We start from the raw sequence: 109,826 nt of genomic DNA, 5'->3' as shown, positions 1-109,826 counted from the left end.
GCACGTCCTCCATGGTCACTACGCCCACCGCGCGCCCGTCCTCGCCGGTCACGGCGGCCAGGTGCGTACCGCTGGAGCGCATCGCGCCGAGCACGTCGTCCAGCGGCATCGAGGAGCGCACGCGGGCGATGGGCCGCATCGCCGTCACCGGGAAGGGCTCGTCGCGCGGGGAGGCGTCGAGCGCGTCCTTGACGTGCAGATAGCCCAGCACCCTGCCGTCCTCGTCGACGACGGGGAACCGCGAGTACCCGGACCGGGCGGACAGCGCCTCCAGCCCCTCGGGGGTGATGCCCCAGCGGGCGGTGACCATCCGGGAGAGCGAGCGCGCGACGTCGCCGACCGGGCGGCGGCCCAGCTCCAGCGCGTCCCGCAGCCGCTCCGTCGAACGGTCGTCCAGCAGGCCCGCCTCGCTGGAGTCGGCGACCATCTGCGCGAGGTCGTCGTCGGAGAACGCCGACTCGACCTCGTCCTTCGGCTCGACCTTCAAGAGCTTGAGCAGCGAGTTCGCGAACGCGTTGACCGTGAAGATCACCGGGCGCAGCGCCCGTGCCAGCGCCACCAGCGGCGGCCCCAGCGCCAGCGCGGCCCGCTCGGGCTCGGCCAGCGCGATGTTCTTCGGGACCATCTCGCCCAGCAGCATGTGCAGGTACGTCGCCAGCGTCAGCGCGATGACGAACGAGATCACGTGGGCGACCCCGTCGGCGACGCCCACCGCGTGGAAGACCGGCTCCAGCAGATGCGCGATCGCGGGCTCGGCGACGACACCCAGCACCAGGGTGCACAGCGTGATGCCGAGCTGCGCGGCGGCCAGGAGCTGCGAGACGTGCTCCAGGCCCCACAGGACCTTCCGCGCCCGCTTGTCCCCGTTCTCCGCGTGCGGCTCGATCTGCGCGCGGCGCACCGAGATCAGCGCGAACTCGGCGCCGACGAAGAAGGCGTTGACCACCAGCGTCAGCAGTCCGATGAAGAGCTGCACCGCCGTCATCGCCGTACCTCCTCGTCCTCGTCGGCCGCCAGCTCGGCGGCGGTCGGCCCGGTGAGCCGGACGCGCGCCGCGCGGCGGCCCGCCGCGTCGGCGACCTCCAGGCGCCAGCCCGCGACCTCGACCGTGTCGCCCCGCTCGGGGATGCGGCCCAGCTCGGTCGCGACCAGTCCGGCCAGCGTCTCGTAGGGGCCCTCCGGGGCCCGCAGCCCGATGGCCTCCAGCTGGTCGGTGCGGGCCGCGCCGTCCGCGTCGTACAGCGGGCGGCCCTCCGCGTCCTCACCGGCCGGGGCCAGGTCGGGCGTCTCCAGCGGGTCGTGCTCGTCGCGGACCTCGCCCACGACCTCCTCGATGATGTCCTCCAGCGTCACGACACCGGCCGTGCCGCCGTACTCGTCGATGACGACCGCGATCGAGCGGTCCCCGCCCGAGAGCTGGTCCAGCAGCCGGTCCACGGTCAGCGACTCGGGTACGAGCAGGGGCTCGCGCATCAGCTCGGTGACGGGGCGCAGCCGCCGCTCGTCGGCCGGGACCGCGAGCACGTCCTTGATCCGCACGATGCCGACGACCGTGTCCAGGCCGCCCCGGTGGACGGGGAAGCGGGACAGGCCCGTGGCGCGGGTCGCGTTGGCCACGTCCTCGGCGGTGGCCTGCACCTCCAGCGAGGTGACCTGCACGCGCGGCGTCATCACGTTCTCCGCCGTCAGCTCCGCCAGGTGCAGGGTCCGGACGAAGAGGTCGGCGGTGTCCTCCTCCAGCGCGCCCTCCTTCGCGGAGTGCCGCGCCAGCGCCACCAGCTCCTGCGGCGAACGGGCCGAGGCCAGCTCCTCGGTGGGCTCCAGGCCCATGCGCAGCAGGATGCGGTTGGCGGTGTTGTTCAGATGCCGGATGAGGGGGCGGAAGGCCGCCGAGAACACCCGCTGCGGCGTCGCCACGCGCCGCGCCACCGGCAGCGGCTTGGAGATCGCCCAGTTCTTGGGCACCAGCTCGCCGATGACCATCAGCACGATGGTGGAGAGCGCGGTGCCCAGCACCAGCGCCACGGAGGAGGAGGCCGAGCGGGGGATGCCCAGCGATTCGAGGGGGCCCGAGATCAGCGCCGCGATGGACGGCTCGGAGAGCATGCCGACGACGAGGTTCGTGACGGTGATGCCGAGCTGGGCGCCGGAGAGCTGGAAGGTCAGGGAGCGCACGGCCTCCAGCGCGCTGCGCGCGCCCCGGTCCCCGCGCTGCTCGGCGCGCTCCAGCTCGCTGCGCTCGACGGTCGTGAGCGAGAACTCCGCCGCGACGAAGGCGCCGCACGCGAGCGCGAGCAGCAGCGCCACCAGCAGCAGAAGCACCTCGGTCATCGAGCCGTCACCTCCCTCCCATGGTCGGGCAGGGCGTGCGAGGACGCTCGGTGTCCTTGTCCTGATCGGGGTCTGTGGCCACTACTGGGAGGGTCGCCCATGGGCGGACGCTCACACCTTTCGATCGCGATGAGGCGCCGTCCGTACCCGTACGGACCGGCGCGGGAGCTGTTCATCGTAAACGGAGCGGTCCCGCGCCGGGTTCCCGGAGCAGGTCAGCGGGGTACGGCCGCTCCGTCGCCGGTCGGACCGCCGGTCAGCGGCTTCACCCAGCGGCTCCACTGCGGCTGCGGAGCGTAACCGGCGGCGGCCCAGGCGCGGTGCGCCCGCTCGTTGTCGTCGAGGACCATCGCGTCGCCGCGCCGTCCGCCCAGCGCCGCGAAGCGCTCCTCGGCGGCGGCCAGCAGGGCCCGCGCGACGCCCTTGCGGCGCGCGGAGGGGTGGACGGCGAGCCGGTAGAGCGAGCAGCGCCATCCGTCCCACCCGGCGATGACGGTGCCGACGAGACGGCCGTCCTCCTCTGCGAGGAGCAGCGCCTCGGGGTCGCGGTCGATGAGCCGCGCCACCCCGTCCCGGTCGTCGCTCACGCTGGTGCCCTCGGCGGCCTCGGCCCAGAAGGCCAGCACGCCGTCGATGTCGGCCGCGTCGGCGGCCCGTATCCGAAGCTCGTCCATGGCGGCATCCCACCACCGCGCCGCGCGCCGCTGCCAGAGGATTTCCCTCAGCTGCCCTTCAGCTCCTGGATCACCGGCGCGAAGGCCTCCATGTGCGGGTCGAGCACCGTCCAGTACGAGAAGCCGAACCGGTCCCGGTGCTCGCGCAGCTGCTCCGCGATCTCCTTGACCGAGCCCAGCAGCAGCGCGGGGTGGCCCAGGATCTGCTCCTCGGTCATGTCCGGCCCGTACGGCGGGAGCCCGCGCAGCTCGGCGCGGCGGTCGGAGGTGACGGCGACGTACTGGACCAGGTAGTTCAGCTCGTACGGCTCGGTGCGTGCCGCCGCGTACCCCCGGAACGCGGCGGTCCGCTGCTCCAGCTCGTCCGGCGTCGTCAGCCGCAGCGTGCCCAGCGGCTCGCCGCGCACCTGCCGCGCGCCGGTGAAGGCCGCGACCGACGCCTTCCGCGCCGCCAGCCGCAGCACCCGGTCGCCGTTCCCGCCGATGAGCAGCGGCACCGCCTCCTGCCGGGGCTGCGGCACGTGCTCGGGGTCGGCCAGCAGCCGCGCCAGCTCGGCGACGGTGTGCTCCAGGTGGCCGACCCGCTGCCCCGGCGAGCCCCACGGGATTCCGGCGCGGTCGTGCTCGGCCTTGACGTAGCCCGCGCCGAGGCCCAGCTCCAGCCTGCCGTCCGTGAGCTGGTCGCAGGTGGCGACCTCGCGGGCGAGCAGCGCGGGGTTCCACAGGTTGGTGTTGAGCACGAAGGTGCCGAGCCGGGGCCGTTCGGTGACGGCCGCGGCCGTCGCGAGCGCGCTGAACGGCGCGCACATCCCCAGGTGGTCGGGCACGTGGACGACGTCGTACGCCAGCTCCTCCGCGCGGCGGCAGCGCTCACGGAACGCCGTGCCCGTGTCGAAGGTGATCATATTGACCCCGAAGCGGAACGGCCGTGCGGCCATGCCGAACTCCTCACTCTTGCCGGTGAGTTGACCGCTGAGCATCTTACGGCGGTGTCCGGCGGATCGTGGTTGCCCTCGTCTCAGGGCTGGGCAGGGGCTGCCCCGTGCCGTGTGTTGCAGGCTGCGGCTGTCGTCGTGGCTTGTCGCGCAGTTCCCCGCGCCCCTGAGGCCTCAGGGGCGCGGGGAACTGCGCGAGCAACCACCCACCACCCGCAGCCTGCGGCGGACAGGCAGGGGCAGCCCCTGTCCAGCAGCCACGGCGGGCCGCACCGTACAGCACCGTCTCGTACCGCCGCGGCGGCAGTCATTCGTGGGCGATCGCCGCCAGTACGTTCATGCGCGAGGCGCGCAGCGCCGGGAGCAGCGCGGCGATCAGGCCGACGAGCGCCGAGCCGACCACGACGGCGACGACCGTCCACCACGGGATGCCGAGCGCCTTCATGCCCTCCAGGGCCAGCACTTCGCGTACGGCCACGCCCCACACCAGTCCCAGGGCGAGGCCGAGGACCGCGCCGAAGACCGCGATGACGACCGACTCCAGGCGGATCATCCGGCGGAGCTGGCGTCGCGCCAGGCCGATGGCGCGCAGCAGCCCGATCTCGCGCGTCCGTTCGATCACGGAGAGGGCGAGGGTGTTGACCACGCCCAGTACGGCGATCACGATCGCGAGGCCCACCAGCGCGAAGAGCAGATAGAGCAGCACCGCGATCTGCTCCCGTACCAGGTTCTTGTAGTCGGCCCGGTCGAGCACCTTGACCTGCGGATACGGCGTGAGGGTGCGCTCCAGCTCCTTGCGCAGTTCGTCGGTGTCCTTGCCGGGGCCCGCCGCGACCAGCAGCGCGGCGTCCTCGCCGCCGGGCTGCACCTTGTTGAGTGTCGGCATGCCGATGACGACGTCGCCGACGCCGCCGCCCCCGCCGGTGTCCTCGGCGGTGATCCCGGCGACGGTGAGCGTGGCCCGCGCGCCGTTGGAGAACCGGGCGGCCATCCGGTCGCCGACCGACAGGTCGTTCTCCTTGGCGAACTTCCGTGTCACTGCGGCCCGTCCGGGCCGCAGGGACTCCGCCAGGCCGCCCGCCACGTAGTCGGACGACGTCACCTTCTCCAGCCCCCGGTCGGCGGCCACCCCGACCTTCTTGGTGGTGCCGCCGTCCGGCAGCGTGAGCCGCATCTGCACGAACCGCTGCCGCACGAGCGTTCCTACGCCCCTCGCCGCGCGGACCTTCTCGGTGATCTCCTGGGGGAACGGCAGGAAGTTGTCGTTCTGCACCACGAAGTCCGCGCCGAGCGACTTGTCGATCTGTTCGTCGAAGGACTTGGTGATCGAGGCCGCCGCCACCGACATCCCCACCACCAGCGCGAGCCCCACCATCAGCGCCGAGGCCGTCGCGCCCGTACGGCGCGGGTTGCGCAGCGCGTTGCGCTGGCTCATCCGGCCGATCGACCCGAACAGGCGGGGGAAGGCACCGCCCACGACCCGGATCACCGGGCGTACGAGCAGGGGTCCGGCGACGACCGTCGCGATCAGCGTGCACACGATGCCGACGGCCAGCAGTCCGGCCGCATCACTCGTGTCCGTGCTCCGCGCGCAGCCCGCCAGCGCCGCCGCGCCCAGGGCCGCCACGACCAGCCCGACCACGGCCCGGACGCGCAGCGGCCGTCCGGTGCCCGCGACCTCCACGTCGGCGAGCGCCGCCATGGGGGAGACGCGCGCGGCACGCCGGGCGGGCAGATAGGCGGCCACGAAGGTCACCCCGAGCCCCACCGCGTACGCCGCGACCGGGGTCGGCCACGTGAAGGCGATCTCGGCCGCGTCCAGGTTCATCCCGAACGCGCTCATCAGCCCGATCAGGCCCACCGCCAGGCCCACTCCGGCGGCCAGCCCCAGCGTCGAGCCGACGAGGCCGAGCAGCAGCGCCTCGGTCAGCACCGAGCGGCGCACCTGCCGCCGGTCGGCACCCAGCGCGCGCAGCAGGCCCAGCTCGCGGGTGCGCTGCGCGATCAGCATCGAGAAGGTGTTGACGATCAGGAAGATCCCGACCAGCACCGCCACTCCGGCGAAGCCGACCATCACATAGGTGAGGATGTCGAGGAAGTCGCCGATGTCCGAGGCCTGGGACTTGGCCTGCTCGTCGGCCGTCTCCAGCTTGAACGTCCCCGGGGCGTCCAGCGCCGTGGCGATCCGCCGCTTGAGCTGGACGTCCGAGACGCCGGGGTCCGCCTCGGCGGAGATGCCCGTGGCCACGCCGGGCCTGCCCAGCAGCTCGCGCTGCGCGGTGCCGGTCTCCAGGAACACCAGCGTCGCGCCCGGGTTGGTGGTGGTGAAGGTCGCGATGCCCACGATCCGCACCTTGAAGCTGCCGGGTGCGGCCATGACCGTGAGCGGGTCGCCGATCTTCAGGTCCTTGCGGTCGGCGGTGTCGGCGTCGAGCAGCGCCTCGCCCTCGCCGCGCGGCGCGTGCCCGCTGGTGACCTTCACCGGACTGCGGTCGGACACGTACCAGTTGACGGCGATGGTGGGCGCGCCCGTGGTCGAGCCGACCGCCTTGTTCTTCCGGTCGACGACGGTCAGGTTCTCCGCCGTCACGTCGATCCGCGCCTTCGCGACGCCGTCGACCCGCGCGACCCGGTCCCGGGTGGCGGCGGGCAGCGTCTCGATCCGGCCCGAGGGGAACTGGCTCTCCTCGTCGAACTCCGGCTTCGGCGTGACCGTCACGTCCGCCGCCGTCGACTTGAAGAGCTCGTCGAACGTACGGCTCACGGTGCCGGAGAAGATCAGGCTGCCCGACACGAAGGCCACGGACAGCAGCACCGCGAGACAGGACAGCAGCATCCGGCCCTTGTGGGCGAAGAAGCTCCGCAGCGTCGCACGCAGCACGGCGGCCTCCCCGCCTCAGCCGTGCCTGATCACATCGAACTGCTTCATGCGCTCCAGCACCGACTCGGCCGTCGGCTTCTCCATACGGTCGACGATCTTGCCGTCACCGAGGAAGAGCACCAGGTCCGAGTGGGCGGCGGCGCCGGGGTCGTGCGTGACCATGACGACCGTCTGGCCGAGCTGGTCGACGGCCTCGCGCAGGAAGTCGAGCACCTCGCCGCCCGAGCGCGAGTCGAGGTTGCCCGTCGGCTCGTCCGCGAAGATCAGCTCGGGCCGGGAGGCCAGCGCCCGCGCGGCGGCCACGCGCTGCTGCTGGCCGCCGGAGAGCTGCGCGGGCCGGTGGCCCAGCCGGTCGCCCAGGCCCAGCGTCTCGATCACGGTGTCCACCCACGCCCGGTCCGGCTTACGGCCCGCGATGTCCATGGGCAGCGTGATGTTCTCGGCGGCCGAGAGCGTGGGCAGCAGGTTGAAGGACTGGAACATGAAGCCGACCCGGTCCCTGCGGAGCTGGGTCAGCTGCTTGTCGCTGAGCCCCGTGATCTCCGTGTCGCCCAGCCACACCCGGCCGCTGGAGACCGTGTCGAGCCCGGCGAGGCAGTGCATCAGCGTCGACTTCCCGGACCCCGAGGGGCCCATCACCGCCGTGAACCGCCCCCTCGCGATGTCCACGTCGACCGCGTCGAGCGCCACCACGGCCGTCGGCCCCGTGCCGTAGGTCTTGGTGAGCCCCTCAGCCCGCGCGGCGAGCGGCATGCCGTCCGTCTGGTCCTGTCGTGCGGCTGGCGATGGTGTGGACACCGTGCCTCCCCCGGGTCCCAACTCCCTTGGAGCGCCCGAGAGTAAGGGCACGGGCGCCCCGTGGCCATCCGTCGTGCGGGCCAAGCTGGGCGGGCCGGATCGTACCTGCGGAGGATTCCGCGCCGCCCGTCGCGCCGCCCGCGCACGGAGCCCGCCGAGAGCCCGTTGCGCGCCCCTGGCCGAGGCTAGCGGAATAGTGCTAGCTTGACGGTGTGGCGAAGACCCAGATGAACGTACGCGTGGACGAGGCGACGGCACGGGCGGCCCGGGAGCGGGCCCTCGCGCAGGGGGTGAGCGTGAACCGCTACATCGAAGAGCTGGTCCAGCGGGACGCCGCCGAGGTCGGCCGCGCCTTCGTGGACGCGGCGGCCGACTTCATGAAGAGCTACGAATCGGTCTTCGCCGAGGAGTTCGGCGTCACCGACGCGGGAAAGAGCACCGGCGGGCCCCAGGCGTGAGCGTCAGCGTCGACCTCGCCTGGCTGCTCATCCTCGCCGAGGAGAAGACCCCCGGCGACCCCCGCGTCACCGACTACGGCGCGCTCGTCGCCGCCGTCAGCAGACACGAGGCGGCGATATTCGGCCGCCCCGTCTACGCCGAGCCGCACGACCGCGCCGCGGCCCTCCTCCAGCTCCTCCTGCACGTCCCGGCCCTGGAGCGTACGAACGCGCTCTTCGCCTCCGCCGTCGCCTACGGCTACCTCGTCGCCAGCGGCCTCAAGGTCACCACGTCCCCCGAACAGATCCGCGACCTCGCCCGCCTCATCAAGAGCGGCACCGCCGACATCCGCACGATCGCCGACGAACTGCGCACCTGGACGCTGTGAGCCGTGCCTACGGGCGGCGCGCGCTGCCCAGGACGTGGAACGAGTGGGGCATCGGGGGGCCGTCCGCCGGTACGCGCAGGCGTTCGTACCGCAGCTCGGTGAAGCCCGCTGTCCCGATCGAGGCGACCGGGTTCCGCGCCGTGTGGCAGCCGCCGAAGAGGAGGGGCCACACCGTGCGGTCCAGGGCGCGCTGGAAGCCCGCCATGCCGGGGCGGCCCTCGGCCAGTCCGTGTTCGTAGAAGCGGAGTTCGCCGCCGGGGCGGAGCACGCGGTGGATCTCCGCGAGGGCCCGGGGGACGTGCTGGAGCGAGCACAGGACCAGGCATACCACCGCCGCGTCGAACGACTCGCTCTTGACCGGCAGGGCCTCCGCCGTCCCCGGCACCACGTCCACCGGCACGTCCGCGCGCAGCGCCGACTCGGCGGCCAGCTGCCGCAGATGGCGCTCGGGTTCGATCGCGACGACCTCGGAGACGCTGTGCGGATAGCGCGCGAAGTTCAGCCCGTTCCCGGCGCCGACCTCGATCACCCGGCCCGAGAGCCCCGCCACCAGGGTCTCCCGGTGCGCGGCGATCCCGAAACGGTCGTCGGCGGTGACGCTCGCGCGGGCGTAGCAGCGAGCGAAGAGCGGGTGCCGGACGGCGTCGCGCGGCGGCTTGTTGCTTCTCGCGGGCATCGTGGCTCCTCCCCGTGGGTGGTACCCGCCAGCGTGCCACGCGTCTGCGACGGGTGTCCGGGGATGAGGGGCGCCCCTTCCCTCCCCCGGGCGGGGAGGGGCGCCCCCGGTGTCCCGTGGGGTGTCCGGTGGGTCTATCCGTCCGTCCCGGCGAGCTGCCACACGCCGCCCAGCTCCGGCGCCAGCCACCCGGCCGCCGCCGCCTGGAAGCGGGCGGGCGGCAGGGCGCCCGCGCCCTCGGGGACCGCGCCGGACAGTGGCAGGCCGGTGGCCTCGGGCCACTCGGCGAGGTTGCAGCGGGTGGCGAGGTCGGGCGCGGCGGGGAGGCTGCCGACGACCGCGCCCGCGCACGTCAGCCCGCGCGCGCGGAGTGCCTCGGCGGTCAGTGCCGTGGCGTTGAGCGTGCCCAGGCCCGCGGCCGCGACGACCACGACGGGTGCCGCCAGCGCCCGCGCGGCGTCCGCCACGGTGCCGCCCGCCGCGTCGAACCGTACGAGCAGACCGCCCGCGCCCTCCACGAGGACGAGGTCGTGCGCCGCGGCCAGCTTCGCCGCCGCCTCCGCGATGTCCGCCGGGCCGACGTACGGCAGCCGGGCCCGCCGCGCGGCCGTCGCGGGGGCCAACGGCTCGGGGTAGCGGGCGAGTTCGGCCACCGTCACCCGGGGACCGGCCAGCCGTGCGGCCTCCTCCGCGTCGCCGGGCTCGTCCGCGCCGACGCCCGTCTGCGCCGCCTTGAGCACGGCCACCGACCGTCCCGCGCGCACCGCGCACGCGGCGAGCGCGGCGGTGGTGACCGTCTTGCCGATCTCGGTCCCGGTGCCGGAGACGACCAGGACCCCCTTGGGCCCCTGCGGCCCGCCTACGCCGTCTGCGCCGCCCACACGGTCCGTGCCGTACGCGCCGTACGCGCCGTACGCGCCGCCCACGCCGTCCGCACCGTTCATGCCGTTCACGCTGCCCCCGCCGCTCATGCCGCCTCCGCCACCGCGCGCATCGCGGCGCAGACCCGCGCCACGTCCTCGTCGTCCATGACGTACGGCGGCATCGCGTAGACCATGTCGCGGAACGGGCGCAGCCAGACGCCCGCGGCCACCGCCGTACGGGTCGCCGCCGCCATGTCCACCTCGTGGTCGAGCTGGAGTACGCCGATCGCGCCCAGCACGCGGACGTCGCGCACGCCGGGCAGCGCCGCCGCCGGGGCCAGCCCCGTGCGCAGCGCGGACTCGACGCGGCGGACCTCGCCGGCCCAGTCCTGCCCGAGCAGCAGGTCCACCGAGGCGCAGGCGACGGCGGAGGCCAGGGGGTTGCCCATGAACGTCGGGCCGTGCGCCAGCACCGGGACCTCGCCGCGCGAGATGCCGTCGGCCACGCGCGGGGTGCACAGCGTCGCGGCCATCGTCAGATAGCCGCCGGTCAGAGCCTTGCCCAGGCACAGCACGTCCGGCGTGATCCCCGCGTGGTCCGCGGCGAAGAGCGCGCCGGTCCGCCCGAAGCCGGTCGCGATCTCGTCGAGGACGAGCAGTACGTCGTACTCGTCGCACAGCGCGCGCAGTTCCCGTACGTACGCGGGGGAGTGGAACCGCATGCCGCCCGCGCCCTGCACCACCGGCTCGACGACGACGGCCGCCAGCTCGTCCGCGTGGTGCGCGATCAGCTCGCGCAGCGAGGCGAGATACCCCTCGTCGGGCTCGGCGTCGAAGCCGGGCGGCGGGGTGTCCGCGAAGACCTGGCGGGGGAGGACGCCCGACCAGAGCTGGTGCATGCCGCCCTCGGGGTCGCACACCGACATGGGGTGCCAGGTGTCGCCGTGGTAGCCGCCGCGCCACGTCAGCAGCCGCCGCTTCTCCGGCCTGCCGAGGGAACGCCAGTACTGCAGGCACATCTTGGCCGCGACCTCGACGGAGACCGAGCCCGAGTCGGCGAGGAAGACGTGCTCCAGGCCGTCAGGGGTGATGTCGACAAGTCGTCGCGCCAGCCGTACGGCGGGCTCGTGCGTGAGCCCGCCGAACATGACGTGGCTCATCCGGCCGAGCTGGCCGGTCGCGGCCTCGTTGAGCACGGGGTGGTTGTAGCCGTGGATCGCCGACCACCACGAGGACATGCCGTCGACCAGCTCCCGCTGCCCGTACGCCGGTTCGGCCAGCCGCAGCCGTACGCCCGAGGCCGACTCGACGGCCAGGGGCGCGACGGTGCCGGGCATCGGGCCGTACGGGTGCCAGACGTGCTGCCGGTCCAGGGCGAGCAGCTCGTCCGGGGGGAGGGGCTTGAGGGGCTCAGGCATTGGGCGGCAGCTCCGTCCCCGCGCCGCGGCGGCGCACGCCGACCTGCCCGCGCTCCTGCTCGCGCCGGTGCCCCGGCAGGGTGGTGGTGTCCGTGCCCTCCACCTCGAAGCCCGCGTCCGCGATCATGTCCAGGTCGGTCTGGCCCGCCTGCCCCTCGCTCGTGAGGTAGTCGCCGAGGAAGATCGAGTTGACCAGGTGCAGCGCGAGCGGCTGCATCGAGCGCAGATGGACCTCGCGTCCGCCCGCGAGCCGCACCTCGGAGTCGGGGCAGACGAAGCGCGTCATGGCGAGGATGCGCAGCGCGCGCTGCGGGTTCAGGTTCCACTCCCCGGCCAGCGGCGTCCCCTCCATCGGGATGAGGAAGTTGACGGGCACCGAGTCCGGGTCCAGCTCGCGCAGCGCGAACACCACGTCCACCAGGTCCTCGTCCGTTTCGCCCATGCCCGCGATGAGCCCCGAGCACGCGGAGAGGCCCGCGGACTGCGCGTTCCGCACGGTGTCGACCCGGTCGGAGAAGTCATGGGTGGTGCAGATGTCGCCGTATGTCGCCTCGGACGTGTTGAGGTTGTGGTTGTACGCGTCGGCCCCCGCCTCGCGCAGCCGCGTCGCCTGGCCGTCCTTCAGCAGGCCGAGGCAGGCGCAGATCTCGACGTCCTCGTTCTGCTCCTTGATGGCCGCGATCGTCTCGGAGACGCGGTCCACGTCGCGGTCGGTGGGGCCGCGCCCGCTCGCCACCAGGCAGACGCGCTTGGCGCCGCCCTTGACCCCGGCCTCGGCGGCCTGCGCGGCCTCGTCGGGCTTGAGCCAGGTGTACTTGAGGATCTCGGCGCTGGAGCCGAGCCGCTGCGAGCAGTACGAGCAGTCCTCGGGACACAGGCCGGACTTGAGGTTCACCAGGTAGTTCAGCTTCACGCGGCGGCCGAACCACTGGCGCCGCACCTTCCCGGCCGCGGCCACCACATCGAGCAGTTCGTCGTCGGAGGTCCTCAGCACGGCCAGGGCCTCGTCGCGTGTCGGCAGCTCGCGCCGCAGGCCCTTGTCCACGAGTGTCGTCAGCAGATCCATGGCACCGATCCTGCTGGAAATCGCCCCCGGGCGAAATGGAGAACCCCTACAAGACCGCTCGACAGCACTGTGGGCAGAACAACATTCTGACCAGGAGTCCGGCGGGATACGTTCTATGCACTGTCTACAAAGCACCCCCGGGCAGTACCCGCGAGTAGTCGTCAGAGTCCGACAGCGTCCCCGAGGAGACAGCGCCATGCCGCACAGCCAGGACCCGTTCGCGTGGACCGGCGCCGCGCTGGAGGACCGGCGTGCCGCCGGGCTGCTGCGCACGCTGCGCCCGCGCCCCGCCGACTCCCCGCTGCTCGACCTCGCGGGCAACGACTACCTCGGTCTCTCGCGGCACCCCGAGGTCACCGCCGCCTCCGCCGAGGCGGCCCGGCGCTGGGGCGCGGGCTCCGGGGGCTCGCGCCTGGTGACCGGATCGACGGAGCTGCACGCGGAGCTGGAGGCCGAACTCGCCGCGTTCTGCGGCTTCGAGGCGGCCCTGGTCTTCTCCTCGGGGTACGCCGCCAACCTCGCGGCCGTCACCGCCCTCTCCGGGCACGACGGCCTCCTCGTCTCCGACGCGGGCAACCACGCCTCGCTGATCGACGGCTGCCGCCTCTCCCGTGCCCGTACGGCCGTCGCCGCGCACGCCGATCCGGGGGCCGTGCGCAAGGAGCTGGCGGCGCGTACGGGGGAGGGGCCCGCGCTGGCGGTGACCGACTCCGTCTTCTCCGTCGACGGCGACGCCGCGCCGCTCGCCGAACTGGCCGCCGCCTGCCGCGCGACGGGCGCGGGCCTGCTGATCGACGACGCGCACGGCCTCGGCGTCCTCGGCGACGGCGGGCGCGGCGCCCCGCACGCCGCCGGGCTCGCCGGGACGCCGGGCACCGTCGTGACCGTCACCCTCTCCAAGGCGCTGGGCTCCCAGGGCGGCGCGGTCCTCGGCCCGGCCCCGGTGATCGCCCATCTGCTCAACACCGCGCGGACGTTCATCTTCGACACCGGCCTCGCCCCGGCCGCCGTGGGCGGCGCCCTCGCCGCGCTGCGGCTGCTGCGCCGCGAGCCGGAGCGCCCGGCGCGCGTCCGCGCGGTCGCCACGGGGCTCCACGCGCGGCTGACGGCGGCGGGCCTGGCGGCCGCCCGGCCGGACGCCGCGGTCGTCTCCGTCCGCGCGCCGTCCCCGGAGGCGGCGGTGCGCTGGGCGGCCGACTGCCGTACGGCCGGGGTCCTCGCGGGCTGTTTCCGGCCGCCGTCGGTGCCCGACGGCATCTCGCGGCTGCGGCTGACCGCGCGGGCCGATCTGACGGAGGAGCTGCTCACGACGGCGGCCGGCACGGTGATCGCCACCGCACCGGCCGCCTGACCCGGAATCAGGTCCGTTCCAGCTCAGTCCAGCCCGGACACCCCCCGGCCCCCGTTGTCCGAGTCCGTCGCCGCGCGTACGGACGTGACGAAGGACGCCCATGCGGTGCTCCCGAAGAGCAGCACATGGCCGTCGCCGTCCCTCGCCTGTTTGCTGTCCCGCACGGCGAGCCGCCCGTCGTCGTTCCGAGCGGCCTCCACGCAGTTGTTCGCCCCCGTGCTGTAGCTGCTACGCCTCCAACGGAGGTGGTCACACATGGCGAAATCCCCTCAAATGCCCTCTGCGACCCCGGCGATGAACGCCAGGGAATCCTCGTAGGACAGGGCGTGCGTCCGCAGCGTGTCGAACGCCGCGGAGTACGCCCGCAGTTCGCTGTGCTCCTCCAGATAGAGGCTACTCGTCAAATGGTCGAGAACAACCACGTCCAGATCAGCAATGTTCGAAAAGGAGAAGATAACGAAAGGACCTGTGATCCCAATGTGCACACCGCTGTCAAAAGGCAACACTTGCAGGCGTACGTGTGGTAGCCGGGCGGCGTGCGCCAGGAACCGCAGCTGCTCACGCATCACTCCGCGCCCGCCGATCTCCCGGCGGAGCACCGCCTCGTCCAGCACCGCGTCGAGCCGCAGCGGCGGACCGCGGTGCAGCACGGCCTGCCGCGCGGCGCGCACCTCGACCAGCGATTCGATCCGGCTCTGCGGCGCGTCCGGACTCAGCGCCGCGCGCGTCACCTCGCGCGCGTACGCCTCGGTCTGCAGCAGCCCCGGCACCACCGTCGTCTCCAGCGTCCGCTCCCGCACCGCCTCCGACTCCAGCGAGATGAAGTCGCGGTAAGCGGGCGGCAGCAGGTCACGGTAGGCGTGCCACCAGCCGCGCCGAGCACCGCTCCGCGGCCCGCCGGGCGCGCCCTGCCGGCCGTGCGGCGTGGCGCCGCGCACGGCGGGGCCGCCGTTCGGTGCCCCGTTCTCCGGCCCGTCGAAGCCGTCGGCCCCGGCCAGCGCGGCGAGCAGCGCCCGCAGATCCGGGTCCTCGACCCGGTACGCGTCCAGCAGCCGCACCAGATCGGCGGGCTTGATGCCGCTGCGCCCGGTCTCGATCCGGCTCACCTTCGACTGGTGCCAGCCCACCAGTTCCGCCGCGTCGCGGCTCGTCACGCCCGCCTTGTCCCGCAGCCGCCTCAGTTCGGCGCCCAGTTTCCGGCGCCGTACCGCAGGCGCGTGTCGCATGGTTCGCTCCCTCCGCCCCTCTACCTGCCCCGGAATCGTTACCACTCGGGCACCGGCTCCGGAACCGATACGCCGAGTTGCGGTCCAAATACGTTCTGCCGTCGCAGAGTTCACCGCTTCGAGCGACAGATATATGCACATCCAGGGGGATCGGCCCCCTCGTGGCCCCGCGTGATGGCACGCTGACGCGAAGCAGTTGTCCACGGGCCGCACCGTCTCCATCCGCGGCCCCCTCGCGTCACCGCGCACGGACCCGGCGGGAAAGGGACGGCCTCGCCATGGCAGACCTTCAGGAAACCACCATCACCCTGCCGAGCGCCCCTGCCTCGGTCACCGCCGCCCGCAGATACGTCACCAGGATCCTCGCCGAGTGGGGCATGGCGCACGGCGACGTGGTCGACGCGGTCCGCCTCATCGTCTCCGAGCTGGCCACCAACGCCGTCCAGCACACCCGGGGCCAGTCCCCGACGTTCACCGTCGAGGTCCGGCTCGAACGCTCCGAGCAGCTCCGCGTCGGCGTCACCGACAGCCATCCCCGCAGGCCCAGGCGGCTCCCGGCGGCGGTCCAGCAGGACAACGGCCGGGGCCTGGTCATCATCCGTACGCTCACGGCCGAGTCGGGCGGCGACCTGACCATCACCCCCACGCCGGACGGCGGCAAGACGGTGTGGGTCACCCTCCCGTGGCTCCCCGTCCCGGCCTCCTGACAAGGTCGCCACCCCCCTTCCGCCCTCTCCCTCCTCGGGTGGAGCTCAGTCCGGGTCCCCGCGCCCCCGTACGCAGAGCACGTGCCGCAGCCACCACGGCACGGCCGCCCACAGCGCCGCGCACCCCACCAGCACCCCGATGCCGGTCGCGATCCCGCCCGTACGCCCCAGGACGACGTCCGAGATGAGCAGCACGGAACCGGTGAGCGCCAGCGCGAGCACCGCCATCCCGATCGCGGTCAGCCGTGCCGAGACGTCGACGATGGTCCGCTTCACCCCCCGTCGGAAGAGCACCCGGTGCAGCGCGGCGGGGGCGGTGAAGAGCACGGCGGCCGACACCGCCAGCAGCAGCGTCACCACATAGACCCCCCGCTGCACCCCGTCCAGCGAGGGGAAGCGGGGCGTGAACGCCAGGGTCAGCAGGAAGGCGAACAGGATCTGGACCCCGGTCTGGAGGACGCGCAGCTCCTGGAGGAGCTCGGCGAAGTTCCGGTCGTCGCGCTCCAGCGTGGTCTCGTTCCTGAGGGGTGCCTCGACGGGCAGTGACGCGGCCATACGGCCCGGGTTTCCCGGACGGCGCCGCTCAGTCCCCCGTGCCGCTCAGTCCCCCGCGTAGGTGAGGAGCACCTCGGCGGCCACGGGCGTGAACCCGGCGGCGAGGAAGGCCCGCAGGCTCGCCGCGTTGCCCGGCGCGACCTGTGCCCACAGCGTCTCGTCGGCCGGGACCAGCTCCCGTGCCGCCGCCGCGAGCGCCCGCCCGAGGCCCGCGCCGCGCGCCGTCGCGTCGACCTCCACCGCGACCTCCCACCGCCCGGCGACGCCCCGCCCCACCAGCACGGTGCCGCCGGGCGCCGTCCAGGCCCGTACCTCGTCGCGGTACCGCAGCGCCCGCGTGACGCGGGGGTGCGCCCGGTCGGTGGTCTCCCGCAGCCCTTCGGCGGGGGCCGCACGGGGGGTCTCGCCGGGGCGCAGGGCGAGCAGCGCGTCCTGGCTGCCCGCCGTCCTGCCCGTACGCGCGCACAGCGCGGACAGGAACGGCGGGCCCAGCGGGGCGCCCAGGTCGTCCGGCGGCAGCAGGCCCCGTATCCAGTCGGGGTCGGCGTCCGCGAAGACCACCGAGTGCGCCGTGAACGCCAGGACGCCCGCCGCGCGCGGCGACGGCTGGGGCAGCACCGTCAACGAGCCGTCGGCGGGCGGGAATTCACCGTGCGCGGCGGCGTCGAGCAGCTTGGCGAGATCGGTCATCCCCGCAGCCTACGGCCGGTCAGGACCCGGCCACGTCCTCCGGCGGCAGCGCCACCAGGCGGGACCTGCGCTCCCCGTCCAGGACGCGGATCGCCCGCCCCAGCGTGGCCGCGTGGACCTCGCTCTCGCCCCTGTCGTGCATCAGCGTGAGCGCGTCCCGCAGCGCGGTGGCCCGCCCCACCAGGCTCTGCGCGGCACGCAGGCCCCGGTAGGTGTCCCCGCCGCGCGCCGGATTGATCCGGCCGAGCAGGTCGAGCACTTCCAGATAGGTGTCGACCAGATCGCACTCGGCGCGCGTGAGCGCGGGCAGCGGCGGCAGCTCGGGCGGGAGCACCTGCCTCACCTCCGCGGGGGCTGCGCCGCGGAGAGCTTGCGGCTGGCCGTGACGCTGTCGATCAGCCCGTACACGATCGCCTCCTCCGCGCCGAAGACCTTGTCCCGCTCGATGTCCCGGCTGATCCGCTCCAGGGGCTGGCCCGTGTGCTTCACGTACAGCTCCTCCAGCATGTCGCGGGTGCGCTGCATCTCCCTGGCGTGGATCTCCAGGTCGGTGGTCTGGCCCTGGAGCGGCTCGGCGACCCGGGGCTGGTGGATGAGGATCCGCGCGCCCGGCAGCGCCAGCCGCTTGCCGGGCGCCCCGGCGGCCAGCAGCACGGAGGCGGCGGAGGCGGCCTGGCCCAGGCAGACGGTCATGATGTCGCAGGTGACGAACTGCATCGTGTCGTAGATCGCCGTCATCGCGGTGAACGAGCCGCCGGGCGAATTGATGTACAGCTGGATGTCCTGGTCCGGGTCGGCGTGCTCCAGGTGCATGAGCTGCGCCATCACATCGTTCGCCGAGATGTCGTCGATCTGCGTGCCGAGGAAGATGATCCGCTCGTCGAGCAGCTTCGAGTACGGATCCAGATTGCGGTACCCGTTGCTCGTGCGCTCGGTGAACTCCGGCAGTACGTAGCGTGCTTCGGGTCGCGTCGGCGTCATCGCTCCACACCTCTCGTCATGTTCTCGAATGCGCTCTCGCGTCCGTAAAAAATGTACAGGACGTACAGAACGTATGCTGGGGAGCATGGCTTACGAGATTCCGGTGACGCAAGCCCGCGCAGAGCTCGCCGACCTGATCAACCGGGTGGTGTACGGCGGGGAGCGCGTCGTGGTCACGCGGCACGGAAAGCCCCTCGTAGGGCTCGTATCGGCCGCTGACCTGGAACGACTTGAGGAAGAGAGCGCCGCGGAGCAGGAGGAGGTCATCAGCACCGTCTCCGCCGTGCGGCCCTTCGGCTCCGCTGCGGGCGAACGCGAGGGGCGGCGCTTCGGCATCGCCGCCGAGCACCGCGGCACGGCAGCCGCCGCCGAGCACAGGAGCCCGGCCGCCGAGCACAGGAGCCCGGCCGCCGAGCACCGGCGGCCGGGCGAGAGCAGATGACGCGGGTCAGGAGCTGAGCGTCCAGAGGGCGTGCGCGATGGCGTCGGTGTTGACGTCGAGCGCACGCTCGTTGATGTTCGCCGTCGTGTCGCAGGACGCGTGGTAGCAGCGGTCGAACGCCTGGCCCGCCGTGCCGCCCCACTTACGGGCCTGGGCCGAGGACTTGATGCCCTCGGCGCCGGAGAAGGTGCCGCCGACCGTGACGCCCCTGTTGGCGAACGAGGCGTGGTCGCTGCGCCCGCCGACGCTGGTGTACTCGGTCTCGATGCCCTTCGAGCGGTACCAGTCGGTGAAGACGCGGGAGACCGTCGGGTCGTCCTGGTAGACGAAGTAGCCCGGGTTGGGCGAGCCGGTCATGTCGAAGTTGACGTACGCGCTGATCTTGCTCAGCTCGGACTGGGGGAGGCTGGCGACGTAGCGCTGCGAGCCGACGAGGCCCAGCTCCTCCGCGTCCCACCAGCCGAACCGCAGGTGCTGCGCGGGCTGGAGGTCGGCCCGTGCGACGGCGAGGGCGACCTCCAGTATTCCGGCGGAGCCCGAGCCGTTGTCGTTGATGCCGGGGCCGCGGGAGACCGAGTCGAGGTGCGAGCCCGCCATCAGCGTCTTGCCGGACGAGCCGCCCTTGGGCCAGTCGGCGATCAGGTTGTAGCCGGTCCTGCCGCCGTAGCTGAACTGGTGGATACGTGTCTGGAACCCGGCCTGGTCGAGCCGCCCCTTGATGTAGTTGAGCGAGGCGCGGTAGCCGGTGCGGCCGAAGGCGCGGTTGCCGCCGTTCGCGTTCGCCGCGGCCTGGAACTCCTTGAGGTGCTGCTGCACGTTGGCCACGGGGATGTCGGGCGCCGCGACGCGTGCCCGTACGGCCGTGGCGTCGTCGGCCTGGGCACCGGCCGCGCCCAGGAGCGTCACGGCGAGCGCCGTACTGGCCAGCGCTGCGACGACGGTGCGGCGTACGGACCTGCTGCGTAAGTGACCGCGTGAGGGTCTGTGTCTGCGGTGAGAGCTGGGTATCACGGTGAGGCTCCGATGCTCGGGAGTGGGGAGTCGCACAGGAGCTGCGACGGGGAATCACACGTGAGGGGTGGCTGGCGCGGCATGAGAGTCCTGCTGCCAGGGGGCCCCGTCAAGAGCGGATACCGGACAGCCGGGTCCGCTGCGCGGGCGGTGCCGCGTCAGCCCACCGGGGCCGTGGTGATCGGCCGTTCCGCGGGCGCGTCCGCGTCCGTCGCCGCGTCCGTCGCCGCGTCCGTCGCCGCGTCCGTCGCCGCTTCCGGACCTCCGGCGGCGCGGTCCCGGTCCTTGCGGAGGCCGCCGACCGTCACCGCCACCAGGCCCAGCACCGCCCAGACGGTGAGGACGAGGACGGGGGTGTCGGCGGCCTTCCCGTCGAAGAAGGAGACCGAGCGGAGCAGCGAGCCGCCCGCGCCCGGCGGCAGCAACTGGCCGAGCCACCCCAGCGGTTCGGGCAGCATCTCGGGGGCCGAGGTCACGCCGGAGGTCGGGTTGCCCAGCAGTACGGCGATCAGGCCGCCGATCCCGATCCCGGCGGTTCCCAGCAGCGCCTCCAGGCCCGCGACCGTCGCGCTCACCGCGAGGGCCGTCAGCCCGATCGCGGCGGCCTCCGCCCACCAGTTGCCCCCGAGCACCCCGAGCCAGGAGTGGGTGATGCCCGCGCCCACGGCCCCCACGAGGGCGGCGACGCCGAGCAGGACGACGACCCCGCGCGTGCCGCGCAGCCGCATCAGCGCCACGAGCGCGCCGCCCGCGACCCCGGCGATGGCCATCGGCAGCACGCTCGCGCTGAGCACGGCCCCGCGCGGGTCCTCCGGCGGCGCGGCCACCACGTCGTCCGTGGGGACGGTGCCGCCGTCGGGCGCCATCCGCGCGGCGGCCTGCTCCAGCAGCTGCGCGACCACGGGCCCGGCCGCGGTGGCGGTCAGCAGCTTCGGTCCCGAGGGGGACACGGCGACAGCCCCGTAGATCTCGCGGTCCTTGATCGCGTCGCGGGCCGCGCCCTCGTCCGGGTACGTGTGCAGCTCGAAGGCGCCCTCGCGCTGCTGCAGCCCCTCGCGCACCTGCTCGGTGGCGGCGGGCGGCCCGGCGACGCCCAGGGGCAGATCGCGGGGCTCCGTACGCGCGGCGGGCCAGGCGAAGGCCCAGAGCGCGAAGGCGACGATGAGGGGCACGAGGACCAGGGGTGCGCTCAGACGGCTCAGGCGGTTGAGGGGGATCAGGGGGGACACGGCGGGCCTCCAGCTAAAAAGAAGGATCGTTCGTTTTTGTAGACGCGCCCACCGTCCCGCCGCGCGTGCCGCTTGTCAAGAAGGAACGTTCGTTTTACGTTTACGGCATGGCTCGCGTATCCCAGGCACACCTCGACGCCCGGCGTCGGCAGATCCTCGACGGCGCCCGCCGCGCCTTCCTCCGGAACGGGTTCCATGCCGCGTCCATGCAGGACGTGCTCAAGGAGACAGGCCTGTCCGCCGGGGCGGTCTACCGCTACTTCGGCAGCAAGGAGGAGATCGTCGCCGCCGTCGCGGGCGAGGCCCTGCAGACGGTGCTCTCCTCCTTCGACTTCGCCGGAGCCGCCGAGGTGCCGCTCGCTCCCGACGAACTGTTCGCGGAGGTCTTCGGGCGGGTGGAGAAGGCCATCGGCGCGGGGGAGGATTCCAGGGAGCTGCCCCGGCTGCTCGTCCAGGTGTGGGCGGAGGCGCTGCGCAGCCCTCAGCTCGCCGAGGTGGTCGCGGAGGCGTACGGGCAGCTGCGGTTCCAGTGGTGCCGTCTCGTCGACACATACAAGGAGCACGGCTGGGTCGACCGCGAGGTCGACACCGAGCACGTGGCGCGCACCCTGATCGGCGCCGTGCAGGGCTATTTCGTGCAGCAGGCGCTGTTCGGCGGCATGACCAAGGATGACTTCCGGGAGGGCCTGCGCGGCCTGGTCTCCATGGCGCTCCCGCGCGAAGGAGTGGAGGTAACCCCCCGAGAACACTGACCAGTCGGTGGATGTGGCGCCCCTCGCGCGGCGGCGAGGCTCGCCCCATGACGAAGAGCAAGCGCCACGCCGCCCTGTGCGTCGCCGCCACCACGGCGGCCGTCCTCGCCGGTCCCACCGCCCCGCCGGTGGCCGCGGCCCCGTCAGTCGCTCCCCGCGGCGCTCCCCACTGGACCGCGTGCGAGGGCGATGGTGAGGGCGTCGACCCCCGCCAGCAGTGCGCGACCGTCGAGGTCCCCCGGGACTACGCCGACCCCGGCGGGGCCACCCTCTCCCTGGCCGTCTCCCGTATCCCGAGCGAGAAGCCCTCGGTACGCAGGGGCGCCCTCCTGCTCATACCGGGCGGACCCGGCGAATCCGGGATCGACAACCCGTCGGGAAAGGGGCAGAAGCTGCCTCAGAAGGTGCGCGACGCCTACGACCTCATCGGCCTCGACCCCCGTGGGCTCGGCCGTTCGGCCCCCGTGGACTGCGGCCTGGAACGCCGCGACCTGGCCCCCTCCGCGCTGCGCCCCTGGCCGGGGCCCGACGGTTCCGTCACCGGCAACCTCGTGACGGCGAAGCGAATATCGGACGCCTGCGCCCGCAACGGCGGCCCGCTCCTGCGCCACCTGACCACCGCCAACGTGGCCCGCGACCTCGACCGCGTCCGCGCCGCACTCGGCGAACCGAGAGTCTCCGCCTGGGCCACCTCGTACGGCACCTACGTGGGCGCCGTGTACGCCCAGCTCTTCCCCTCCCGGACCGACCGCGTCGTGCTGGACAGCAACGACGACCCGGACCCCACGCGCGTCGGCCGCAACTGGATCTCCGCGCACGAACGGGGTGTCGAGGACGCCTTCCCCGACTTCGCCGAGTGGGCCTCGCGGCCCGGCAACCCGGACCGGCTCGCGAGGGCCGCCGCCCAGGTGCGCCCGCTCTTCCTCCGCCTCGCCGCCCGCCTCGACCGCGAGCCGCGTCCCTGGCCGGGCGCGCACCCCGCGGAGCTCACCGGCAACGTGCTCCGCCACACCCTCCTCACCACCCTGTACGAGCCCGACGGCTACCCCGCCCTCGCCCGTCTCGTACGGGCCGCGCGCGAGGGCACCGCACTGCCGCCCGCGCCGAAGGCCCCGCCGGAGAAGGCGATGCAGAACTCCATCGCCGTAGGCACGGCCACCCTCTGCAACGACATCGCCTGGCCCCGCTCGGCCGCCGTCTACCAGAAGGAAGTCACTGCCAGCCGCGCCCAGTTCCCCCTCACCGCGGGCATGCCCCGCAACGCGATGCCGTGCGCCGCCTGGCCGTACGCGCCCCGCGAGGCCCCCGTACGCGTCACCGGCCACGGCCCCTCGAACATCCTCCTCGTCCAGAACGAACGGGACCCCGCCAGCCCCTTGGCCGGAGCCCTCAAACTCCGCGCGGCCCTGGGCGCCCGCGCCCGCATGGTGACCGTCGACGCCACGGGCCACGAGTCCTACGTCGCCAACGGCAACGCGTGCGGCGACCGCACGGTGACCCGCTTCCTCGCGACGGGGCAGCGGCCGCCGGGGGACGTCCGCTGCGGCTGAACGCAGAGGGAGAGGCCAGGACCGTGCGGGACTCGATGAACAAACTCGCCCGCGTCTGCAACGGATCCAAGATCGAATCCAGCGCCCAGCAGCCCGCCTACATCTCGCAGTTGACGGTCCCCGAATACGGAGACCAGGCCACCACCCGCCTGCTGCGCAAGCCCGCCCGCCACCTGCATGCTGCTGTCCTGGCTGCTGGGAAGCGGTGACGGGACGGCGTTCCGAGCCCGTCTCATCGAGCGTTCGGCCCTGTCGGCACAAGTTGTGCTATCTCCGACTGAATATGCGGACTTGACCATGATTCCAGGGTGAGTATGAGACATGACGGTCTGGCGGCGGATGCGCTGGTGGGGACCTGCCCTACTGGGAGCGGGTGCGGCGGCGGGATTGGTGGTGTGGGCGACCGTCGTGCATCCGGAAGGCTCTGATCAGGCGTGGGGCGCCGCCGGGTCGGTGGCCGGTATCGCCGCACTGGGGGTGGCGCTGCGGCAACTGCGCACACCAGAGCAATCCCCAGACCCAGCGAGCGGGCAGCCCGGTGGTGTGCCGGGGGTGGCGGGCAGTGAGGGCGCCATCGTCGCGGGCGGGGACGTCGAGGACTCCCATACCGAGTACGGGCCATGACCAGCAAGCGCAGGAAAGCACCTGAGCGGCGGCCAGAGGCGTCCGGTGGACTCCACGGGAGTGACGGGGCGATCGTCGCAGGCGGCGATGTGACCGGCTCGTCGACGCAGTACATCCAGGCGGAGCGGGCATTCGTGCTCCCGTCCGAGGCGTATGCGCCGATCCCGGACGATGCCGTGGACGGCGGGATTTCCAACATTGGCTCCGGCCTGTTCGTCGGCCGGGCCGAGGAACTCGGTGCGTTGGATGAGGCGTTCGCCCGCCCCGGAGGCGTCGTCGTGCACGCGGTGCGCGGACTGGGCGGGGTGGGCAAGTCGGCGCTCGCCGCGCACTGGGCCGCCAGGCGGCCCGAGAGGCTGCGCTGGTGGCTCACCGCCGACAGCGCAAGCGCGGTCGAGGCGGGGCTGACGGCGCTGGCCCGGGCCCTGCAGCCCGCACTGGCCGGGCTGCCCGCCGAGGTGCAGAGCGAACGCGCGATCGCCTGGCTCGCCGGCCATGACGGATGGCTGCTGGTGCTGGACAACGTCGAAGAACCCCGGCACATCCGCCCGCTGCTGGACCGTGTCCCGGGCGGCCGGATCCTGATCACCACCCGGCGTGCGACCGGCTGGCACCACCACGCCACCACTCTCAGCCTCGACGTGTTCGATCCGGCCGAAGCCTGGGAGCTGTTCACCCGTGTCCTCACCCATCACGGGCTCCGGTGCACGGAGGGCGCAGAAGCGGCGTGCGAGGAACTCGGGCACCTGGCCCTGGCAGTGGAACAGGCCGCCGCCTACTGCGCCGAGACCGGCACCTCCCCACGCACCTACCTGGACATGCTGGCTCGCTGGCCCGCCGACATGTTCGCCGCGGGGGCTGTGGGCGGCGACGCCGAACGCACCATCACCCGCATCTGGCACCTCACACTGGACCGCTTCGCCGACACGCCCCTCACCGGCGACCTGTTGCGGATCTTGGCCTGGTACGCCCCGGACCGTATCCCCCGCGACCTCCTCGACGGCCTCGCCGAACCGCCCCGCCTGGCCGCCGCGATCGGTCGGCTCACGGCCTACAGCATGATCACCGACAATGCCGACGGCACCCTGACCGTCCACCGCGTCCTCCAGACCCTCGCCCGCACCCCCGACGCCGACGACCCCCACCGTCGACCCGAAGCCATCGACCACGCGCGCGGCCAGGCCACCACACTCCTCACCAACGCTTTCCCCGCCGACAGCCACATTCGGCCTGACACCTGGCCCCGGTGCCGAAGCCTCCTCCCGCACGCCGACGCCCTCACTCACCACCACGCCCCCGACCGCGACACCCTTCGTACTGCCCTCGTCCTCTATCTCACCGCTCAATACCGAACAGGTCAGAGTGTCCTCGCCCCGGCCATCCAGGCTCTCCACCGTGCCCTTGCAGCCCAAAGGCGGATCCAGGGCAGCGACCACCCCGACACCCTGACCGCACGTAACTTCCTCGCTTACGCGCACTTTGCGGCGGGGGACCTGGGGCGAGCGACCCCGCTGTTCGAACGCATCCTGGAACAACGGGATCGGGTATTGGGTAGCGACCACCCCGACACGCTGACGTCGCGCAGCAACCTCGCCTACGCATACGAGGAGGCCGGAGACCTGAAGCGGGCGATCCCACTCCACGAACACACCCTGCGGAAACGGGAGCAGCTCCTGGGCGAGGACCACCGCGACACCTTGACCTCACGCAACAACCTCGCCGTCGCGTACCGGGCGGCGGGGGACCTGGAGCGAGCGATCCCGCTGTTCGAACGCACTCTGGAGGATCGGGAGCGGGTGCTGGGCAAGGACCACCCCGGCACGCTGGCTTCGTGCCGCAGCCTCGGTGTCGCATACACGGTGGCCGGGGACCTGGAACGGGCGATCCCGCTGCTCGAGCGCACCTTGCACGACGCCGAGCGGGTGCTGGGCAGCGACCACTCCGGCACGCTGGCTTCGTGCCGCAGCCTTGGTGGTGCATACACGGCGGCGGGGGACCTGGAGCGGGCGATCCCGCTGCTTGAGCGCGCCCTGCACGGCTGCGAGCGGGTGCTGGGCAACGGTCACCCCTCCATGCTTGCCACGCGCCGCCACCTCGCCAGCGCATATGAGAAGGCAGGTGACTTGGAGCGGGCGATCTCGCTGCTCGAACGCACCGTGCATGACTCCGAGCGGGTCCTGGGCAGCGACCGCCCCAAAGTGCTCATCGCGCGCAACGATCTCGCCCGTGCGTATGAAATGGCAGGGCACTTGGGGCGGGCGATCCAGCTGTTCGAACGCACCCTGCACGACAGCGAGCGGGTCCTGGGGCAGGGCCACCCGCTCACCACTACGGTGCGGACGAACCTGGAACGGGCGCGGTCCACCTAGCTGCCCCCGGGCAGAGCAGAGCGGAGGTCGAGTCGGTGTCAGCCGTTGCGGCCTCTGAGGCGTTAACTGCCGCGAAACACAAGGGAAGTAATCCCGGAGTAATGCCTGAGTAATGTCCTGGGTCCAGGCCGTAGAGGGGTTTCGCTTGTGTGATACATCTATTTCGCGAGTGCGTCGCCCCCAGTGACCGGGTCGCTCCAGGCCCCGGCGCGACGACTGTGAGGTGGAGACCATGCAACTGACCCCGCACGAGCAGGAACGGCTGCTCATCCACGTGGCGGCCGACGTCGCCGAGAGGCGCCGGGCGCGCGGGCTGAAGCTCAATCACCCCGAGGCCGTCGCGCTGATCACCTCGCATGTGCTGGAGGGCGCGCGCGACGGGCGTACCGTCTCCGAGCTGATGGACTCCGGGCGTTCCGTCCTCGGGCGCGACGACGTGATGGACGGGGTCCCCGAGATGATCCACGACGTGCAGGTCGAGGCGACCTTCCCCGACGGGACCAAGCTCGTCACCGTCCACGAGCCGATCGCCTGACGAGGAGCGCGCAGCAGATGATTCCCGGAGAGATCCTCTTCGCCGAGGAGCCGGTACGGATCAACGAGGGCGCCGAGGTGACCCGTCTGACCGTGCTCAACACCGCCGACCGGCCCGTGCAGGTCGGCTCCCACTACCACTTCGCCGAGGCCAACCCCGGGCTCGAATTCGACCGCGCGGCGGCCCGCGGGAAGCGGCTCAACGTCGCCGCGGGCACCGCCGTCCGCTTCGAGCCCGGCATTCCCGTCGAGGTCGCGCTCGTGCCGCTGCGCGGCAAGCGCGTCGTCGCCGGGCTCCGCGGCGCCATCGGAGGCCCCCTCGATGCCTGAGCTCTCCCGTCCCGCCTACGCCGATCTCTTCGGCCCGACCACCGGCGACCGGATACGGCTCGCGGACACCGACCTCGTCGTCGAGATCGAGGAGGACCGCTCCGGCGGCCCCGGACGCTCCGGCGACGAGGCCGTGTTCGGCGGGGGCAAGGTCATCCGTGAGTCGATGGGCCAGGCCCGTACGACCCGTGCCGAGGGCGCCCCGGACACCGTGATCACCGGCGCGCTCGTGCTGGACCACTGGGGCGTCGTCAAGGCCGACATCGGGGTACGCGACGGCCGTATCGTCGCGCTCGGCAAGGCCGGGAACCCCGACACGATGGACGGGGTCCACCCCGGCCTCGTCATCGGCCCCGAGACCGAGATCATCGCGGGCAACGGCAAGATCCTCACCGCCGGGGCCATCGACGCGCACGTGCACTTCATCTGCCCCCAGCTCGTGGACGAGGCCCTCGCCTCCGGCATCACCACGCTCGTCGGCGGGGGTACGGGCCCCGCCGAGGGGTCCAAGGCGACCACCGTCACGCCGGGGCCGTGGCATCTCGCCCGCACCCTGGAGGGCATGGACGGGCTGCCCGTCAACGTCGGCCTGCTCGGCAAGGGCAACACCGTCTCGCGCGACGCCATGCTCAGCCAACTGCGCGGCGGAGCCGTCGGGTTCAAGATCCATGAGGACTGGGGTGCGACCCCTGCCACGATCGACGCCTGTCTGGGGGTCTGTGACGAGACCGGGGCCCAGCTCGCCATCCACACCGACACCCTCAACGAGGCCGGGTTCGTCGGCGACACCCTCGCCGCCATCGCCGGACGCGGCATCCACGCGTACCACACCGAGGGCGCGGGCGGCGGGCACGCGCCGGACATCATCACCGTCGTCGGCGAGCCCAACGTCCTGCCGTCCTCGACGAATCCGACCCGGCCGCACACCGTCAACACCGTCGAGGAGCACCTCGACATGCTGATGGTCTGTCACCACCTCAACCCCGCCGTGCCCGAGGACCTCGCCTTCGCGGAGTCCCGCATCCGGCCCAGCACCATCGCCGCCGAGGACACCCTGCACGACCTCGGCGCGATCTCGATCATCTCCTCCGACTCCCAGGCCATGGGCCGTATCGGCGAGGTCGTGCTGCGCACCTGGCAGACGGCGCACGTGATGAAGAAGCGGTACGGGGCTCTCGCCGGGGACGGCAGGGCGGACAACCGCCGGGCCCGGCGCTACGTCGCCAAGTACACGATCAACCCCGCCGTCGCGCAGGGCATGGACGCCGAGATCGGCTCGGTCGAGCCCGGCAAGCTCGCCGACCTGGTGCTGTGGGACCCGGCGTTCTTCGGCGTCAAGCCGCAGACCGTGATCAAGGGCGGGCAGATCGCCTACGCGCAGATGGGCGACGCGAACGCGTCCATTCCGACTCCGCAACCGGTGCTGCCCCGCCGGATGTTCGGCGCCACGGGCCGGGCGCCCGGCTCCAACTCCGTCAACTTCGTGACGGGGACCGCGCTCGACGACGGGCTCGCCGACCGTCTCGACCTGCGCAAGCGGTTCGCCGCCATCGGCGACACCCGGCCCGTCACCAAGGCCGACATGCGCGAGAACGACGCCCGCCCCGACGTCAAGGTCGACCCCGACACCTTCACGGTCACCATCGACGGCACCCCGGTCACGCCCGACCCCGCGCCGGAACTGCCCATGGCCCAGCGGTACTTCCTCTTCTGATGTCCCGGGCAGCACTCCTCGTCCTGGCCGACGGCCGCTTCCCGGCGGGAGGACACGCGCACTCCGGCGGGGCCGAGGCGGCCGTGAAGGCGGGCCGTATCGCGGACGCGCCCTCGCTCGCGGCGTTCTGCCGCGGGCGGCTGCACACCGCCGGGCTGACGGCCGCCGGGCTCGCCGCCGCCGCGGCCGCGCCCGGTGGCGCGTTCGACCCGCTCGTCCTCGACGCCGAGGCGGACGCCCGTACGCCCTCGCCCGCACTGCGCCGTACGGCCCGCAAGCTGGGCCGGCAGATGATGCGCGCGGCCCGCGCCGCCTGGCCGGGCCCCGAGCTGGACGCGCTCGCCGCCGCCCGGCCCAAGGGCGCGCACCAGCCCGTCGTGCTCGGCCTCGCGGCCCGGTCGGCGGGGCTGGGGCCGCTGGACGCCGCCTACGCCGCCGCGTACGAGAACGTCAGCGGCCCGGCGACCGCCGCCGTACGTCTGCTCAGCCTCGACCCCTTCGACGCCACGGCCGTGCTGGCCCGGCTCGCACCCGAAGTCGACGCGGTGGCCCGCGAGGCCGCCGACGCCGCCGCGACCGGCGACCCGGAGGCGCTGCCCGCCGCCTCGGGGCCGCTGCTGGACATCACGGCCGAGGCCCACGCGACGTGGCCCGTACGCCTCTTCGCGTCCTGAGCCCCTCCCCGAAAGGAACGTTCGCCCATGCACCTCGACCACGAACTCGACGAGATGTTCCCCGAGCGCCACACCCACGGCGCCGCGCACCCCACCCGCGCCGACGGCACGCGCCGCGCGCTGCGCATCGGGCTGGGCGGGCCCGTGGGCTCGGGCAAGACCGCCACCGTCGCGGCGCTCTGCCGCGCACTGCGCGACGCCCTCTCGCTGGCCGTCGTCACCAACGACATCTACACCCGCGAGGACGCCGCCTTCCTGCTCCGCGAGGCCGTGCTGCCGCCCGAGCGGATCACCGCCGTGGAGACCGGCGCCTGCCCGCACACCGCGATCCGCGACGACATCTCCGCGAACCTCGAAGCCGTCGAGGACCTGGAGGACGAAGTGGGACCGCTCGACCTGATCCTCGTCGAGTCCGGCGGCGACAACCTCACCGCGACCTTCTCCAAGGGCCTCATCGACGCGCAGATCTTCGTGATCGACGTCGCGGGCGGCGACGACATCCCGCGCAAGGGTGGCCCCGGCGTCACCACGGCCGATCTGCTGGTCGTCAACAAGACGGACCTCGCCCCGTACGTCGGCTCCGACCTGGAGGGCATGGCACGCGACGCGAAGGCCCAGCGCGGCGACCTCCCCGTCGTCTTCCAGTCCCTCCGGGGCGAGGAGGGCGTCGGGCCCGTCGCCGACTGGGTCCGTGAGCGGCTCGCCGCCTGGCGCGCGACCCCGGTCGCCTCCGCCGCATGACGACCGCCCCCGCGCCGACGACCGGCGTCCACGCCACCGCCCGTATCGCCGCGGCGCTGGACGCCCGGGGCCGTACCGCGCTGCCGGTGCTCAGCGGCGAAGGGCCGTTCGCGCCGCGGCGTACGCGCGCGGCCGACCCGGCGCGGGCCCGGGTCACGCTCGTCGGGGCGATGAGCGCGCCCCTGACCGGCGACCGGCTCGTGATCGAGGCGCAGGTGGGGGAGGGGGCGGCGCTGCGGCTGGACGGGAGCGCGGCCACCATCGCGCTGCCGGGGGGTACGGGACAGGCGGAGCCCGCACGCTACGACGTACGGCTCACCGTCGCCGACGGCGGCACCCTCCACTGGCTCCCGGAGCCCCTCATCTCGGCCGCGGGCAGCGATCTGCGGCAGCACATCCGCGTGGACCTGGCACCCTCCGCGCGGCTGGTGCTCCGCGACGAGCAGGTGCTCGGCCGTACGGGGGAGGGGCCGGGGCGGCTCGGCACGCGGCTCACCGTGCGCCGCGGGGGACGTCCGCTGCTGGACCAGCGGCTCGATCTCGGACCCGGTGCACCCGGATGGGCGAGCGGCGCGGTGATCGGCAAGGGGCACCGGGCCGTGGGGCAACTCCTCGTCGTCGACCCCGAGTTCGGGACGGAGCCGCCGGGACCGCGCGTCCTGGGAGAGACCGCGGTGGTCACCCCGCTCGCGGCGGGACCGGCGATCCTGGTCACGGCTGTCGCGCCGGACGCGCTCCAGCTCCGAAAGTTGATCGATCAATCGCACATATTCACGTCTTGGTAAAGATCACAGGTGTGGCCTGTCACTTACCGCCGGTGAGGGAGAAAGATCCTCCTGACACACCACCCACCAGGGGGAGGCAGACACGTGAAGAGACGCAAGGCGGCGATAGCCGCAGCGGGCACACTCGCCGCGGGAGCGCTGACCGCGGGGCTCATATCCGTTCCGTCCGCCTTCGCGGACGGCACCGCGGAAGGGGCCCAGAAGGCCCAGCAGGCAGGTCAGCAGTCCCAGGCCGAGGCCCAGGGCGTGAAGCTGGCCGCCGCGCGCGCCGCCAAGACCGGCATCGACTGGAAGGACTGCCCGAAGGACTGGGGGCTCAAGGCGCCCATCCAGTGCGGCTGGGTCACCGTTCCCGTCGACTACGCCAAGCCGAACGGCAAGAAGATCAAGATTGCCGTCGACCGCGCCGTCAGCACAGGCAGCAAGAAGGAACGCCAGGGTTCGCTCGTCTACAACCCCGGCGGTCCCGGCGGCTCGGGCCTGCGCTTCCCGGCCCGTATCCCGGACAAGAACCCGCTGTGGGCCAAGGCCGCCACCGCCTACGACTTCGTGGGCTTCGACCCGCGCGGCGTCGGCCACTCGGCGCCGATCTCCTGCGCCGACCCGCAGGAGTGGGTCAAGGCCCCCAAGCCGGACGCCATCCCGCAGGACGAGGCGGACAAGCGCGCCCACCGCAAGACCGCCAAGGAGTACGCGGACGGCTGCGTGGAGCGCAGCGACAAGGCCGTCCTCGCCTCGATGACCACGCCCAACGCGGCTCGTGACCTCGACGTCATCCGCGCGGGGCTCGGCGACAAGAAGCTCAACTTCCTCGGCGTCTCCTACGGCACCTACATGGGTGGCGTCTACGCCGAGCTCTTCCCGAACCACGTGCGGCGCATGATCACGGACAGCATCGTGAACCCGTCGCCGAAGAAGATCTGGTACGACGTCAACCTCGACCAGGACGTCGCCTTCCAGACCCGCTGGGAAGACTGGAAGAAGTGGGCGGCGAAGCACAACGACGTCTACGGGCTCGGTGCCACCGCCGAGAAGATCGAGAAGCGCTGGGAGGACCTGCGCGCCACCGCCAAGAAGGACCCCATCGGCGGCGTCGTGGGCACCGAGGAGCTGACCGGTTTCTTCCAGAGCGCGCCCTACTACGACTCCGCCTGGGCCGAGGTCGCCTCCGCCTGGTCGGCGTACGTCAAGGGTGACGAGAAGCCGCTGATCGAGGCCGCGGGGCCGGACATGTCGGACGTCGCGGGCAACAAGGCCAGCGAGAACGGCAACGCCGTCTACACCGCCGTCGAGTGCAACGACGCGCAGTGGCCGCGCGACTGGAAGACCTGGGACCGGGACAACACCAAGCTCCACGAGAAGTACCCGTTCCTGACCTGGTCCAACGCGTGGATGAACTACCCGTGCGCCGTCTGGCCGCTCAAGCAGCAGAAGCCGCTCGACATCAAGGCCAAGACCTCGCACCCGGTTCTGATGATCCAGGCCACGCGTGACGCCGCCACCCCGTACCCGGGCGGCGTCGAGCTGCACAAGCGGCTCAAGGGCTCCCGTCTGATCACCGAGAAGGACGCGGGCTCGCACGGCATCACCAACCTGGAGAACAAGTGCATCAACAAGCGCGTTGACGCCTACCTCCTCAAGGGCACCGTGGATGCCAAGGACGTGACGTGCGGCCCGCACGCCACGCCCGAGCCGGAGAAGTCCGCGAAGAAGGCCGCCACCAAGGCAGCCGCCGCCGCGGTCCCGGCCGTGAAGTAGCAGCACACCGTACGGGCCTCGCGGGCCGTACGGACGAGGGGCGGCCGGAACACCACCGGCCGCCCCTCGGCATGTCGACGGCCCCCCGCTCAGCGGCGGTGCTCCGCCAGCCAGCGGTCCTCCGCCTCGTAGTCGAACATCCCGTACCCCTCCACTTGCGCCAGTTGCGGGTACACCTCCCGCCAGTCGCGTCCCCGCACCCGCGCCGCGACCCACTCCACCGTCTCCGGCAGCGACTCCTCGTACGAGGTCACGGGGCGGTAGCCCAGCTCCCGTTCCGCCGCCGTCATGTCGAACACCACCGGCTCCGGGAGCGACCAGGGCGTCGCGCCCACCGTCGGCGCGTCCTCGGGTGGGGCGCCGTCCAGCAGCACCGTCTCGGCCTCGCCGCCGAGGACGGTGTCCATCAGCTCCGCGATCCGCGCGACCGGGAGCGCCTCCGGGTCGGCCGCGTTGAGCGCCCGCGAGCCGGGCCGGCGGGCCGCCAGGCGCACCAGCTCCGCGAGGTTGTCCACGTGGGCGGTGTGGAAGCGGCTGCGGCCGCCGTACGCGAGGATCCGTACGGGCCTGCCGTCCAGCCACCGCTTGACGAACCACAGCTCGCGCGGCATCCGGTCGTGCCTCCCGTGCACCGCGCCCGCGCGCAGCAGCGTCACCGGCAGCCGCGCGCCGAGCGCCAGCAGGTCCCGCTCCATCAGCGCCTTGCGCGAGCCGTAGTCCCGGTCGCCGGGCGGCAGGGTGCGCTGCGTCTCCGGGATCGGGACCGGGTAGCGGGGGAAGCCGTCCGGCTCGTCCTGCGTCATGAAGCTGCGGCCCCGCCCGTCCTCGTAGACCGCGCCGCTGGAGAGCACCACGGCGGACGCCACCCGGCCCGCCAGCCCCGTCAGCTGGCGGGTGTGCGCGGGCGTCATCGTCCAGGTGTCCACCAGCAGCGCGTGGTCCTCGCCGACGGCCGCCGCCAGCGCCCCGTCCTCGTCCCGGTCGAGGGCGACCGCGCGTACGCCGTCCGGCCACGATCCGTCCTGGGCCGCGCCGCGCGCGGCGGCGGTCACCTCCCAGCCGTCGGCTGTGAGCGCCCGTACGGCCGCCCGTCCGATCTGTCCCGTCGCGCCGAGCACGAAGGCCCGCGGTCCGTCAGCCATGCGGGCAGGCTAGGGCGGTACGAGGAGACTCGGACAGGGGCTTCGCCGAGCGCGGAACCAATTGGCCCTGCGGGCCGCTTGGAGGGAGACGGGGGGGGCTCAGGCCGCGCCCCGGCCCTTGCCGCGCAGCGAACGGCCGCCGCGGGCCGCCTTCTCCCGCTCGCGCTCCGCGGCCTGCGCGGCCTTGGCGTCGGGCGCGTACATGTCCACGTACTCCTGGCCCGAGAGCTGCATGATCGCCTGGATGATCTCGTCGGTGACGGCCCGCAGCGCCACGCGCTCGTTCTCCATCCCCGCGAACCGCGAGAAGTCCAGCGGCTCCCCGAAGCGGATCGTCACGCGCCCGATCTTCGGCAGCTTCCGCCCCGGAGGCTGGAGTTCGAACGTGCCGACCATCGCGCACGGGATCACCTTCACGCCCGCGCCCAGCGCCATGGCGGCCACGCCGACGCGGCCCTTGTAGAGCCGTCCGTCGTGCGAGCGCGTCCCCTCCGGGTAGATGCCCAGCAACTCGTCCTTGCGCAGCACCCCGAGGCCCTCGTCGATCGCGGCCTGCCCGGCGCCCTTGCCCGAACGGTCCACCGGGATCTGCCCCGCGCTGCGGAAGAACGCCGCCGTCAGCCGCCCCTTGAGGCCCGGGCCCGTGAAGTACTCGGCCTTCGCCAGGAACGTGATGCGGCGCCGCAGCATCGCGGGCATCAGGAAATGGTCGGAGAACGACAGATGGTTGCCCGCCACGATCGCCGCGCCCTCGTCGGGCACATGCTCCAGGCCCTCGATGCGGGGCCGGAACACCAGCCGCAATATCGGCCCCAGCACCACATACTTCAGCACGTAGTAGAACACGGGACGTCTCCCTCTCCGCCGCTTCGGCTCACCGGGGCTCTTCCTGAGCCGGCTGACAGCACCTCGGGCCCGCCGTCCGCCGTCCGCCGTGGGGGCGCGGGACGCGGGCCGTGGCGCCCGATCGTATCCGCGCCACCATCGGGGCAAGAGCACATACCGCACTATCGCCCGGCGCGGGGAGCCGGTCACTACGTCGAACGGCACCGGTGTGCGCGGCGGTTCTTCAGGTGCCCGTCTCAGGCGCCCGCCTCAGGCTCCCGTCTCAGGCTCCCGCCCCCAGCAGCGTGGCGGCGCCCGGTCCGGTCAGCTCGTCCTCCGCCACCGGGCGGCCGGAGACGGCGAGGAGCAGGGAGAGCGCGGTCCCGGTCACCTCCGGGCCCTCGCCGAGGGTGAGTTCGGCGTCCGAGGCCGTGAGCCGGACCCGGCCCACCAGCTCCTTGGCCCCGCCGAACGACGCCGGGGTACGCGCCTGCAGGCGGAGCGCCCTGACCACGGCCTCCCGGGGGTAGGCGCGGGTGAGGCCGAGCGGGCGGCGGATGTCCTCGCCGTGGACGATCTCCTCGACGAGCCGTGTGTCGAGGGACGCGGGCGGCGTCGACGTACGCGAGGCGACCTGCCGCAGCTTCTCCAGCGTCTCCGCCGGTACGGCGCCGCGCTCGCGCTCTACGCCCCGCGTGTTCTGCCGGTCGAAGTCGAACCCGGCACGGGCGAGCCCGGCGACGAAGCCCAGGCGCGTGGTCCTGGCGGTGTCGACCAGATGCGCCGCCACGTCGTGCACGGTCCACCCCGCGCACAGCGAGGGGACCTCCCACCGCGCCTCGTCGAGACCTGCGAGGTCCTCGATCAGCGCCGCGCGCTCGGCGTGCACCCGCGTCCAGATGTCGGCTTTCACGGCGTTCTTCACGGCGTTCTTCACGGCGGTTCCTCCACTCGGCGGGGGCCTTGTGACAGGGGAGACCCGCCGCGCGCCGGAAACTCATCGCCCGGGGGCACGGTCGCCGCCGCACGGCTCTGGTGACCTCCGGCGCCCGGTGCTGCACTGTCCCCCGTCCGCACACCGCCGAGCGGAAGGGACGCCCGCCCGTGAACCCCGACAGCAGCACCCGCCCCCGCCCCCGCCCCAACATCCTGCTCGTCGTCTCCGACCAGGAACGGCAGCGTGACTGGCTGCCCGAGGGACTGCGCCTGCCCTGGCGCGAGCGGCTCCTCGCGGAGGGGCTGGAGTTCACCAACCACTGGACGCACTCCTCGCCGTGCTCCCCGTCGCGCGCCACGATGATGACGGGCCGGTACGTCCCGCAGCACCACGTCGCCGAGAACATCATCTTCCCCTGGCAGCCCGAGCTCCCGGCCTCCGTCCCCACCATCGGCTCCGCGCTGCGCGACGCCGGGTACCGCAGCGCGTACCTCGGCAAATGGCACCTGTCGACCAGCGCCCACCCCGACATGGCCGCCTACGGCTACGCCGACTGGGACGGCAACGACCACCACTGGATGGGCATGGCCGGGACCGGCGTGCACTTCGACCCCGTCATCGCCGAGTCCGCCGCGCACTGGCTCACCCGCAACGCCGCCGACCCCGACCCCGGGCCCTGGTTCCTCACCGTCGCGCTCGTCAACCCGCACGACGTCATGTGGTACCCCCTCGACCAGCCCGGCTACCAGCGCGACCACCCCGAACAGCTTGCCATGGTCCGCCGGTTCCTCGGCACGGGGGAGTGGGGGAGGGGCGAGGCCGTTCCCGCGTACGACGAGCCCTACGACGAGCTGTTCGACCGGCTCCCCGCGAACTTCGACGACGATCTGCACTCCAAACCCGCCGTCCAGCGCCAGTGGCGGTACGACCAGCAGCACAGCCTCTGGGGCCGCATCGACCCCCGCGACACCCGGGCCTGGCTGCGCCACCTCGACTACTACGCCCGGCTCCACCAGCTCGCCGACGAGAGCCTCGGCACCGTCCTGTCCGCGCTGGAGGCCACCGGGCGCTGGGACGACACGGTCGTCCTCTTCACCTCCGACCACGGCGACATGTGCGGCTCGCACGGCCTGCGCTCCAAGGGGCCCTTCGTCTACAACGAGATCATGAAGGTGCCCTTCTACGCGAAGGTCCCAGGCCTCACCCGCCCCGGCACCGTCACCGGCGCGCTCTCCTCCCACGTCGACCTCGCGCGCACAATCTGCGCCCTCGCGGGCGCCGCCCCCGACCCCGCGTTCCGCGGCACGGACCTCACCCCGGTCCTCGCCGACCCGGCCGCGTCCGTACGCGAGCACGTCCTCTTCGCGCAGGAGGCCGTGCACACCCGCCGCATCCAGCAGAACCGGTACGCGATCCGCGGGCTCTTCGACGGCCGCCACAAGTACGCCCGCTACTACGGCGTCGGCGGCGGCCTCGTCGCCGACCAGCCCACCAGGCCCACCGCCACCCCGATGCTCTTCGGCCCCGACGCCGCCTTCGACGACAACGACCACGAGCTGTACGACCTCCGGGAGGACCCCCACGAGCGCGTCAACCTCGCCCACGACCCGGCCCGCCGCGCCGAACTCCGCGAACGCTTCGCGCGGCTGCGCGAGATCGAGCAGACGGAGTTCGCCTGACGGCCAGGAGGCGTCAGGAGTCGTCGGTGGGGCGGGCGGCCAGCTCGATGCCGCGCACCCGGCGCAGCCACGCGAACAGCATCCGTACCGCCACCCCGCACCCCGCGCACCATGCCCAGCCCTCCGTCAGAAGGGTGTGCAGGCCGTCCGTGGCGTGGATGTAGACGACCAGCGCGCCCACCGCGGCGGCGTTCGCCGCGTTCGTACGGGCTTCCACGGCCAGCAGCCAGTCGAACGGGCGCCACAACGGTTCGGCCAGATCGCGCAGCCGCATGCGGACGGCCGCCAGCAGGAAACCCGCGACGAGCCGTCGCCGCCTGCGCCCCGGCAGACCCTCGCCGTCCTCGCCCGCCAGGACGGCGGCCCACTCCCCGCGCAGATGCGGCCTGCGCCGCCCGGCGACGAGGGAGGCCAGACCCAGCGAGCGCCCGCTGGGCTCCCGGGTCCGGTGTGCTCGGGCATTGCGATGGCTCATACCGAACAGGGTCCCGGCCGCCACCCCAGAGGCGATCAGGCCCCCGAGCGCGAAGAACCAGCCTGTGGTGACCAGGGTGTCCGTCGAGACCGGATCCCGGAAAATCGGTCCGAAAAGGTATCCCACCAACAGGAAGATGCCGCCCGCCAGCGCCGCGAGAACCGGCGCGAGAACGGCCACCACGGTCACGGCACCCGCGCCGTCGGGTCCCTGCCGGTGCGGCTGCTGAGGGCTCGGCTCCGCGGTCACGCCGCACCACCGTGGGGGGAGGTGCGCAGGCCGAAGAGCCTCGGCTTGCGTGTCCGGGCCTCCCGCGTGGCGCGCAGTCCGAAGGCCGTCAGCTCGTAGTAACGCCGCGCCGGGCGCCCCGGATGAGGCCCCGTCTCCTCCCGGCCGGTGATCCAGCCCTGCTCGGTGAGCCGGTCGAGGATCGGGTACACGGTCCCGGATCCCAGGTCGGCCTCCTCGCAGATCTTCAGACCCCAGGCCGGATCGTCCTCGGTCGCGGACAGGAGCACCTTGAGAACCTCAAGTGTCGGCCGGGTAAGGCGAATTGATGCCATGACACACAGGGTTCCACGACCCCGAGCGTATGTCGAGAACGAAGTACGCTCCGCGGCCGGCGTCAGCCGCCCCGCTCCCTGCGCTGCCGGGCCCGGACCACGTACACGTCCACCAGGGCCAGCAGCCCCAGCAGCGCGCACGCGGCGGCGATCCCCCACAGCGGGCCGCTGCCCGGGGAGCTGCCCGGGCCCGAGGAGTCCGCCCAGAGGCCGAAGCCCACGGCCGCGGCCAGGAAGAGCGGGGCGAAGAGGGCCGAGAGCAGCAGCCTCAGGCGGAGGGAGCTCTGGGCCGTGGTGGGCTCGGTCCCCGTACGTTCATGACGGTGCCCGTACGCCCCGGAACGCGACCGGGGCACGGGCTCGCGTGGCCTGTCGTCCATGGCTCCTCCCGGGGCCGGCCCCGTACGGCTAGTTACGCGCGGTCACCACGCCCAGCGTGATCAGGCCCAGCACCACCCACAGGAACCAGAGCCAGCCGCTGCTGCCCAGCGCCACCGTGTACGCGGTCACCACCACGAGCCCCACGACGGTGAACACCGTCATCGTCTTCACCGAGCCGGGCATCCCTGTCATCCCAGGCATCACCGCACCTCCTCCCGGCGGCCCCGGGGAGCACGGGTCGCGCACGCACAAGGGCCGCGGCCAGGTCCCCATCGTCACCCGGCCACGGCCCCGCGCGCTACTGGCGTGCCCTTCTGCGGTCTCGCGCCCTACCGTCCCTGGAGCGACGCCAGGTACGCGTTGTACGCGGCCAGCTCCTTGTCCCCGTCCCGGTCGGCCCGGCGGTCGCGGCGCCGTGCCTGGCGCTGCTCGGAGACGTACCACTGGAAGACCAGCGCGACGAGCACGATCACCGAGGGGATCTCGCTGAAGGCCCAGGCGATGCCGCCCGCCGCCTGCTGGTCGGAGAGCGCGTCCGCCCCGAGCGAGGCGGGCGGATGCGCGTACGTGCCGATCATCGGCTCCGTGGCCATCATCAGCGCGATGCCGAAGAAGGCGTGGAACGGCATGCCCGCGAAGAGCTCCAGCATCCGCATCACGTAGCCGGGCCGGTGCGGGCCCGGGTCCACGCCCATGATCGGCCAGAAGAAGACCAGGCCCACGGCGAGGAAGTGCACCATCATCGCGATGTGCCCGGCCTTGGAGCCCATGAGGAAGTCGAAGAGCGGCGTGAAGTAGAGCGCGTAGAGGCTCGCGATGAAGAGCGGGATCGTGAAGACCGGGTGCGTGATCACCCGCATGTAGCGGCTGTGCAGCAGCGCTACGAGGAGTTCGCGCGGCCCCTTGCGAGCACCCTGGCTGCGGTTCGCGGAGGGCAGCGCGCGCAGCGCCAGCGTCACCGGGGCGCCCAGCAGCAGCAGGATCGGCGACAGCATGCTGATCACCATGTGCTGCACCATGTGCACGCTGAAGAGGACCATCCCGTACTCGTTCAGCGCCGTGCACATCACCAGCGCAACCGTCAGCACACCGGTCACGAAGGCGACCGTGCGCCCCACCGGCCACGCGTCCCCGCGCCGCCGCAGCCGCACCACGCCCCACCCGTACAGGGCCAGCGCCAGCAGGCAGCCCACCAGGAAGAACGGCTCGCCGGTGAACTCCAGTCCCCGCGCGAGGGTGAAGGGCGGCAGGTCCATCGTCATGCCGTGGCCGCCGTGATCCATCCTTCTCCTGCTTTCTCCAGGTACGCCCCCGTCCGCACCAGACTAGAACCGCCCGCCCGGCCCGTCCCCGGCGGGGGCGGGCCGAACGGGCGGCTCCGGAAGGACGGACCCGGGGAGCGGGTCAGGCGGGCTGGGTCGCCGCCGCGATCCGCTCGTCGCGCAGCGCCTCGTACCAGCGGTCGTCGACCGGCGGCAGCGCGTTGACGTCCAGCGACAGCTTGATCAGCAGGTCCGCGATCTGCGGGTTCCGCGCGAGCACCGGGCCGTGCATGTACGTACCGAAGACCGTGTCGTTCCACGCGCCCTCGGTGCCGTCCCCGGTCCCGTTCCCCTTGCCGAGCCGCACCCGCGCCAGCGGGCGCGCGCCCGGGCCCAGGTGCGTGATGCCCTGGTGGTTCTCGAAGCCGGTGAGCTGCGGCAGCCGCAGATACTCGTCGACGTCGCCGAGGACGTCGCCCACACACCGGTCCGCCTCGCCACGCGTACTGGTCACGTCCAGCAGCCCCAGGCCGGGCGAGCGCTCGCCCAGGTCGTTGACGAACTCGTGGCCCATGATCTGGTAGCCCGCGCAGACGGAGAAGATGATCGCGCCGTTCTCCGCGGCGCGGTTCAGCCCGCCGTCGCGCAGCAGCCGCTCGGCCGCCAGCCGCTGTGGCCGGTCCTCGCCGCCGCCGATCAGATAGATGTCCCCGGAGGTCGGGATCGGCTGGTCCGAGCGCACGTCCAGCCGCTGCACGTCGAGCCCGCGCTGCCGCGCGCGCCGCTCCACCACCAGCGCGTTGCCCTGGTCGCCGTACGTGCTGAGCAGGTCCGGGTAGACCCACACCAGCCGCAGACTCGCGTTACTCATGCCGCCAGCTCCTTCAGCGGTTCGAAGGGATCGAGGTCGAGGTCGAGAGGGACCGAGGCCCGCGGATCAGTTGCCGACGACACGGCGCAGGTCCTGGAACGCGGTGTAGTTCGCGATGGCCTCGATACGGCCCGGAGGGCACCGGTGCACCGCGTCCTGCGCGCTCTCGCACACCTGGAAGTCGACGCCCGCCACCTCAAGACGCACCGCCAGGTCCAGCTTCCGGTCCCCGATCACGCAGATCGGGTGCCCGGCCAGGCGGCCGTAGTCCACGTCCCACAGCCAGGAGGTGTCCGTGCCGTCCGCGCCGCGCGCGTTCACCGACAGGATCACCGGCGCCGGAGGCCCGTCGATCAGCGAGAAGGTCTCCAGCCACCCGGCGGGGTTCTTCGCCAGCAGCAGCCGGATGTCCCGGCCCTCGTACTGCACCACGTCGTAACGGCCCGCGACGGCCTGCACCGAGTACATCCGCTCCAGCGCCGTCTGCGGCGGCACGCCGAAGGCGGCGGCGACGGCGGCCGACGTGGCCGCGTTCGCCTTGTTCGCGCGGCCCGGGAGCTGGAGGTGGATCGGCCAGGCCGAGCCGTGCGGGTCGAGCACATGGTCGCCGGAGAGCGCCCAGCTCGGCGTGGGGCGGCGGAAGCCGCACTCCGCGCAGAACCAGTCGTCGCCGGGACGCTGCATGACGCCGCCGCACGCCGGGCACGACCAGGCGTCGTCCTTCCACTCCTGGCCCGCCGCCACCCAGACGACGTTCGGCGAGGAGGAGGCCGCCCAGACCACGAGCGGGTCGTCCGCGTTCGCGATGATCACGGCCTTCTGGCCGGAGAGGCCCTCGCGCCAGCGCTCGGCCAGCATCCGCGTCTCCGCCGCCCGGTCGAGCTGGTCGCGCGACAGGTTCAGCAGCGCGATGGCCTTGGGCGTGACGTCGCGCGCGACACCGGAGAGGTACTTCTCGTCGACCTCGATCACGCCGTACTGCGCGTTCGACCCGCCCGCGAGGGCCGAGGTGATCCCGGCAGGCATGTTGGCACCCAGCGCGTTCGACACCACCTCGCCGTTGGCGCGCAGCGCCTCGGCGATCAGGCGGGTCGTCGTGGTCTTGCCGTTCGTCGCGGACACCAGGACGACGTCCAGGTGCGTGGCGAGCCGCTGGAGGAGGTCGGGATCGAGCCTGAGCGCCACCTTGCCGCCGATCACCGATCCGCTGCCGCGCCCCGCGGCCCGCGACACCGCTGCCGCGGCCCTCCCCGCCGTCACGGCCAGCCGCGACCGCGGCGACAGCGGGTCCGTGTTGCCTGCCATCGTGTGTGAACCTCCTTGCCCCTCGCGTAGAAGAGAAGCCTACCGAGATCCGGTGGACCCCCTGACCGCGCCACCCCTGGGGAAGATCAACTCGGCGGCGTTCCGCGTACGCTGGCACCCATGCGACGTGGCAGCATCCCCGGCGGCTCCGGCACCGTACGCCCCCTGCGGACGTACGGCGACCCCGTGCTGCGTGCCGCCGCGCGAGCGGTGACCGTCGAGGACCGGCCGCTGCGGCGTCTCGTCGAGGACATGTACGCCACGATGTACGCGGCGCGGGGTGTCGGCCTCGCCGCCTGCCAGGTCGGCCTTCCCCTGCGGATCTTCGTCTACGACTGCCCCGACGACGAGGACCGGCGCCACCGGGGTCACGTCCTGAACCCGCGGCTCGTGTCGACGGGCGGCGTCACCGTGCGGGGCCCGGAAGGGTGCCTTTCCCTGCCGGGGTTGGAATACGGGACGCCGCGTGCGGACGAGGCCGTGGTCGAGGGCGAGGATGTGGAGGGCCGCCCCGTCCGCATCGAGGGCACGGGGTTCTTCGCGCGGTGCCTGCAGCATGAGTACGACCACCTGGACGGAGGGCTGTTCGTCGACCGCCTCTCCGGTCTGCGTCAGCGGCGGGCCCTGCGGGCGGCTCGTCAGTTCCTCGACTGAGCGGATCCGGGGCGGGCTCATGGCGCGGTGATCCTCCGAGGGACAGGGCAGGCGTATCTTGCGTGCCTGAAGGTCGTTTCCAGAACGATGTTCAAAATGCCTCATATTCCTCGCCAGGTTGCCGATGATGTCCCGCCCGCGGTCGTCGTCGGGGCCGGGCCGAGTGGTCTGGCCGCCGCCGCGATACTGCGCAGAGCGGGCGTGCCGACGGTGGTGCTGGAGCGCGGTGAGCGGATCGGGGAGAGCTGGGCCCGGCGCTATGACCACCTCAGCCTGCATACCGTCCGGGGCGGGTCGCGGCTTCCGGGGCTGGCGCTGCCCCGTAGCTGCGGCTCGTGGGTGGCGCGTGACGACTTCCTGCGCTATCTGGAGCGCTACCGCGAGCATCACCGGCTGCCGGTGCGGACGGCGACGGCGGTGCGGCGGATCGAGCCCGCCCCCGCCGACCCGCGGGGCGCATGGCGCGTGCACGCCGACGGCATCGGCGTGATCGCGGCGCGGGCGGTGGTGGTGGCCACGGGGCGCTGTCACACGCCGCGCCTGCCGGACTGGCCGGGCCGGGAGGGGTATCGCGGCGCACTGCTGCATGCGGCCGACTACCGCAGTCCCGCTCCCTACCGGGGGCAGTCGGTGCTCGTGGTCGGCGCCGGGAACAGCGGCACGGAGATCGCGAGCGTGCTCGCCCGGGAGGGCGCGAAGAAGGTGTGGCTGGCCTTCCGTACCCCGCCCAACATCATGCCCCGCGGCTCCAGCCGCTGGCACGCGGTCGGACGGCTCACCGAGCGCCTTCCTCTGGCCTGGCGCGACCGCAGCGCGCTGCTGACGCAGCGCTGCGCGGTGCCCGACCTGAGCGCGTTCGGTGTTCCCCGGCCGCGTACCGGGCCCTTCACGCGCAATCTGCGGGAGGGGAACAATCCGGTGCTGGACCATGGGTTCGTCGCGGCGGTGAGGGGCGGGCTGGTGCGGCCGGTCGCGGCTGTCGCCGGTTTCGACGGGACACGGGTGGAGTTGGCGGACGGCTCCCACCTGACCCCCGACACGGTGATCGCCGCCACCGGCTACCGTCCCGGCCTGGAGCCGCTGTTGCCAGGGCTGGACGTCCTCGACACGCCGGGGAACCCCCTGGTGCAGGGAGCCGGGACGTGCCGTGCCGCACCGCATCTCTACTTCGCCGGGTTCACCAACCCCCTCAGCGGGGCCCTGTATCAGGCGGGGATCGAGGCTCGCGCCATCGCCCGGGCCATCGCGGCACAGCCCCGGCCGGCCCCGCCGGTACCGGCCTCGCGGGAGGACGGAGAGGCATGCCGCCCGACGCACGCCTGAGCCTCAGCGCCGTCTCCAAGTCCTACGGCCGTACCACGGTGCTGCGCGACGTCCACCTGGACGTGCCCGCGGGTGCCCTGGTGGGCGTGGTCGGCGAGAACGGGGCCGGGAAGAGCACCTTGCTGCGCATCGCGGTCGGCCAGCTCGCCCCCGACGCGGGACGGGTCGTCCGCTCGGCCACCCTGGGGTACTGCCCTCAGCAGGTCCGGGTCGACGACGCGCTGACGGTGGAGCAGCACCTGCGGCTGTTCCAGGCCGCCTACCGGCTGCCCGACCTGCACCGCGCGGAAGAGCTGCTGGACCTCTTCGGTCTCGCCTCGTCCCGACGGCGCCGTCTCGGTGTCCTCAGCGGCGGTACCCGGCAGAAGCTCAACCTCACGCTCGCGCTGATGCACGACCCCCGGCTGCTGATCCTCGACGAGCCCCACCAGGGCTTCGACTGGGACAACTACGAGAGGTTCTGGGCCCTGACCGAGCGGCTGAGAGACGGCGGGTGCTCGATCGTCGTCGTCTCCCATCTCCTCCACGACCAGTCCCGCTTCGACACCGTGCACAAGCTGAGCGAGGGCTCCCTGCACCTGGAGAGGGCGGCCGTATGAGGCACTGGTCTACCTCCTTCCTGGTCGCGCTGCGCTTCACCCTGCTCGGCCACGTGAACAACCGCCTTGCCCTGCTCATGGGCGCGGTCTTCAACCCCGGGTGGGTCTGGGTCATCGGCGTCTGTGTCCCGCAGACGCCTCTCACCTTCCGGCTCGGCGTCCTGGACCTTCGCATCAGCACGGACATCAGCCACTCGATGCAGATCACCAGTTCGCTGCCGGGCGCCGCTTCGGTGATCGGATTCATGATGTTCATGGCCGCCTTCAAGGCCCGGGACATGGACGAGCGCCTGATCCTCGCCGGTTACTCGCGCACCGCTCTGACGCTGGCGAGGCTCCTCGCCATGGCTCTGGTGGCCGCCGCACTCGCCACCCAGGTCACGGTCCTGCTCCGGCTGGCCTCGGGGGCGCCGCAACTCGCCGTGCTGTGGCTGGCCGCCTTCTCCGCCGCCCTGGCCTACGGGGGCATCGGCACCATGCTCGGCACGCTGATGCGGACCGAACTGAGCGGCATGTTCTCCGTCCTCGCGTTCATCTTCATGGAACTCACGCTGCAGAACCCCCTCACCAACCCCAGCGCCGACCAGGACTGGCTGATCCTGCTCCCGCTGTACGGCCCGGCGCAGACAGCGACCGCGGCCGTCTTCACCCACACCGGCCCCGGCGTCGGCCTCGCCGCACTCGGCCTCGTGTGGTGCGCGGCGACCACCGCCGCAGCGGCCACCGTCCTCTACGTCCGCACCCGCGCCTACCACCGGCACCCCGCGCCCGCCGAGATCGTCGTACCCGCCTCGCGCCACGCGCCGCAGCTCCCCGGCAAGGCGTCCAAGTGACGCGTACGGACACGCGGGTCCAGGCGCGCAGGTCTCAGAAGCCCGGGCCGCCCGCCCTGTCGCCCGCTGCCGCCAGGCGGCCCCAGAGGAGGTCTGCCAGGTGGCGGACCAGTCTCGCGCGGTCGCAGGGGCGGTCGCGGAGCCACCAGTCGCCCGCGGCGTGCATCATGCCGACGATGCCGTGGCCCCAGACGCGGGCCAGCTCCTCGCTCTCCGGGCCGAGGTCGACCCGTTCGGCGATGACCTTGGCGAGCTCCTCGCCGAGCCGCCGCAGCAGCGGGGCCGAGTGCTGGCCGACGTCGAAGCCCCGCTCGCTGGCGGGGGAGTCCTCCGCCGGGTGCATCAGGAAGCGGTACACCTGCGGGCGCGCCTCGATCGCCGCTAGGTACGTGTCGAGCGTGGCCTCCACCCGCTCGCGGCGCTCCCTCGGTTCGTCGAGCGCGGCGCGCAGCGCGTCCAGCAGCGCGTCCGTGTGGCGCACGGCGAGGGCGCGGTAGAGGCCGCCCTTGTCGCCGAAGTGCCGGTAGAGGATCGGCTTGGTGATGCCCGCCTCCGCGGCGATGGCGTTCATCGAGGCGCCGGGGCCGTCCCTGAGCACCACCTTGTCGGCGGCCTCCAGCAGCTCCTGGCGCCGCCGCTCGGCGGCGCTCGCCTGCGCGTCCTGCCGCGTGGTCCCCATGACGTGCCTCCCCGCCCTACGGTCGCTTGCCCCCCGCGCAACGTACTGCATTCTTCCCGGGCGGCGGCCGGCACAGGGAGTTGACATGCCTTACTGGCGGGTAACAGACTGACTGTCACTCCTATTACTCATGGTAACTACCGGACGAGAACGGCGGAGGGCGACGGCGATGGCCGATTCCCAGTTTGCGTTTGACCTGAACGACGACCAGAAGGAGGTCCGCGACTGGCTCCACGGGTTCGCCGCCGATGTGATCCGCCCCGCCGCCGCCGAGTGGGACGAGCGCGAGGAGACCCCCTGGCCGATCATCCAGGAGGCCGCCAAGATCGGCCTGTACTCCCTCGACTTCTACGCCCAGCAGTTCTTCGACCCCACCGGGCTCGGCATCGCCATGACCATGGAGGAGCTGTTCTGGGGCGACGCGGGGATCGCGCTCTCCATCGTCGGTACGGGCCTCGCGGCGATCGGCGTGGTCGCCAACGGCACCGAGGAGCAGATCGGCACCTGGATACCCCAGATGTACGGCGACGCCAGTGATGTGAAGGTCGCCGCCTTCTGCTCCTCCGAGCCCGACGCGGGCTCCGACGTCTCGGCGATGCGCACCCGCGCCGTCTACGACGAGGCCAAGGACGAGTGGACCCTCAACGGCACCAAGACCTGGGCGACGAACGGCGGCATCGCCAACGTCCACGTGGTCGTCGCCGTGGTCGACCCGGAGCTCGGCTCCAAGGGCCACGCCTCCTTCATCATCCCGCCGGACACCCCCGGCCTCTCCCAGGGCCAGAAGTTCAAGAAGCACGGCATCCGCGCCTCGCACACCGCCGAGGTCGTCCTGGAGGACGTCCGGATCCCCGGCCACTGCCTGCTCGGCGGCAAGGAGAAGCTCGACGAGCGCCTCGCCCGCTCCCGTGAGCGCGCCAAGAAGGGTGGCGAGCGGGTGAAGAACGCGGCGATGGCCACCTTCGAGGCCTCCCGCCCCGCCGTCGGCGCCCAGGCGATCGGCATCGCCCGCGCCGCCTACGAGGTGGCCCTCGACTACGCCAAGACCCGCGTCCAGTTCGGCCGCCCCATCATCGACAACCAGGGCATCGCCTTCCAGCTCGCCGACATGCGCACCCGTATCGACGCGGCGCGGCTGCTGGTCTGGCGCGCCTCCTGGATGGCCGCCTCCGGCCGCAAGTTCGAGTCGGCGGAGGGCTCGATGTCCAAGCTCTACGCGGGCGAGACGGCCAAGACGGTCACCGCGCAGGCCATGCAGATCCTCGGCGGCAACGGCTACACCCGCGAGTACCCGGTCGAGCGCATGCACCGCGACGCCGCGATCTACTCGATCTTCGAGGGGACGAGCGAGATCCAGCGGCTCGTCATCGCCCGTACGATCTCGGGCGTCCCCATCCGCTGACGGCGCGCCCCCTCGCGGGTGTGTTCGCCGCTGGCGATGCCCCGGGCCGTACGGTCCGGGGTGCGTCAGCATGGGGGCATGACGGAAGAACAGCGCTTCCAGGCGCTCTACGACGCCTTCAACTCCCGCGACACCGACGCGCTCCTGGCCGCGATGACGCCCGACGTGGACTGGCCCAACGGCTGGGAGGGCGGCCGCGTCCAGGGGCGCGAGGCGGTCCGCGCGTACTGGCTGCGGCAGTGGGCCGAGGCCGACTCCCGCGTCGAGCCGCTGGCGGTCACCGCGGGGGACGACGGACGGGTGACCGTCGAGGTCCACCAGCGGGCGACGAGCCCGGCGGGCGACGTGCTGTGGGACGGCCCCGTGCGCCACGTCTACGAGCTGCGCGACGGGCTGATCGCGCGGATGGAGATCGTCTGATGGACGTGCGCGAGGTCGCCTTCGGCAGCGCCGGGGTGCGCCTCGTGGGCACCCTGGCGCTGCCCCGCCGGGAGGCCGCCGCCGACGGCCCGGGCGTTCCCGGCGTCGTCATGATCGGCGGCTCCGGAGACTCGGACCGGGACAACGGCACGTACTTCCCGCCGCTGCGCCGGTGCTTGGCGGACGCGGGCTTCGCCGTGCTCTCGTACGACAAGCGGGGCGTCGGCGCCTCGTCCGGCGACTGGCGCGCGGGCACCCTGGCGGAGCTGGCCGACGACGCGTCCGCCGCGCGGGACTTCCTGCGCGGCACGCCCGGGGCCGACCCGGCGCGCGTCGGCTTCCTCGGCCACAGCGAGGGCGGCTGGGCGGCCCTGCTGGCCGCCACCGGCCGGGACGACGTGCCCTGGCTCGTCACCAGCGGCTGCCCGGCGGTGACCCCGGCGGTGCAGGGCCGTCACGAACTGACGAACCTCGTACGGGCGTCGGCGACGGCGTCAGGGTCGGCGACGCCGGATGAGGAGTCGGCCCTCGCCCTCTACGACCGTCTGACCGAGGCCGGTCGGCGCGGTGCCGACTTCGGCGAGGCGCGCGAGCTCGTTCGCGCGGCGGGGAGCCCGCCGTGGGTGGCGGAGCTGTGGGGGGAGCTGGACGCGGCGCTCTGGGGGTTCCTCGCCCGCAAGCAGGACCACGACCCGCTGCCCGGGGTGCGCGGCCTGCGCTGTCCCCACCTGGCGGCCTACGGCGCCGCCGACCCCCTGGTGCCCGTCGCCGAGAGCGTACGGCTGCTCGCCGCGGCGAACGGCGAGGCCGGGCGCGCGCTCCGCGCGACGCTGACCGCCGAGCTGTTCCCCGGCGCCGACCACCGCGTCCAGGTGGACGCCGGGACACGGCTCGCGCCCGGCTACCCCGAGGCGCTGCTCCGCTGGCTGCGGAACCGGACCGTCTAGCGGGCAGCCTGTGCCTGCTCGGCGTGCGCGCGCAGGAGCTTCTTGTCCGGCTTGCCCGTGTCCGTCAGGGGGAGTTCGTCGACGAAGGTGAGGTGTGCCGGTTCGTACAGCGCGCCCCGCCGTACGCGGACCATGGCCCGCAGCTCGTCCGCGTCCACCCCGGCGCCCGGGGCCCGTACGACCACCGCGTGCACCTGTTCCGCCCGGTCGCTGTCGCGCGTGCCGAAGACGGCGCTCTGGCTCACCTGGGGGTGGGAGTTGAGGAGGTCCTCCAGCTCGGTGGTGTACACGTGGCCGCCGACCACGACGATCATGTCCTTGATCCGGTCGACGAGGGTCAAGTAGCCCTCGTCGTCCAGGAATCCGACGTCGCCGGTGTGCAGCCAGCCGTCCCGCAGCACCTCGGCCGTCAGCTCGGGCTGCTTCCAGTAGCCCTGCATGACGTGCCGGGAGCGCACGCAGATCTCACCGTGCGCGCCGTGCGGCAGGTCGTTGCCGTCCGGGTCGCGGACGGCGACCTCGACCCCGTCGAGGACCCTGCCCACGGTGCGCAGCCGTTCGGGGCGGTCCAGGTCGTGGTCCTCGGGGCCGAGGACGCTGATGCTGCCGGCCTCGGTCTGGCCGTAGCCCTGGAGGAGGACGGGGCCGAAGCGGCGTACCGCGTCGGCGATGCGGGCCGGGGACGCCTGGCAGCCGCCGTAGATCAGCTGACGGAGGCTTGAGGTGTCGGTGCGGTCCGCTCCCGGGTGGTCCAGGAGCCGGTACAGCAGCGGCGGCAGCAGGTAGAGGTGCGTGATGCGCTCGCGCTCGATCGCGGCGAGCACCCGGCCCGGGTCGAAGCCCTCCTGAAGCACCACCGTGCCGCCCTCGGCCAGCAGATGGTCGGCGACCAGTCCGGCGGCGTGCGCGAGAGTGGTGCACACCAGCTGCCGGGGCCTGCCGGTGTCGTCGGCGGCGAAGCCGCGCCGCATCCGGCCGACCCGCTCGAAGCTGGTGCAGATGCCCTTGGGGTGGCCGGTGGTGCCGCCGGTGTGGCGGATGGAGCAGATGTCCTCGGGACGGGCCAGGCCCGGCATCGGCTCGGCGGGCTCGGCGGCGGCCAGCTCCAGCAGGTCGGTGCCGGGCTTGCCGGCTCCCAGGGTCAGGACGTGCGGGACCGGGGCCCGGCCGGTGATCTCGGCGGCCCGCTCGGCGTGGGCGGGGTCCACGATCAGCGCCCGGGTCTCCACGTCGCGCACGAGGGCGGCCTGGGAGTCGGCGGAGAGCTTGTCGTAGAGGTGGTTCACCTGGCAGCCGAGCAGGTTGGCAGCGTAGCGGGCGGCCAGGGCCTCGGGGAGATTGCCACTGAGCAGCGTGACCGTCTGCCCGCGCGCCAGGCCCAGGGCGCGCAGCGCGCGTGCCAGCCGGAGGACCAGATCACGGAACGCGCCGGCGGTGATGCGTCGGCCCTGGTGGACCAGCACCTCCTGGGCGGGGTCGACCGCGAGCGAATCCAGGATGTCGTCCACGAACGAGCGGTAGGCCGGAGGGGCAGAGGGCATGTCGGTTCCTTCTTCGGGGTCCTTGCGAGGGGGCTGTGCCAGGTCCTGGCACCCCTGCAAGCTAAGATCCCTAATCACGTTAGGCAAGTGTTTAATGGAGTTAGAGAGCGGCGGACGAGGAGCGGAGGGCGGCGTGGAGAAGAAGGCGGTGACGCGCGTACGCGCGGGACTGACCACGGAACGGGTGGTGCGGGCGGGCGCCGAGCTGGCGGACGAGATCGGCTTCGACCGCGTGACCCCGACGGAGCTCGCCCGGCGGTTCGACGTCAGGACCGCGAGCCTGTACGCGCACATCAAGAATCACCAGGACCTCAGGACCCGGATCGCCCTGTTCGCGCTGGAGGAGCTCGCCGACCGGGCCTCGGACTCGCTGGCCGGGCGGTCCGGGAGGGACGCCTTGGGCGCGTTCGCCGACGTCTGCCGCGACTACGCCCGGGAGCACCCCGGCCGCTACGCCGCCACCCAGCTCCGGCTCGATCCGGACACCGCGGCCGACAGCGCCGCCCCCCGGCATTCGCGGATGCTGCGGGCCATCCTGCGTGGCTACGACCTCACCGAGCCCGAGCAGACCCACGCCGTCCGCCTCCTGGGCAGCGTCCTCCACGGCTACATCAGCCTGGAGACGGGCGGCAGCTTCAGTCACAGCGCTCCGGACACCCAGGAGACCTGGACCTGGCTCCTCGACCGCCTCGACACCCTGCTGACGAGCCGCCCCGCGCCGTGAGCCTCAGTAGCCTCAGTCGTTCGCAGGATGTGTGACGGGTGTCACTCCGAGCGGAAAACCCGCGGCCCGGACCGGGCGTCTAGCAGGTGTGAGATCAGTCAGGAAGGGATCGGGCGAGGTGGACGGGGTGGACGAGGAACGTCTCGTCCGCCTGGTGGCCAGGGGCGACCGCGCCGCGTTCGAGGAGCTGTACCGCCGCACGGCGCCGTGGATGGCGGTGCGGCTGCGCCGCCGCTGCGCGGACGAGCAGATCGTCGCCGAGGTGATGCAGGAGACGTATCTGGCGGTGTGGCGCGCCGCGGGCGCCTTCGCCGGGGCATCGGTGGGCGGGTCCGCCGTCGGCTGGCTGTGGACGATCGCGGCGCGCCGCCTCGTCGACGCCTTCCGGCGCAGGGCCCACCACGCGGAGCCGCCGCCCGCGGCAGCGCCGCCGGGCGCCGTGCCCGCCGCCGAGGAGGAGGCGCTCGCGGCGACCGTCGGCGGCGACGTCGGGGACGCCCTGTCGGACCTCGCCCCGGAACTCAGACACGTACTGCAGGCCCTGGTGCTCGACGGACTCTCCGTCCGGGAGACCGCGGTCCTGCTCGGGCTGCCCGAGGGCACGGTCAAGACGCGCGCCCGCCGGGCCCGGATCGCGATGCGGAAGGCGCTGGCATGAGCGGTACGAGTGAGGGACACGCGGCGACGCGGCTCATCGACGGTTACGCGCGGGGCGGTTCGGACCTCGCGGCGGACGAGGTGTGGGCGCTGGAGTCCCACCTGGAGGCGTGCGCGGTGTGCAGGGGGCGGCTGTCGGCCGCGGTGACCGCGCACGCGCCCGGCACGGCCGGGCTGGTCGGCGCCGTGTGGTCGGAGCTGGAGCCCCGGCTGGAGGCCGGGGCCACCGCCGCGCAACGCGCGCGGCGGGCGGCGCGCGTGCGGGCCCGGCTCTCCCGGTGGCTGACCCCCGCGATGGTGCCGTGGCTGGCGATGGTCGTGAGCGTGACCGCGGCCGCGCTCCTGCTCGACCTGACCGGCGTCGGTTTCGGCTTCGGCGAGGTGTCGCTGGTGCTGCTCGTCGCGCCGGTGCTGCCCGTCGTGGGCGTCGCGGCGTCGTGGTCGAGGGGCCTGGACCCGGCGTACGAGCTGACGGCTTCGGTGCCCGGGGCGGGGCTCCAGATGGTGCTGCGCCGTACGGCGTCGGTGCTCGTCGTCGTCGTGCCCGTACTGCTGCTGTGCGGCTGGGCGACGGGGGTGATGGTGGCCCAATGGCTGCTGCCCTGCCTCGCCTTCACCACGGCGACGCTGGCGCTCGGCGGCCTCGTCGGGGTCACCCGCGCGGCGCTGGCGCTGGTGGGGGCGTGGGCGGCGGTCGTCGTGGCGCCGACCCTGGCCGCCAGCGGTACGGCCGTCACCCTGCGGCCGGACGTACTGCCCGTCTGGGGACTGGTTCTCGCACTCGGCGTCGGCGTCGTGTGCGCCCGCAGGGGCGCGTACGCCGTGCTGGGAGCCCATCGATGACCTTCGGAAAGGAACAGCACATGACGTCCGCGGTGACCGCGGCCGACCTCGCGCCGACCACGTACGCCTGGCAGGTCCAGGCCACGGGGCTGCGGGTCAGGGCAGGCAGGAAACGGATGGCCGTCGACGGGCTCGACCTGTCGCTGGGCACCGGCGTGCACGGCCTTCTCGGGCCCAACGGCGCGGGCAAGACCACCCTCATCCGCGCCCTGGCCACCGTGCTGCACCCGGCGGGGGGCCGCCTGGAACTGCTGGGGGAGTCCGTGGACGGCTCCGGCGGTACCGGTCGTACGGGCGACCTGCGGGCGCTGCGCCGGCGGATCGGCTATCTGCCGCAGGAGTTCGGCTACTACAAGCGCTTCACGGTCCGCGAGTTCGTCGAGTACATGGCCTGGCTCAAGGAGGTGCCCAAGGGGGACGTGCCCGGGGCCGTGCAGCGGGCCGTGGAACGGGTGGGCCTCGCCGACCGCGCCGACGACCGGATGAAGACCCTGTCGGGCGGCATGGTGCGCAGGGTCGGCATCGCGCAGGCCCTCGTCAACGACCCCGCCGTGCTGCTGCTGGACGAGCCGACCGTCGGCCTGGACCCGGCGCAGCGGCTGCGCTTCCGCGAGCTGCTCCAGGAGCTGGGCGTGGACACCTGCGTGGTCGTCTCGACCCACCTGGTCGAGGACGTCGCCGCCGCCTGCTCCGACGTGGTGCTCTTCGCCGAGGGCCGCCTGGTCTTCCAGGGCACCCCGGACGAGCTGGCGGCGGCGGGCGGGCCCGAGCACGTCGGCGACAGCCCGCTGGAGCGCGGCTACTCGGCGCTGCTCGCCCAGGGCGGCTGGGAGGGCGGCCGGAAGAGCGGCCGGGAGAGGGGCGCCTGGTGAACGGCCGCGTGCTCCGCGTCGAACTGCGGCGCTCCGCGGCCCCATGGACCGCGGCCCTGCTGCTGACGGCGGCCCTCGCGTTCCTGTACCTGATCCCCGGCCCGTGGAGCAGGGGCACCGTGCGGTGGACGGACCAGTGGACCTCCGTCGCCCTGTGGACCCGCACCCTGCTGATCTACCTGTGGCCGCTGGCCGTGGGGTTCGGCGCGCTCCAGGGGCTGCGCGACCACCGTTCGAGGATGGCCGAGCTGCTGACGAGCACGCCCCGGCCCGCGTGGCACCGCGCGGCCACGCGGGCGGGCACGTCGGCGCTCACCCTCCTCCCGGCGTTCGGGCTGCTCGTCCTCACCGGCGGGGTGCAGGTGCTCGCGGGCTCCGCATATCCCCATCTCGGCTGGGTGCCCGTCTCGTCGGTGGGCGGGCTCTCGCTCGTCGCGGGGGCCGTGCTGGGCATGGGCCTGGGGCGGGCGCTGCCGTCCGTGCTCACGCCGCCCGCGCTGACGGTGGGCGCCGTCGTGTTCACCAACCTCCTGCGGGTGTCGGCGGAGTCGGCCGTGCCCTCGGCAGCGGTGCCCAACCGGCTCTCGCTGCTGTCGCCCGCCACTCCCGAGGTGCGCGAGGTGCTGCTCACGCTCTCCGGCTCCGTGCACCTCGGGCAGACGTTCTGGCTGCTCGGCATGGCCGCGACGGGCCTCGCGCTGCTGGCCGCCGCGACCCCGCGCGCCCGCGTCCTCGCCCTCACGCCCGTACTGGCGGGCGCGCTGCTCGCGCTGCTCCTGCTGCCCTCCGAGCCGCGCCGGACGTACGTCGTCGACAAGGCCGCCGCCTCCCTGGTGTGCGACGGGCCGGTGTGCGTGACGAAGACGCACGCCGCGCGCCTCGACGACCTGGCGGGCCCCGGCAAGCGGGCGCTCCGGCTGCTGCACGGCGCCCTCGGCGAGAAGGCGCCCGACGAGATCCGCGAGAGCACCGCACTCCGGGGGCTCGGCGACACGCCGGAACGCGACCGCGACACCGTGCTCGTCGACTTCGACGACGGGCTCATCGTCGGGGCCAAGGGGAAGGAGCTGACGCGCGCCCTGCTCGCCCAGGGCCTGGCACCGGCCTGCCTGCCCCGCAGCCAGAGCGAGAGCGGCACGCTGGAGGACCTCGCCGCGCAGAGCGTCGCGGCGGGCTGGGTCCTGGGCGAACTCAAGCCGTTCCGGGGCACGGTGCACAAGCTGAGCGACCAGAACGAGGTCGCCCGTCCCGTGTGGCGGAAGCTCCGGGCGCTGCCCCGCGTCGAACAGCGCGCGCGGATCGAGGCCCTGCACGCCGAGGCGCTCTCCTGCGAGGACGACAACCTCGCCACGCTGCCCGGCGGTGCGTCCTGATGCGCTGGCTGACGCTCTACGCGCGCTCGCGCCAGGTGCCCGTCTCGTGCGCCGCGCTGCTGGTCGGCGCCGTGGCCCTGTGGGCGCTCGGCCGGGGCGGCGGCGACGGCGACCCCCAACTCGCCGCGCTCGCCGTCGCCGCGGGCGCGACGGCCGCCTCCACCGGCCTCGGCGGACAGGACCCGGCGCTCGACCGTACGGCCGCGATCCGCTGGGTGCCCCGCAGGGCGGCGCACGTGCTGCTCGCGGGCGCCGCCGTGGCCGGGGTGCTGCTGGCGGTGCAGACGATGGGCGACGACCTGGGCACCACCGCGTTCGTCGTCCGCGACAGCGCGGGCCTGATGGGCCTCGCGGCCCTCGGAGCGACGCTGTGCGGCGCCCAGTACGCCTGGACGCCGCCCCTCGCCTGGCTCTCCTGCGCGCTCTTCGCCCCGCCCGGCGAGAGCACCCCGGCGCGGATCGCGACCTGGATGCTGCTCCCCCCGGACTCCGCGCCGGGCGCCTGGACGGCCCTCGTCCTGACGGCGCTGGGCACGGCGGCGTACGCGGTGGCGGGACCGCGGCGGTAGCGATCGACCTCGGGGAGGGGGACCGGCGTCCGACCGGCGGATCAAGGCACCGTGGGCGTGCTCCCGACTTCGAGACAGACGAACGAGTAGTCGTCCGGGCCGTTCCGTTCGGCGCGGCGGCGGGCTTCGGCCTCCGCCTCCTGGCACCCCTTGCCGAGCTCGTCGACGTCGGGGAGCCGGGGAGTGGGGGAGAGGGACGGCCGTCGGTCGCGCGGGTCGCCGGGCGACGGTCCGTCGGGCGGCTGGAGCGCGAGCGTCGCGCCCGCGCCCGTGAGGCAGAGCGCCAGCCACACCCCGCCCGTCCACGCCCACGCGCGCGCCCTGTGCGACATGCTCACCCGCGCCGTCCCCTCTCGTCTCCGGACGCCAAGCCCTGCGCGGGCTCCGGTGGTTGGGCGCATCCTGCCACGCCCGCAGTGGCGCGCCGCGGGGCGCCCGGCCGCTGTGCGATCACACGCTTCCGGGGCGACCGCTGTTCGCCGTACCCCACTCGCGCAATGCGTCACTTAATGACATACTGTCGCTTGGCGACGTCAAGAGCGAAGGGTGGCGAGGTGCCATGGCGACGGGGAAGAACGGCGGGGGAGGGATGAGTGGGGAGCGGCGAGCCCGGCTGCGGCTGGAGATCTCCAGGGAGGCGGCGCGGCTGTTCTGGGCGCAGGGCGTGGCCGCCACGAGCGGCGATCAGATCGCGGAGGCCGTCGGCCTCTCCACGCGCACCATCTGGCGGCACTTCCGCAGCAAGGAGAGCTGCGCCGAGCCGATCGTCCACCGGGGCGTGGTCACGCTGCTGCGCGTGCTGCGCCGCTGGCCCCGGCACCTCTCCCTGGAGGACCACCTGGTCGCCGAGCTGGCGGCGATCCGCGGCGGGATGCCGTCCGCCGAGCTGGAGGACGAGCTGCTGGGGACGAAGATGATCCTGCTCGCCGACACCGAACCGGCGCTGCGCACGGCGTGGTTGATGGCCTGCGACGAGACGGAGCGGGAGATGACCGCGATCATCGGAGAGCGCCTCGGCCGCGCGGCGGACGATCTGGAGGTGCGGACGCACGCCGCGGCGGCCGCGGCGGTCGTCCGGGTGCTCGACGAGCACATCGGCGCGGCCGTCGTCGCCGACATCGGCGGCACGGAGTACCGGGACGTGCTGGTCGTGTCCCGGAGCTTCGCGCACGCCATCCACACGGCCACCTGCGGCATCGTGGGCGAACCTGTCGAACCTGTCGAACCCGCCGAGCCCGCCGGGGCCTTCTGAACCGCCGGGTCCGCCGGGCCGTGGAGCCCGTGAAGTCCGCCGCCCGAGGCCCCGGGGCAATCGACCGTACCGAGAACATCCGAGAAGGAGTGCCCGTATGTCCGTCCCCCCACCCGAGGTTCCGCGTCTCGCCGTCGAGGACTTCTTCGGCGCCCCCGCCCGCACCGGAGCGGCGATATCGCCGGACGGCACCAGAATCGCGTATCTGGCGCCGTGGAAGGGCCGCCTGAACGTCTGGGTGGAGAGCGTCGAGGAAGGAGAGGGAGGAGACGAGGCAGGGGGCGCGCGCTGCGTCACCGCCGACGACAACCGCAGCGTGCACAGGTACCACTGGACCGACGACCCGCGCTGGCTGCTCTACGAGCAGGACGGCGACGGCGACGAGGGCTGGCACCTCCACCGGGTGGACCTGGAGGACCCGGGCGCCGAAGCCGTCGATCTCACCCCGTTCCCCGGCGTCACGGCCGTGGGCTTCGAGGCGTCCGTCTCCCGGCCGGGCACGGCGCTGCTGCACCTGAACCGCAGGCACCCCGCCGAGTTCGACCTCTACGAACTCGACATCGCCACCGGCGCGCTGACGATGCTGGCCCAGAACCCGGGCCAGGTGGCGGGGTGGCTGCGGACGCCCGGCGGGGAGCTGTACGTCCAGTCGCTGACGCCCGAGGGAGACATCGAGCTGGCGCAGTGGGACGGGACGGGGACGGGGGCAGGGGCTGGGGAGCCGCGCCGGGTCGCCACGTTCCACGGCGCCGACCATCCGATGGGCGTCCTCCCCTTCCAGCTCACCCCGGACGGCACGGGCCTGTGGATCGGCTCCTACCGGGACACCGACCGGAACCGGCTCGTCCGGCTCGATCTGGCCAGCGGCGAGGAGACGGTGGTCGACAGCCACCCGGAGTTCGACCTCGACACCCGGTCCGCGGTCTTCCCCACGCTGCCCCCGCCCCTGATCCGCCACCGGCGCACCGGTGAGCTGATCGGGGCCCGCTACCTCGGCGAACGGCAGGTGATCCACGCGCTGGACCCGCACTTCGCGGCCGTACTGGCGGAGCTGGAGAAGCTGTCCGACGGCGACGTGGGCGCCCTCTCCTCCGACGAGAGCGGGCAGCGCTGGGTCGTCACCTTCACCCACGACCGCGATCCCGGCGCCACCTGGTTCTACGACCACGTCACCGGGCGGAGCAGGCTGCTCTTCCGGCCGTACCCGCACCTGGGCCCCGAGGTCCTCGCGCCCATGACGCCCGTGACGGTCACCGCGCGCGACGGCCTGGCGCTCCCCTCGTACCTGACCCTGCCGCTCGGGGCGGACAGCCGCGACGGTGCCGTGCCCGGTGGGCTGCCGCTGGTGCTGCTCGTGCACGGCGGGCCCTGGAGCCGCGACAGCTGGGGGTACCACCCCGTCGTCCAGCTGCTCGCCCACCGTGGATACGCGGTGCTCCAGGTCAACTTCCGCGGCTCGACCGGATTCGGCAAAACGTTCCTCAAGGCCGGGATCGGCGAGCTGGCGGGGAAGATGCACGACGACCTCGTCGACGCCGTCGACTGGGCCGTGGCGGAGGGGTACGCGGACCGGAGCCGCGTCGCGGTCTTCGGCGCCTCGTACGGGGGCTACGCCGCGCTGGTCGGCGCCACCTTCACCCCCGGCGTGTTCGCCGCCGCGATCGACTTCTGCGGCATCTCCGACCTCGTCAGCTTCCTGCGCACCGTTCCCGAGTTCGCGCGCAGGCACCTGGCCAACAACTGGTACCTGTACGCGGGCGATCCGGAGGACCCGGAGCAGGCGGCCGAGCTGCGCGCCCGTTCGCCGATCGACCGGGTGGACGCGATCCGTGCGCCGCTGATGGTGGTCCAGGGCGGCAACGACGTCCGCGTCGTCCAGGCCGAGTCGGACCGGATCGTCGACGCGGTGCGCGCCCGCGGCGTCGAGGTCGAGTACCTCGTCAAGGAGAAAGAGGGGCACGGCTTCGTCAATCCGGAGAACAACATCGACGTCTACCGGGCCGCCGACCGCTTCCTCGCCCGCCACCTGGGCGCCCCGCGCCCCTGAAGAGAAATCCGAGGAGAAGAGACATGCACGCGACCCTGCCCCAACGCCTCTTCCTGCTCTGCTACACGGTGGAGAAGGAGAAGTTCGAACTCACCAACCTCCAGGGACGCGGCCAGCTGCTGCGCGCCGGCGCGCTGGCCGAACTGACCCTCGACGGGCGGCTCCACCCGGAGGGCGGGAAGGGCTTCCGGCGGCCGGACGCCGAGCCGCCGGAGGACTCCTTCCTCGCGGAGGTGTGGCACGACGTGCCCACCGACAAGCCCAAGGGCTGGCTCTCGCTCGTGCACGGCAAGGCGCATACGTCCGAGAAGCCCGTCCGTCTCCAGCTCGCCGCCACCGGCGCGGTCACCATCCAGCACGACAAGTGGATGAAGATGCTCGCCGTCGACCGGGTCGCCGTCACCGATCCGGAGCGGGTGCGCGCCGAGCAGAAGACGGTGCGCGAGGCCGTGTTCGGCGGCCCGGACCCGGCGGCGGTCCCCATGGCCGAGCTGACGATGGCCGTCCTCGCGGCCGAGGTCGAGGTGACCTCGGTGTTCACCGGCAAGGAGCGCGCCGAGCACAAGCGGACCCTCAAGGTCCTCGCCGCCCGCTTCGACGACGCCGTCCCCGGACTCCGCAAGGCCCTGCGCGACTCGTACCTGTCGAGCCGGGCCGTCGGGGGCGGCTGGGGCACGTGAAGGGGTGTTTACGCGGCCGGTGACGCCGGTGACGGCTTCTTGAGCACCTCCGTCAGCGCGGAGATGCTGTGGTCGCCGTGCCCGGCGGCGACGGCGCGTTCCAGCAGTTCGTGGAAGGGCCTGTGCCACCCCACGTCGAGGGCGGCCTCCTTCCCGAGCTCCTCGTCGTGGGCGGCCCCGGCCAGGAAGAGGTTCACGGAGGAGGCGGGCTCGCCGTACTCGCCCCGGTCGATCTCCCCCGCGAAGACCGGCAGCAGCGAGATGATCATCTCGAACCACTTCTCGGTGTACGGCACCAGGGATCCGGCCGTGAGGCCGCGCGCCTGCATCGCCGCCGCGCCCTGGAAGAAGCCGACGAGCGCGGGCAGCAGGGTGCCGCCCACCGCCATCTCGTAGAGGGCGGCGAGATCCGGGTCGTCGCCGAGGTGGACGGTGTGGCCGCCGAGCACCCGCAGCGTCGGGGCGAACTCGTCGAAGACGGCGCGGTCGCCGCCGTAGTAGAGCAGGGTGTCCTCGGCGCCCACGGCCGACGGCACGTTCTTGACCGCGCCGTCCAGGTGGCGCACGCCGTGCCCGGCCGCCCACGCGGTCATCTCGCGGGCACCGGACGGCGAGCCGCTGTTGAGGGTCACGAGGGCTTTGCCCTTGAGCGCGGCGGCGGCCGGTGCGAGGGCCTCGATCGTGTTCTCGTACGTGGTGAAGCAGGTGACGGTCAACGGGCTCGCCCCGACCGCCTCTTCCATCGTCCGCGCGTGCACGGCCCCTTGGGCGACGAGCGGTTCGGCCTTCGACGCCGTTCTGTTCCATACGGTCGTCGGATGTCCCGCTTCCAGGAAGGCGGCGGCCAACGCGCTGCCCATCGAACCCAGTCCGACGACGGTCACGGGAATGCGGTGCTGCCTGGTCATACGTAACTCCTGACTGCTCTTGGCGATTGCACTCGGCGATTGCTCTCGGCGGGAGGAGGCTCCATGCTGCGGCGGGCACCAACATTTCGACAAGTACCTACAATTCTGTGCGGTACCCACAATTCTGTGAGGGGAATTTCGGTGCAGAAGCGGAAATACACGTGCGGTATGGACGCCGCAATCGACGTCATGGGAGGGAAGTGGAAGGGGTTGATCCTCTTCTGGCTCGGTGAAGGGCCGCTCCGCTTCGGGGAGTTGCGGCGGGCGGTGGAGGGCATCAGTGAGCGGATGCTGATCCTGCACCTGCGGGAGCTGGAGGCCAGTGGTCTGGTGCACCGCGAGGCGCATCCGGAGGTGCCGCCGAGGGTGGAGTACTCGCTGACGGAGTTCGGCCGTTCGCTCGTCGACGCTCTCGCGCCCCTCGGTCAGTGGGGCGAGGACAACATCGACCGGCTGGAGGCGATCCCGCGGACATGAGCGCGGACATGAGCGCGGGGCCGGGCCCGGCGGAGGATTCCGCCGATCCCGGCCCCGGCCGCTGTCCCGCTCCTGTGGTCAGGACTGGGGGCGGCTGCCGTGGTTCGCGCCGTTCTTGCGGCGAGCCTTCTTCTTGCGGCGGCGCTTGGAAGACATGACTCTCCCCTTTCGCTCGGTTCTATCGGCCACTTTGCACCCTTTCACAGGGGTATGCGAGGTGGTCAAACCGGCGCCGGATGTCCAGGAGGCACGGTAGTCGGGGTGTCTTGCCCTGTCCGGCGAGCTGGTGGAATGATCTCGCTTGGTACTTGCACATGATGTGCAACAAGGGAGTGGGCGGGAGGAGCCGTGGCTGCGGAACGTACGCGGCGGCAGGTCCTCGGACTGGCGGCGGGCGGCGGCGCGGCCACGCTGCTCGCGGCGTGCGAGGGCGACACACAGGACAACACGGGGCGTCCGAGGCGCGGCGGGGTGCTGCGCGCGGCGTTCCCGGGAGCGGGCGCCAAGGAGACGCTCGACCCGCACAAGCAGCGGCAGTTCGTGGACATCGCCCGCCACAAGGCGGTCTTCGACAAGCTCGTCGAGCTGGGGCCCACCCTGCGCCCCGTGCCCCGGCTCGCGAAGAGCTGGGAGTCCGACGCGGACTCCACGGTATGGAGATTCCGGCTGCGCGACGCGGTCTTCCACGACGGGCACCGGCTGGAGGCCGAGGACGTCCTCTACAGCCTCCGGCGCATCCTCGACCCCAAGGCCGCCGACCACCTCGGCGCCAACTCGCTCTCCTCCCTCGACCTGGACCGCAGCCGCGCGCTCGGCAAGGACACCGTCGAGCTGCGGCTGAAGAGGCCCAGCGCCGAGTTCCCCTCGCTGCTCGCGGGCACCGGCGTCGTCATCGTCCGCAGCGGCTACCGGAACCCGGAGAAGCCGGTGGGCACCGGACCCTTCCGGTTCGGCTCCTTCCGCGCCGGACGCTCCTTCACCGCGCACCGCTTCGACGACCACTGGGGCGGCGATCCGTACCTGGACGAGCTGCGCGTCCTCTCGGCGGAGACCGAGGCGCGCGGCAGCGCCGTACAGGCGGGCGAGGTCGACTACGCGCACGAGATGAGCCCCACCTTCGCCCGCCTCGTCGAGGGCAACTCCCGGGTGAAGCTGGTCGCGACCCCGCTGAGCGGCGTCAACGGCTTCGCCCTCAAGACCGACCGGCCGCCCTTCGACGACCCCGACGCCACCCTCGCCGTCAAGCTGCTCGTGGACCGCCGCCGCCTCGTCGAGGTCGTGGACGGCAACCGGGGACGGATCGGCAACGACCTGTACGGCAAGGGCTACCGCTACTACCCCGAGGGCCTGCCGCAGCGCGAGCGCGACGTCGCCGAGGCCCGCCGCCTCGCCCGGCGCAGCGGACTGCACAGGAGGCGGCTCACCTTCTACACCTCCACCGCCGCCGACGGCTTCGTCAACGCGGCCCAGCTCTTCGCCGACATGGCCGACGAGGCGGGCATCGGCGTCAAGGTCGTCTCCGGCCCGCCCGAGACCTACTTCACCGACCAGCTCAAGACGGGCGACATCGGCAACCACCGCTGCGGGGCCATGCCCATACCCACCTACGTCTCCCAGCGCCTCCTCGACGGCTCCCCGCAGAACGCCAGCGCCTGGCAGCGCCCGGCCTTCGACAAGGAGTTCACCCGGGCCGAGGGCGTCAAGGACGAGGAGCGCCGCACCCGCGCCTACGACGCGCTCCAGCGGACCGTGCGGGACGAGGGCGGGCTCGTGCTGTGGAGCCACCCCGACTGGCTCAACGCCGTCTCCACCTCCGTGCACGGCGTGAAGCCCGCAGCGCCCAACACCGTCGACTGGGCGCGGTTCGACTCCGTGTGGGTGGACTGAATGGCACGCCACGCGCTGCGCAGGATCTGGCTGGCCGCGGGCCAGCTCGCGCTGCTCTCCGTCCTCGTCTTCCTGCTGACGTCCCTGCTGCCGGGCGACGCGGCGGACGTGCTCTTCAACGAGAAGACCGGGACCGAGCAGATCGCCCGGCTGCGCGCCGAGATGGGGCTCGACAAGCCGCTGGCCGAACGGTTCCTCGACTGGTCCGGCGGTCTGCTCACCGGCGACCTGGGCACCTCGTTCACCGGCGGCCAGCCCGTCACCCGGATCGTCGCGGAGTCCGTCGGCGCCACCGCCGTGCTCGCCGGGGTCACCGTCCTCCTCGCCGTACCGCTGGCCCTCGCCCTCGGGCTGCTGGCCGGATGCCGCCCCGGCGGGCGCTTCGACCGTACGGTCACCGCCGTCACCCTCGCGCTCGACTCGATCCCCGACTTCGTGCTGTCCCTCGCGCTCGTCGCCGTGTTCGCGCTGAAGCTGGGCTGGCTGCCGTCCACCTGGATCGGCGCCACCACCGGCGACCTCTTCGCACGCCCCGGACTGCTCGTCCTGCCCGTCGTCGTGCTGCTCGCCCGCACCGTGTGCCAGCTCGCCCGGCAGGTACGGGCCGGGACCCTGGGGGCGCTGCGCTCCGGGTACGCCGTCCAGGCCCGGCGCCTGGGTGTGGGCCGCACCCGCCTCGTCCTCCGTCACGTGCTGCCCAACGCGGCGGTGCCGGGTGTGCAGCAACTGGCGCGTACGGGCGACACGCTGCTCGGCGGCGTCCTCGTCGTCGAGGCCGTCTTCGCCGTGCCCGGCACCGCGACGGCCCTCATCGACGCGGTGCAGAGCCGCGACATCCCCACCGTCCAGGCGCTGACGCTGCTGCTGGCCGCCGTGGCGCTCTTCCTGAACCTCGCGGCCGACCTCGTCTCGCACCGGCTCTCCCCGAAGGCGGAGGTGCTCAGATGACCGCCGCGCGGAAGGGCAGGCGGGCCGCAGGCGCCGTGACCACGGTCCTCGCGGCCGTGCTCTTCGCCGTGCCCGTCTCCGTCGCGGTCCTCGGGCCGCTCCTCGCGCCGTGGGCCGAGGAGTCGGGGCCCGGCGCGCCCTACGCGCTGGACGGGCGCCACCCCCTCGGCACCGACGGCCTGGGCCGGGACGTGCTCGCCCTGCTGCTGCGCGGCGGGCCCAGCGCGCTCGGCTCGGCGGTGGGCGCGGTCGCCGTCGCCTATCTGATCGGCGGCGCGCTCGGCCTCGCCGCCGCCGTCAGCCGCCACCGCTGGCTGGACGAGCTGCTGATGCGGCCCGTCGAGGTGATCCTGCCCATCCCCTCGCTGCTCGTGATCAGCGTCGTCGGCGTCGGCCGCCAGGGGCAGGCGCTGGCCATCACCGCCGCCGTCGCGCTCGTGAACGTACCCGCCGCCGCGCGCCTCGTACGGGCCGCCGCGCTCCGCGCCGCGAGCAGCCCCGTGGCGGAGGCCATGCGGCTCCAGGGCGAGTCGTGGCCGCGCATCCAGCTCGGGTACGTCGGCGGCTCGGTGCTGCCCGTCGTCGCCGCCGACGTCGGCACCCGCGTCACGACCGCCGTGTTCACCGTCGCCGCCGCGAACTTCCTCGGCCTGGGCCTCCAGCCGACCTCGCCCGACTGGGGCGTCACGATCGCCGCGAGCCGGGAGGCGCTGCTCGTCCAGCCGTGGTCGGTGTGCGCGCCCGCCGCGATGCTCGTGATGTTCACGGTCGGGCTGAACCTGCTCGCCGACCGGTTCCTGACGTACGGCGAGCCCCGTGCGCGGCGCCGCAAGGAGGTCACGGCATGACGTCCGGCCCGCTGATCGAGGCCCAGGGCCTCACCGCCCGTACCGCCGACGGCGCGGTGCTCGTGGACGGCGTCGACCTCGCCCTGCTGCCCGGCAGCGTCACCGCGCTCGTCGGCCCCTCCGGCAGCGGCAAGACGACCATGGCGCTCGCGCTGCTGGGCGAGGCCGGAGAGGGCGTGCGGCTGTCGGGGCGCGTACGCGTGGACGGCACGGAGGTCGTCGGCGCCGACGGGGTGCGGGCCGGGGCCGCACGCGTACGCGGCGGCACCGTCGCCTATCTGCCGCAGCACCCGGGCAGCGCGCTCAACCCCGCGCGCCGTACGGGCCCGGTCCTCACGGAACTCGCCGCGCTGCACGCCCCGTCCACGGACGAGCGTCGGCGGACGGCCGTACGCGTCCGCGCGCGGGAGGCCATGGAGCAGGCCCAGCTGCCCGGCGACCGGGCGACGCTGCGGCGCTTCCCGCACCAGTTCTCCGGCGGGCAGCAGCAGCGCGTCGCGCTCGCCCAGGTGCTCGCCTGCGGACCCCGCGCGATCGTCCTCGACGAGCCGGGCACGGGCCTGGACACCGTGACGAAGGCGGCCCTGACCCGCGAACTGGCCCGGCTCGCCGCCGCCGGTGCCGGCCCGGCGATCCTGCTGCTCAGCCACGACCACGCGATGGTGCGCGCGCTCGCCGAGGAGGCGGTGCTCCTGGAGGGCGGACGCGTCACGGCGCGGGGCACGCCCGACGCCGTACTGCCGCCCCTGCCCGCGCCCCTGCCCGCGCCCCGGCCCACGGAGCCGGACCGGGCCGAGGGCGTAAGCCCTTCCCGTACGCCGCTGTTCGAGGCGCGCGGGCTCACCGCGTGGCTGCGGCGGCGCGGCCGCGACGACGTGCTGCACGAGGTCTCGCTCCGCCTGCTCCCCGGCGAGTGCCTCGGCGTGGCGGGCCGTTCGGGCAGCGGCAAGACCACCCTCGCGCGCTGCCTGGCGGGGCTCCACGAGCGCCGCCACGGCGACGTCCTCCTCGACGGCGAGCCCCTGCCGGTGCTGCGGCGCCGCGACGAGGCGCAGAAGCGGCGGGTGCAGTACGTGTGGCAGGAGGTCCACGGCTCGTTCGACCCCCGCCGCCCGGTCCTCGACCAGGTCGCCCGTACGGCCGTGCGGCTGCGCGGACTCACGGCCGTACGGGCGCGGGAGCGGGCGGTGGAGCTGCTGGACGAGCTGGGGGTGCGGGAGACGACCGCGGCACGCCTCCCGGGCGGGCTCTCCGGCGGGGAGCTGCAGCGCGCCGCCTTCGCGCGTGCGGCGCTGGCGGAGCCGGACGTGCTGGTGTGCGACGAGGTCACGAGCGCGCTCGACGCGGAGGTGGCCGAACGCATCCTGGCCCGGCTCGGCCGGATGCGCCGCGAACAGGGCACGGCCGTCGTGTGGATCGGCCACGACCTGCGGCTGCTGCGCCGGGTCGCGGACCGGATCCTCGTGCTCGACGGCGGCCGGGCCGTCGACACGGGGGAGTGCGCCGAGGTGCTGGCCCGCCCGGGCGCGGACGCGACCCGGCGCCTGCTCGAAGCGGAACACCTGGGCGGCGAACGGGGCGAACGGGGCGAACGGGGCGGCCGCGGCGAACACGTGACGACCACCGACACAGCGAGGAGAGGAACGACGTGACCGAGACGTCCGTACAGCGCGACTGGCAGGCCTGGCAGCGGAGCTGGGACCGCCAGCAGGAGTGGTACATGCCCGACCGCGAGGAACGGTTCCGGGTGATGCTCGACGTCGTCGAGGCCGTGGCCGGACCCGAACCCGTCGTCCTGGACCTGGCCTGCGGCACCGGCAGCATCACCGGACGGCTGCTGGAACGGCTGCCCGGCGCCCGCAGCACCGCGCTCGACCTGGACCCGGTGCTGCTGTCCATCGCGCGCGGCACGTTCGAGGGCGACGAGCGGGCCGAGTTCGTCACCGCGGACCTGACCGACCCCGACTGGCCCGTCGCTCTCCCGCGCCGCCCGTACGACGCGGTGGTCACGGCCACGGCGCTGCACTGGCTCTCCGCCGACGCGCTGCGGACCGTCTACGGCCAGATCGCCGGAGTCCTGCGCGACGGCGGCGTCTTCCTCAACGCCGACCACATGCGCGACGACGAGGCGCCCCGCCTCAACGCCGCGCTGGACTCCTTCCACGCCGCCCGCAAGGAACGCGAACTGGCCGACGGCGCGCAGGACTGGCGCGCCTGGTGGACGGAGGTCGCCGACGACCCGGTGCTCGCCGCTCCCGCGCGGAGCCGCTTCGAGCTGTTCGACGACCCCCGCGTGCCCAAGCCCGGCGGCGACGGCAGGATCCGCGAGGGCCGCCCCGTCACCACCGCCTGGCACCTGGAGGCGCTGGACGGGGCGGGCTTCGCGGAGGTCCGCCGCATGTGGTGCTCCTCGACGGACGCGGTGCTGGCCGCCCTGCGCTGAGCGCCCCCGGGCATGCGAGGAGGGCCGGGGCCTTCCGCCCCGGCCCTCGCCGCTGCTCCTGCTCCCGAGCCCCGCTTCACCCCGGGGTGGGGGCGGGGGTCAGCAGGTGACCACCTTGCCGTACGAGCCGAGGCGCCAGTGCCAGGTCCACGCCTGGCCGTGCTGGTAGGTCAGACAGCGTGAGTCGGGGCCGCGGTCGATGACGACCTTGAGGTGCATGGCCCGGCCGCAGTCGTTCCCCACGGTCACCTTCTTCTCGTGCTTGATGACGTCCCGGCGGACGCACGCGGGCGCGGTGCCCATCACGGCCGCCTTCGACGCGGCGGCACCGCCGGGCGCGGAGGGCGCGGCGGGAGCGGCGGGCGCCGCCGTGGCCGGGCCCGCCGCGAGGGCGAGCCCGCTCCCGAGGAGCGTCGCGGCGGTGCAGAGCGCGAGCGAGGTGCGCGAGGGTTTCTTCATGGGCCGGGGTTCCTCTCCATCGGCGGTACGGACGCGGAGCAGCACTACCCGACGCCGTACCGCCGCACGCCCGCGTTCACCCGCGCTGCTGACCAGCGGGAACGGTGTACGAATGCGGCGCGCGGCTGCCGGTGCGCGCCGTGTCGAGCACCGCCTGCACCGGCAGTCGCGCGCCCGCCGGGCCCGGCGGCCCGTAGCCGAGCCGTACGAGCATCTGGACGTGGCGCGCGGGCCGTTCGGCGCCGCCCAGGGCCCCGCGCAGATCGGGCCATTCGAGCGCCTGGTGCAAGAGCGAGGCGCGTACGCGGTGGACCGTCGCGAGGAGCAGCACGTGTTCGAGAGCCTGGCCCGCGCGGAGCCAGTCGACGCGGCGGTCGTGCGGCGTGGACAGCACGGCGAGGAGGGGACGCGGCTCGAAGAGGCGGCTGGGCAGCATGCCCGTGCGCCGGGCACCGGTGAAGTCCCGTACGGGCACGCGGCCCCGCGCGTCCTGCGGCCCCAGCGTGCCCGCGGCGAGTCCCAGTCCGCCGCCCCCGGGGCCGCTGACCCAGTCGCGGGTCTCGGCGCGGCGCGCGGCGTCGGCGGCGTCCCGGCGCTCGCCCTTGGCGGTCAGCGCCAGCAGCCTCGCCACCTCGTCCGGCGCGGGGAAGCGGAGCGTGGCGCCCTCGGTGTGCGCGGCCTCCGCCAACTCGGCCCGCACCGGCTCGGGCACGGGGTGCCCGGTGAAGGGGAACCGGCTGCTCCGGCGCCGCCACAGCGCCTCGTACAGCTCCTTGCGGTGCGGCCCCGCGCTCCGCGCCGCGTCGGCCAGCCGTACGGTCGCCAGGAGCGCCGGGTCGGCGGGGTCGGGGAGCATCCGGACGACCGGGCGCCACCCGTGGCGGGCGACGGCCACCCGCAGGTTGAGCACGGCGGCGCCGATCGACACGTGGAGCGCCCGGCCCGCCGGGTCGGCGCACGGCAGCGTCCGTTCGGAGGCGGCGCGCACGGCGAGGGTGAGCGTGTCGGGGTCGAGGCGGTAGTGCCAGGGCTGGGTGTTGTGGATCGAGGGTGCCGCCACCGCTGCGGAGATCAGCTTTTCCAGGGTGGCCGCGTCGAGAGCGACGGTACGCATGGCCGGTTCCTCCTCCGGTACGGCGGCTGCGGCGCTGTGCCGCATGCCCTCCACTCTTCGCCGCGCGCCTCTCCCGTGCGAAGGGCCGAACAGGCTCGCCCCTCCGGCGAACGTCCCGGACGGTGGGGCCCTGACGGGCCATCGCGGGGACGGCCCCCGGGGGTCACTTCGTGACCGTCGCCCCCGTCAGTTCCCGGCCGACAGCGGTCGCCCAGGCGGTGATGTGGTCCCGGTCGCGGAAGTCGCCGCCCTTGCCGGAGGCGAGGATGCGGCGGGCCAGCCAGCCCTGCGCGCCGTCGGCCAGGCGGCCGCCGAACGTGGCGTGGGCGCGGGCGTTCAGGCGATGGGCGGCGTGGCGCACCTGCCGGGTGGCGGGGATGTCCCGTTCGGCGGCGCTGCTGTCGAGGGGGCCGCTGCTGAAGAGCCAGACGGGCTTGTCCCGCAGGGCGCGCGCGTGGCGGTGGGCGAAGCGCGTGGCGTCGCGGTGCCAGCGGCCCGCGTACAGCGCGCCGCCGAGGACCACGGCGTCGTACTCCCCGGGGGCGCGGACGGACGCGGCGGGCTTCGCCACCGCCTCGCACCCGGTGGAGCGCAGCGCTTCGGCGATCCATTCGGCGATCTCCGCCGTGGAGTTGTTCCTGCTGCCGTAGGCGACCAGTACGTGGACGGACATGTGCTTCCCCTCTCGCTTCTCGCTTCTCGCTTCTCGCCTCTCGTAAGGCGCGTGGTCAGTGCTCGCGGTAGTGGGTCCAGCGGGGGCCGACCACGTCCCACTCCCGCTCCCAGGCGGCGAGCCGCGCGTCGTCGAGGCGCCCGCGCAGCCACCACCAGGCACCCGCGACGAGCACCGCGGTGAAGGCGCCGGCCGCGAGGCCCGTGGCGACGCCGGAGTCGAGTGCTTCCTGCCGCGTCGCGGGAGGCGGCACCGGGCGTCCCTCCGCCGAGAGCCAGACGCGGACACGGTCCCCCTCGTGCCGCCCGGCGCGGGTGAAGACGGTCCCCGTACGGGAGCGGCCTTCGTCCGTGCGCCACTTGGCCCGCGCCGGGACGCGCTTGTTGCCGGTCATGGCGCGGGTGGCCGTGCCGGAGGTGTCCTCCAGGAGCTTTCCGGTCACCGCGTGGTACGTACGCACCTGCTCGTGCCGCGCCGCCGCCGCGCTCTCGTACGCGACGCTTCCGGCCACCGCCCCCGCCGCGGGCGCTCCCAGGAGCAGGGCGAGCGCCGAGAGCAGGCCCAGCCAGGCGTCCCTGCGGTCCCAGGGCCGCCGCAGCGGGCTCCGTCGCCAGCGCCACGTCCACCGTCGCATCGCCGCCGCCCCCTCTCCCCGTCGTCCCCTCCGTTCTTCGACAGTGCGCCGGGACACCCCCGGTGGACAGGGCAGAACCGGCTATCCGGCGGGGCCGAACGGCCCTCGTGCGCCTCCCCTTCGGCCCATTCGGCCCTGTGGTCCCGCCACGCCCCGGCACGAGCATGGAGGAGGGGGAGGGGCGGACGGGGAGGGAGGACCGGGCCATGTCCGCATACGTGTACGCGTTCGGCGAGGGCGACCGGCACATGGCGGAGCTGCTCGGCGGCAAGGGCGCCAACCTGGCGGAGATGACCAGGCTCGGCCTGCCCGTACCGCCCGGCTTCACCGTGACCACCGGCGTGTGCCGCCACTTCCTGGAGACCGGGGCCGAACCTCCCGGGCTCGACGAGGAGATCGCCGCCGCGCTCTCCCGGCTGGAGTCCGCCACGGGGCACCGGCTGGGCCAGCCCGACGACCCGCTCCTGGTCTCCGTGCGCTCCGGGGCCCGGAACTCCATGCCGGGCATGCTGGAGACCGTCCTCGACATCGGGCTCACCGAGGAGAGCGTCCCCGGACTGGCCCGGCTCACCGGGCGCCCCCGCTTCGCCCGGGACTCCTACCGGCGGCTGCTCCAGATGTTCGGCAGCACGGTCATGGGGCTCGACCCGGAACTCTTCGAGCAGGCGCTGGAGCGGCGGAAGGAGGAGCGGGGGGCGGGCCGGGGCGCGGACCGGGGGGCCGCTCCCGACGCCCGGCTCGGCGCGGACGAACTGGCCGCGCTCGCCGCCGACTTCCGGCGGATCATCCGATCCGGTACGGGCGAGGAGTTCCCGCAGGACCCCGCCGAGCAGCTGCGGCGCGCGATCCGTGCCGTCTTCACCTCCTGGAACGGCGAACGCGCCCGCGTCTACCGCCGCTACCACCACATCCCCGACGACCTGGGTACCGCGGTCAACGTCCAGGCCATGGTCTTCGGCAACCTCGGCCCCGACTCCGGCAGCGGCGTCGCCTTCACCCGCGACCCCGTCACCGGCGCGCCCGGCCTCTACGGGGAGTACCTCCCCGAAGCGCAGGGCGAGGACGTCGTCGCGGGCGTGCGTGACGCCCTCCCGCTGAGCGAGCTGGAGCGCCTGGACCCGGCGGCGTACGCGCGTCTGACCGAGTGCGCGGGGCTGCTGGAGTGCCGCTACCAGGATCTGTGCGACCTGGAGTTCACCGTCGAACGCGGCACGCTGTGGATGCTCCAGACGCGGGTCGGCAAGCGCACCGCCGAGGCCGCGTTCCGTATCGCCTACGACATGGCGGACGAGCACCGGATCACCCCGCACGACGCGCTGCGCCGGGTGACCGGCGACGAGCTGGCCCGGCTGATGTTCCCCCGCTTCGCCGTCGAGGGCACCGCGCGCCCCCTGGCCCGCGGCATCGCCGCCTCGCCGGGCGCCGCCGTGGGCGTGGCCGTCTTCGACTCCGCCGAGGCGGTGCGGCGGCGCGCGGTGGGGGAGCGGACCGTGCTGGTCCGCCGCGAGACGTCCGCCGAGGACCTGCCGGGGCTGGTCGCCGCCGACGCCGTGGTCACCAGCCACGGGGGCAAGACCAGCCACGCCGCCGTCGTCGCGCGCGGCATGGGCAAGGTCTGCGTGTGCGGCGCCGACGCGCTCGCCGTCGACCCGGTACGCCGCCGGTTCGTCCTGCCCGACGGCTCCCAGGTGCGCGAGGGCACCCCGCTCTCCGTCGACGGCACCGAGGGCACCGTGCACCTCGGCACGCTCCCGCTGACCGAGTCCCCGCTCATCCGCCACCTGGAGTCGGGCGGCGGGCCCACGGGCGTGGCGGTCCCGGTCGGCCGGGCGCTGGCCCACGCCGACCGCATACGGCGGCTGGAGGTACGGGCGAACGCCGACACCCCCGAGGACGCGGCCCGCGCCCGCCGCTTCGGCGCCCAGGGCATCGGCCTGTGCCGCACCGAGCACATGTTCCTCGGCGAACGCCGCGTGCTGATCGAGAACATGGTCCTGGCCCGGGACGAGAAGGAACGCCACCGCGCCCTGGCCGCGCTGCTGCCGCTCCAGCGCGCCGACTTCACCGGCATCCTCCGTGCCATGGACGGGCTGCCCGTCACCGTACGGCTGCTCGACCCGCCGCTCCACGAGTTCCTGCCCGGCCGTACGGAGACCGCCGTACGGATCGCCGCCGCGCAGGCCGGAGGGAACGCGCCCGACCCCCGGGACCTGCGGCTGAGCGAGGCCCTCGACCGGCTCGTCGAGCAGAACCCGATGCTGGGGCTGCGCGGCGTGCGGCTCGGCCTCGTCGTGCCCGGCCTGTTCGCCCTGCAGACCCGGGCGCTCGCCGAGGCCATGGCGCGGCGGCTGGACGAGGGCGGCGACCCGCGGCCCGAGATCATGGTGCCCCTCGTCGCGGAGGCGGCGGAGCTGCGTGTGGTGCGCGAGGCCGTCGAGCGCGTGCTCGCGGAGGTGTCCGAGGCCACCGGGCACCGCCTGCACTGCCCGGTCGGCACCATGATCGAGCTGCCGAGGGCCGCGCTGACCGCCGACCGCATCGCCGCGCACGCGGACTTCTTCTCCCTCGGCACCAACGACCTCACCCAGACCACCTGGGGGCTCTCCCGCGACGACGCGGAGACGAACGTCCTGCCCGCCTACCTCGACCAGGGCCTCCTGCGGGCCTCGCCCTTCGAGACGATCGACCCCGAGGGCGTCGGCCGGCTCGTCCGCACGGCGCTGGAGCGGGGCCGCGCCGCGCGCCCCGGCCTGACCGTGGGGGTCTGCGGCGAGCACGGCGGCGACCCCGCCTCGGTGCACTTCTTCCACAGGGCCGGGCTCGACTACGTCTCCTGCTCCCCGTTCCGCGTGCCGGTGGCCCGTCTGGAGGCCGGGCGGGCGACGATCCTCCAGGAGCCCCGGGACACGAGGGGCGACACGGACGGCACGGACGGACGCCAAGAGGAACGAGGCGAAAGCGCATGACCGACACCCGCGACCACGTCGTCGTCGGCTACGACGGATCGGCACCGGCCGCCCGCGCCGTGGACCGCGCGGCGGCCGAGGCCGCCCGGCGCGGCACCGGGCTCGACGTGCTGTGCGGCTGGCCCTGGTCGCCCCACGCCTTCCCCGCCCCGGACCTCGGGCCCACCGTGGACGCCTCCGCCGCCCACCGCGACGCCGCCCGGGCCGCGCTCGACGCGCTCGTCGCGCACGTACGGCGGAACCACCCGGGGACGCCGGTCACCGCGACGCTGACCGAGGAGGCCGCCGCGCCCACGCTGATCCGCGCGAGCCGCGACGCCGCGCTGACCGTGGTCGGCCCACGGGGGCACGGCGGCTTCGCCGGGCTGCTCCTCGGCTCGGTCGGCCTGCGCGTCGCCGCGCACTGCGAGGGGCCGCTGCTGGTGGCGCGCGGCGACGAGGACGAGCACGAGCGGGACTCAGAGGTCCGGAACACGGTGCTGCTCGGCGTGAAGTCCGGCGCCGACGCCCCGGCCGTACGCTTCGCGTTCGAGGAGGCCGGGCGGCGGGGCGCGCGGCTGAGCGTGCTGCACGCCTGGCAGTACCCGCCGATCCCGCGGGGGGCGCGCGTGCCGCCCTCGGAGCATGACGCGCTGGACCTGGAGGAGTACCGCAAGTCGGCGGAGAACGTCGCGCGCGACGCCGTCTCCCCGTTCCGCGAGGAGTACGCCGACGTCGCCGTCGAGGCCGACCACACCTGCGCGGACCCCGCCCCCGTACTGCTGGAGGCCAGCCGCGCGGCGGACGTCGTCGTCCTCGCGGCTCACCGCCCCCGCCACCGGCTCTCCCTCCAACTGGGCCCGGTCACCCACGCACTGCTCCACCACGCCCACTGCCCGGTCGTCCTGGTGCCCATCGGCGTGGCCCGCTGAGGCCGCAGAGGGCCGACGGCAGGGAACCTACGAGGAAGAAGGAGAGGTGGCGTCATGGGTCAGCCTGTGATCGCCGGAATCAACGGCTCGCCGGAGAGCGTCGCGGCGGCGGCATGGGCCGCCGACGAGGCCGTACGCAGGAAGAGCCCGCTCCGGCTGCTCTTCGCGGACGAGGCGCTCCAGGCCCTCCGGGGCGGGGCCCCGGACACGCCCCCGCTGCCGGAGACGCTCGCGCCGCTGGAGCACTCCCGCACCGCGCTGCGCACCACCCGCGACCGGCTCGCCGCCCGCCATCCCGGCCTGGACGTCACCGTCGAGGAGCGCCCCGAGGAGCCGCGGCAGGCGCTGGAGGAGACCTCGGAGAACGCGGCGCTGACCGTGCTCGGCTCCAACGGCCTCGGCGTCTTCACCGGGTTCATGGTCGGCTCCGTCGCGCTCTCCGTCCTCGCCCACGCCCGCGGCCCCGTCGTGCTCGTACGGGAGGGCTGGAAGGACCCGGAGCGGGGGAACGTGGTCCTCGGGCTCGATCTGGAGCGGCCCTGCGACGACCTGATCGAGTTCGCCTTCACGAGCGCGGCGCACCGTGCGGTCCCGCTGCGCGTGGTGCACGCCTGGCGGCTGCCGCTCACCTACGGCTACGACCCGGGCATCATGGAGCCCGGCACCGGCCCCGAGATGGAACGGGACCGCTTCCGCGAACTGGCCTCGGCGCTGCGCCCGTGGCGGAACGCGTTCCCCGCCGTGGAGGTCGCCGAGCAGGTGTGGGCGGGCCGGGCCGGTGCGTGTCTGGCGCAGGCCGCGCAGGACGCTTCCCTGGTCGCGGTCGGCAGGCACCGTCGGCACCTGCCGGTCGGCTCCGCCGTCGGCTCCGTCGCCCACGCCCTGCTCCACCACGCCCCCTGCCCGGTCGCGGTCGTCCCGCACGACTGACCGGCCGCGACTGGGACGACTGTCAGGCCGGATCCGCCACCCGATGGCAGACGGCCTCCACGTTGTTGCCGTCGGGGTCGCGGACGAAGGCCCCGTAGTAGGACGCGTGGTACTCGGGGTGGAGGCCGGGCGCGTGCAGGCTCTCGGCGCCCGCCGCGAGGGCCGCGGCGTGGAAGGCGTCCACGGCGGCACGGTCGGTCGCCGTGAAGGCGAGGTGCAGTTCGCGCGCGGGCGCCTCGTCGGTCGCGGGGACCAGCCAGAGGGGATGCCCCGTGGTGCCCGTGGTCCCGAAGCTGATGTTCTCCCCGAACCGCTTCTGGCGCTCGCCGCCCAGCGGGGCGAGCACGGCGTCGTAGAAGGCGGCGCTGGCCGCGATGTCGCGGACCTGGACGGCTATGTGATCCAACATGCCCCCACCGTGCCGCACCGCAGGGGGAGTTGTCGTATCGGGGCGCTGGTCCAGCCACCTGGCCAGTTCGTCCCCCGCCTCGTCGTACCCGGCGTCGCGGATCCGCTGGAGCTCGCGTACGTCGCCCCGTGCGGTCGCGCGCCGGGTGAGCAGGAGCCCGGCGCGCTGGGAGCCCTCGTCCAGCAGTTCGCTCAGCTCTCCCGTGTCGTCGGCCGCGTCGGCGAGGTCGGCCAGGCGGTCCAACGCGGTCTCGTTGCCCTCGTCGGCCAGTTCGCGCAGGGTTTCCCGATCGATGTACGTGTGCGTCATGGCGCCATCGTGCGACCCTGCCCCAGGGGCAAGGTCAAGTGGCACGATGACCGTGTGATCACCATCGGGCAGCTCGCCAGGTACGCCGGGGTCTCGGTGAAGACCGTGCGCGTCTACCACGCCAAGGGGCTGCTTCCCGAGCCCGGCCGCGACGCCTCGGGCTACCGGCGTTACGGCGCGCGCGACGCCATCGACCTGATCAAGATCCGGACGCTCGCCGAGGCGGGCGTACCGCTGGCCCGTATCCGTGAGTTGAGAGCGGCGCCCGACGAGCGGCTCCCGCAGGCGTTGCGGGAGGTCGACGATGAGCTGACCGACCGTATCCGCGCCCTGCGCGAAGCCCAGGAGCGTCTGCGGCGGCTCGCCGCCGGGCACCTGTCCGCGCTGCCCGCCGAGGTCGGCGCCCATGTGGAGGACCTGGGGCAATGGGGCTTCTCCCCTAGGTGGCTGGACCTCCAGCGCGACCTGTGGATTCTCGTGTTCGCCGCCCACCCGGACCAGGCGGCGACGCTCTTCGAGGACCAGCGCGCGAGCCTGGCCGACCCCGCGCTGCGGCGGCTCTTCCTCGCCTACGACCGGGCGCACGACCTCGACGCCGACGACCCTCGTATCGACGGTCTCGCCCGCCGCATCGCCGAGGCGGCCCGCGAGCGTTACGGCCCCCACGACCCGCCCGAGCTGGACGCGGCCTCCGCCGTCCCGGCCCTCGTCCAGAGCGCCGTCAACGCCTCGTCCCCCGCGTGGCGACGGCTCGACGGGCTGCTCCGCGAGCACCTCGGCATGCGGCGCGAATGAGGTTCGCGGGGCCGGTGACACCTCAAGGCCGGAAGGTCTCGGGCGGCTGCTCGGTCCGCTGCAGGGTCCCCGGGAAGTGCTCGGCCCAGGTGGCGTGGTTCCTGGCGATGTCCTGGACGCTGAGCAGGGTGAAGCGGCACGGGCAGCCGCAGTCCGATCCGTGCGTACAGCCACTCCAGGTCAGACCGCGTGCACGGGCCCGGCAGCGGCGCCTCGTCGCGCGCGTACCGGGAGATCCACCGTTCGATCCTCTGCCATGACTCCTCGACCGTAGGGGCATCGCTGTCACTCCCGTCGCCTTCGTGCGGTCACTGTGGGGACAGTTGGACGAAGCTGAGCGATGTGGCCAGGCGTTCGCGGTGTTGGCGCAGGGCGGTGGGGGTGACTCCTCGGGCGGCTGTCGCGCGGGCGAGGTCGTCGGTTGCCACCTTGAACGCGGCGTTCATGGCGGACGCCTGGACGCGGATGTCGAGTGAGCCGGGGGGCTGGCCCGTGCGTGCGGCGAGGACCTCGGCGAAGGTGTCCTCCGCGCGTTCGCGGAGGACCAGGTAGACGGCTCGCAGTGCGGGCTCGCCATGGGTCATCCGTACGACCGAGAGCACGGCCTCGACGTCCGCGCCGGAGGACGAGCCGAGGACGGGCTGGTAGGCGGCGCGCAGATGTTCGGTCAGGTCGGCATCGGGCGGCCACGTGTGCAGGGCCGCCCGGAAGGCGTCGATCATCTTCGTGAGGAGCGGTTCCACGCAGCTCTCTTTGCTGGAGAAGTAGCGCCACAGGGTGCGTTCCGAGACTCCTGCGGTTCGGGCGATCTGCTCGCCGGAGGTGGCGGTCACGCCCTGTTCGGCGAAGAGCCGGACCGCGTGGCGGGAGATGACGAGGCGTTGCCGTCGGCGTTGCTCCTCGCTCACCGGCGGCCGTCCCCGGCGCGGTGCGGCGCTGCCGCTGCTGCTGTCGCTCATGAAGCCCCCCCTCTCTCTCCGGGGGATCTAAGCACGCCGCCGGCAGCCGCCGACTGGCCGAAATCTTTATTGGCGGCAACTGTCAATAAAGTTAGGGTCGAGCTGCCTCGAAGATCACAGGAGGAGAGCCATGAGCGTTGCCGCCGGGCATTCCCAACTGCCGTTCGCCAGGCCGAACGTGCTCGATCTCGCACCCCTCTACGAAGTCCTGCGCCGGGAGGCTCCCGTCACCCCCGTCACCACACCGGCGGGCGATCCTGCCTGGCTGGTCACGCGGTTCGAGGAGGTCGGCGACCTGCTCGGTGACGCACGGCTCGGCCGGTCGCACCCCGAGCCGGAGCGGGCGTCACGCATCTCCACCGCGGCGGTCTCGGAAGGGCCCTCGGGCAACTACGCCACCGAGCAAGCCGATCACGCGCGGATGCGCAGACTGCTGACCCCGGCGTTCGCGGCCAGGCGGATGCGGACGCTCACCGATCACATCCAGCACCTGGTCGACGGCTACCTCGACCAGCTGGCCGTGGAGCACACGTCCACGCCCGACGGCGTGGTCGATCTCCACGCCGGTCTGGCCTTTCCCCTGCCGGTCGCGGTCATCTGCCGGCTGCTGGGCGTGCCCGCGAGCGACGACGCGTACTTCAGCGCACTGTCGCAGCGGATGGCCGATCTCGCCATCGGTGACGACGCCCGCCGGGCCCGCGAGGAGTTCCACGCCTACATGGCCGGTCTCGCCGAGTCCAAGCGCGGGCGGCCGGGCGAAGACGTCATCTCCGACCTGGTGCGCGCCCAGAGCGCCGATCCGGGGTACGACTACGACGAGATGATCCGGCACTGCGTCGGCCTGCTCTTCGCCGGGCACGAGACCACGGTCAACCGGATCGGCCTGGGTGTGCTCTTCCTGCTCACCCGCCCCGGCCCGTGGGATGCGCTGACGGGCGACCCGGACGGCCGTGTCAACGCCACCGTCGAGGAGATCATGCGCCTGGGCGCCCCCGGGGACCTCGGGCTGCTGCGGTACGCCCACACCGACGTCGAGATCGCCGATGTCACGATCCGGCGGGGCGACGCGGTGATCCTGTCGGTCAACTCCGCCAACCGCGACCCGTCCGTCTACTCCGACGCGGAGACCTTCCGCCCCGACCGCCCCGAACGCACCCATCTCGGCTTCGGCCGCGGCGCCCACTTCTGCATCGGCGCGAGCCTGGCCCGCACCGAACTGCGCGTCGTGTTCGCCACCCTGGCCGGACGCCTCCCCGGGCTGCGACTCGCCAAGGAGCTCGACGAGTTCGAGGCCCGTACCACCCTCACCGGCGGCGTCACCGAACTGCCCGTGACCTGGTGAGCAGGGAGAGAGCGGCCGTGAAGGTGACCATCGATCAGGACAAGTGCGTCGGGTCCGGGCAGTGCGTGCTGACCGCGGACGACGTGTTCGACCAGCGTGACGAGGACGGGACGGTGACCCTGCTGACCGACCGGCCACCGGCGCACCGGGCGGCCGACGTACGGTACGCAGCGGAGGGCTGCCCCTCGCAGGCCATCAGCGTCGAGGAGTGAACCGGGCCGGGCCGCCTGAGCGAGTCCGGGGGACGTCGGCGGGACCGTAACCTCGTGCTGTGCCAGCCTCCCGCCTGCATCGCGTCGCCGTCCTCGTGCTCGACGGTGCGAAGCCGCTCGACGTCGGAATCCCCGCGCAGGTCTTCACGACCCGCGCGAGCATGCCGTACGAGGTACGGGTGTGCGGAGCGGCCCCCGGCCCCGTGACCGGCGGCGACGGTCTCGCGTACGCCGTCGCCCACGGCCTCGACGCGCTCGCGTGGGCGGACATCGTCTTCGTCCCCGGCTACCGGTTCCCGGACCGCGACGAGCCGCCGCGGGCCGTCGTCGAGGCACTGACCGCCGCCCACGACCGGGGCGCCCGGCTCGCCGCCATCTCGACCGGCGCCTTCGCGCTCGCCGCCACGGGCCTGCTCGACGGCAGGCGCGCCACGACGCACTGGCACTACACGCGGGCACTCGCGGCCCGGTATCCGCGCGTCCGGGTCGACGAGAACGTGCTCTTCGTCGACGAGGGCAGCGTGCTCACCTCGGCCGGCGCGGCCTCCGGCATCGACCTGTGCCTGCACATCCTGCGCGGCGACCTCGGGGTGGCCGCGTCCCACCACGCGGCCCGGCGCCTGGTCGCCGCTCCCTACCGCAGTGGCGGCCAGGCCCAGTACGTACCGCGCAGCGTCCCCGAGCCGCTCGGCGAGCGGTTCGCCGCCACCCGCGAGTGGGCGCTGCACCGGCTCGGCGACCCCCTCACCCTCGACACGCTGGCGCGGCAGGCCGAGGTCTCGCCGCGCACGTTCTCCCGGCGCTTCGTCGAGGAGACCGGCTGCACGCCGATGCAGTGGGTGCTGCGCGCCCGTATCGACCTCGCCCGCGAACTGCTCGAACGCTCGCAGCGTGGCGTCGAGCAGATCGCCGCCGACGTCGGGCTCGGCACCGGCGCGAACCTGCGCCTGCACTTCCAGCGCATCCTCGGCACCACGCCGGTCGAGTACCGGCGGACCTTCACCCGGGGCGAGTGACGCGTGGCGGGATCCTTTTGAACCATGGCGATCACGCCACTGTCCGCGGCGCGGGCCGCGCGCGAGCCTGGTGGCGAAGGGAAGGGAGATCACCCATGACTCGTATCGCCATCAACGGATTTGGCCGCATCGGACGCAACGCCCTGCGCGCGCTGCTGGAGCGCGGCAGCGGTAGTGCCCTGGAGGTCGTCGCCGTCAACGACCTGACGGAGCCCGCCGCTCTCGCCCGGCTGCTCGCCTACGACAGCACGGCCGGCCGCCTCGGGCGCCCGGTGACCGTCGACGGGGACGTCCTCGTGGTCGACGGCCGCCGGATCACGGCGCTGGCCGAGCGCGATCCGGCGCGGCTGCCGTGGGCCGAGCTCGGCGTCGACCTCGTCCTGGAGGCCACCGGCCGCTTCACCTCCGCCGAGGCCGCCCGCGCCCACCTCGCGGCGGGCGCGAAGAGGGTGCTCGTCAGCGCGCCCTCGGACGGCGCCGACGTGACGCTCGCGTACGGGTTCAACTCCGGCACCTACGACCCGGCCCGGCACACGGTCGTCTCGAACGCCTCCTGCACCACCAACGCGCTCGCGCCGCTGGCCGCGGTCCTCGACGAACTCGCGGGAATCGAGCACGGGTTCATGACGACGGTGCACGCCTACACCCAGGAGCAGAACCTGCAGGACGGCCCGCACCGCGACGCCCGTCGCGCCCGGGCAGCGGGCGTCAACATCGTGCCGACCACGACCGGCGCGGCCAAGGCCATCGGCCTGGTGCTGCCCGGCCTCGACGGCAAGCTGTCGGGCGACTCGATCCGCGTACCGGTGCCGGTGGGCTCGATCGTCGAGCTGAACACGACCGTCGCCCGCGACGTGACGCGCGACGACGTGCTGGCGGCGTACCGCGCCGCGGCGGAGGGGCCGCTCGCCGGGATCCTGGAGTACTCGGAGGACCCGCTCGTGTCCTCCGACATCACGGGCAACCCCGCCTCGGCGATCTTCGACTCGGCCCTCACCCGCGTCGAGGGCCGTCACGTGAAGGTGGTCGCGTGGTACGACAACGAGTGGGGCTTCTCGAACCGCGTGGTCGACACGCTCGAACTCCTCGCCGACTGAGCCCCAGCTGAGCCCTCGCTGAGCCCTCGCTGAGCCCCCGCGTGTGAACTGCCGCCTCCCTTGGGTGAGTTGCCCTTACGATGGGCCACGCGTGTTCATCCGGGGGGAGCAGACTCATGAACATTTCGGTGACCGCCGCATCGGATTCCGCGGAGGCCGAGCTGCGTTCCTTCTTTCTCTGGCTTCGCGATGATCCGTACGTCCGGCGGAACGCGCGCGTCGAGATGTCGGGCGGGCAGCCGTCGGAGGGCCGGATGGGCTCGGCGCTCGACGCCGTCCAACTCGTGCTCGACAGCGGCTTCCAGCTCGGCAATCTCGCCCTGGCCTGGCTCGCCTGGCGGTCCACGCGCCCGGCCCCGCAGGAGATCACCTTCGAGCGGGACGGCGTGCGGGTGACCCTTTCCGGCCAGGACGCCGAGGCCGCCCAGCGGCTGCTCGCCGCTCTCGACCGCCGTGACCCATGAGCGCGTCGACCTCGTGAGCGCGTCGAGCTCGCCCGGCAGATCCGCCGCCGTGCTGATGGGCGTGAGCACGTACGAGCATCTGGACGACCTGCCGGGCGTCAGGGGCAGCGCGACGGATCTCGCCGCGCAGCTGTGCGACCCGGCGATCTGGGGCCTGCCCGCCGACCGGTGCCATCTGGTGATGGAGCCGGACAGCCCGACCGCCGCGTTCGCGCCGCTGCGGGCGCTCGGGGGCAGCGGCCTCGACACCCTCGACACCCTTGTCGTGTACTACGCGGGCCACGGCCTGATCGATCCGCTCAAGGGGGACCTCTGGCTGGGCCTCCCGGGCTCCGTGACCGGCAGGCCCGACACCTGCGTTCCCTACGAGTGGCTGCGTCAGGAACTCCTCGGCCTGCGCGTCGAGCGGCGCATCGTCATCCTCGACTGCTGCTACAGCGGGCGCGCCCTGGGCCTGATGGGCGGCGCCCAGGCGGCCGTGGCCAACGGAGCCGTGGTCGAGGGGACGTACCTCATCGCGTCGGCGGGTGAATCCGCCCAGGCCCTGGCCCCGCCGGGGGCCCGGCACACGGCCTTCACCGGCGAACTGATCAGCCTCCTCGCCCGGGGTGTGCCGGACGGGCCCGAGCTGTTCCACCTGGACGCGGTCTTCCAGCACCTCTCCGAGGCCCTGCGCGCCAGGTCCTGTCCGGAGCCGCAGAAACGGGTGCGCAACACGGCCGGGCAGCTGCCCCTCTTCCGCAACCGCGCGTACGTCCCGCGCGGTCCGGGGCATCTCCTGTCGGACCGCTACGAGCTGGGCCCGCCGCTGCGCGGCGACTCACTGACGGACACCTACCGGGCTGTCGACACCGCGCTCGACCGGCCGGTGAGGATCAAGCTCATGAAGCCCGAGGCGGCCGCCGACTCCTGGCTGTCCGACGGCTTCCGCAGCCGCGCCAAGTCCCGGGCGGCGCTGAGGCATCCACGGGTGGCCTCGCTCCACGACATCGGCATGGCGGTGCGGCAGGGGGTCCACTGCCCGTATCTGGTGACCGAGGACATCACCGATCCGCCGCTGACCGCCCTGGTGAAGGACCATCTGCCCCATCCCGCATGGGTGATCCAGGTGGTGTCCGAGCTGCTCGGCGTGCTCGAACACGCCCATGGCCTCGGTGTCTTCGGCTGGCACATCGACCTGGAGAGCATCGCGTTCACCGCGGACAACCACATCAAGGTCGTGGACCTCGACGACGCCCCCGACGGGCGCGGCGATCTCCTCGCGGCGGGCGGTCTGCTCCACGAACTCCTCACCGGCCACCCGCCCCTGACGCAGTCGGTCCCGCGGCAGATGAGCCCGCCCTCCGCCGAACTGTGGTACGTGTCGGACGCGGTCGACGGCGTGGTGCTGAAGGCTCTGGCCAACGACCCCGCCGACCGCTATCAGAGCGCCGCCGAGATGTGGCAGGCCGTCGAAGGGCTGCGGGGACGGGAGACGCGCCCCGCCTCCGGCCCCGGGTTCGTGGAGCCGCGCTCCCTCTCCATGCACTCCGCGGCCGGTTCCCACGCGGGCCTCGTCCGAAAACAGAACCAGGACTCCGGATACGCGGGCCCGCGCCTTCTCGCCCTCGCCGACGGCATCGAGGGCCGGGCCGCCGGTGAGGTCGCGAGCTCCGAGGTCATCGCCACCCTGGTCTCCCTCGACGACGACGTCCCCGGCTCGGACCTCCTCACCACGCTCGGCGCCGCCGCGCAGCGTGCCAACGACCAGCTCCGCATGATGGCCGAGGAGGACCCTCGGCTCGAAGGCATGGGAACCACGCTCACCGCCCTGCTCTGGACCGGCACGCGACTGGGGCTCCTGCACATCGGGAACTCCCGTGCGTACCTCCTGCGGGACGGCGCCCTGACCCAGATCACCCAGGACCACACCTGGGCGCGGCAACTCGCCGACGAGGGCCGGATCACCGAGGCGGAGATCCTCGACCACCCGCAGCGCTCGGCGCTCAGGCGCGCGCTCGGCGACGAGGACCATGTCGAGCCTGACCTCGCCATCCGCGAGGTCAGGGCCGGCGACCGCTACCTGGTCTGCACCGCCGGACTCTTCTCCGCCTTCTCCGAGGAGCAATTGGAGGACGCCCTGGCGAGCTACCAGCCCCCGCAGGAGACCGTCCAGGAGCTGGTGCGACTCGCCTTGCGTGGCGGCGGCCCCGACAACATCACCTGCATCGTCGCCGACATCATCGATGTCGCTGTCGGCGACACCGGGGCAGGGCAGTTCGACACCACCCCTGTCGTCGTCGGAGCGGTCGCCGAATCCCAGGGGCCGACCGGTTGAAGCCCCTCCCGCGGGGGAGGGGCTTTCGCGCGGTACGGGCTAGGCGCTGGCCTTCTCGTACGCTTCGCGGATATTCGCGGGAACCCGGCCCCGGTCGTTCACCTCGTAGCCGTGTTCCTTGGCCCAGGTGCGAATCCTGGCGGTGTCCTCACTGCTGCCCTGCGACTTCCTCGGCGCCTGTGCGGCGCCGCGGCTCCGCTTCTGCCGCCTGCCGGCGTTCAGGAACGGGTTCAGAGCTTCCATGAGCTTGTCGTAGGAATCAGGGGAAAGGTCGATTTCGTACGGGACCCCGTCGACGACCAGGCTGTGCGTCTGCGCGTCCTCGGACTCCTCGCCCGTGAGGTCGTCGGTGACGATGGTGACTACTTTCTGCGCCATGAAGGTCCTTCAGTCCGAGGCGGTGTGCTGATGGACGCAGATGCTAGGGTTCCGGTACGAAGAATGCAAAGTTAATGCCCGGTCCCGGTCCTGGCGCTCAATTCCTTGGACCGCGCGCTCGGCAAATCCTGTCGCGCGCCGCCACAGGGCGGGAAAAGCTCCATGGAATTCCCGTTGCCGAATTGAGGTGTACCCGCAGGGTTTCCCTGGGTCACCTCGGTGGAATTGTCCGGCGGAGCGCCCGCGGGTCAGTGCTTTATGCCGACCCCCGCCCAGACGCCGGCCTCGGCCGCGGTGACGGTGCCCGGCTGATGCGGGATCGCGTCATTGTCCAGGTCCATGCGCCATTCGCTGGTCGGCACGATGCCCGGGTCCATGAGTTCCATGCCCTCGAAGAAGTCGGCGGTCTCCTGACGGGTCGCCAGCCGGGTGGGGGTGACGGATCTGCTGTACTGCTCGGCCAGTGCGGCCATCTGCCCGTCGTCCAGGTCGATCGCGGCGTGCGAGAAGATCAGGGCGCTGCCCGGTGCCAGGGGAGCGGTCAGGCGCCGCATCAGGCCGTACGGGTCGTCCTCCTTCGGGATGAAGTGGAACAGCGCGACGGCCGAGAGCGCGAGGGGCCGGGAGAGGTCCAGGGTCTTGCGGGCGTACTCCAGGATCCGGTCCGGTTCGCGGACGTCGGCCTCGATGTAGGCGGTGTCCCCTTCGGGGGTGCTGTTCATCAGGGCACGGGCGTGTGCGAGAACGATCGGGTCGTTGTCGGAGTAGACCACCCGCGCCCGGGGATTCACGTCCTGGACGACCTGGTGCAGGTTCGGCTCGGTGGGGATGCCGGTCCCGATGTCCAGGAACTGGTCGATCCCGGTCTCCTTCGCCACGTACCGCGAGGCACGGTGCATGAACCCCCGGTTCTGCCGCGCGGCCACCATGGCGTGCGGGTTGGCGTTCAGGGCCTGGAGCGCTGCTTCCCGGTCGATGGCGTAGTTGGTCTTCCCGCCCAGGAAGTAGTCGTAGCAGCGCGCCGTGTGCGGCTTCGTCCCGTGCTCGAACTCGACCTCGATCTCGTCCATCCACCATCCCTCGCAACGCCATCTCCCCGACCGGGCCCGGGAGTTAACGATCTACGACCCCGCCGGATGCGTCAACCGGACGGCCCCGGGAAATGCTCCGTGGTCGCGGCCATCGCACCGCTCCCGCGAAATGCCAGAGTGTTCATTGGGCGCACTGCTTTCAATCTTGGGGTCTGTTCATTGGGTTCCCGGGGCACTCCCGGTACAGTCGTCCGAGCCAGTGGTGACTCACTGGTTCGTATCACCGATCTTCGGGACACGGGTACCGGTGCATGCGGGGGGTTTGGTGTCTGACTCGAAGCTCAGTCTTAAACTGCTTGGTGTTCCGACGCTCATTTCGGATGACGATCCTGTGGCTCTGTCACCAAGCGCCACCATGCTGTGTGCGTATCTCGCGCTCGCGCCGGACGGGGGCCGTCTCCGATCGGTCGCGGCCGCTCAGTTGTTCGCGGACTGTTCGGAACCGACCGCGCGGCGTCGTCTCAACACCGCCGTGTGGCGCCTCAGGTCGGAGGTCCGGTCGAGCCTCGGCGTGGATCTCGTCGCCAGCAACGGCGACCGTAACGTCGGCCTGAGTTCGGCGGTGGAGATCGCGATCGACACCAGGATCTTCGAGGAGCTCGTCTCGCTGGTCCTGGACGTCACCGCGGCCGACATGACCGAGGCGGACGCCGCGCGGCTGGAGCACGCGATCTCGCTGCACTGCGGAAAGCTGCTCGAACCGTGCGACGACGAGTGGGTGCTGTCCGCGCGGAACCGGATCGAGAACCTCTACCTCACGGCCCTCGACTACCTGCTCCAGTACAGCGGCTCGCGCGGCAAGGTCGACGCCGTCGCCAGGTACGGCGAACTCGCGCTCTGCCTGGAGCCCTTGCGCGAGGACGTGCACCGCCACCTCATGAGCGCCTACGGGGCCGCGGGGCGGGACGACCTCGTGGAGCGGCAGTTCGAGCGTTGCCGCATGGTGCTGCTCGAAGAGCTCGGTGCCGATCCCATGCCGGAGACGATCGCGCTGTACGCACGTCTCACGCGCAACGAGCGCGGCCGGTCGGCGAACGTCGCGGCCCTCGTCGCCGAGCTGGAGCGGGCGCGCCGCGAGGTGGGGCGGCTCGCGGAGATCGTCGACCGCGCGATCGACCGGCTCGGCTCCCTGTCCTGACCGACCGCGTGGCCCGGTGGTGACCGCGCCACGGCCCGCCCGTGACAGCCCCGTGAGCCCGCCGGGCCAGCCTGACTCCGAGAGGAGTGACGGTCCTGGTGGTGACTGCATGGAGGCACCGATTCCTCATCGATGTGTGGGCGGAGCCGCGGGAGGTGGAGACGCTGCCGGCCGTGATCCGGGCGAGGGTGCAGGACATGGCCACCGACGAGGAGTACTACGTGGGCTCGTTCGCCGAACTGGAGCGGATCGTCGACGCGCGGCTCGACGCCGAGGGCATCACTCCCCGGCGTTGGGAACGTCCGTGATCCGCGCGGCGGCCGGCCCGGTGCGGACCGAGCGGGGTTGAGGAGAACGCGCATGCCGAGTGCGATGGTGCACGCTTTTGACCAAGCATGGTCGTCCTCGAACCCGAACCTGCTCGACAGCTCCGTCTCCGACTTCAGGAAGCAGGGGACGGGAAGCCTCCGGCTCGTGGCCCGCTCCGGCGCGCCCGGCGCCCCCGGCGCCCCCGGCGCGGCCGGGACGGCCGTCAGCTACGTCCCGGCGACCCCGCTGGACCTGCGCGCCTTCGACGAGCTGCGGCTGTGGACGTACGCGTCCCGCGCCGCCGACGGCACTCCGCGCGCGCCGTTCCTGCTCGAACTGTCCTATCTGGACGCCGCCGACACCCCCGGTGAGGAGCACCGGTGGCTGGTCCCGGTCAACAGCAGGCGTACGTGGGAACAGCACCGCTTCGGCATCGCAGGCGACCGGCGTGGCCAGATCACCGGCCTCTCGCTGCGGTGCCTGACGAACGAGACGTTCGAGATTCACCTCGACGAGCTCCTGGCCGTCGACGAGGAGCCGCTGTCCGACGTGGAGTCGGCGCTGACCGGCCTGCTCGACGGGCTGCCTCTGCCGGGCGTGGCCGCACTGCCGGCACCGGCCACCGCCGTCGGCTCCGGCACCCTCGTCGTCGGCCTCAACCGACGTCTGCACGCCGGAAACCGGATCACGGTCGACGGCACGGGCACCCACTACTCGGTGACCGCGGCGGTGCACGACGGGGCCGCCGGGACCACCACCCTCACCATCCAGCCGCCCCTGGCGGCGGCCCTCGGTCCCGGGGCGAGCATCACCGTCACCGCTCCCGTGCTGGTCCGGGAGACCCAGTTCACCCAGGCCGCGGAGACCGGCGAGCTGCCCGATCCGGTCCTGCTGCTCTCGCTGACGGACCAGCGCGAGGAGCTCGAACGGGCGTGGCACGTCCCGCAGCGTGACTCCTTCCGCGTACGGGGCGGACTGACCGTGTGCAGCCTGCGCCCGCCACCGCGCCCCGTACTCGCGGAGTACCAGATCCGGACCGTGGCGAGCGACCGCGGGCACTCGCTGGCGCTGCGCACCGAGATCATGCGGCGCCTCGGGATCGGCACCGGCCTGCGCGTCAACGGCACCGTCCTGCCCGTGCAGACGCTGGAGCCACCGCCGCTGCACTTCAGGTCCCGCGCCGTGCCCGCCCCCGTCTGCCTGCGCGTCGGTGCGCGCATCGAGCGGGGCGCGCGCGTCGAAGTGCCGTGGGTGCACCGGGGAACGGTGCTGTCCGGCCCGCTGGACGCCCCCTGGAACCCGCGCGGACCCGAGCCGCCGCCGGTGCCCGGCCCCGACGACCAGGAAGGGATCGTGCTGCGGACATGATCGTGGCAGGAAGGAATGCGTAGCGATGGCACTCCAGATTGGCGTCAACGTCACCGAGGTCGACGGCCGGGCCAGCCCCGTCCTGCAGGCCGCGCCGACATCGGTAGCGGCGTTCGCCGGACGCACCAGAAGAGGCGTGCCGAACCGGGCCGTACGCGTGACCAGCCTCGACCAGTTCGCCGCGCGGTTCGGCGGCCACCATCCCGACGGGTACCTTCCCCACGCGGTCACGGGCTTCTTCCTGAACGGCGGCCGCGAGGCGCACATCGTCCGCGTCACCGGCGCGGGCAGCGCGGCAGCCGGTGCGGTCCTCAACGACCGCGCGGGCACCCCGGCTCCCGCCCTTCGCGTCACCGCCGGACACCGCGGCGCCGCCGATCCGGGCGTCTGGGCGCACGGCTTACGGATCGACGTCCGCGACGACCCCAGGGCGACCACGACCGTCAGCACGGCGGCCACCGCCACGGCGACGGCGCTACAGCTGGCCTCCACCTCCGGCGTCGGCGTCGGCAGCGTCCTGCGCGTCGCCTCCACGACCACGCTGTTCCGCCTCGTCACCGCCGTCGACCGGACGAGCCGTACGGTCACCCTCAGCACGGCCACCGGTGAGGCGGTCGCCTCGGGCGTCGCCGTCACCAGCGCCGAGTTCCGCCTGATCGTCCGGCAGCAGGATCCCGCCACCGGCGCTTTCAACGTCGCCGAGACCTGGCCGACCCTGTCGATGCAGCCCGGCACGTCCGACTACGTCCTCGACCGCCTCAACCACCCGGTCACCGGCTCCACGCTCGTCATGGCCGCCGACCTGTCCACCGCCGCGCCCGGCGTGGACGTTCCGGCGATCGTCAGCGGGGTCGCGCTCAGCGGAGGAAGCGAGACCGCGGCGGCGGCCGGTGACCTCGTCGGCGACACCGCGGCGCGCACCGGCCTGCACGCGCTGGACACCGAGTCCGTACAGCTGCTGGCCTTGCCCGACGCGCAGCTGCTCGCCCCGGCGGGCCGGGCCCTGGTGACGCGGGGGGCGCTCGACTACGCCGCCGCCCGCGGGGACTGCGTGTACGTCGGCTCGGCGCCCGACCGCGGCGCCCCGGCGAACGTGGTCCCGAAGACGTCCTCGGACTACACCGAGACCGTCGCCCACTACACCGAGACGGTCAAGACGTACGCGGCCCAGTTCCAGGGCGCGAAGGTCTACGGCGCCCTGTACGCACCGTGGATCCTGGTCGCCGACCCGGCGGGCGCCGGTCCGGCACCGGTCCGGTTCGTGCCGCCCGACGGGCACGTCATGGGCGTCTATGCGCGCACCGAGCAGGAACGCGGCATCCACAAGGCACCGGCCGGTGACGCGGCCACGCTGCGCGGCGCGCTGTCGCTGGCGGCCGGGTTCAGCGCCGGTGAGCACGACGACCTGGTCCGCAACGGCCGGACGAACGGCATCCTGTCGCCGGGCGGGCGCACGCCCGCGGTCGCCGCGAGCCGGACGCTGTCGACCGACACGCGCTGGCAGTTCGTGAACGTCCGCCTGCTGTTCAACTTCGTCAAGTCGACCCTGCGGGACGGCCTGCGCTTCGTACGGCAGGAGCCGCACACCGAGGCGCTGCGCAAGATGGTGCGCTTCAACGTGATCACGCCGTTCCTGCTGGGGCTGTGGCGGCAGGGCGCGTTCGGCTCGGACCCGGCGGAGCAGGTGTTCACCGTCAAGTGCGACGCCGAGAACAACCCGCCCGCCGACGTGGACCAGGGCCTGTTCAAGGTCGAGGTCTACTTCTTCCCGGTCCGTCCGGCCGAGACCGTCCACATCATCGTCGGCCAGCAGCCCGGCGGCGGCTCCGCCGCGGAAGGCTAGGAGCGCACAGATGGCCATCAATCTCGGTGTCACCGTCGTGGAGGTGGACGGCAGGTCCGCGCCGACGATCACCGCCGCACCCACCTCCCTCGCGGGACTGCTCGTACGCAGCCAGCGCGGCGCGCCCAACCGGGCCGTGCGCGTCCGGGGCTTCGCCGACTTCGTCTCCGTCTTCGGCGGCTACATCCCGGGGGCCTACGGCGCGCACGCCGTGCGCGGCTTCTTCGACAACGGGGGCTCGGACGCGTTCGTCGTCCGGGTCGTCGGCGCCGGGGCGGCGCCCGCCGCCGTCACCGTCAACGACCAGGCGCCCGCTCCCGCGGCCACCCTGCGGCTGTCGGCCGGAGCCCGGGGGACACCCGATCCCGGCGCGTGGGGCAACGACCTCGCCGTCGCCGTCGAACCGCACCCGCTGGGCCAGGCCACCGTCCCCGCGCAGGCCGTCGGCGCCACCGCCGAGCCGTTCGCGCTCACCGACGGCGCCACGGCGACGTTCACCGTCACCACCCGCGGCGTCGACCAGGCCGCGACGGTGACCTTCCGCACGGCCGACTTCGCCACCATCGGCGCGGCCTCGGCGCAGGAGGTGGCCGCGGCCGTCAACCGGCAGACCACCGCCGTACGCGCCGCCGTCACCCCGGCCGGGAACGTCGCCGTGGCGGCGGTCTCCGCCGACCCCCGGACGTGGTCCCGGGTGGCCGTCGCCGCCCCGGCGAGCCTCGGGTTCACCGGGGCGAACGCCAACAGCGACGCGGCCCTGGCGGCCAACGGCACCGTCGCGGCGCTCTCCTCGGCCAGCGGCTTCCGCATCGGCTCGGCCGCGCGCTTCGCCGTACGCGGACACGTCATCGGCACGGCAGCGGTCGCCGCCACCGTCGCCGACGGCGCCGGGATCCTGGTGACGCCGGGCGGCTTCAGCGGCGAGACGATCGTCTTCCGCACCGCGGACTTCACCAACCCCGCGGCCGTCACCGTCGCCGAGGTCGCGGCTGCGGTGAACCGGCAGTCGGTCAACTTCAGCGCGGAGATCACCCACAACAACAGGCTCGCGCTGCTGTCCAACTCCGACGGCACCGGCTCCACGATCGCCGTCGCCGCACCGGCCACCGGCGGCGACGCCCGCGCTGCCCTGGGCCTGACCGGCGCCACCCCGGTCGCCGGTTCCCAGACCTTCCGAGCCCTGACCGCCGCCTCGGAGACCTACCGGCTGATCGCCTGGGGAGCGGCGCCCCCGTTCCCGGCGATGCCCGCCGCCGCCACCCGGATCTCCACGGTCGAGTTCGACCTGGTCGTCCGCCGCGGCGGCGCCGAGGTGGAGCGCTTCGGCCCGGTCAGCATGGTCGACAGCCACGACTCCTACGTGGAGGCGGTGGTCAACGACCCGCAGCGCGGCTCCGCCTTCCTGGTCGCCACCGACCTCGACAGCGCCTCAGGCGTCGGACTCGACGCGCCCGCGCCCGGGGTCTACCCGCTGACCGGGGGCAACGACGGCGCCGACCCGGCCGACACCGCGTACCTCGGTGACCCGGCGCTGCGGACCGGGCTGGAGGCGCTCAACGGCGTTCCGATCAGCCTCCTGGCCGTCCCCGAGTCCACCTCGGTGGGCGTCGTCGCGGGCGCCCTCGCGTACTGCGAACGCCGCGGCGACGCGATGTTCGTCGGGACGGTGCCCTACGGCTTCGACCGCGAAGGGGCCGCGGGCTACGCGGCGGCGCTGCGCGGGCGGAAGGTCTTCGGCGCGCTCTACGCGCCGTGGATCCAGGTCGTCAACCCCGACCCGGTCGCGGCCGTGGCGCAGCCCCTGGTGTGGGTCCCGCCGGTCGGCCAGGTGCTGGGCGTGTACGCGCGGATCGCCGACGCGCGGGGCGTGTGGAAGGCACCGGCCGGTGACGAGGCCCGGATCAACGACGCGCTCGGCGTGGAGTACGACATGACCGACGCCGACCACACCGAACTGGTACGGGGCGGTGGCGTCAACGGCATCCGCGCCCTCCCGGGCTCCGGCATCGTCGTCGACGCGTCCAGGACCCTGTCGACCGACACCCGCTGGCTGTTCGTCAACGTGCGCAGGCTCTTCAACTTCGTCAAGACGAGCCTGCGCGACGGGCTGACGTTCGTCGTCCAGGAACCCCATGACGAGACGCTGCGCAAGATGGTGCGCTTCAACGTCGTGACGCCGTTCCTGCTGGGTCTTTGGCGGCAGGGCGCGTTCGGCTCGGACCCGGCGGAGCAGGTGTTCACCGTCAAGTGCGACGCCGACAACAACTCGCCGCAGGACGTCGCGAACGGTCTGTTCACCCTTGAGGTCTTCTTCTTCCCGACCAAACCGGCGGAGGCGATTCTCATCGTCGTCGGCCAGCAGGACAGCGGTGCGTCTGCCGCCGAGGCATAGGAAAGGCAGGAACAAATGGCAGAGCTGACCTTCCAGGAGTCGTATCGCACACACGGATTCCTCGTGGAGATCGAAGGCACGCAGTGTCCCGTCACCAAGGTCACCGGCCTCAACGAGGGCATGACCGAGACCATCGAGCAGCCCGACGGCGGCTCACCGACGGTGCACAAGATCTCCAGCGGGGTCGTCAAATTCGACACGCTGGTCATCGAACGCAACATGGACGGCAGCCGCTTCGACGGTTTCTTCAAGGACTGGTTCGCCGAGATGTTCCAGCTCAACGGGAGCACCGGGAATTCGTCGGTGCGCCGCAACGGTGCCGTCATCAAGGTGGAGAACGACGAGGAGGTCCTGCGTTTCGCGTTCTACGGCGCCTGGATCAAATCGTCGAAGTTCGCCGACCTGGAGGCCGCCTCGACGAACCTGTTCAAGCAGACGATCGAGCTGGAGCACGACGGCCTGGAGCGGGTGGCGTGATGCCGGAGCCACGCCGCCGCGAGTTCGAGCTCGAACTGCCCATGGGGTACGAGGACCAGGACGGCCGCGTCCACCGGAGCGCCGTCCTGCGGAAGATGACCGGCCGCGACGAGGCCGTCATGGCCGACAAGCGCTACCGGAACAACGGCGCCAAGATGATCACCGAGCTGCTCGGCAACTGCCTCGTCCGGCTGGGCGACCTGGAATCCCCCGGGTCGCACGTCGTCCAGCGGCTCTTCTCCGCCGACCGGCACTTCCTGCTGGTGCGGCTGCGGGAGATCACGTTCGGCCCGCAGATGCGGGCGACGTACTCGTGCGCCACCTGCCACGAGGCGACCGAGCGCACCGAGGACCTCGCCGAGCTGGAGGTGGTGCGGCTGGAGGACGGCCAACTGCCGGAGGACATGGTCGTGGAGCTCGACGACGGGTACGTCGACCGAGCTGGGAACGTCTACGACAGCATGGTGTTCCGCTACCCCGTCGGGACGGACGAGGAGCGGATCGCCTCCCAGGCGAAGGAGAACGCCTCGCGCGGGAAGAACGCGCTGCTCGCCAGGTGCCTGCGGGCGATGGGCGACATGCCGACGCCGAAGCTGGAGGCCCTCGGCTCCGCCGTGTTCGCCGACCTCACGCTGGCCGACCGGGCACGCATCGACCACGCCATGAACAACGGGGGCCCGGGAATCAAGCTGCGCCGCACGATCACCTGCGACGGCTGCGGCCGCGACTACTCGGCCTCTTTGGACATGTCGAATTTCTTGGTGGCTTCGTAGGAGAGGAGGAGCGGCTGCGCGGCGAGGTCTTCTTCCTCGCCTACCACCTGCACTGGTCGCACGACGACATTCTCGCCCTGCCGACCGAGGAGCGGTGGTTCTACACCCGGCGGCTGTCCGAACAGCTGCAGGAAGAACGTGCCGCGATCGAGAACTCCCGGAAGAGCTGAAGGACGACGATGAATCTGGACGCGCTCATCGGAGTGCTCTCCCAACTGGGGAGCACTTTGCAGCAGTCAGGCATGGCTGCCGGTGACGTCCTGCATTCGATCTTTCAGCTGCGGGACGCGCTGGACCTCGCCCGTCAGGGCTATGAGGTGACCATCAACCAACGCTTCACCAGCTATTTCACGACCCTCGACGGCCAGCTACTGAAGATCATTCGATACGCCGACGTGGCCGCCTACAAGGCGGGCGAGATCGGCCTCCTCCTGGAGACCAAGACCGGCTCGGTCGAACGCGCCCTGCCGGACCTGGAGACGGCTTTCTTCGGCACCAAGAAGAATCTCCAGCTGCTGAACGACCTCCTCGCCGGAGCCACCGGGGAGGTGCGGACCGTGTGGCGGCTGTACGGGACGTCACTGGACGAATCCAGAACGCTCATCAGAGAGCGGCTGGCGGTGTACGGCGCTTTCCTCAAGGAGGAGTTCGGCGCCAGCAAGGCCGAGGTGACCCGGGCCATCGAGAGCATGACGTTCGTCGATGCCTTCCAGAAAGCGATCAGATTCACCTGGGGTCCCAAGGGGCCGATAGCCATCGAGGCGTTCGAGGCGGCCAGCGGCAGCCCGGACTTCCACCCGGCGATGGAGACGCTCTTCGGGCCGAGCGGGAAGGTGGCCGACGCCGCCACCCAGGCCGCCGGAGGCGTGAATCTCACGTCAGCCACGGAGAACCTCGAAGAGAAGATCGAGCAGGGCGTGACCGGTGCCCTGGACAAGGCCGGTACCGCCGCCGCGGAGCACGGGGCGAAGGCGCTCGGCGAGAAGGTCTCGGCCGGCGCGACCGCACTCGGCAACGTGATGACCTCGATCCCCCAGCTCTACGGCTCGGTCACCGCGCTCGGCGAGGCGTGGAACAAGCCGCTCTCGTCCACCAAGGACTACATGGACCTGCTCGCCGCGGCCGGTGGCGTGGTCAGCCAGGCCGGTCAGGTGCTGCAGGCGTTCTCCGGGATCACGCAGATCGCCTCCGCCGCGCAGGCGGTGTTCAACGCGGTGATGGCGATGAACCCGGTGGTGCTCGTGGTGATCGCGGTCATCGCGCTGATCGCGGCGATCACGCTGCTGATCGTCTACTGGGACCAGGTCAAGGCGGCCCTGCGGGACAACCCGTGGCTGGCCGTCGCCGCCTCCCTGCTGGGGATCATCGGCATCATCATCGTGATCATCGCCTACTGGGACGAGATCAAGCTCGCCGTGCTGCGGGCGGCCAACTTCATCAGCATCCAGGCGCAGCGGATCGGCCTGTTCTTCGTCGGCGTCGGCACGCTGATCGGCCAGGTGTGGGACGTGATCACGGCGTCGGTCGCCAACGTCGGCATCTCCATCCTGAACGCGTTCATCACGGCCGGAGTGGCCATCCAGAACTTCTTCATCGGGATCATCAACTGGGTCCTGGAGCAGTACAACAAGCTCGCGGACAGCGTGATCGGCGACCTGGTCGGGCTGGAGCACGCGGACCTCGTCCCGGAGGTCGCCGTCGAGACGAAGCTGATCCCGCCGCGCGACGTGCCTACGATCGACGTGAACGCCGCCTTCGCGACCGGTCAGGTCACCGGCGGCCTGGAGACCCAGATCTCCGCGCAGGAAAAGGTCGTGGCGCAGGCGCAGCAGGAGGACCAGCAGCGCAGGGCCGCCAAGGCCGCCGCCCCGCCCCCCGCCGCGGCGCCGACGGCACCCGCCGCGCCCGCCGGACCGTCCGCCCTGCCGGCGGCCGGTGCGCGGCCGGAGCTGCCGACCGGCGCCGCTGCGGCCGCCCCCGCCGGGGCGGTCGACCAGTCGGTCCACGTGGAGGGCGGCATCACGGTCAACGTCAACGCGGAGCGGCTGGAGGCGGATTCCGCCGCGCTGCTCAGCGACGACATCATCGCCCAGCTCCAGCAGCGACTCGGCGCCCTGCGGTCCGAACAGGACTTCCGTACCGGCGCGCGGCCCTCGACGTAGGGGAGTGGGGGAGGTGAGGACATGGCAACGGCGTTGCGCAACCCGGTCCGCGGTTTCCTGGTGAGCGTGGGGCTGGACCCGGAGATCCTGGTGCAGTTCCAGTACAACCCGGCGCAGGTGTCGGACAAGCGGTCGGTCAGCTACGCGACACTCACCGCGCCCGGCATGCTCCTGCCCGTCAAGCAGTACAGCGCGGGCGGGGAGCGCTCGCTGTCGTTCACCGTCGTGGTCGACGGGCTGTTCCGGGGGCCCGCCGACGACGAGATCGACATCGCCCGCGACGAACGCGGCGGCATCGTCCCCGAACTGAACAAGTACCGCGCCTTCACCTACCCGCAGACCGAGCGGTGGCCGGACGCCGACGGCATGCCGGACGGGTTCACCGGGCTGTACGCCGGTGCCGGGACGGTGTTCACCGCGCCGCCGCCCTGCCGGTTCGGCTTCGGCGAGCGCGTCGTCGACTGCGTGGTCACGGACCTGCAGATCACCGAGAAGCTCTACAACCCCGACCTCGACCCGGTCCGCGCCGAGGTCCAGGTGACCTGCGTGGAGCTGACCCCCTACAACCCCGACGCCGCCGCTGGAGGTGCGTTCTGATGCCCGTGCCGCGAGGATCCCGCTTCACCGGGCTGCCCGTGTTCGAGGTCACGGCGCCGGACGGCACCCGCCGCCACGTCGTCGGCCTGCGACTGACGGCCACGGCCGCCGCCGGTGAGCGTACGCACCAGGTGCGCCAGGGCGAGGCGGTGGACCTGATCGCCCGCCGCCACCTCGGCGACGAGCAGCTGTGGTGGCGGCTGCTGGACGCCAACCCGCTGCGGTACCCGCTCGACCTGACGCCCGGGGAGCAGCTGCGGCTGCCCGTGCCGGGCCAGGTGACCCGCGCGAACCGGGCGAGGAGCTTCTAGATGGCCGCGCCCGTACGGCCCGCCAGGGTGCCGTACTTCTCCGTGGTCATCGAGGGCCAGGACATCACGCCCTGGGTCACCTCCGTGCAGGTCGTCGAGGACGACCGGATGGCGGACAGCATGACGGTGACGGTCGACGACCCCCGGATGATCTACGCGGACGCGCTGATGGAGGGCTGCGTGGCCGAGATCGACCTCGGCTACGCGGAACCGGACCAGCACGCCCTGGTGCTGCGGGCGCTGATCACCAAGGTCGAGCTGTCCTACCCCGAGAGCGGCGTGCCCCAGCTGAAGATCAAGGGCGAGGACAAGTCCATCGAGATGGGCCTGGCCGAGAAGAAGAAGAACTGGACCAGGACGACCGTCAACGCGGTCGTCAGGAAGATCGGCCAGCCCTACCGCTTCGCCGACGTGGTCGCAGGACTGAACCCGGATCCGAAGGTCAGGCAGGAGAACCAGGATGCCAAGACGGATCTGGCCTTCCTGCAGGACCTCGCGAAGAAGTACCAGGCCAAGTGCTTCGTGGAGCTCGACGAGAAGGGGAAGGAGGTCCTGTACTTCATCCCCGACCGGCGGATCCTGCACCTGAACCGGGCCGACAAGCTCGTGCTGCGCTACCGGCAGGGCCCCGGCAGCAACCTGCTCTCCTTCAGCCCGAGTTTCGACGCCGGATTCATCGACCGGGTCAAGGAGGTCCACGACCTCGACGAGGGCGGCCAGCAGGTCGGTACGCCGCCGCCCCCGCCGGTGGAGGTCTTCATCTGGGAGCTCGCCCCGGACGTGTCGAGCCGCGCCAGCCGCGCCGACATGGACCGCATCGACGCGCTGTACCGGGTGGGCGTGCGGGCCAGGGAGAAGCTGCAGCAGGAGCTGGCCAAGCCCAAGCCGAAGACCGGCGCGGTCGCGGGCACCCAGCAGCAGCTGGACGACAAGGCCGGTGCGCTGGAGTCCCGTCGGCTGGGGATGTCGGCGACCGGCACGACCGTCGGCTCGATCTGGATGCGGGCCAAGTGCAACGTCACCATCGCCGGGGTGCACGAGCGCTTCGCGGGCGACTGGTACCTCACCAGCGTCACCCACACGCTCGAAAGCTCCGGCTACAAGACCGACTTCAAGGCCGTGCGATGAGGGGGCACCGTGGCTGATCAGTACTTCGGCAAGTACAGCGCCGTCGTCAAGGACAACCGGGACGCGGAGAAGCTGGGGATCCTTCAGGTGTCGGTGCCGACCATCTTCCCGCCCGACGAGCCGGTGCCCGCCCGCGCGGCGCTGCCGTACGGGATGTTCTTCGTCCCGGAGAACGACACCCGGATCTGGGTGGAGTTCGAGGGCGGCGACACGGAGTTCCCGCTCTGGACCGGGGTGCAGCACATCGCCGGGACCTTCGCGCCGGAGGCCGCCAAGAACCCGCCGACCGTACGCGCGTTCAGGACGGCGAGCGGGCATCTGCTGATCTTCGACGACACCTCCGGCAGCGAGTCGGTCGTGCTCACCGACGGCGAACACGCGCACAGGCTGACGTTCGACAAGGACGGCGTCACCCTCACCGACGGCGCGCACAAGCATCAGATCGCGCTGACCACCGACGCAGTGCACATCGAGCACGGCAAGGGCGTCGCCAAGGTGACCCTGGAGGCGGCGGCGGTCAAGGCCGAGGCGGGCCCGTCCACGCTGGAGCTCAGCTCCTCCATGGCGAAGGTCGACGGCCCGCAGGTCGTGCTGGGCGCGGGTGCGCAGCCGGTGCTGCACCTGACCGACCAGGGCGTCGGCAATCTCGGCGCTCCCGTGCCGATCACCCTCAGCTCGCAAGTCAAGGTCAAGGCGTGAGAGGGGCGGTCATGAGCCTGGGCCCGGACAGGACGACCTGCGCCACCGAGCTGCGCGAGGCGATGCGCGCGCGGCTGGACGCGCTCGACCCGCCCGCCGGGGCGAACGTCGACAGCGACCAGGTGCGGCCGAACTTCGACGCGCTCGGCCAGGCCCTCCACCAGATCCTCACCGCCGACGCCGAGACCGTCAGCGCCGCGGCCCAGGACCCGGCGTTCTGGACGTTCCTGAGCGATCTGCGCACCGAGGTCGAGCAGCTGCGCGCCTTCGACGCGGGCCTCAAGGGCGCCTTCGCCGCCTGGGACCCGGCCCTCCCCGCCAGCGGCGCGGCGCTGAAGACCGCGATCGCGGCGCTCGCCGTCCCCACCACCACTCCGGCGGCCCCGGCCGACCTGAAAGGCAAGCTGCGATGACCACGCTCCGGGGGATGTCCATGCCGTTCCGGATCGAGGGCGGCCGTGTGCGGCAGAGCGCCGGGGCCGACAAGGTCGCCGAGGACCTGCGCCACCTGCTCTCCACCCGCCTCGGTGAACGGCTGCTGCGGCGTACGTACGGCGGTGGCGTCCAGCACCGGCTCCAGCAGCCCAACGACCACACCCTGCGCACCCTGATCCGCCACGAGATCGAGCAGGCCCTGCGCAACCACCTGCCGCTGGCCCGGCTCACGAGCCCCGTCCGGCTCTCCCACAGCGAGTCCGAACTCACCGTCACCTTCGACTACGTCATCGACTCCCACGAGCTGGCACAGCGCGTGGCGCTCACCCTGCCGAGGCCGACATGAGCGAGGTGCGCGGGCTCCCCATCGACTACACCAACCTCGGGTACGACGCGCTGCGCGAGTCGATGCTCGCCATCGCCCGCCAGACCCTGCCCGAGTGGACCGACCAGACCGAGAACGACCTGGGCGTGCTGCTGATCGAGCTGTTCGCCTACGCCAGCGACATCACGCTGTACTACCAGTCCCGGATCGCCTCGCAGCTCTTCCCGGCCACCAGCGACGAACCCGAGTCGCTGGTCCAGCTGCTCCGGCTGCTCGGCCACGAGCTGCGCCCCGCGCCACCGGCGACGGCGGAACTCGCCGTCGCCGTGGACGCCGCGCAGGCCCTGCCGCTGACCATCCCGGCGGGCACGGTGTTCCTGGCCCAGACCGCCACCGACGACCGCGTCCAGTTCGAGTCCGCCCGCGACACCACCCTCACCAGCGCCGTCCTGGGGCCCACGATCGAGGAGAACCTGCGCTGGTTCCTGCCCGTCGGCGCCGTCGAGGGCAGCTCCGTGACAGGCGAGCTGCTCGGCACCTCCGACGGCAGCCCCAACCAGCTCCACACCCTCGGCGAACGTCCCGTCCTCGCCGGTTCGATCACCGCCACCGTCACCGGGCCCGGCGGAGCCACGTTCTGGCACGAGGTGCCCACGCTCGCCGCCGCCGGACCCGCGGAGCGTGGCTTCATGGTCCAGCGGGCCGCCGACGGCACCGTGACGCTGCTGTTCGGCGACGGGACCAACGGCGCCGTCCCGCCCAAGGGCAGCGGCCTCGACCAGGTCGAGGTGCACGCGACCTACCGCGTCGGCGGCGGCCCGCAGGGCAACGTTCCCCCCGGGACCACCTTCACCTCGTCCATCGGCGCCCTGCGGAAGATCACCGCGCCGGGCGGAGCGAGCGGAGGAGCGCCCGGTGAGACCGTGGTGGGCGCCCGCGATCTCGCGCCCCGCCTCTACCGTGCCCAGAACCGCGCCGTCACCGCCGACGACTACGTCGAGCTGGCGCTGCGCACGCCGGGCGTCGGCAAGGCCCGCGCGGTCGCCCTCAACTGGAACGACGTCCTGCTGTACGTGGCGCCCAGCGGGCGGGTCGAGCAGCCCTCGGAGCTGCTGCGCCGCGACCTCCTGGCCGCGTTCGAGACGTCCCGGATGGCCACCAGCGTGCTGCGGGTGCTCGGCCCCGAGCCCGCGGACGTCTTCCTGAGGGCCGTCATCCGCGCCGAGCCGTTCTACCTCCAGGCGGACGTACGGGCCGCCGTCACCGAGGCCGCCGCCGGGCTGATCGCGTTCGACGCCGTCGACTTCGGCCAGTCCCTCTTCCTCAGCCGCGTCTACGACGTCCTGCAGAGCCTGCCGCAGGTCGCGTCGCTGACCGTCACGCAGTTCAGCCGCACCGCCGACGGCGGCGTGGACGCCGACGGCGTCATCGAACTCGAACCGTTCGAACTGGCCCGGGCCGGTTACGCGGAGACGATCCAGCTGGTGATCGAGGGCGGTGTCGCCCGATGAGTACGACGTCCGCCGTCGTGCCGCGCGCGCCCACCGGGGCGCGGGCCGTGCCGAGCCTGCTCGGCCGCAGCGTGGAGCTGCGCTGGACCAACCCGCCGGTCTCCGCGTTCGACGGCGGCTTCCTGGTCGGCGTCCGCGTCGTGCGCCGCGAGCGTACGTTCCCCCTCGACCCCGGGGACGGCGACCTCGTGCACGACGAGTCGGCGCCGCTCGTCCACGCGCTCGTCGACACCGGCCTGACGCCGCTGACCCGCTTCTACTACACGGTCTTCACCTTCGACGGCACCGCCTTCCACACCGGCGACGGCTCCCGCGCCAGCGCGCTGGCCACCGACGACTACGGACTCGCCGAGCGCTTCTACCGCATGCTCCCCGCCGTCCACCAGCGCGACGACCTCCCGCTGCGGCCCGACGAGGTGCACGCGCTCGCCCCGGCCGTCCAGGACCGGCTGCGCGCGCTGCCCCCTCAGCTGCGCGGCACCGGACAGCTGCGCCGTTACCTGGCCGCCGCGGCCGCCCCGCTCGCCCTGGCGCGCAGCACGGCCGAGGGCCTGCGCCAGTTGCGCGACATCGACCGGGTGCCGCCGGAGTACCTGCCGCTGATGGCCGCGTTCCTGGACTGGCGCACCGACCGCACGCTCCCCGTCTTCCTGCAGCGCAACGAGATCCGGGCCGCTCCCGCGCTCTACCGAGGCGTCGGCACCGTCCCGAACCTGCGGTCGATCGTCACCCGGTACACCGGCTGGCAGATCAAGGTCGCCGAGTACGCGCAGCACATCCACCGGTCCCACCACGCGCCCCGGCAGAACGTGTTCGCGCTGCGGGAGACCGGCGGCGACTGGTCCGCCGCGCAGGACGCCGCCGACCTGCTGGGCTTCGCCCCGCCGAACACCGGAGCGGGCCTGCCCGGCGTCACCGGCACCGTCGCCGGGCCGTTCGCCCTGCGCCCCGGCATGCAGCTGACCGTCAGCACCGAAGCGGCCGGGCCGGACACCGCGCGGTTCGCGGCCACCGACGCGGCCGACCTGGCCGCGGCGACCACGGCCGAGGTCGCCGCGGCGCTCGACCGGCAGTTCCAGGACATCACCGCGACCGTGGCGGCCAACGGGCGGCTGCGGCTCGACGCGCACAGCGGCACGCTGCGCGTGGAGGCCGACGCGACCAGCCTCGTCACGCTCGACGGGGCACCGCGCGGCCGGCTCGCCGTCGTACCGGCCGGGACCGCCTCGTTCCGGGTGTTCCACGCGGTGTCCGACCCGCTCGGCCCCGCCGACGACCGCGCCGCCCGCCGCGCCGTGTCCGGGCACGCGTTCCCCCGGCCCCCGGTGCCGGGGGAGCTCGGCGTCCCCGTCAACGCCTTCGACGGCTCGCCGTACCTGCCCGCCGCTCCGGTGGGGCGCGTGCACGTCAAGTCGTACCGGGGCGGGCAGTGGGGCGACTCGGTCCCGCTGTTCACGGGCGGTGAACCGGCCGCCGCCGCGCTGCCCCCGGCGGGCGCGGGACAGCCCGGCCGGATCCTGCTGGCCTGGGTGGACCGGCCCGGCACGCCCGACGGGCAGCTCACGTTCGCCCTCGGCACCACCGGCCAACCCGGCCCGGCCGTGCTCACCGGCGACCGCGGCACGCCGTTCAGCATCCCGCACGGCTCGTTCCTGGTGCTGCGCGACGCCGCCGGACGGGCCTTCGGCGCCCAGTTCGCCCGTACCGACTTCGCCGACCCGGAAGCCCCGGGCATCACCGACGTCCTGGCCGTTCTCAACGCCCGGCTGTCCGCGGTCGTCACCGCCTCCGCCGCCCCCGGCGGCGCGCTGCGCCTCAGCTCGCTCGGCAGCGGCGGCGACGCCCGGCTGACCGTGGACCTGCGCGCCTCCACGGCCGCGGCGGCGCTGGGCTTCGGCCCGGCCAACTCCGCGGCGGCCGGGGACTGGGGCGACCGGATCGACTGGGGCCCGGCCCAGACCCTGACCGCCGTCGCCCCCGGCCGGATCGCCGACCTGGCCGCGACCGCGGACGGCACCGCCGTCCAACTCGCGTACGCCCGCCACGACGGGCAGGCCTGGCAGATCCGCACCCTCCGGTTCGACGGCAGCGCCTGGTCCGGCGACGAGCCGCTCACCGGCGGGGCGCTCTCCAGCCGCGAACCGAGCCTCGGCCGGGACCCGGACGGCCGGATCTGGGCCGTATGGGCCAGGCAGGGGACCGTCGGCGGCGCTGCCTGGTCGCTGCGACAGCGCAACCGGCCCCCGGGCGGCGCGTGGAGCGCCGAGGCCGAGCTGACCCCCGTACCGCCCGGCACCACCGCGGGAGACCGCGAACCGGGACTGACCGTACGGGCAGGGCTGACCCCCCGGGTGTTCTTCCGCTCCGACCGCGGCGGCGGCTCCGACCTGTGGTCGGTCCCGGTCGGCGGGAGCGCCGCCGAGGTCACCTCCGGCGCGCCCGGCGACACCTGGCCCGCGCCCGTCACCGTCGGCGGAGCGCAGTGGCTGCTGTACCGCAGCGACCGCTCCGTGGGCCACTCCGGCGTCGGCCCGGGGCCGTTCCAGGACGCCGGAACGCTGCACCGTTACGCCGGATCGACGACCGTCGTGCTCTCCGACCTCGACCGGCTGCGGCGGCTGGGCGCCTTCGACGACCTCGTCTCGTACACCCCGCACCGCCCGGCGGGCGAGACCGCCGCCGACCCGCTCCGCGACGACGAGGTCTACACCCGCGGAACCGTCGGCCTCCACCTCACCCAGGCGGTCTCCGGTCTCCTCGACGAGAGCATGGCCGAGCGCCTCCGCGCGGTGCTGCACCGGTTCGTCCCGCTCAACGTCCGTACGGTCGTCCGGCTCGCTCCCCGGGCCGAGCTCGAACCGGTGTACCCCGCCGCGGCCGACCTCACCGACACCTACGCCGACAAGCACCCCGACATCGACCACCTCGGCGCGCCCGGCGAGACCGTCGCCGCGGTGCTGCCCGGGTGGGGCGTCACCGGCAGCGCCCGGCTGACCACCCCACCGCCCGCCGACCCGGACGCCACCGGGATCACGGCCGACCCCGCCGACCTGACCAGCCTGCGCTGGCGCACCCACCGACCACCCCCGCAGTGAGGGGAGCGAAGCCGATGAGCACGAACGCCGCAGCTCGGAGCGAGCACGCCACCGAGGGGCTCCACGGCCGGTTCCGTGACGTCCTGTACGCCGCCGACGGAAGCCCCGTGTGGGACCGCGGCTGGGTGCGCAACACGATCGTCGCCGACTGCCGCCGCCTGCTGGCCGGGTTCGTCCGCGGGACGCCCACCGTGTCCGAGGCGACCGTCGGGCTCGCGGTCGGCGCGGGGCTGGCCGCCTGGGACGCGAGCGGCCCGCCGAACCCCTCACCGACGCAGACGGCGCTGGTCGACGGCCACCAGCACCTGGTGCCGCGCGCGCAGCTCCAGATCGAGTTCATCAACCCGGCCAACGGCACGGTCTCGGCGCAGCCGACCGGAACCCTCCAGCTCAAGGCGGTCCTCGGGCCGGGCGTGCCCGCCTGGCCGGACGCGTTCCACGCCACCAGCACGCTCCGGGAGTTCGGCCTGACGGCCCGGCTCAACGGCACCGACATCCTCATCAACTACCGCACCCACATCGCCATCGCCAAGGACCCCGCCAGCACCCTCGAACGCACCATCTGGCTGGTCTTCTGACCGTCTGGCGGAAAGCCCGCAAGGAGTCGCCTCATGGCCACCATCACGCCGAGCACCTTCAATCCGCTGCTCGCGCACGTCAATGTCCGGCTCCAGCAGGGTGTGCCCATCGTGGACGCGGACTGGAACCTGCTGGACGACATCCGCAAGTTCGAGCTGCGCGCGTTCTTGAAGTGGTACGTCGGCGACGGTGTGCCGGACGGGAACGACGGCTACCGGATCACCGGCGGCCTCTCCAACGACTTCACCGTACGGGCCGGGACGCAGGGCCCGGCGGGCACGCTCCCGAACCTCGACACCGCGCTGCGGCAGGTCGGCCGCTTCATCGTCGACGGCCTGGACGTCACGCTGAAGACGGACCTGGCGTTCTCCGCGCAGCCCCTGCACCAGAGCCAGCCGGGCTCCGCCGCGCTCGCGGCCAAGCTCGGGGTGCCGGTCGTCGCGCCGCTGACCACGCCGGGCTCCGACCAGCAGGTGCTGGTGGAACTCGACGTGTGGGAACGCCTGCTCACCCCCGACGAGGAGCCCGCCCTCGTGCACGCCGGGCTCGGCGTCGAGACCTGCGCGCGGACCCGCCGCGAGTGGGTGGTCCGCGCCTACCCCGTCGCCGCGCCAGGGCCGCACCTGGCCGGTCACTCGTACGCGACGCTGGCGGTGCTCAACCGCCTCGGCGGGCAGGCGGTCGTCACCGACGCGCAGATCGCCGACCGCCGTCAGCGCCGCCTCCTGCTGCCACCGGCGAGCCTGATCAACGACGTGCTGGGCGTCGACCCGTACGACTACCGCGCCGGGGTGGGACGGCCGCCTATCAGCGTCCGGGACGCCGTCAACGCCCTGCTGGCCGGGCAGTTGCCCACCACGGCCGACCTGCCCGTCTCACCCGCCCCCGGCTCGGACACCGTGCGGCGCGCGTTCGTGCTCGACTCCCTGAACGGGCTGGCGGCGTTCTGGATCTCGCCCCGGGTGGGCAGCGTCAACCAGATCTTCGGCACCCGGATCGACCTGGCCGCGCCCGAGGCCGGATTCCCGCCCGCGGTGGCCGTCACCAGCGGCACGACCCGCGTCGAACCGACGGCGGTCCCGCTGCCGGGCGGCGAGTTCGTGGTCGCCTATCAGAACGGCATCCTGTCCAACGCCACCACCGACGTGGTCTTCAAGCGCGCCACCCTCGCCGGTCTGCCCGCCGCCTCGGAACAGTCCCTGTCGGCGACGGCGAACACAGCCGACGAGACGCCGTTCGGGGTCCTGACCGGCGACATCGTCACCTTCTTCGTCCGGCAGGCGGCCACCAACGGCTGGTTCTTCCGCCGCTACCGCCACACCGACAGCACGTTCGTGGACACCACCCCGGTGGCGCTCCCCGCTCCGGCGACTCCCGGGACGGCCGGTGGTCTGCACGCCGCGGCGGCCGGGGGAGTGGTGTGGTTCGCCTACGTCACCACCGCGGGGAACACCATGACGCTCGGCCGTCTGACGCCCACGGCGGCGGCGGCCTCGGCCGTCGACCACGTCACGCCCTCGCCGCTGGCCGGGACCGATCCCTTCGTGGTCGGCGTCAGCGGCACCGAGGCGATGGTGTTCTACAAGGACACCCCGGTCAAGGTCGTCAACGCCGCGGGAGGGTCCTGGCAGACCGGCTCGATCGTCAACGTCCCGAGCAGCGACAGCGACATCCAGCCCGCCGCCGTCCGGGACGCCAACGGGACCGTCTTCCTGCTGGCGACCCGGGCCGTCGGGGGAGCCGGGAACGAGATCTTCCTGCGCCGGCGCGACCCCGCCACCCTGGTCTGGGGCTCGGCCCAGCAGGTGATCTCCAACCCCGCGAACGACCAGAACCCGCACCCGGTGCTCGTACCCGGGCAGGGGATCTGGGTCCTGTGGCGAAGCGACCGGAGCGGGGACTTCGACCTCTTCGCCAAGCGCATCGTCACCGCCATCTAGGAGACGCGAAGGAAACGACCATGCCTGCCATCTCACCGAACACCCCGGCCGCCGACGCCTACACCATCTCCGGGTCGAAGGCGCTCGTCGTCGACTCCCAGCTCGACTTCAACAACGTCCCGCGCGCGTTCACCCTCACCTACCCCGACCCGGCGCCCGCCGGGCTCTCCCTCACGCTGGTCCGGGTCACCGCGCCCGGCGGCTCCGTGAACCTCGACGCGCTCGCCACCGCCGGAACGGTGGACAGCGCCAGCATTTCCGGCCGCGACGTCAGCGCCAGCCGCAGCACCAACGGCGGCGTCACCTCCCTCACCTGCAACATCCAGGACCCGTCCGAGGCGGGTGTGCTCGACGAGCAGTACGAGGTGCGGGCGTCGGCCGCCGCGCAGGTCAACTGGACCTACGGGGTGGACAACCACTTCAACTCCAACGTGATCCTGGTCGTCTGCGACCCGGTGGCCGCCTACAACGGCCTGCCGGGCACACTCATCGAGAAGGCCTTCCTGACGGTGACCGCGGAGGGCGCCGCGGGCCCCGTGGCGACGCCGACGGTCGTCCGCAACACCGACCCGGCGAACGGCCTGGTGCTTCCCGCGCCGGTGCCCACCTACCGGTTCGGGCACCAGGGCTCGATCGCGATCCAGGGCCTGCCCTCGGCGGCGCAGACGAGCCAGACGTATCAACTGGTCGACACGTTCGGGACCCCGGTGCCGCTTCCCGGCGTCTACGGCAACTCGCCGGTCACGTTCACCGTCGACGTCGTGTACCCCGGCGTCGGCGGCGCGGCGTTCCTCACCGGCCACGGCGCCGCCGCCACCGCGATCACCTCGCGGCCCCAGCGCGTGCAGCTCATGCTCGACCGCTCCGGCAGCATGGGCGCCGAGCACCGCTGGGACAACGCGAAGACGGCGGCCCGCGTCTTCATCAACTTCTTCGGAGAGTTCCGCGCCGGAGTCAACGCCCTCGACCGGATCGGTGTGACCGTCTTCGAGGACCCCAACTGCGCGTTCCGCAGCTCGAATCCGGCGGGTCCGCCGTTCATCACCGACGTGATCCCGCTGGACACCCCCGAGAACGTCGCGAACGGCGATCTCGGACCGGCGGTCTTCGGCGTGCCCGGAAGCTGCACCCCGATCGGCGACGGCCTCTTCTTCGGCCTCAGGAAGCTGCAGGAGCAGGGGTTCCCGCCGAACGTCCGCTTCACCGCCGGAGTCGCCACCGACGGCGACGAGAACACGGGGGTGATCAAGATCGGCCCCGGCGCGGCCCCGGGCAACCCGATCACGTTCGAGCAGGCCAAGCTCGACCCGGCCATCAACCAGATCACCGGGCCGACGACGGACCTGAACCTCTTCACGATCGCCCTGGGCTCGGCGCCCAACTTCACGGTGCTCAACAGCCTGGTCGGGGCCGGGCACTTCGTGGCAGCGCTCAACGTCGGGAACCTGATCAACGCCTACGCGACGATGTTCTCGCTGTCGCAGGAGGCCAGCAAGCTGCTGACCCGGTTCACCCAGACGGTGGGGGATCCCCCGCCGCCGTCCCCGACGGAGATCTTCTTCGACACCACCCAGGCCCAGCGGTTCGGCGTCGCGATCCTCAAGCTCCTCGACCCGCCGACGCCCGCCGACGTGATCGACCGGGTGGAGATCGCGCGGTTCGACGGGACGAAGTTCCAGCTCGAATCGATCACGGTGAAGGAGTTCGAAGGGCACTTCTACCTCGGCGTGCCGAACGCGAGCGCGTTCAGCGGCGGCACCGCGACCTGGCGGGTCCGGCGGTTCAGCGGCCCGACGGTCAGGCCGATCGCCCTGGAGGACGTCTTCGCCTTCGAGGACCTGCACATCAAGTCGGTCCTGTCGCTGGACAAGAAGGACTACCTGACCGGTGAGGAGATCCAGCTGGCCGTGGAGATCCGGCACGACGCCGAGCCCGTACGGGGCGCGACCGTACGCGCCGTTCTCGACGCGCCCGCCGAGGGCGCCGGGTCCCTGGTGGCGGCCCTCGATCCCGACGACATCCAGCGGCAGCAGCGCAGGAGCCGCGACCGGAAGGACCGCCCGGGCGGCCGGGAGGCCCTGATCGACGCGGTGCTCGCCAAGTACGACTGGGACGGCCTGCCCCGCTGCAACCCCGATCCCGGCGGCCTGTTCGTCGACGGCACGGACCTGCTGCACGACGTCAACGGCGACGGGATCTACACCAACACCTTCGCGAAGGTCCACACCGAGGGCGTCTACAACTGGACCCTCTTCGCCAACGGCACCGATTCCGACGGCAATCCGTTCAGCCACCGGCTGGACCAGTCCACGCTGGCGTCCGTCAGCATCAGCCGCAGGGCCACCACGGTCCGCAAGGAGACGCTGCCGGACCAGCCGCCGTCCTTCACCGCGGTGAAGGTGACCATCACTCCGCAGGACGACTTCAAGGGACTGCTCGGCCCCGGCTTCGACGACACGGTCATCTGGGCCGTCACCGACGACGGCGTGTTCGCGCACGTCCGGGACCACCAGCCGCCTCCGGTCAACACCGACGGGACGTACACCCGCACCGTGGTCTTCCGCCGTGGGCGAAGGCCGAAACTGCGCGTCTCGGTGAACGGTGTCGTCCTCCCGAAGATCGACGTGGCGTTCCCTCCGCACCCTTCAGGGAGCCCGGACACCGACACGTAGAGCAGTGAGACCGGTGCGTGTCCGCCGACGGCCCGCCGGACACCGACGGGCCGTGTGCGTCCTCGCGTCCTCGGTCACACCCGCCGGAACACGAGCAGTTCGGTCTGTCCGCCGCTGAGCGGGATGAAGTGGCTGCCCAGCAAGGACATGCCGCGCTGAGCCATGCGGTCGAGAAGCCACGTGCGCGAGATCATGCCGTAGATGGTCGCGCCGCTGGAGACCCAGTTCTTCGTCATCGCGTCGTCGAGGCAGTTCTCGTTCACCACGTCGAACGCGACGGCCCCGCCCGGGCGCACGACCCGGGCCATCTCGTCGAGATAGCCGAGGGTGACGACGAGCGGGATGTAGACGAAGAGTTTGTGCGCGTGCACGAGGTCGACCGACTCGGTGGCGGTGGCACTCAGGGTGTGCCCGTCGGTGGGCTGCTCGACCATGTTCGGCAGCGACCTCAGGTGGGGCAGCCAGTCCTCCGCGGTCTCGTAGATCTCGTAGGTGTCCGGGTGCGTCGCGGCGATCACCCTGGCCGCGTACCGGCCTGATCCCGCACCGATCTCACACACACGTTCCACATGCTCGCCGAGGTCCGCCAGCCGCAGGAGGGCGTCCACGGTCTCGGCGGTCGCGCCCGGAGCGGCGCTCCAGCGGTCGAGATAGTCCTCGACGGACACTCCCGCCCGTCGGGCCGCCGCCCTCGTCCTGCGGGCGGACACGTACGGCTGGATCGCCGGGTCGTCGCTGTGCCCACGGACGACCTGGACACCGAAGGGGCGCAGCACGCGGTTCACTCCGCCCCGAACGGCTCCTAATGCGGACATGTGTACCTCCATGGCAGGCTTTGGTGGAATTGCGGGCTCGCGAGCGTCGCCGCCGGAGCCGGACGGGTGGCAGGTTGGCAGGGGACGGCCCGGGCAGGGTGTGGCCCGGGCAGGGCGTCGTGGGGGCGTGCCCCGGTGGTCGGATCAGGGCGCGCAGGGCTGGACGCGGTCCAGCAGGACGGTGAGGGAGTGTGCCGGAGGCAGCGTCGTGGGGGACGGCGGGGGAGAGCCGGTGGCGGGCGGCGCGGGCGTGGTCAGGGCGCGCGACGCCAGCCCCAGCGCGACGAACAGGTGCTCACGCCAACGTCTAGCGGTGGCGGCGAC

Annotated in this window: 112 protein-coding genes (2 of these 112 only partly in view); 69 read left to right on the top strand and 43 right to left on the bottom strand. The window is 72.9% G+C overall.

The genetic code is table 11. From position 1 onward, the window contains the following. From ACGF3A_RS29010 to ACGF3A_RS28985, 6 genes are all read right to left on the bottom strand, one after another. Positions 1–985: the 5' portion of a hemolysin family protein gene (locus tag ACGF3A_RS29010; protein ID WP_393733303.1), read on the bottom strand. 29 nt of this gene lie to the left of the window's left edge; the window shows 985 of its 1,014 coding nt (coding positions 1–985); the start codon lies at positions 983–985; its stop codon lies off the left edge, out of view. Continuing rightward, entirely contained in the window at positions 982–2,331 is a 1,350-nt protein-coding gene (locus tag ACGF3A_RS29005; protein ID WP_393733302.1) for a hemolysin family protein, read from the bottom strand. The genes ACGF3A_RS29010 and ACGF3A_RS29005 overlap by 4 nt, the downstream gene beginning before the upstream one ends. Positions 2,332–2,546: 215 nt before the next feature. Next, a complete protein-coding gene (locus ACGF3A_RS29000) occupies positions 2,547–3,005 on the bottom strand; it encodes a GNAT family N-acetyltransferase (protein WP_393733301.1) in 459 nt (152 codons plus the stop codon). A gap of 47 nt (positions 3,006–3,052) precedes the next feature. Then, positions 3,053–3,943 carry an LLM class F420-dependent oxidoreductase gene (locus ACGF3A_RS28995; RefSeq protein ID WP_393733300.1) on the bottom strand — a complete coding sequence of 297 codons (891 nt, stop codon included), beginning with the start codon at positions 3,941–3,943 and terminating at the stop codon, positions 3,053–3,055. Between the two features lie 304 nt (positions 3,944–4,247). Further along, positions 4,248–6,821: an ABC transporter permease gene (locus tag ACGF3A_RS28990; protein ID WP_393733299.1), complete on the bottom strand. Its 2,574-nt coding sequence runs from the start codon at positions 6,819–6,821 to the stop codon at positions 4,248–4,250. A gap of 15 nt (positions 6,822–6,836) precedes the next feature. Then, positions 6,837–7,574: an ABC transporter ATP-binding protein gene (locus ACGF3A_RS28985; protein ID WP_393733401.1), complete on the bottom strand. Its 738-nt coding sequence runs from the start codon at positions 7,572–7,574 to the stop codon at positions 6,837–6,839. Between the two features lie 257 nt (positions 7,575–7,831). Between ACGF3A_RS28985 and ACGF3A_RS28980 the strand changes: the two genes are divergently transcribed. Continuing rightward, on the top strand, positions 7,832–8,077 hold the full coding sequence (locus ACGF3A_RS28980) for a toxin-antitoxin system HicB family antitoxin (protein WP_393733298.1): 246 nt from the start codon (positions 7,832–7,834) through the stop codon (positions 8,075–8,077). Continuing rightward, positions 8,074–8,445 carry a fic family toxin-antitoxin system, toxin component gene (locus ACGF3A_RS28975; RefSeq protein ID WP_393733297.1) on the top strand — a complete coding sequence of 124 codons (372 nt, stop codon included), beginning with the start codon at positions 8,074–8,076 and terminating at the stop codon, positions 8,443–8,445. The genes ACGF3A_RS28980 and ACGF3A_RS28975 overlap by 4 nt, the downstream gene beginning before the upstream one ends. Positions 8,446–8,452: 7 nt before the next feature. Here the strand turns inward: ACGF3A_RS28975 and ACGF3A_RS28970 are convergent, their stop codons facing one another. From ACGF3A_RS28970 to bioB, 4 genes are all read right to left on the bottom strand, one after another. Beyond that, positions 8,453–9,121 carry a class I SAM-dependent methyltransferase gene (locus ACGF3A_RS28970; protein WP_393733296.1) on the bottom strand — a complete coding sequence of 223 codons (669 nt, stop codon included), beginning with the start codon at positions 9,119–9,121 and terminating at the stop codon, positions 8,453–8,455. A 134-nt stretch (positions 9,122–9,255) separates the two neighbouring features. Then, entirely contained in the window at positions 9,256–10,092 is an 837-nt protein-coding gene (gene bioD / locus ACGF3A_RS28965) for a dethiobiotin synthase (RefSeq protein ID WP_393733295.1), read from the bottom strand. Beyond that, on the bottom strand, positions 10,089–11,402 hold the full coding sequence (locus ACGF3A_RS28960) for an adenosylmethionine--8-amino-7-oxononanoate transaminase (protein ID WP_393733294.1): 1,314 nt from the start codon (positions 11,400–11,402) through the stop codon (positions 10,089–10,091). The genes bioD and ACGF3A_RS28960 overlap by 4 nt, the downstream gene beginning before the upstream one ends. Next, complete coding sequence (gene bioB / locus ACGF3A_RS28955; protein WP_393733293.1) at positions 11,395–12,468, bottom strand: biotin synthase BioB; 1,074 nt, start codon at positions 12,466–12,468, stop codon at positions 11,395–11,397. Before bioB ends, ACGF3A_RS28960 begins: the two co-directional genes overlap by 8 nt. Before the next feature lie 196 nt (positions 12,469–12,664). On the opposite strand from bioB, the gene ACGF3A_RS28950 reads away from it, so the two are divergent. Beyond that, complete coding sequence (locus ACGF3A_RS28950) at positions 12,665–13,819, top strand: 8-amino-7-oxononanoate synthase (RefSeq protein ID WP_393733292.1); 1,155 nt, start codon at positions 12,665–12,667, stop codon at positions 13,817–13,819. Positions 13,820–13,842: 23 nt separating this feature from the next. On the opposite strand, the gene ACGF3A_RS28945 is transcribed toward ACGF3A_RS28950, so the two are convergent. Both ACGF3A_RS28945 and ACGF3A_RS28940 read right to left on the bottom strand, forming a co-directional pair. Then, positions 13,843–14,076 (bottom strand): DUF397 domain-containing protein, encoded by a 234-nt coding sequence (locus ACGF3A_RS28945; RefSeq protein WP_393733291.1) that lies wholly within the window; start codon positions 14,074–14,076, stop codon positions 13,843–13,845. A gap of 12 nt (positions 14,077–14,088) precedes the next feature. After that, entirely contained in the window at positions 14,089–15,045 is a 957-nt protein-coding gene (locus ACGF3A_RS28940) for a helix-turn-helix domain-containing protein (protein ID WP_393733290.1), read from the bottom strand. 278 nt (positions 15,046–15,323) lie between these two features. Here ACGF3A_RS28940 and ACGF3A_RS28935 point away from each other — a divergent pair, with 278 nt between their 5' ends. Next, positions 15,324–15,752: an ATP-binding protein gene (locus ACGF3A_RS28935; protein ID WP_393733289.1), complete on the top strand. Its 429-nt coding sequence runs from the start codon at positions 15,324–15,326 to the stop codon at positions 15,750–15,752. 45 nt (positions 15,753–15,797) lie between these two features. Here ACGF3A_RS28935 and ACGF3A_RS28930 read toward each other — a convergent pair whose 3' ends face one another. The 4 genes from ACGF3A_RS28930 to ACGF3A_RS28915 are packed head-to-tail and all read right to left on the bottom strand — an operon-like array spanning position 15,798 to position 17,978. Further along, a complete protein-coding gene (locus tag ACGF3A_RS28930; RefSeq protein ID WP_393733288.1) occupies positions 15,798–16,307 on the bottom strand; it encodes a DUF6328 family protein in 510 nt (169 codons plus the stop codon). Between the two features lie 45 nt (positions 16,308–16,352). Next, positions 16,353–16,997, bottom strand: a complete 645-nt coding sequence (locus tag ACGF3A_RS28925) for a GNAT family N-acetyltransferase (RefSeq protein ID WP_393733287.1) — start codon at positions 16,995–16,997, stop codon at positions 16,353–16,355. Positions 16,998–17,016: 19 nt separating this feature from the next. Beyond that, positions 17,017–17,331, bottom strand: coding sequence for a hypothetical protein (locus ACGF3A_RS28920; protein ID WP_393733286.1), 315 nt, complete (start codon positions 17,329–17,331; stop codon positions 17,017–17,019). Positions 17,332–17,336: 5 nt separating this feature from the next. Continuing rightward, on the bottom strand, positions 17,337–17,978 hold the full coding sequence (locus tag ACGF3A_RS28915) for an ATP-dependent Clp protease proteolytic subunit (protein ID WP_393733285.1): 642 nt from the start codon (positions 17,976–17,978) through the stop codon (positions 17,337–17,339). Positions 17,979–18,063: 85 nt separating this feature from the next. Here ACGF3A_RS28915 and ACGF3A_RS28910 point away from each other — a divergent pair, with 85 nt between their 5' ends. After that, entirely contained in the window at positions 18,064–18,420 is a 357-nt protein-coding gene (locus ACGF3A_RS28910) for a type II toxin-antitoxin system Phd/YefM family antitoxin (RefSeq protein WP_393733283.1), read from the top strand. A 6-nt stretch (positions 18,421–18,426) separates the two neighbouring features. Here ACGF3A_RS28910 and ACGF3A_RS28905 read toward each other — a convergent pair whose 3' ends face one another. Both ACGF3A_RS28905 and ACGF3A_RS28900 read right to left on the bottom strand, forming a co-directional pair. Beyond that, the gene (locus ACGF3A_RS28905) at positions 18,427–19,326 is read right to left on the bottom strand and encodes a M28 family metallopeptidase (RefSeq protein WP_393733282.1); all 900 of its coding nucleotides are present in this window, start codon (positions 19,324–19,326) and stop codon (positions 18,427–18,429) included. A 263-nt stretch (positions 19,327–19,589) separates the two neighbouring features. Further along, entirely contained in the window at positions 19,590–20,660 is a 1,071-nt protein-coding gene (locus ACGF3A_RS28900) for an ABC transporter permease (RefSeq protein WP_393733281.1), read from the bottom strand. Between the two features lie 107 nt (positions 20,661–20,767). On the opposite strand from ACGF3A_RS28900, the gene ACGF3A_RS28895 reads away from it, so the two are divergent. The 11 genes from ACGF3A_RS28895 to ACGF3A_RS28845 all read left to right on the top strand — a co-directional run bounded on the left by ACGF3A_RS28895 (position 20,768) and on the right by ACGF3A_RS28845 (position 32,491). After that, the gene (locus ACGF3A_RS28895) at positions 20,768–21,412 is read left to right on the top strand and encodes a TetR/AcrR family transcriptional regulator (RefSeq protein WP_393733280.1); all 645 of its coding nucleotides are present in this window, start codon (positions 20,768–20,770) and stop codon (positions 21,410–21,412) included. A gap of 47 nt (positions 21,413–21,459) precedes the next feature. Continuing rightward, the gene (locus ACGF3A_RS28890) at positions 21,460–22,962 is read left to right on the top strand and encodes an alpha/beta hydrolase (protein ID WP_393733279.1); all 1,503 of its coding nucleotides are present in this window, start codon (positions 21,460–21,462) and stop codon (positions 22,960–22,962) included. Between the two features lie 23 nt (positions 22,963–22,985). Then, the gene (locus tag ACGF3A_RS28885) at positions 22,986–23,171 is read left to right on the top strand and encodes a hypothetical protein (RefSeq protein ID WP_393733278.1); all 186 of its coding nucleotides are present in this window, start codon (positions 22,986–22,988) and stop codon (positions 23,169–23,171) included. Positions 23,172–23,582: 411 nt separating this feature from the next. Next, entirely contained in the window at positions 23,583–25,955 is a 2,373-nt protein-coding gene (gene fxsT, locus ACGF3A_RS28880; RefSeq protein ID WP_393733277.1) for an FxSxx-COOH system tetratricopeptide repeat protein, read from the top strand. Between the two features lie 232 nt (positions 25,956–26,187). Next, on the top strand, positions 26,188–26,490 hold the full coding sequence (locus ACGF3A_RS28875; protein WP_393733276.1) for an urease subunit gamma: 303 nt from the start codon (positions 26,188–26,190) through the stop codon (positions 26,488–26,490). Positions 26,491–26,507: 17 nt separating this feature from the next. Further along, entirely contained in the window at positions 26,508–26,819 is a 312-nt protein-coding gene (locus tag ACGF3A_RS28870) for an urease subunit beta (RefSeq protein ID WP_393733275.1), read from the top strand. Beyond that, positions 26,812–28,533: an urease subunit alpha gene (locus ACGF3A_RS28865; RefSeq protein ID WP_393733274.1), complete on the top strand. Its 1,722-nt coding sequence runs from the start codon at positions 26,812–26,814 to the stop codon at positions 28,531–28,533. Before ACGF3A_RS28870 ends, ACGF3A_RS28865 begins: the two co-directional genes overlap by 8 nt. After that, on the top strand, positions 28,533–29,207 hold the full coding sequence (locus ACGF3A_RS28860) for an urease accessory protein UreF (protein WP_393733273.1): 675 nt from the start codon (positions 28,533–28,535) through the stop codon (positions 29,205–29,207). The genes ACGF3A_RS28865 and ACGF3A_RS28860 overlap by 1 nt, the downstream gene beginning before the upstream one ends. Positions 29,208–29,234: 27 nt before the next feature. Continuing rightward, the gene (gene ureG / locus ACGF3A_RS28855) at positions 29,235–29,948 is read left to right on the top strand and encodes an urease accessory protein UreG (RefSeq protein ID WP_393733272.1); all 714 of its coding nucleotides are present in this window, start codon (positions 29,235–29,237) and stop codon (positions 29,946–29,948) included. Then, positions 29,945–30,733, top strand: coding sequence for an urease accessory protein UreD (locus ACGF3A_RS28850; protein ID WP_393733271.1), 789 nt, complete (start codon positions 29,945–29,947; stop codon positions 30,731–30,733). The genes ureG and ACGF3A_RS28850 overlap by 4 nt, the downstream gene beginning before the upstream one ends. Positions 30,734–30,817: 84 nt before the next feature. After that, the gene (locus ACGF3A_RS28845) at positions 30,818–32,491 is read left to right on the top strand and encodes an alpha/beta hydrolase (RefSeq protein ID WP_393733270.1); all 1,674 of its coding nucleotides are present in this window, start codon (positions 30,818–30,820) and stop codon (positions 32,489–32,491) included. A gap of 89 nt (positions 32,492–32,580) precedes the next feature. Here ACGF3A_RS28845 and ACGF3A_RS28840 read toward each other — a convergent pair whose 3' ends face one another. The 3 genes from ACGF3A_RS28840 to ACGF3A_RS28830 all read right to left on the bottom strand — a co-directional run bounded on the left by ACGF3A_RS28840 (position 32,581) and on the right by ACGF3A_RS28830 (position 35,395). After that, positions 32,581–33,633 carry an NAD-dependent epimerase/dehydratase family protein gene (locus ACGF3A_RS28840; protein ID WP_393733269.1) on the bottom strand — a complete coding sequence of 351 codons (1,053 nt, stop codon included), beginning with the start codon at positions 33,631–33,633 and terminating at the stop codon, positions 32,581–32,583. A 99-nt stretch (positions 33,634–33,732) separates the two neighbouring features. Beyond that, entirely contained in the window at positions 33,733–34,479 is a 747-nt protein-coding gene (locus tag ACGF3A_RS28835; protein ID WP_393733268.1) for a lysophospholipid acyltransferase family protein, read from the bottom strand. A gap of 262 nt (positions 34,480–34,741) precedes the next feature. Further along, positions 34,742–35,395: a maleylpyruvate isomerase family mycothiol-dependent enzyme gene (locus ACGF3A_RS28830; RefSeq protein WP_393733267.1), complete on the bottom strand. Its 654-nt coding sequence runs from the start codon at positions 35,393–35,395 to the stop codon at positions 34,742–34,744. 167 nt (positions 35,396–35,562) lie between these two features. Here ACGF3A_RS28830 and ACGF3A_RS28825 point away from each other — a divergent pair, with 167 nt between their 5' ends. Further along, positions 35,563–37,074: a sulfatase-like hydrolase/transferase gene (locus ACGF3A_RS28825; protein ID WP_393733266.1), complete on the top strand. Its 1,512-nt coding sequence runs from the start codon at positions 35,563–35,565 to the stop codon at positions 37,072–37,074. Positions 37,075–37,087: 13 nt separating this feature from the next. Here ACGF3A_RS28825 and ACGF3A_RS28820 read toward each other — a convergent pair whose 3' ends face one another. The 7 genes from ACGF3A_RS28820 to ACGF3A_RS28790 form a co-directional block, all read right to left on the bottom strand. After that, positions 37,088–37,798: a hypothetical protein gene (locus tag ACGF3A_RS28820; protein WP_393733265.1), complete on the bottom strand. Its 711-nt coding sequence runs from the start codon at positions 37,796–37,798 to the stop codon at positions 37,088–37,090. Continuing rightward, entirely contained in the window at positions 37,795–38,112 is a 318-nt protein-coding gene (locus ACGF3A_RS28815) for a PadR family transcriptional regulator (RefSeq protein ID WP_393733264.1), read from the bottom strand. The genes ACGF3A_RS28820 and ACGF3A_RS28815 overlap by 4 nt, the downstream gene beginning before the upstream one ends. A 62-nt stretch (positions 38,113–38,174) precedes the next feature. Next, entirely contained in the window at positions 38,175–38,492 is a 318-nt protein-coding gene (locus ACGF3A_RS28810; protein ID WP_393733263.1) for a DUF6343 family protein, read from the bottom strand. 28 nt (positions 38,493–38,520) lie between these two features. Further along, entirely contained in the window at positions 38,521–38,694 is a 174-nt protein-coding gene (locus tag ACGF3A_RS28805) for a hypothetical protein (protein ID WP_344525299.1), read from the bottom strand. A 128-nt stretch (positions 38,695–38,822) separates the two neighbouring features. Beyond that, on the bottom strand, positions 38,823–39,776 hold the full coding sequence (locus ACGF3A_RS28800) for a cytochrome c oxidase assembly protein (RefSeq protein WP_393733262.1): 954 nt from the start codon (positions 39,774–39,776) through the stop codon (positions 38,823–38,825). Positions 39,777–39,897: 121 nt separating this feature from the next. Further along, the gene (locus ACGF3A_RS28795) at positions 39,898–40,626 is read right to left on the bottom strand and encodes a type 1 glutamine amidotransferase (RefSeq protein WP_393733261.1); all 729 of its coding nucleotides are present in this window, start codon (positions 40,624–40,626) and stop codon (positions 39,898–39,900) included. 66 nt (positions 40,627–40,692) lie between these two features. Beyond that, positions 40,693–41,931 (bottom strand): MurT ligase domain-containing protein, encoded by a 1,239-nt coding sequence (locus ACGF3A_RS28790; protein ID WP_393733260.1) that lies wholly within the window; start codon positions 41,929–41,931, stop codon positions 40,693–40,695. A 120-nt stretch (positions 41,932–42,051) separates the two neighbouring features. Here ACGF3A_RS28790 and def point away from each other — a divergent pair, with 120 nt between their 5' ends. The 4 genes from def (at position 42,052) to ACGF3A_RS28770 (ending at position 45,340) form a co-directional block, all read left to right on the top strand. Continuing rightward, the gene (def, locus tag ACGF3A_RS28785; protein ID WP_393733259.1) at positions 42,052–42,585 is read left to right on the top strand and encodes a peptide deformylase; all 534 of its coding nucleotides are present in this window, start codon (positions 42,052–42,054) and stop codon (positions 42,583–42,585) included. 96 nt (positions 42,586–42,681) lie between these two features. Then, positions 42,682–43,908: a flavin-containing monooxygenase gene (locus tag ACGF3A_RS28780; RefSeq protein ID WP_393733258.1), complete on the top strand. Its 1,227-nt coding sequence runs from the start codon at positions 42,682–42,684 to the stop codon at positions 43,906–43,908. After that, positions 43,887–44,507, top strand: coding sequence for an ABC transporter ATP-binding protein (locus ACGF3A_RS28775; RefSeq protein ID WP_393733257.1), 621 nt, complete (start codon positions 43,887–43,889; stop codon positions 44,505–44,507). The genes ACGF3A_RS28780 and ACGF3A_RS28775 overlap by 22 nt, the downstream gene beginning before the upstream one ends. Then, the gene (locus tag ACGF3A_RS28770; protein WP_393733256.1) at positions 44,504–45,340 is read left to right on the top strand and encodes a hypothetical protein; all 837 of its coding nucleotides are present in this window, start codon (positions 44,504–44,506) and stop codon (positions 45,338–45,340) included. Before ACGF3A_RS28775 ends, ACGF3A_RS28770 begins: the two co-directional genes overlap by 4 nt. A gap of 34 nt (positions 45,341–45,374) precedes the next feature. Here ACGF3A_RS28770 and ACGF3A_RS28765 read toward each other — a convergent pair whose 3' ends face one another. Beyond that, on the bottom strand, positions 45,375–46,019 hold the full coding sequence (locus tag ACGF3A_RS28765) for a TetR family transcriptional regulator (protein ID WP_393733255.1): 645 nt from the start codon (positions 46,017–46,019) through the stop codon (positions 45,375–45,377). A gap of 169 nt (positions 46,020–46,188) precedes the next feature. Here ACGF3A_RS28765 and ACGF3A_RS28760 point away from each other — a divergent pair, with 169 nt between their 5' ends. The 3 genes from ACGF3A_RS28760 (at position 46,189) to ACGF3A_RS28750 (ending at position 48,788) form a co-directional block, all read left to right on the top strand. After that, the gene (locus ACGF3A_RS28760; RefSeq protein WP_393733254.1) at positions 46,189–47,421 is read left to right on the top strand and encodes an acyl-CoA dehydrogenase family protein; all 1,233 of its coding nucleotides are present in this window, start codon (positions 46,189–46,191) and stop codon (positions 47,419–47,421) included. A gap of 78 nt (positions 47,422–47,499) precedes the next feature. Further along, positions 47,500–47,841 carry a nuclear transport factor 2 family protein gene (locus tag ACGF3A_RS28755; protein WP_393733253.1) on the top strand — a complete coding sequence of 114 codons (342 nt, stop codon included), beginning with the start codon at positions 47,500–47,502 and terminating at the stop codon, positions 47,839–47,841. After that, complete coding sequence (locus tag ACGF3A_RS28750) at positions 47,841–48,788, top strand: alpha/beta hydrolase family protein (protein WP_393733252.1); 948 nt, start codon at positions 47,841–47,843, stop codon at positions 48,786–48,788. Before ACGF3A_RS28755 ends, ACGF3A_RS28750 begins: the two co-directional genes overlap by 1 nt. Here the strand turns inward: ACGF3A_RS28750 and ACGF3A_RS28745 are convergent. Beyond that, entirely contained in the window at positions 48,785–50,329 is a 1,545-nt protein-coding gene (locus ACGF3A_RS28745; RefSeq protein ID WP_393733251.1) for an AMP-binding protein, read from the bottom strand. The two genes, ACGF3A_RS28750 and ACGF3A_RS28745, sit on opposite strands and share 4 nt — an antisense overlap. Before the next feature lie 133 nt (positions 50,330–50,462). Between ACGF3A_RS28745 and ACGF3A_RS28740 the strand changes: the two genes are divergently transcribed. From ACGF3A_RS28740 to ACGF3A_RS28715, 6 genes are all read left to right on the top strand, one after another. Further along, positions 50,463–51,053: a TetR/AcrR family transcriptional regulator gene (locus ACGF3A_RS28740; RefSeq protein WP_393733250.1), complete on the top strand. Its 591-nt coding sequence runs from the start codon at positions 50,463–50,465 to the stop codon at positions 51,051–51,053. Positions 51,054–51,180: 127 nt separating this feature from the next. Continuing rightward, positions 51,181–51,711, top strand: a complete 531-nt coding sequence (locus ACGF3A_RS28735) for an RNA polymerase sigma factor (RefSeq protein WP_393733249.1) — start codon at positions 51,181–51,183, stop codon at positions 51,709–51,711. Further along, positions 51,708–52,553: a zf-HC2 domain-containing protein gene (locus ACGF3A_RS28730; RefSeq protein ID WP_393733248.1), complete on the top strand. Its 846-nt coding sequence runs from the start codon at positions 51,708–51,710 to the stop codon at positions 52,551–52,553. The genes ACGF3A_RS28735 and ACGF3A_RS28730 overlap by 4 nt, the downstream gene beginning before the upstream one ends. Next, positions 52,550–53,425 carry an ABC transporter ATP-binding protein gene (locus ACGF3A_RS28725; RefSeq protein WP_393733247.1) on the top strand — a complete coding sequence of 292 codons (876 nt, stop codon included), beginning with the start codon at positions 52,550–52,552 and terminating at the stop codon, positions 53,423–53,425. Before ACGF3A_RS28730 ends, ACGF3A_RS28725 begins: the two co-directional genes overlap by 4 nt. Beyond that, positions 53,422–54,798, top strand: a complete 1,377-nt coding sequence (locus tag ACGF3A_RS28720; RefSeq protein WP_393733246.1) for a hypothetical protein — start codon at positions 53,422–53,424, stop codon at positions 54,796–54,798. The genes ACGF3A_RS28725 and ACGF3A_RS28720 overlap by 4 nt, the downstream gene beginning before the upstream one ends. After that, complete coding sequence (locus ACGF3A_RS28715) at positions 54,798–55,367, top strand: hypothetical protein (protein ID WP_393733245.1); 570 nt, start codon at positions 54,798–54,800, stop codon at positions 55,365–55,367. Before ACGF3A_RS28720 ends, ACGF3A_RS28715 begins: the two co-directional genes overlap by 1 nt. 41 nt (positions 55,368–55,408) lie before the next feature. Here the strand turns inward: ACGF3A_RS28715 and ACGF3A_RS28710 are convergent, their stop codons facing one another. Beyond that, positions 55,409–55,705, bottom strand: coding sequence for a hypothetical protein (locus tag ACGF3A_RS28710; protein ID WP_393733244.1), 297 nt, complete (start codon positions 55,703–55,705; stop codon positions 55,409–55,411). A gap of 221 nt (positions 55,706–55,926) precedes the next feature. Between ACGF3A_RS28710 and ACGF3A_RS28705 the strand changes: the two genes are divergently transcribed. From ACGF3A_RS28705 to ACGF3A_RS28695, 3 genes are all read left to right on the top strand, one after another. Continuing rightward, positions 55,927–56,619 carry a TetR/AcrR family transcriptional regulator gene (locus tag ACGF3A_RS28705; protein WP_393733243.1) on the top strand — a complete coding sequence of 231 codons (693 nt, stop codon included), beginning with the start codon at positions 55,927–55,929 and terminating at the stop codon, positions 56,617–56,619. A gap of 97 nt (positions 56,620–56,716) precedes the next feature. Further along, the gene (locus ACGF3A_RS28700; protein ID WP_393733242.1) at positions 56,717–58,666 is read left to right on the top strand and encodes an alpha/beta fold hydrolase; all 1,950 of its coding nucleotides are present in this window, start codon (positions 56,717–56,719) and stop codon (positions 58,664–58,666) included. 23 nt (positions 58,667–58,689) lie between these two features. After that, positions 58,690–59,346 (top strand): GPP34 family phosphoprotein, encoded by a 657-nt coding sequence (locus ACGF3A_RS28695; protein WP_393733241.1) that lies wholly within the window; start codon positions 58,690–58,692, stop codon positions 59,344–59,346. An 8-nt stretch (positions 59,347–59,354) separates the two neighbouring features. Here ACGF3A_RS28695 and ACGF3A_RS28690 read toward each other — a convergent pair whose 3' ends face one another. Then, positions 59,355–60,254, bottom strand: coding sequence for an NAD(P)-dependent oxidoreductase (locus ACGF3A_RS28690; RefSeq protein ID WP_393733240.1), 900 nt, complete (start codon positions 60,252–60,254; stop codon positions 59,355–59,357). Between the two features lie 168 nt (positions 60,255–60,422). Here ACGF3A_RS28690 and ACGF3A_RS28685 point away from each other — a divergent pair, with 168 nt between their 5' ends. After that, a complete protein-coding gene (locus ACGF3A_RS28685) occupies positions 60,423–60,731 on the top strand; it encodes a winged helix-turn-helix transcriptional regulator (protein ID WP_393733238.1) in 309 nt (102 codons plus the stop codon). A 78-nt stretch (positions 60,732–60,809) separates the two neighbouring features. Here ACGF3A_RS28685 and ACGF3A_RS28680 read toward each other — a convergent pair whose 3' ends face one another. Further along, positions 60,810–60,887, bottom strand: coding sequence for a 50S ribosomal protein bL37 (locus ACGF3A_RS28680; RefSeq protein WP_370443954.1), 78 nt, complete (start codon positions 60,885–60,887; stop codon positions 60,810–60,812). A gap of 192 nt (positions 60,888–61,079) precedes the next feature. Between ACGF3A_RS28680 and ACGF3A_RS28675 the strand changes: the two genes are divergently transcribed. The 5 genes from ACGF3A_RS28675 to ACGF3A_RS28655 are packed head-to-tail and all read left to right on the top strand — an operon-like array spanning position 61,080 to position 66,857. Further along, on the top strand, positions 61,080–62,618 hold the full coding sequence (locus tag ACGF3A_RS28675) for an ABC transporter substrate-binding protein (RefSeq protein ID WP_393733237.1): 1,539 nt from the start codon (positions 61,080–61,082) through the stop codon (positions 62,616–62,618). Then, positions 62,619–63,566, top strand: a complete 948-nt coding sequence (locus tag ACGF3A_RS28670; RefSeq protein WP_393733236.1) for an ABC transporter permease — start codon at positions 62,619–62,621, stop codon at positions 63,564–63,566. After that, positions 63,563–64,414, top strand: coding sequence for an ABC transporter permease (locus tag ACGF3A_RS28665; RefSeq protein ID WP_393733235.1), 852 nt, complete (start codon positions 63,563–63,565; stop codon positions 64,412–64,414). The genes ACGF3A_RS28670 and ACGF3A_RS28665 overlap by 4 nt, the downstream gene beginning before the upstream one ends. Further along, positions 64,411–66,066: an ABC transporter ATP-binding protein gene (locus ACGF3A_RS28660; protein WP_393733234.1), complete on the top strand. Its 1,656-nt coding sequence runs from the start codon at positions 64,411–64,413 to the stop codon at positions 66,064–66,066. The genes ACGF3A_RS28665 and ACGF3A_RS28660 overlap by 4 nt, the downstream gene beginning before the upstream one ends. Next, on the top strand, positions 66,063–66,857 hold the full coding sequence (locus ACGF3A_RS28655) for a class I SAM-dependent methyltransferase (RefSeq protein WP_393733233.1): 795 nt from the start codon (positions 66,063–66,065) through the stop codon (positions 66,855–66,857). Before ACGF3A_RS28660 ends, ACGF3A_RS28655 begins: the two co-directional genes overlap by 4 nt. A 99-nt stretch (positions 66,858–66,956) precedes the next feature. On the opposite strand, the gene ACGF3A_RS28650 is transcribed toward ACGF3A_RS28655, so the two are convergent. The 4 genes from ACGF3A_RS28650 to ACGF3A_RS28635 all read right to left on the bottom strand — a co-directional run bounded on the left by ACGF3A_RS28650 (position 66,957) and on the right by ACGF3A_RS28635 (position 69,737). Beyond that, positions 66,957–67,316, bottom strand: a complete 360-nt coding sequence (locus tag ACGF3A_RS28650) for a hypothetical protein (RefSeq protein ID WP_393733232.1) — start codon at positions 67,314–67,316, stop codon at positions 66,957–66,959. 76 nt (positions 67,317–67,392) lie between these two features. Further along, on the bottom strand, positions 67,393–68,430 hold the full coding sequence (locus ACGF3A_RS28645; protein WP_393733231.1) for an Acg family FMN-binding oxidoreductase: 1,038 nt from the start codon (positions 68,428–68,430) through the stop codon (positions 67,393–67,395). 163 nt (positions 68,431–68,593) lie between these two features. After that, positions 68,594–69,103 (bottom strand): flavodoxin domain-containing protein, encoded by a 510-nt coding sequence (locus tag ACGF3A_RS28640; RefSeq protein ID WP_393733230.1) that lies wholly within the window; start codon positions 69,101–69,103, stop codon positions 68,594–68,596. Between the two features lie 55 nt (positions 69,104–69,158). Then, entirely contained in the window at positions 69,159–69,737 is a 579-nt protein-coding gene (locus tag ACGF3A_RS28635; RefSeq protein ID WP_393733229.1) for a hypothetical protein, read from the bottom strand. 206 nt (positions 69,738–69,943) lie between these two features. On the opposite strand from ACGF3A_RS28635, the gene ppdK reads away from it, so the two are divergent. Genes ppdK through ACGF3A_RS28620 form a run of 3 tightly spaced genes read left to right on the top strand, consistent with a single transcriptional unit; the run spans position 69,944 to position 74,544 of the window. After that, a complete protein-coding gene (gene ppdK / locus ACGF3A_RS28630; RefSeq protein ID WP_393733228.1) occupies positions 69,944–72,703 on the top strand; it encodes a pyruvate, phosphate dikinase in 2,760 nt (919 codons plus the stop codon). Further along, positions 72,700–73,614 carry a universal stress protein gene (locus ACGF3A_RS28625; RefSeq protein WP_393733227.1) on the top strand — a complete coding sequence of 305 codons (915 nt, stop codon included), beginning with the start codon at positions 72,700–72,702 and terminating at the stop codon, positions 73,612–73,614. Before ppdK ends, ACGF3A_RS28625 begins: the two co-directional genes overlap by 4 nt. Before the next feature lie 54 nt (positions 73,615–73,668). Next, positions 73,669–74,544, top strand: coding sequence for a universal stress protein (locus ACGF3A_RS28620; protein WP_393733226.1), 876 nt, complete (start codon positions 73,669–73,671; stop codon positions 74,542–74,544). Between the two features lie 22 nt (positions 74,545–74,566). Here the strand turns inward: ACGF3A_RS28620 and ACGF3A_RS28615 are convergent, their stop codons facing one another. After that, positions 74,567–75,262 carry a VOC family protein gene (locus ACGF3A_RS28615; RefSeq protein ID WP_393733225.1) on the bottom strand — a complete coding sequence of 232 codons (696 nt, stop codon included), beginning with the start codon at positions 75,260–75,262 and terminating at the stop codon, positions 74,567–74,569. A 54-nt stretch (positions 75,263–75,316) separates the two neighbouring features. On the opposite strand from ACGF3A_RS28615, the gene ACGF3A_RS28610 reads away from it, so the two are divergent. Further along, positions 75,317–76,057, top strand: coding sequence for a MerR family transcriptional regulator (locus ACGF3A_RS28610; RefSeq protein WP_393733224.1), 741 nt, complete (start codon positions 75,317–75,319; stop codon positions 76,055–76,057). Between the two features lie 308 nt (positions 76,058–76,365). Here the strand turns inward: ACGF3A_RS28610 and ACGF3A_RS28605 are convergent, their stop codons facing one another. Then, positions 76,366–77,016 carry a TetR/AcrR family transcriptional regulator gene (locus ACGF3A_RS28605; protein ID WP_393733223.1) on the bottom strand — a complete coding sequence of 217 codons (651 nt, stop codon included), beginning with the start codon at positions 77,014–77,016 and terminating at the stop codon, positions 76,366–76,368. Between the two features lie 130 nt (positions 77,017–77,146). On the opposite strand from ACGF3A_RS28605, the gene ACGF3A_RS28600 reads away from it, so the two are divergent. The 6 genes from ACGF3A_RS28600 to ACGF3A_RS28575 all read left to right on the top strand — a co-directional run bounded on the left by ACGF3A_RS28600 (position 77,147) and on the right by ACGF3A_RS28575 (position 83,464). Continuing rightward, positions 77,147–78,358: a cytochrome P450 gene (locus ACGF3A_RS28600; RefSeq protein ID WP_393733222.1), complete on the top strand. Its 1,212-nt coding sequence runs from the start codon at positions 77,147–77,149 to the stop codon at positions 78,356–78,358. 17 nt (positions 78,359–78,375) lie between these two features. Beyond that, the gene (locus ACGF3A_RS28595; RefSeq protein ID WP_393733400.1) at positions 78,376–78,570 is read left to right on the top strand and encodes a ferredoxin; all 195 of its coding nucleotides are present in this window, start codon (positions 78,376–78,378) and stop codon (positions 78,568–78,570) included. A gap of 59 nt (positions 78,571–78,629) precedes the next feature. Beyond that, positions 78,630–79,586: a GlxA family transcriptional regulator gene (locus ACGF3A_RS28590; protein WP_393733221.1), complete on the top strand. Its 957-nt coding sequence runs from the start codon at positions 78,630–78,632 to the stop codon at positions 79,584–79,586. Between the two features lie 95 nt (positions 79,587–79,681). After that, entirely contained in the window at positions 79,682–80,683 is a 1,002-nt protein-coding gene (gap, locus tag ACGF3A_RS28585; protein WP_393733220.1) for a type I glyceraldehyde-3-phosphate dehydrogenase, read from the top strand. A gap of 116 nt (positions 80,684–80,799) precedes the next feature. Then, positions 80,800–81,147 (top strand): hypothetical protein, encoded by a 348-nt coding sequence (locus ACGF3A_RS28580; protein WP_393733219.1) that lies wholly within the window; start codon positions 80,800–80,802, stop codon positions 81,145–81,147. Positions 81,148–81,160: 13 nt separating this feature from the next. Continuing rightward, positions 81,161–83,464, top strand: coding sequence for a protein phosphatase 2C domain-containing protein (locus ACGF3A_RS28575; protein WP_393733218.1), 2,304 nt, complete (start codon positions 81,161–81,163; stop codon positions 83,462–83,464). A 39-nt stretch (positions 83,465–83,503) separates the two neighbouring features. Here ACGF3A_RS28575 and ACGF3A_RS28570 read toward each other — a convergent pair whose 3' ends face one another. Continuing rightward, entirely contained in the window at positions 83,504–83,842 is a 339-nt protein-coding gene (locus ACGF3A_RS28570; protein WP_393733217.1) for an Lsr2 family protein, read from the bottom strand. A gap of 248 nt (positions 83,843–84,090) precedes the next feature. Further along, positions 84,091–84,912: an SAM-dependent methyltransferase gene (locus ACGF3A_RS28565; RefSeq protein ID WP_393733216.1), complete on the bottom strand. Its 822-nt coding sequence runs from the start codon at positions 84,910–84,912 to the stop codon at positions 84,091–84,093. A 532-nt stretch (positions 84,913–85,444) separates the two neighbouring features. Here ACGF3A_RS28565 and ACGF3A_RS28560 point away from each other — a divergent pair. The 20 genes from ACGF3A_RS28560 to ACGF3A_RS28465 all read left to right on the top strand — a co-directional run bounded on the left by ACGF3A_RS28560 (position 85,445) and on the right by ACGF3A_RS28465 (position 108,687). Then, the gene (locus tag ACGF3A_RS28560; protein ID WP_393733215.1) at positions 85,445–86,071 is read left to right on the top strand and encodes a bacterial transcriptional activator domain-containing protein; all 627 of its coding nucleotides are present in this window, start codon (positions 85,445–85,447) and stop codon (positions 86,069–86,071) included. Positions 86,072–86,172: 101 nt separating this feature from the next. Further along, positions 86,173–86,379, top strand: coding sequence for a hypothetical protein (locus ACGF3A_RS28555; protein WP_393733214.1), 207 nt, complete (start codon positions 86,173–86,175; stop codon positions 86,377–86,379). 52 nt (positions 86,380–86,431) lie between these two features. Continuing rightward, a complete protein-coding gene (locus ACGF3A_RS28550) occupies positions 86,432–87,748 on the top strand; it encodes a hypothetical protein (RefSeq protein WP_393733213.1) in 1,317 nt (438 codons plus the stop codon). Between the two features lie 25 nt (positions 87,749–87,773). After that, the gene (locus tag ACGF3A_RS28545) at positions 87,774–89,591 is read left to right on the top strand and encodes a phage tail sheath family protein (protein ID WP_393733212.1); all 1,818 of its coding nucleotides are present in this window, start codon (positions 87,774–87,776) and stop codon (positions 89,589–89,591) included. 10 nt (positions 89,592–89,601) lie between these two features. Further along, complete coding sequence (locus ACGF3A_RS28540) at positions 89,602–91,983, top strand: phage tail sheath family protein (protein WP_393733211.1); 2,382 nt, start codon at positions 89,602–89,604, stop codon at positions 91,981–91,983. Between the two features lie 15 nt (positions 91,984–91,998). Then, positions 91,999–92,460, top strand: a complete 462-nt coding sequence (locus ACGF3A_RS28535) for a phage tail protein (RefSeq protein ID WP_393733210.1) — start codon at positions 91,999–92,001, stop codon at positions 92,458–92,460. Next, positions 92,460–93,233, top strand: a complete 774-nt coding sequence (locus tag ACGF3A_RS28530; protein ID WP_393733209.1) for a hypothetical protein — start codon at positions 92,460–92,462, stop codon at positions 93,231–93,233. Before ACGF3A_RS28535 ends, ACGF3A_RS28530 begins: the two co-directional genes overlap by 1 nt. Continuing rightward, entirely contained in the window at positions 93,167–93,403 is a 237-nt protein-coding gene (locus ACGF3A_RS28525) for a DUF6760 family protein (protein ID WP_393733399.1), read from the top strand. The genes ACGF3A_RS28530 and ACGF3A_RS28525 overlap by 67 nt, the downstream gene beginning before the upstream one ends. A gap of 72 nt (positions 93,404–93,475) precedes the next feature. After that, positions 93,476–95,395 (top strand): hypothetical protein, encoded by a 1,920-nt coding sequence (locus ACGF3A_RS28520; RefSeq protein WP_393733208.1) that lies wholly within the window; start codon positions 93,476–93,478, stop codon positions 95,393–95,395. A gap of 21 nt (positions 95,396–95,416) precedes the next feature. Further along, a complete protein-coding gene (locus tag ACGF3A_RS28515) occupies positions 95,417–95,992 on the top strand; it encodes a hypothetical protein (RefSeq protein ID WP_393733207.1) in 576 nt (191 codons plus the stop codon). After that, positions 95,992–96,303, top strand: a complete 312-nt coding sequence (locus ACGF3A_RS28510; protein ID WP_393733206.1) for a LysM peptidoglycan-binding domain-containing protein — start codon at positions 95,992–95,994, stop codon at positions 96,301–96,303. Before ACGF3A_RS28515 ends, ACGF3A_RS28510 begins: the two co-directional genes overlap by 1 nt. Further along, entirely contained in the window at positions 96,304–97,431 is a 1,128-nt protein-coding gene (locus tag ACGF3A_RS28505; protein WP_393733205.1) for a phage late control D family protein, read from the top strand. It abuts the gene before it with no gap. 9 nt (positions 97,432–97,440) lie between these two features. Beyond that, a complete protein-coding gene (locus ACGF3A_RS28500) occupies positions 97,441–98,130 on the top strand; it encodes a phage baseplate assembly protein V (RefSeq protein ID WP_393733204.1) in 690 nt (229 codons plus the stop codon). Positions 98,131–98,141: 11 nt separating this feature from the next. Then, positions 98,142–98,543 (top strand): hypothetical protein, encoded by a 402-nt coding sequence (locus ACGF3A_RS28495; protein WP_393733203.1) that lies wholly within the window; start codon positions 98,142–98,144, stop codon positions 98,541–98,543. Then, a complete protein-coding gene (locus tag ACGF3A_RS28490; protein ID WP_393733202.1) occupies positions 98,540–98,911 on the top strand; it encodes a GPW/gp25 family protein in 372 nt (123 codons plus the stop codon). The genes ACGF3A_RS28495 and ACGF3A_RS28490 overlap by 4 nt, the downstream gene beginning before the upstream one ends. Further along, positions 98,908–100,401: a baseplate J/gp47 family protein gene (locus tag ACGF3A_RS28485; RefSeq protein WP_393733201.1), complete on the top strand. Its 1,494-nt coding sequence runs from the start codon at positions 98,908–98,910 to the stop codon at positions 100,399–100,401. The genes ACGF3A_RS28490 and ACGF3A_RS28485 overlap by 4 nt, the downstream gene beginning before the upstream one ends. Then, on the top strand, positions 100,398–103,496 hold the full coding sequence (locus ACGF3A_RS28480) for a phage tail protein (protein WP_393733200.1): 3,099 nt from the start codon (positions 100,398–100,400) through the stop codon (positions 103,494–103,496). Before ACGF3A_RS28485 ends, ACGF3A_RS28480 begins: the two co-directional genes overlap by 4 nt. 14 nt (positions 103,497–103,510) lie before the next feature. Beyond that, positions 103,511–104,074, top strand: a complete 564-nt coding sequence (locus ACGF3A_RS28475) for a hypothetical protein (protein WP_393733199.1) — start codon at positions 103,511–103,513, stop codon at positions 104,072–104,074. A gap of 33 nt (positions 104,075–104,107) precedes the next feature. Further along, positions 104,108–106,015 carry a DUF6519 domain-containing protein gene (locus ACGF3A_RS28470; RefSeq protein ID WP_393733198.1) on the top strand — a complete coding sequence of 636 codons (1,908 nt, stop codon included), beginning with the start codon at positions 104,108–104,110 and terminating at the stop codon, positions 106,013–106,015. A 20-nt stretch (positions 106,016–106,035) separates the two neighbouring features. After that, positions 106,036–108,687 (top strand): hypothetical protein, encoded by a 2,652-nt coding sequence (locus ACGF3A_RS28465; protein WP_393733197.1) that lies wholly within the window; start codon positions 106,036–106,038, stop codon positions 108,685–108,687. 74 nt (positions 108,688–108,761) lie between these two features. Here the strand turns inward: ACGF3A_RS28465 and ACGF3A_RS28460 are convergent, their stop codons facing one another. Further along, on the bottom strand, positions 108,762–109,502 hold the full coding sequence (locus tag ACGF3A_RS28460; protein WP_393733196.1) for a class I SAM-dependent methyltransferase: 741 nt from the start codon (positions 109,500–109,502) through the stop codon (positions 108,762–108,764). Between the two features lie 144 nt (positions 109,503–109,646). Continuing rightward, positions 109,647–109,826, bottom strand: partial view of a hypothetical protein gene (locus tag ACGF3A_RS28455; RefSeq protein ID WP_393733195.1) — the 3' end only. 261 nt of this gene lie beyond the right edge of the window; only the last 180 of its 441 coding nucleotides appear in the window; the start codon falls outside the window, past its right edge; the stop codon is at positions 109,647–109,649.

The organism is Streptomyces sp. NPDC048172, from assembly GCF_043202595.1.
Classification (GTDB): Bacteria; Actinomycetota; Actinomycetes; order Streptomycetales; family Streptomycetaceae; genus Streptomyces.
The sequence above is the reverse complement of the archived record's forward strand: the minus strand, read 5'-3'. Positions and strand labels throughout refer to the sequence as shown.

Excerpts from the sequence above, each read along its gene's own strand:
- ACGF3A_RS28495 (WP_393733203.1), top strand. The coding sequence starts at position 98,142 with ATGAGCCTGGGCCCGGACAGGACGACCTGCGCCACCGAGCTGCGCGAG.
- bioB (WP_393733293.1), bottom strand. The coding sequence starts at position 12,468 with ATGGATCTGCTGACGACACTCGTGGACAAGGGCCTGCGGCGCGAGCTG.
- fxsT (WP_393733277.1), top strand. The coding sequence starts at position 23,583 with ATGACCAGCAAGCGCAGGAAAGCACCTGAGCGGCGGCCAGAGGCGTCC.
- ACGF3A_RS28510 (WP_393733206.1), top strand. The coding sequence starts at position 95,992 with ATGCCCGTGCCGCGAGGATCCCGCTTCACCGGGCTGCCCGTGTTCGAG.
- ACGF3A_RS28895 (WP_393733280.1), top strand. The coding sequence starts at position 20,768 with ATGGCTCGCGTATCCCAGGCACACCTCGACGCCCGGCGTCGGCAGATC.
- ACGF3A_RS28650 (WP_393733232.1), bottom strand. The coding sequence starts at position 67,316 with ATGAAGAAACCCTCGCGCACCTCGCTCGCGCTCTGCACCGCCGCGACG.
- ACGF3A_RS28605 (WP_393733223.1), bottom strand. The coding sequence starts at position 77,016 with ATGAGCGACAGCAGCAGCGGCAGCGCCGCACCGCGCCGGGGACGGCCG.
- ACGF3A_RS28775 (WP_393733257.1), top strand. The coding sequence starts at position 43,887 with ATGCCGCCCGACGCACGCCTGAGCCTCAGCGCCGTCTCCAAGTCCTAC.
- ACGF3A_RS28940 (WP_393733290.1), bottom strand. The coding sequence starts at position 15,045 with ATGCGACACGCGCCTGCGGTACGGCGCCGGAAACTGGGCGCCGAACTG.
- ACGF3A_RS28755 (WP_393733253.1), top strand. The coding sequence starts at position 47,500 with ATGACGGAAGAACAGCGCTTCCAGGCGCTCTACGACGCCTTCAACTCC.
- ACGF3A_RS28505 (WP_393733205.1), top strand. The coding sequence starts at position 96,304 with ATGGCCGCGCCCGTACGGCCCGCCAGGGTGCCGTACTTCTCCGTGGTC.
- ACGF3A_RS28750 (WP_393733252.1), top strand. The coding sequence starts at position 47,841 with ATGGACGTGCGCGAGGTCGCCTTCGGCAGCGCCGGGGTGCGCCTCGTG.
- ACGF3A_RS28570 (WP_393733217.1), bottom strand. The coding sequence starts at position 83,842 with ATGGCGCAGAAAGTAGTCACCATCGTCACCGACGACCTCACGGGCGAG.
- ACGF3A_RS28945 (WP_393733291.1), bottom strand. The coding sequence starts at position 14,076 with ATGTGTGACCACCTCCGTTGGAGGCGTAGCAGCTACAGCACGGGGGCG.
- ACGF3A_RS28530 (WP_393733209.1), top strand. The coding sequence starts at position 92,460 with ATGCCGGAGCCACGCCGCCGCGAGTTCGAGCTCGAACTGCCCATGGGG.
- ACGF3A_RS28550 (WP_393733213.1), top strand. The coding sequence starts at position 86,432 with ATGCCGAGTGCGATGGTGCACGCTTTTGACCAAGCATGGTCGTCCTCG.
- ACGF3A_RS28840 (WP_393733269.1), bottom strand. The coding sequence starts at position 33,633 with ATGGCTGACGGACCGCGGGCCTTCGTGCTCGGCGCGACGGGACAGATC.
- ACGF3A_RS28460 (WP_393733196.1), bottom strand. The coding sequence starts at position 109,502 with ATGTCCGCATTAGGAGCCGTTCGGGGCGGAGTGAACCGCGTGCTGCGC.
- ACGF3A_RS28995 (WP_393733300.1), bottom strand. The coding sequence starts at position 3,943 with ATGGCCGCACGGCCGTTCCGCTTCGGGGTCAATATGATCACCTTCGAC.
- ACGF3A_RS28640 (WP_393733230.1), bottom strand. The coding sequence starts at position 69,103 with ATGTCCGTCCACGTACTGGTCGCCTACGGCAGCAGGAACAACTCCACG.
- ACGF3A_RS28810 (WP_393733263.1), bottom strand. The coding sequence starts at position 38,492 with ATGGACGACAGGCCACGCGAGCCCGTGCCCCGGTCGCGTTCCGGGGCG.
- ACGF3A_RS28620 (WP_393733226.1), top strand. The coding sequence starts at position 73,669 with ATGGGTCAGCCTGTGATCGCCGGAATCAACGGCTCGCCGGAGAGCGTC.
- ACGF3A_RS28875 (WP_393733276.1), top strand. The coding sequence starts at position 26,188 with ATGCAACTGACCCCGCACGAGCAGGAACGGCTGCTCATCCACGTGGCG.
- ACGF3A_RS28670 (WP_393733236.1), top strand. The coding sequence starts at position 62,619 with ATGGCACGCCACGCGCTGCGCAGGATCTGGCTGGCCGCGGGCCAGCTC.
- ACGF3A_RS28925 (WP_393733287.1), bottom strand. The coding sequence starts at position 16,997 with ATGACCGATCTCGCCAAGCTGCTCGACGCCGCCGCGCACGGTGAATTC.
- ACGF3A_RS28850 (WP_393733271.1), top strand. The coding sequence starts at position 29,945 with ATGACGACCGCCCCCGCGCCGACGACCGGCGTCCACGCCACCGCCCGT.
- ACGF3A_RS28865 (WP_393733274.1), top strand. The coding sequence starts at position 26,812 with ATGCCTGAGCTCTCCCGTCCCGCCTACGCCGATCTCTTCGGCCCGACC.
- ACGF3A_RS28860 (WP_393733273.1), top strand. The coding sequence starts at position 28,533 with ATGTCCCGGGCAGCACTCCTCGTCCTGGCCGACGGCCGCTTCCCGGCG.
- ACGF3A_RS28660 (WP_393733234.1), top strand. The coding sequence starts at position 64,411 with ATGACGTCCGGCCCGCTGATCGAGGCCCAGGGCCTCACCGCCCGTACC.
- ACGF3A_RS28870 (WP_393733275.1), top strand. The coding sequence starts at position 26,508 with ATGATTCCCGGAGAGATCCTCTTCGCCGAGGAGCCGGTACGGATCAAC.
- ACGF3A_RS28780 (WP_393733258.1), top strand. The coding sequence starts at position 42,682 with ATGCCTCATATTCCTCGCCAGGTTGCCGATGATGTCCCGCCCGCGGTC.
- ACGF3A_RS28535 (WP_393733210.1), top strand. The coding sequence starts at position 91,999 with ATGGCAGAGCTGACCTTCCAGGAGTCGTATCGCACACACGGATTCCTC.
- ACGF3A_RS28485 (WP_393733201.1), top strand. The coding sequence starts at position 98,908 with ATGAGCGAGGTGCGCGGGCTCCCCATCGACTACACCAACCTCGGGTAC.
- ACGF3A_RS28985 (WP_393733401.1), bottom strand. The coding sequence starts at position 7,574 with ATGCCGCTCGCCGCGCGGGCTGAGGGGCTCACCAAGACCTACGGCACG.
- ACGF3A_RS28520 (WP_393733208.1), top strand. The coding sequence starts at position 93,476 with ATGGCTGCCGGTGACGTCCTGCATTCGATCTTTCAGCTGCGGGACGCG.
- ACGF3A_RS28625 (WP_393733227.1), top strand. The coding sequence starts at position 72,700 with ATGACCGACACCCGCGACCACGTCGTCGTCGGCTACGACGGATCGGCA.
- ACGF3A_RS28680 (WP_370443954.1), bottom strand. The coding sequence starts at position 60,887 with ATGTCTTCCAAGCGCCGCCGCAAGAAGAAGGCTCGCCGCAAGAACGGC.
- ACGF3A_RS28635 (WP_393733229.1), bottom strand. The coding sequence starts at position 69,737 with ATGCGACGGTGGACGTGGCGCTGGCGACGGAGCCCGCTGCGGCGGCCC.
- ACGF3A_RS28910 (WP_393733283.1), top strand. The coding sequence starts at position 18,064 with ATGGCTTACGAGATTCCGGTGACGCAAGCCCGCGCAGAGCTCGCCGAC.
- ACGF3A_RS28540 (WP_393733211.1), top strand. The coding sequence starts at position 89,602 with ATGGCCATCAATCTCGGTGTCACCGTCGTGGAGGTGGACGGCAGGTCC.
- ACGF3A_RS28665 (WP_393733235.1), top strand. The coding sequence starts at position 63,563 with ATGACCGCCGCGCGGAAGGGCAGGCGGGCCGCAGGCGCCGTGACCACG.
- ACGF3A_RS28690 (WP_393733240.1), bottom strand. The coding sequence starts at position 60,254 with ATGACCAGGCAGCACCGCATTCCCGTGACCGTCGTCGGACTGGGTTCG.
- ACGF3A_RS28970 (WP_393733296.1), bottom strand. The coding sequence starts at position 9,121 with ATGCCCGCGAGAAGCAACAAGCCGCCGCGCGACGCCGTCCGGCACCCG.
- ACGF3A_RS28490 (WP_393733202.1), top strand. The coding sequence starts at position 98,540 with ATGACCACGCTCCGGGGGATGTCCATGCCGTTCCGGATCGAGGGCGGC.
- ACGF3A_RS28470 (WP_393733198.1), top strand. The coding sequence starts at position 104,108 with ATGGCCACCATCACGCCGAGCACCTTCAATCCGCTGCTCGCGCACGTC.
- ACGF3A_RS28950 (WP_393733292.1), top strand. The coding sequence starts at position 12,665 with ATGCCGCACAGCCAGGACCCGTTCGCGTGGACCGGCGCCGCGCTGGAG.
- ACGF3A_RS28765 (WP_393733255.1), bottom strand. The coding sequence starts at position 46,019 with ATGGGGACCACGCGGCAGGACGCGCAGGCGAGCGCCGCCGAGCGGCGG.
- ACGF3A_RS28815 (WP_393733264.1), bottom strand. The coding sequence starts at position 38,112 with ATGGCATCAATTCGCCTTACCCGGCCGACACTTGAGGTTCTCAAGGTG.
- ACGF3A_RS28930 (WP_393733288.1), bottom strand. The coding sequence starts at position 16,307 with ATGGCCGCGTCACTGCCCGTCGAGGCACCCCTCAGGAACGAGACCACG.
- ACGF3A_RS28790 (WP_393733260.1), bottom strand. The coding sequence starts at position 41,931 with ATGGCAGGCAACACGGACCCGCTGTCGCCGCGGTCGCGGCTGGCCGTG.
- ureG (WP_393733272.1), top strand. The coding sequence starts at position 29,235 with ATGCACCTCGACCACGAACTCGACGAGATGTTCCCCGAGCGCCACACC.
- ACGF3A_RS28935 (WP_393733289.1), top strand. The coding sequence starts at position 15,324 with ATGGCAGACCTTCAGGAAACCACCATCACCCTGCCGAGCGCCCCTGCC.
- ACGF3A_RS28480 (WP_393733200.1), top strand. The coding sequence starts at position 100,398 with ATGAGTACGACGTCCGCCGTCGTGCCGCGCGCGCCCACCGGGGCGCGG.
- ACGF3A_RS28600 (WP_393733222.1), top strand. The coding sequence starts at position 77,147 with ATGAGCGTTGCCGCCGGGCATTCCCAACTGCCGTTCGCCAGGCCGAAC.
- ACGF3A_RS28465 (WP_393733197.1), top strand. The coding sequence starts at position 106,036 with ATGCCTGCCATCTCACCGAACACCCCGGCCGCCGACGCCTACACCATC.
- ppdK (WP_393733228.1), top strand. The coding sequence starts at position 69,944 with ATGTCCGCATACGTGTACGCGTTCGGCGAGGGCGACCGGCACATGGCG.
- ACGF3A_RS28960 (WP_393733294.1), bottom strand. The coding sequence starts at position 11,402 with ATGCCTGAGCCCCTCAAGCCCCTCCCCCCGGACGAGCTGCTCGCCCTG.
- ACGF3A_RS28545 (WP_393733212.1), top strand. The coding sequence starts at position 87,774 with ATGGCACTCCAGATTGGCGTCAACGTCACCGAGGTCGACGGCCGGGCC.
- ACGF3A_RS28730 (WP_393733248.1), top strand. The coding sequence starts at position 51,708 with ATGAGCGGTACGAGTGAGGGACACGCGGCGACGCGGCTCATCGACGGT.
- ACGF3A_RS28700 (WP_393733242.1), top strand. The coding sequence starts at position 56,717 with ATGTCCGTCCCCCCACCCGAGGTTCCGCGTCTCGCCGTCGAGGACTTC.
- ACGF3A_RS28800 (WP_393733262.1), bottom strand. The coding sequence starts at position 39,776 with ATGGATCACGGCGGCCACGGCATGACGATGGACCTGCCGCCCTTCACC.
- ACGF3A_RS28805 (WP_344525299.1), bottom strand. The coding sequence starts at position 38,694 with ATGCCTGGGATGACAGGGATGCCCGGCTCGGTGAAGACGATGACGGTG.
- def (WP_393733259.1), top strand. The coding sequence starts at position 42,052 with ATGCGACGTGGCAGCATCCCCGGCGGCTCCGGCACCGTACGCCCCCTG.
- ACGF3A_RS28725 (WP_393733247.1), top strand. The coding sequence starts at position 52,550 with ATGACCTTCGGAAAGGAACAGCACATGACGTCCGCGGTGACCGCGGCC.
- ACGF3A_RS28760 (WP_393733254.1), top strand. The coding sequence starts at position 46,189 with ATGGCCGATTCCCAGTTTGCGTTTGACCTGAACGACGACCAGAAGGAG.
- ACGF3A_RS29000 (WP_393733301.1), bottom strand. The coding sequence starts at position 3,005 with ATGGACGAGCTTCGGATACGGGCCGCCGACGCGGCCGACATCGACGGC.
- ACGF3A_RS28615 (WP_393733225.1), bottom strand. The coding sequence starts at position 75,262 with ATGACGCACACGTACATCGATCGGGAAACCCTGCGCGAACTGGCCGAC.
- gap (WP_393733220.1), top strand. The coding sequence starts at position 79,682 with ATGACTCGTATCGCCATCAACGGATTTGGCCGCATCGGACGCAACGCC.
- bioD (WP_393733295.1), bottom strand. The coding sequence starts at position 10,092 with ATGAGCGGCGGGGGCAGCGTGAACGGCATGAACGGTGCGGACGGCGTG.
- ACGF3A_RS28475 (WP_393733199.1), top strand. The coding sequence starts at position 103,511 with ATGAGCACGAACGCCGCAGCTCGGAGCGAGCACGCCACCGAGGGGCTC.
- ACGF3A_RS28745 (WP_393733251.1), bottom strand. The coding sequence starts at position 50,329 with ATGCCCTCTGCCCCTCCGGCCTACCGCTCGTTCGTGGACGACATCCTG.
- ACGF3A_RS28685 (WP_393733238.1), top strand. The coding sequence starts at position 60,423 with ATGGACGCCGCAATCGACGTCATGGGAGGGAAGTGGAAGGGGTTGATC.
- ACGF3A_RS28695 (WP_393733241.1), top strand. The coding sequence starts at position 58,690 with ATGCACGCGACCCTGCCCCAACGCCTCTTCCTGCTCTGCTACACGGTG.
- ACGF3A_RS28565 (WP_393733216.1), bottom strand. The coding sequence starts at position 84,912 with ATGGACGAGATCGAGGTCGAGTTCGAGCACGGGACGAAGCCGCACACG.
- ACGF3A_RS29005 (WP_393733302.1), bottom strand. The coding sequence starts at position 2,331 with ATGACCGAGGTGCTTCTGCTGCTGGTGGCGCTGCTGCTCGCGCTCGCG.
- ACGF3A_RS28580 (WP_393733219.1), top strand. The coding sequence starts at position 80,800 with ATGAACATTTCGGTGACCGCCGCATCGGATTCCGCGGAGGCCGAGCTG.
- ACGF3A_RS28915 (WP_393733285.1), bottom strand. The coding sequence starts at position 17,978 with ATGACGCCGACGCGACCCGAAGCACGCTACGTACTGCCGGAGTTCACC.
- ACGF3A_RS28705 (WP_393733243.1), top strand. The coding sequence starts at position 55,927 with ATGGCGACGGGGAAGAACGGCGGGGGAGGGATGAGTGGGGAGCGGCGA.
- ACGF3A_RS28770 (WP_393733256.1), top strand. The coding sequence starts at position 44,504 with ATGAGGCACTGGTCTACCTCCTTCCTGGTCGCGCTGCGCTTCACCCTG.
- ACGF3A_RS28645 (WP_393733231.1), bottom strand. The coding sequence starts at position 68,430 with ATGCGTACCGTCGCTCTCGACGCGGCCACCCTGGAAAAGCTGATCTCC.
- ACGF3A_RS28715 (WP_393733245.1), top strand. The coding sequence starts at position 54,798 with ATGCGCTGGCTGACGCTCTACGCGCGCTCGCGCCAGGTGCCCGTCTCG.
- ACGF3A_RS28515 (WP_393733207.1), top strand. The coding sequence starts at position 95,417 with ATGGCAACGGCGTTGCGCAACCCGGTCCGCGGTTTCCTGGTGAGCGTG.
- ACGF3A_RS28890 (WP_393733279.1), top strand. The coding sequence starts at position 21,460 with ATGACGAAGAGCAAGCGCCACGCCGCCCTGTGCGTCGCCGCCACCACG.
- ACGF3A_RS28795 (WP_393733261.1), bottom strand. The coding sequence starts at position 40,626 with ATGAGTAACGCGAGTCTGCGGCTGGTGTGGGTCTACCCGGACCTGCTC.